The sequence below is a fragment of the Rossellomorea aquimaris genome (assembly GCF_001877785.1).
GTDB classification, from domain to species: domain Bacteria; phylum Bacillota; class Bacilli; order Bacillales; family Bacillaceae_B; genus Rossellomorea; species Rossellomorea aquimaris_A.
Window position 1 is genome coordinate 1 of the sequence record NZ_MINN01000161.1, and the last position, 113,787, is coordinate 113,787.

General features: G+C 47.6%; 120 protein-coding genes, 4 pseudogenes and 2 riboswitches (1 of these 126 only partly in view). Of the genes and pseudogenes, 78 read left to right on the plus strand and 46 right to left on the minus strand.

What is annotated here, in order from left to right:
- Window positions 1–84: 84 nt before the first annotated feature.
- The gene (locus BHE18_RS21870; protein ID WP_071620596.1) at window positions 85–393 is read right to left on the minus strand and encodes a ferritin-like domain-containing protein; all 309 of its coding nucleotides are present in this window, start codon (window positions 391–393) and stop codon (window positions 85–87) included.
- Window positions 394–756: 363 nt separating this feature from the next.
- Between BHE18_RS21870 and yiaA the strand changes: the two genes are divergently transcribed.
- Window positions 757–1,227: an inner membrane protein YiaA gene (gene yiaA, locus BHE18_RS21875; protein ID WP_032087087.1), complete on the plus strand. Its 471-nt coding sequence runs from the start codon at window positions 757–759 to the stop codon at window positions 1,225–1,227.
- Window positions 1,228–1,477: 250 nt separating this feature from the next.
- Here yiaA and BHE18_RS21880 read toward each other — a convergent pair whose 3' ends face one another.
- Window positions 1,478–1,801: a nucleotide pyrophosphohydrolase gene (locus BHE18_RS21880; RefSeq protein ID WP_071620597.1), complete on the minus strand. Its 324-nt coding sequence runs from the start codon at window positions 1,799–1,801 to the stop codon at window positions 1,478–1,480.
- 657 nt (window positions 1,802–2,458) lie between these two features.
- Here BHE18_RS21880 and BHE18_RS21885 point away from each other — a divergent pair.
- Both BHE18_RS21885 and BHE18_RS21890 read left to right on the plus strand, forming a co-directional pair.
- Window positions 2,459–2,800, plus strand: a complete 342-nt coding sequence (locus tag BHE18_RS21885) for a PadR family transcriptional regulator (RefSeq protein ID WP_071620598.1) — start codon at window positions 2,459–2,461, stop codon at window positions 2,798–2,800.
- Window positions 2,797–3,783 (plus strand): HAAS signaling domain-containing protein, encoded by a 987-nt coding sequence (locus tag BHE18_RS21890; protein ID WP_071620599.1) that lies wholly within the window; start codon window positions 2,797–2,799, stop codon window positions 3,781–3,783. Before BHE18_RS21885 ends, BHE18_RS21890 begins: the two co-directional genes overlap by 4 nt.
- 89 nt (window positions 3,784–3,872) lie before the next feature.
- Here the strand turns inward: BHE18_RS21890 and BHE18_RS21895 are convergent, their stop codons facing one another.
- From BHE18_RS21895 to BHE18_RS21905, 3 genes are all read right to left on the minus strand, one after another.
- Window positions 3,873–4,697 carry a cupin domain-containing protein gene (locus BHE18_RS21895; RefSeq protein WP_440480409.1) on the minus strand — a complete coding sequence of 275 codons (825 nt, stop codon included), beginning with the start codon at window positions 4,695–4,697 and terminating at the stop codon, window positions 3,873–3,875.
- A 71-nt stretch (window positions 4,698–4,768) separates the two neighbouring features.
- Window positions 4,769–6,193 (minus strand): PH domain-containing protein, encoded by a 1,425-nt coding sequence (locus BHE18_RS21900; protein WP_071620601.1) that lies wholly within the window; start codon window positions 6,191–6,193, stop codon window positions 4,769–4,771.
- Window positions 6,190–6,708, minus strand: a complete 519-nt coding sequence (locus BHE18_RS21905) for a PH domain-containing protein (RefSeq protein WP_071620602.1) — start codon at window positions 6,706–6,708, stop codon at window positions 6,190–6,192. The genes BHE18_RS21900 and BHE18_RS21905 overlap by 4 nt, the downstream gene beginning before the upstream one ends.
- Before the next feature lie 158 nt (window positions 6,709–6,866).
- On the opposite strand from BHE18_RS21905, the gene BHE18_RS21910 reads away from it, so the two are divergent.
- From BHE18_RS21910 to BHE18_RS21940, 7 genes are all read left to right on the plus strand, one after another.
- Window positions 6,867–7,196 carry a PadR family transcriptional regulator gene (locus tag BHE18_RS21910; protein ID WP_071620603.1) on the plus strand — a complete coding sequence of 110 codons (330 nt, stop codon included), beginning with the start codon at window positions 6,867–6,869 and terminating at the stop codon, window positions 7,194–7,196.
- Window positions 7,197–7,200: 4 nt separating this feature from the next.
- A complete protein-coding gene (locus tag BHE18_RS21915; protein WP_071620604.1) occupies window positions 7,201–7,968 on the plus strand; it encodes a DUF1129 family protein in 768 nt (255 codons plus the stop codon).
- A gap of 189 nt (window positions 7,969–8,157) precedes the next feature.
- Window positions 8,158–8,739, plus strand: a complete 582-nt coding sequence (locus tag BHE18_RS21920; RefSeq protein WP_071620605.1) for a bifunctional transcriptional activator/DNA repair enzyme AdaA — start codon at window positions 8,158–8,160, stop codon at window positions 8,737–8,739.
- On the plus strand, window positions 8,726–9,640 hold the full coding sequence (locus BHE18_RS21925) for a DNA-3-methyladenine glycosylase family protein (RefSeq protein ID WP_071620606.1): 915 nt from the start codon (window positions 8,726–8,728) through the stop codon (window positions 9,638–9,640). The genes BHE18_RS21920 and BHE18_RS21925 overlap by 14 nt, the downstream gene beginning before the upstream one ends.
- Window positions 9,624–10,106, plus strand: coding sequence for a methylated-DNA--[protein]-cysteine S-methyltransferase (locus tag BHE18_RS21930; protein WP_071620607.1), 483 nt, complete (start codon window positions 9,624–9,626; stop codon window positions 10,104–10,106). Before BHE18_RS21925 ends, BHE18_RS21930 begins: the two co-directional genes overlap by 17 nt.
- A gap of 634 nt (window positions 10,107–10,740) precedes the next feature.
- Window positions 10,741–11,718: a glycerophosphodiester phosphodiesterase family protein gene (locus tag BHE18_RS21935; RefSeq protein ID WP_071620713.1), complete on the plus strand. Its 978-nt coding sequence runs from the start codon at window positions 10,741–10,743 to the stop codon at window positions 11,716–11,718.
- Between the two features lie 210 nt (window positions 11,719–11,928).
- A complete protein-coding gene (locus tag BHE18_RS21940; RefSeq protein ID WP_083573931.1) occupies window positions 11,929–13,524 on the plus strand; it encodes a malate:quinone oxidoreductase in 1,596 nt (531 codons plus the stop codon).
- Window positions 13,525–13,576: 52 nt separating this feature from the next.
- On the opposite strand, the gene BHE18_RS21945 is transcribed toward BHE18_RS21940, so the two are convergent.
- Window positions 13,577–14,281, minus strand: coding sequence for a DUF421 domain-containing protein (locus BHE18_RS21945; RefSeq protein ID WP_071620608.1), 705 nt, complete (start codon window positions 14,279–14,281; stop codon window positions 13,577–13,579).
- Window positions 14,282–14,645: 364 nt separating this feature from the next.
- On the opposite strand from BHE18_RS21945, the gene BHE18_RS21950 reads away from it, so the two are divergent.
- Together BHE18_RS21950 and BHE18_RS21955 are read left to right on the plus strand one after the other, a co-directional pair.
- Entirely contained in the window at window positions 14,646–16,034 is a 1,389-nt protein-coding gene (locus BHE18_RS21950; protein ID WP_071620609.1) for a YjiH family protein, read from the plus strand.
- A gap of 296 nt (window positions 16,035–16,330) precedes the next feature.
- Complete coding sequence (locus BHE18_RS21955; protein WP_071620610.1) at window positions 16,331–17,536, plus strand: aminotransferase-like domain-containing protein; 1,206 nt, start codon at window positions 16,331–16,333, stop codon at window positions 17,534–17,536.
- A gap of 87 nt (window positions 17,537–17,623) precedes the next feature.
- Here BHE18_RS21955 and BHE18_RS21960 read toward each other — a convergent pair whose 3' ends face one another.
- Entirely contained in the window at window positions 17,624–18,475 is an 852-nt protein-coding gene (locus BHE18_RS21960) for a pentapeptide repeat-containing protein (RefSeq protein ID WP_071620611.1), read from the minus strand.
- A gap of 407 nt (window positions 18,476–18,882) precedes the next feature.
- Here BHE18_RS21960 and BHE18_RS21965 point away from each other — a divergent pair, with 407 nt between their 5' ends.
- On the plus strand, window positions 18,883–19,713 hold the full coding sequence (locus tag BHE18_RS21965) for a hypothetical protein (RefSeq protein ID WP_071620612.1): 831 nt from the start codon (window positions 18,883–18,885) through the stop codon (window positions 19,711–19,713).
- The gene (locus tag BHE18_RS21970) at window positions 19,701–20,501 is read left to right on the plus strand and encodes a hypothetical protein (protein ID WP_071620613.1); all 801 of its coding nucleotides are present in this window, start codon (window positions 19,701–19,703) and stop codon (window positions 20,499–20,501) included. The genes BHE18_RS21965 and BHE18_RS21970 overlap by 13 nt, the downstream gene beginning before the upstream one ends.
- 523 nt (window positions 20,502–21,024) lie before the next feature.
- Here the strand turns inward: BHE18_RS21970 and BHE18_RS21980 are convergent.
- A complete protein-coding gene (locus BHE18_RS21980) occupies window positions 21,025–21,648 on the minus strand; it encodes a sterol desaturase family protein (protein WP_071620615.1) in 624 nt (207 codons plus the stop codon).
- 200 nt (window positions 21,649–21,848) lie between these two features.
- Between BHE18_RS21980 and BHE18_RS21985 the strand changes: the two genes are divergently transcribed.
- From BHE18_RS21985 to BHE18_RS21995, 3 genes are all read left to right on the plus strand, one after another.
- Window positions 21,849–23,891, plus strand: a complete 2,043-nt coding sequence (locus BHE18_RS21985) for a bifunctional diguanylate cyclase/phosphodiesterase (protein WP_071620616.1) — start codon at window positions 21,849–21,851, stop codon at window positions 23,889–23,891.
- 132 nt (window positions 23,892–24,023) lie between these two features.
- Complete coding sequence (locus tag BHE18_RS21990) at window positions 24,024–24,806, plus strand: cupredoxin domain-containing protein (protein ID WP_071620617.1); 783 nt, start codon at window positions 24,024–24,026, stop codon at window positions 24,804–24,806.
- Window positions 24,807–24,873: 67 nt separating this feature from the next.
- The gene (locus tag BHE18_RS21995) at window positions 24,874–25,494 is read left to right on the plus strand and encodes a DUF3298 domain-containing protein (protein WP_440480410.1); all 621 of its coding nucleotides are present in this window, start codon (window positions 24,874–24,876) and stop codon (window positions 25,492–25,494) included.
- 37 nt (window positions 25,495–25,531) lie between these two features.
- Here the strand turns inward: BHE18_RS21995 and BHE18_RS22000 are convergent, their stop codons facing one another.
- Window positions 25,532–26,788, minus strand: a complete 1,257-nt coding sequence (locus BHE18_RS22000; RefSeq protein WP_071620619.1) for an Nramp family divalent metal transporter — start codon at window positions 26,786–26,788, stop codon at window positions 25,532–25,534.
- Between the two features lie 737 nt (window positions 26,789–27,525).
- Here BHE18_RS22000 and BHE18_RS22010 point away from each other — a divergent pair.
- Window positions 27,526–27,780 carry a YuzF family protein gene (locus tag BHE18_RS22010; protein WP_235860423.1) on the plus strand — a complete coding sequence of 85 codons (255 nt, stop codon included), beginning with the start codon at window positions 27,526–27,528 and terminating at the stop codon, window positions 27,778–27,780.
- 54 nt (window positions 27,781–27,834) lie between these two features.
- Here the strand turns inward: BHE18_RS22010 and BHE18_RS22015 are convergent, their stop codons facing one another.
- The gene (locus BHE18_RS22015; protein WP_071620621.1) at window positions 27,835–28,743 is read right to left on the minus strand and encodes a Gfo/Idh/MocA family protein; all 909 of its coding nucleotides are present in this window, start codon (window positions 28,741–28,743) and stop codon (window positions 27,835–27,837) included.
- Between the two features lie 100 nt (window positions 28,744–28,843).
- Between BHE18_RS22015 and BHE18_RS22020 the strand changes: the two genes are divergently transcribed.
- The 9 genes and pseudogenes from BHE18_RS22020 to BHE18_RS22055 all read left to right on the plus strand — a co-directional run bounded on the left by BHE18_RS22020 (window position 28,844) and on the right by BHE18_RS22055 (window position 37,150).
- Entirely contained in the window at window positions 28,844–29,359 is a 516-nt protein-coding gene (locus BHE18_RS22020) for a CBO0543 family protein (protein WP_071620622.1), read from the plus strand.
- Between the two features lie 352 nt (window positions 29,360–29,711).
- A pseudogene (locus BHE18_RS23825) lies at window positions 29,712–29,888 on the plus strand (NUDIX domain-containing protein); the annotation flags it as partial.
- Window positions 29,869–30,009, plus strand: a complete 141-nt coding sequence (locus BHE18_RS23400; protein WP_171910771.1) for a hypothetical protein — start codon at window positions 29,869–29,871, stop codon at window positions 30,007–30,009. The pseudogene BHE18_RS23825 and the gene BHE18_RS23400, both read left to right, overlap by 20 nt.
- A gap of 296 nt (window positions 30,010–30,305) precedes the next feature.
- Window positions 30,306–31,832, plus strand: coding sequence for a phytoene desaturase family protein (locus BHE18_RS22030; protein WP_071620623.1), 1,527 nt, complete (start codon window positions 30,306–30,308; stop codon window positions 31,830–31,832).
- Window positions 31,833–33,302 (plus strand): phytoene desaturase family protein, encoded by a 1,470-nt coding sequence (locus BHE18_RS22035; RefSeq protein WP_071620624.1) that lies wholly within the window; start codon window positions 31,833–31,835, stop codon window positions 33,300–33,302.
- A complete protein-coding gene (locus BHE18_RS22040; protein ID WP_083573933.1) occupies window positions 33,295–34,137 on the plus strand; it encodes a phytoene/squalene synthase family protein in 843 nt (280 codons plus the stop codon). The genes BHE18_RS22035 and BHE18_RS22040 overlap by 8 nt, the downstream gene beginning before the upstream one ends.
- 559 nt (window positions 34,138–34,696) lie before the next feature.
- The gene (gene zupT, locus BHE18_RS22045; protein WP_064568012.1) at window positions 34,697–35,494 is read left to right on the plus strand and encodes a zinc transporter ZupT; all 798 of its coding nucleotides are present in this window, start codon (window positions 34,697–34,699) and stop codon (window positions 35,492–35,494) included.
- Between the two features lie 80 nt (window positions 35,495–35,574).
- A pseudogene (locus BHE18_RS23045) lies at window positions 35,575–35,676 on the plus strand (hypothetical protein); the annotation flags it as partial.
- A gap of 163 nt (window positions 35,677–35,839) precedes the next feature.
- Window positions 35,840–37,150 carry a uracil/xanthine transporter gene (locus BHE18_RS22055; protein WP_071620626.1) on the plus strand — a complete coding sequence of 437 codons (1,311 nt, stop codon included), beginning with the start codon at window positions 35,840–35,842 and terminating at the stop codon, window positions 37,148–37,150.
- A gap of 102 nt (window positions 37,151–37,252) precedes the next feature.
- Here BHE18_RS22055 and BHE18_RS22060 read toward each other — a convergent pair whose 3' ends face one another.
- Complete coding sequence (locus BHE18_RS22060; protein ID WP_071620627.1) at window positions 37,253–38,383, minus strand: M14 family metallopeptidase; 1,131 nt, start codon at window positions 38,381–38,383, stop codon at window positions 37,253–37,255.
- Window positions 38,384–38,847: 464 nt separating this feature from the next.
- Here BHE18_RS22060 and BHE18_RS22065 point away from each other — a divergent pair, with 464 nt between their 5' ends.
- A complete protein-coding gene (locus BHE18_RS22065) occupies window positions 38,848–40,029 on the plus strand; it encodes a ParM/StbA family protein (protein WP_071620628.1) in 1,182 nt (393 codons plus the stop codon).
- A 9-nt stretch (window positions 40,030–40,038) separates the two neighbouring features.
- Window positions 40,039–40,638, plus strand: coding sequence for a hypothetical protein (locus tag BHE18_RS22070; protein WP_071620629.1), 600 nt, complete (start codon window positions 40,039–40,041; stop codon window positions 40,636–40,638).
- Between the two features lie 84 nt (window positions 40,639–40,722).
- On the opposite strand, the gene BHE18_RS22075 is transcribed toward BHE18_RS22070, so the two are convergent.
- On the minus strand, window positions 40,723–42,054 hold the full coding sequence (locus BHE18_RS22075; RefSeq protein ID WP_071620630.1) for an APC family permease: 1,332 nt from the start codon (window positions 42,052–42,054) through the stop codon (window positions 40,723–40,725).
- A 131-nt stretch (window positions 42,055–42,185) separates the two neighbouring features.
- On the opposite strand from BHE18_RS22075, the gene BHE18_RS22080 reads away from it, so the two are divergent.
- The 15 genes from BHE18_RS22080 (at window position 42,186) to gvpU (ending at window position 50,445) form a co-directional block, all read left to right on the plus strand.
- Window positions 42,186–42,554 (plus strand): DUF488 domain-containing protein, encoded by a 369-nt coding sequence (locus BHE18_RS22080; RefSeq protein ID WP_071620631.1) that lies wholly within the window; start codon window positions 42,186–42,188, stop codon window positions 42,552–42,554.
- A 786-nt stretch (window positions 42,555–43,340) separates the two neighbouring features.
- Window positions 43,341–43,607, plus strand: a complete 267-nt coding sequence (gene gvpA / locus BHE18_RS22085) for a gas vesicle structural protein GvpA (protein WP_032087041.1) — start codon at window positions 43,341–43,343, stop codon at window positions 43,605–43,607.
- Window positions 43,608–43,661: 54 nt separating this feature from the next.
- Entirely contained in the window at window positions 43,662–44,162 is a 501-nt protein-coding gene (gene gvpT, locus BHE18_RS22090; RefSeq protein WP_071620632.1) for a GvpT/GvpP family gas vesicle accessory protein, read from the plus strand.
- A gap of 30 nt (window positions 44,163–44,192) precedes the next feature.
- Entirely contained in the window at window positions 44,193–44,684 is a 492-nt protein-coding gene (gene gvpQ / locus BHE18_RS22095; RefSeq protein WP_071620633.1) for a gas vesicle protein GvpQ, read from the plus strand.
- 26 nt (window positions 44,685–44,710) lie between these two features.
- Window positions 44,711–44,971, plus strand: a complete 261-nt coding sequence (gvpJ, locus tag BHE18_RS22100) for a gas vesicle protein GvpJ (RefSeq protein WP_064567987.1) — start codon at window positions 44,711–44,713, stop codon at window positions 44,969–44,971.
- A 107-nt stretch (window positions 44,972–45,078) separates the two neighbouring features.
- A complete protein-coding gene (gene gvpO / locus BHE18_RS22105) occupies window positions 45,079–45,345 on the plus strand; it encodes a gas vesicle protein GvpO (protein ID WP_071620634.1) in 267 nt (88 codons plus the stop codon).
- 26 nt (window positions 45,346–45,371) lie between these two features.
- Entirely contained in the window at window positions 45,372–46,289 is a 918-nt protein-coding gene (gene gvpN, locus BHE18_RS22110) for a gas vesicle protein GvpN (protein ID WP_071620635.1), read from the plus strand.
- A gap of 16 nt (window positions 46,290–46,305) precedes the next feature.
- Complete coding sequence (locus BHE18_RS22115) at window positions 46,306–47,070, plus strand: GvpL/GvpF family gas vesicle protein (protein WP_071620636.1); 765 nt, start codon at window positions 46,306–46,308, stop codon at window positions 47,068–47,070.
- Entirely contained in the window at window positions 47,067–47,324 is a 258-nt protein-coding gene (locus BHE18_RS22120; protein WP_071620637.1) for a gas vesicle protein GvpG, read from the plus strand. Before BHE18_RS22115 ends, BHE18_RS22120 begins: the two co-directional genes overlap by 4 nt.
- Window positions 47,325–47,334: 10 nt before the next feature.
- Window positions 47,335–48,141 (plus strand): GvpL/GvpF family gas vesicle protein, encoded by an 807-nt coding sequence (locus BHE18_RS22125; RefSeq protein WP_071620638.1) that lies wholly within the window; start codon window positions 47,335–47,337, stop codon window positions 48,139–48,141.
- A gap of 74 nt (window positions 48,142–48,215) precedes the next feature.
- Window positions 48,216–48,488: a gas vesicle protein gene (locus tag BHE18_RS22130; RefSeq protein WP_032087032.1), complete on the plus strand. Its 273-nt coding sequence runs from the start codon at window positions 48,216–48,218 to the stop codon at window positions 48,486–48,488.
- A complete protein-coding gene (locus BHE18_RS22135) occupies window positions 48,457–48,747 on the plus strand; it encodes a gas vesicle protein K (RefSeq protein WP_064567977.1) in 291 nt (96 codons plus the stop codon). Before BHE18_RS22130 ends, BHE18_RS22135 begins: the two co-directional genes overlap by 32 nt.
- A 33-nt stretch (window positions 48,748–48,780) precedes the next feature.
- A complete protein-coding gene (gene gvpJ / locus BHE18_RS22140) occupies window positions 48,781–49,113 on the plus strand; it encodes a gas vesicle protein (protein WP_071620639.1) in 333 nt (110 codons plus the stop codon).
- Between the two features lie 22 nt (window positions 49,114–49,135).
- Window positions 49,136–50,002 carry a GvpT/GvpP family gas vesicle accessory protein gene (gene gvpT, locus BHE18_RS23405; protein ID WP_071620640.1) on the plus strand — a complete coding sequence of 289 codons (867 nt, stop codon included), beginning with the start codon at window positions 49,136–49,138 and terminating at the stop codon, window positions 50,000–50,002.
- 41 nt (window positions 50,003–50,043) lie between these two features.
- Window positions 50,044–50,445: a gas vesicle accessory protein GvpU gene (gvpU, locus tag BHE18_RS22150; protein WP_071620641.1), complete on the plus strand. Its 402-nt coding sequence runs from the start codon at window positions 50,044–50,046 to the stop codon at window positions 50,443–50,445.
- 86 nt (window positions 50,446–50,531) lie between these two features.
- Here gvpU and BHE18_RS22155 read toward each other — a convergent pair whose 3' ends face one another.
- From BHE18_RS22155 to BHE18_RS22165, 3 genes are all read right to left on the minus strand, one after another.
- Entirely contained in the window at window positions 50,532–50,873 is a 342-nt protein-coding gene (locus tag BHE18_RS22155) for a hypothetical protein (protein ID WP_071620642.1), read from the minus strand.
- Window positions 50,874–51,560: 687 nt separating this feature from the next.
- Window positions 51,561–51,818, minus strand: a complete 258-nt coding sequence (locus BHE18_RS22160; protein WP_071620643.1) for a GlsB/YeaQ/YmgE family stress response membrane protein — start codon at window positions 51,816–51,818, stop codon at window positions 51,561–51,563.
- A gap of 75 nt (window positions 51,819–51,893) precedes the next feature.
- Entirely contained in the window at window positions 51,894–53,366 is a 1,473-nt protein-coding gene (locus tag BHE18_RS22165) for a phospholipase D family protein (RefSeq protein WP_071620644.1), read from the minus strand.
- 166 nt (window positions 53,367–53,532) lie between these two features.
- Between BHE18_RS22165 and BHE18_RS22170 the strand changes: the two genes are divergently transcribed.
- From BHE18_RS22170 to msrA, 3 genes are all read left to right on the plus strand, one after another.
- Window positions 53,533–54,201 (plus strand): haloacid dehalogenase type II, encoded by a 669-nt coding sequence (locus BHE18_RS22170; protein ID WP_235860424.1) that lies wholly within the window; start codon window positions 53,533–53,535, stop codon window positions 54,199–54,201.
- A gap of 114 nt (window positions 54,202–54,315) precedes the next feature.
- Entirely contained in the window at window positions 54,316–54,645 is a 330-nt protein-coding gene (locus tag BHE18_RS22175; RefSeq protein WP_071620646.1) for a CHY zinc finger protein, read from the plus strand.
- Between the two features lie 42 nt (window positions 54,646–54,687).
- Window positions 54,688–55,632, plus strand: coding sequence for a peptide-methionine (S)-S-oxide reductase MsrA (gene msrA / locus BHE18_RS22180; protein WP_171910772.1), 945 nt, complete (start codon window positions 54,688–54,690; stop codon window positions 55,630–55,632).
- A 217-nt stretch (window positions 55,633–55,849) separates the two neighbouring features.
- On the opposite strand, the gene BHE18_RS22185 is transcribed toward msrA, so the two are convergent.
- From BHE18_RS22185 to BHE18_RS22220, 8 genes and pseudogenes are all read right to left on the minus strand, one after another.
- Window positions 55,850–56,371, minus strand: a complete 522-nt coding sequence (locus tag BHE18_RS22185; RefSeq protein ID WP_071620648.1) for a DinB family protein — start codon at window positions 56,369–56,371, stop codon at window positions 55,850–55,852.
- 118 nt (window positions 56,372–56,489) lie between these two features.
- On the minus strand, window positions 56,490–56,624 hold the full coding sequence (locus BHE18_RS23830) for a hypothetical protein (RefSeq protein ID WP_268876512.1): 135 nt from the start codon (window positions 56,622–56,624) through the stop codon (window positions 56,490–56,492).
- 143 nt (window positions 56,625–56,767) lie between these two features.
- Complete coding sequence (locus BHE18_RS22190; protein WP_071620649.1) at window positions 56,768–58,312, minus strand: FAD-dependent oxidoreductase; 1,545 nt, start codon at window positions 58,310–58,312, stop codon at window positions 56,768–56,770.
- Between the two features lie 143 nt (window positions 58,313–58,455).
- Window positions 58,456–58,722 (minus strand): annotated as a pseudogene (locus BHE18_RS22790) (bifunctional 5,10-methylene-tetrahydrofolate dehydrogenase/5,10-methylene-tetrahydrofolate cyclohydrolase); the annotation flags it as partial.
- Window positions 58,723–58,899: 177 nt separating this feature from the next.
- Complete coding sequence (locus tag BHE18_RS22200) at window positions 58,900–60,249, minus strand: FAD-dependent oxidoreductase (RefSeq protein ID WP_071620651.1); 1,350 nt, start codon at window positions 60,247–60,249, stop codon at window positions 58,900–58,902.
- Between the two features lie 585 nt (window positions 60,250–60,834).
- Window positions 60,835–61,152, minus strand: coding sequence for a DMT family transporter (locus BHE18_RS22210; RefSeq protein WP_071620653.1), 318 nt, complete (start codon window positions 61,150–61,152; stop codon window positions 60,835–60,837).
- The gene (locus BHE18_RS22215; protein ID WP_071620654.1) at window positions 61,149–61,481 is read right to left on the minus strand and encodes a DMT family transporter; all 333 of its coding nucleotides are present in this window, start codon (window positions 61,479–61,481) and stop codon (window positions 61,149–61,151) included. Before BHE18_RS22215 ends, BHE18_RS22210 begins: the two co-directional genes overlap by 4 nt.
- Window positions 61,482–61,542: 61 nt before the next feature.
- Window positions 61,543–61,637, minus strand: a riboswitch (guanidine-I (ykkC/yxkD leader).
- Window positions 61,638–61,942: 305 nt separating this feature from the next.
- Window positions 61,943–62,806: a bifunctional 5,10-methylenetetrahydrofolate dehydrogenase/5,10-methenyltetrahydrofolate cyclohydrolase gene (locus tag BHE18_RS22220; RefSeq protein ID WP_216095316.1), complete on the minus strand. Its 864-nt coding sequence runs from the start codon at window positions 62,804–62,806 to the stop codon at window positions 61,943–61,945.
- A 128-nt stretch (window positions 62,807–62,934) separates the two neighbouring features.
- Window positions 62,935–63,031, minus strand: a riboswitch (ZMP/ZTP riboswitch).
- 196 nt (window positions 63,032–63,227) lie between these two features.
- Here BHE18_RS22220 and BHE18_RS22225 point away from each other — a divergent pair.
- From BHE18_RS22225 to BHE18_RS22280, 13 genes and pseudogenes are all read left to right on the plus strand, one after another.
- Window positions 63,228–63,962: an SDR family NAD(P)-dependent oxidoreductase gene (locus BHE18_RS22225; RefSeq protein WP_071620656.1), complete on the plus strand. Its 735-nt coding sequence runs from the start codon at window positions 63,228–63,230 to the stop codon at window positions 63,960–63,962.
- Window positions 63,898–64,971 carry an S-adenosylmethionine:tRNA ribosyltransferase-isomerase gene (locus BHE18_RS22230; protein WP_235860426.1) on the plus strand — a complete coding sequence of 358 codons (1,074 nt, stop codon included), beginning with the start codon at window positions 63,898–63,900 and terminating at the stop codon, window positions 64,969–64,971. The genes BHE18_RS22225 and BHE18_RS22230 overlap by 65 nt, the downstream gene beginning before the upstream one ends.
- Window positions 64,972–65,195: 224 nt before the next feature.
- On the plus strand, window positions 65,196–65,555 hold the full coding sequence (locus tag BHE18_RS22235; RefSeq protein ID WP_071620658.1) for a VOC family protein: 360 nt from the start codon (window positions 65,196–65,198) through the stop codon (window positions 65,553–65,555).
- A 116-nt stretch (window positions 65,556–65,671) separates the two neighbouring features.
- Window positions 65,672–66,316, plus strand: a complete 645-nt coding sequence (locus BHE18_RS22240; protein WP_071620659.1) for a YczE/YyaS/YitT family protein — start codon at window positions 65,672–65,674, stop codon at window positions 66,314–66,316.
- A 426-nt stretch (window positions 66,317–66,742) separates the two neighbouring features.
- A complete protein-coding gene (locus BHE18_RS22245) occupies window positions 66,743–67,216 on the plus strand; it encodes a DinB family protein (protein ID WP_071620660.1) in 474 nt (157 codons plus the stop codon).
- A complete protein-coding gene (locus BHE18_RS23410) occupies window positions 67,213–67,356 on the plus strand; it encodes a hypothetical protein (protein WP_171910773.1) in 144 nt (47 codons plus the stop codon). Before BHE18_RS22245 ends, BHE18_RS23410 begins: the two co-directional genes overlap by 4 nt.
- Window positions 67,346–68,029: a DNA alkylation repair protein gene (locus tag BHE18_RS22250; RefSeq protein WP_071620661.1), complete on the plus strand. Its 684-nt coding sequence runs from the start codon at window positions 67,346–67,348 to the stop codon at window positions 68,027–68,029. Before BHE18_RS23410 ends, BHE18_RS22250 begins: the two co-directional genes overlap by 11 nt.
- Window positions 68,030–68,244: 215 nt before the next feature.
- Window positions 68,245–68,664 carry a peroxiredoxin-like family protein gene (locus BHE18_RS22255; RefSeq protein WP_071620662.1) on the plus strand — a complete coding sequence of 140 codons (420 nt, stop codon included), beginning with the start codon at window positions 68,245–68,247 and terminating at the stop codon, window positions 68,662–68,664.
- A gap of 268 nt (window positions 68,665–68,932) precedes the next feature.
- On the plus strand, window positions 68,933–71,056 hold the full coding sequence (locus BHE18_RS22260) for an immune inhibitor A domain-containing protein (protein ID WP_071620663.1): 2,124 nt from the start codon (window positions 68,933–68,935) through the stop codon (window positions 71,054–71,056).
- A gap of 733 nt (window positions 71,057–71,789) precedes the next feature.
- Window positions 71,790–72,980 (plus strand): glycine C-acetyltransferase, encoded by a 1,191-nt coding sequence (locus BHE18_RS22265; RefSeq protein WP_071620664.1) that lies wholly within the window; start codon window positions 71,790–71,792, stop codon window positions 72,978–72,980.
- Between the two features lie 87 nt (window positions 72,981–73,067).
- Window positions 73,068–74,009: an L-threonine 3-dehydrogenase gene (locus BHE18_RS22270; RefSeq protein WP_071620665.1), complete on the plus strand. Its 942-nt coding sequence runs from the start codon at window positions 73,068–73,070 to the stop codon at window positions 74,007–74,009.
- Window positions 74,010–74,137: 128 nt separating this feature from the next.
- A complete protein-coding gene (locus BHE18_RS22275) occupies window positions 74,138–75,409 on the plus strand; it encodes an ATP-binding protein (protein WP_235860427.1) in 1,272 nt (423 codons plus the stop codon).
- A 157-nt stretch (window positions 75,410–75,566) separates the two neighbouring features.
- Window positions 75,567–77,184 (plus strand): annotated as a pseudogene (locus BHE18_RS22280) (putative polysaccharide biosynthesis protein).
- 368 nt (window positions 77,185–77,552) lie between these two features.
- Here BHE18_RS22280 and BHE18_RS22285 read toward each other — a convergent pair.
- From BHE18_RS22285 to BHE18_RS22295, 3 genes are all read right to left on the minus strand, one after another.
- Window positions 77,553–78,911 (minus strand): YjiH family protein, encoded by a 1,359-nt coding sequence (locus BHE18_RS22285; RefSeq protein ID WP_071620717.1) that lies wholly within the window; start codon window positions 78,909–78,911, stop codon window positions 77,553–77,555.
- Between the two features lie 255 nt (window positions 78,912–79,166).
- A complete protein-coding gene (locus tag BHE18_RS22290) occupies window positions 79,167–80,480 on the minus strand; it encodes a short-chain fatty acid transporter (protein ID WP_071620666.1) in 1,314 nt (437 codons plus the stop codon).
- A 662-nt stretch (window positions 80,481–81,142) separates the two neighbouring features.
- A complete protein-coding gene (locus tag BHE18_RS22295) occupies window positions 81,143–82,672 on the minus strand; it encodes a BCCT family transporter (protein WP_235860428.1) in 1,530 nt (509 codons plus the stop codon).
- 230 nt (window positions 82,673–82,902) lie between these two features.
- Between BHE18_RS22295 and BHE18_RS22300 the strand changes: the two genes are divergently transcribed.
- The gene (locus BHE18_RS22300) at window positions 82,903–83,772 is read left to right on the plus strand and encodes a Cof-type HAD-IIB family hydrolase (protein ID WP_071620668.1); all 870 of its coding nucleotides are present in this window, start codon (window positions 82,903–82,905) and stop codon (window positions 83,770–83,772) included.
- Between the two features lie 59 nt (window positions 83,773–83,831).
- Complete coding sequence (locus BHE18_RS22305; RefSeq protein WP_071620669.1) at window positions 83,832–84,923, plus strand: PQQ-dependent sugar dehydrogenase; 1,092 nt, start codon at window positions 83,832–83,834, stop codon at window positions 84,921–84,923.
- A gap of 112 nt (window positions 84,924–85,035) precedes the next feature.
- Here the strand turns inward: BHE18_RS22305 and BHE18_RS22310 are convergent, their stop codons facing one another.
- The 14 genes from BHE18_RS22310 to BHE18_RS22375 form a co-directional block, all read right to left on the minus strand.
- Entirely contained in the window at window positions 85,036–85,986 is a 951-nt protein-coding gene (locus BHE18_RS22310; protein WP_071620670.1) for a nucleoside hydrolase, read from the minus strand.
- Window positions 85,987–86,631: 645 nt separating this feature from the next.
- On the minus strand, window positions 86,632–86,796 hold the full coding sequence (locus tag BHE18_RS22315; protein ID WP_141771974.1) for a YvrJ family protein: 165 nt from the start codon (window positions 86,794–86,796) through the stop codon (window positions 86,632–86,634).
- A gap of 62 nt (window positions 86,797–86,858) precedes the next feature.
- Window positions 86,859–87,407, minus strand: a complete 549-nt coding sequence (locus BHE18_RS22320) for an N-acetylmuramoyl-L-alanine amidase family protein (protein ID WP_071620671.1) — start codon at window positions 87,405–87,407, stop codon at window positions 86,859–86,861.
- 18 nt (window positions 87,408–87,425) lie between these two features.
- Complete coding sequence (locus BHE18_RS22325) at window positions 87,426–88,058, minus strand: D-Ala-D-Ala carboxypeptidase family metallohydrolase (protein ID WP_071620672.1); 633 nt, start codon at window positions 88,056–88,058, stop codon at window positions 87,426–87,428.
- 224 nt (window positions 88,059–88,282) lie between these two features.
- Window positions 88,283–88,501, minus strand: coding sequence for a hypothetical protein (locus BHE18_RS22330; protein ID WP_071620673.1), 219 nt, complete (start codon window positions 88,499–88,501; stop codon window positions 88,283–88,285).
- A 1-nt stretch (window position 88,502) separates the two neighbouring features.
- A complete protein-coding gene (locus BHE18_RS22335) occupies window positions 88,503–89,072 on the minus strand; it encodes a sigma-70 family RNA polymerase sigma factor (protein WP_071620674.1) in 570 nt (189 codons plus the stop codon).
- A 495-nt stretch (window positions 89,073–89,567) separates the two neighbouring features.
- Entirely contained in the window at window positions 89,568–90,359 is a 792-nt protein-coding gene (locus tag BHE18_RS22340) for an SDR family NAD(P)-dependent oxidoreductase (protein WP_071620675.1), read from the minus strand.
- A 100-nt stretch (window positions 90,360–90,459) separates the two neighbouring features.
- The gene (locus BHE18_RS22345; protein WP_071620676.1) at window positions 90,460–91,107 is read right to left on the minus strand and encodes a TetR/AcrR family transcriptional regulator; all 648 of its coding nucleotides are present in this window, start codon (window positions 91,105–91,107) and stop codon (window positions 90,460–90,462) included.
- A gap of 29 nt (window positions 91,108–91,136) precedes the next feature.
- Complete coding sequence (locus tag BHE18_RS22350) at window positions 91,137–92,153, minus strand: ABC transporter permease (RefSeq protein WP_071620677.1); 1,017 nt, start codon at window positions 92,151–92,153, stop codon at window positions 91,137–91,139.
- The gene (locus BHE18_RS22355) at window positions 92,143–92,871 is read right to left on the minus strand and encodes an ABC transporter ATP-binding protein (RefSeq protein WP_071620678.1); all 729 of its coding nucleotides are present in this window, start codon (window positions 92,869–92,871) and stop codon (window positions 92,143–92,145) included. The genes BHE18_RS22350 and BHE18_RS22355 overlap by 11 nt, the downstream gene beginning before the upstream one ends.
- Before the next feature lie 217 nt (window positions 92,872–93,088).
- Window positions 93,089–93,772: a bacillithiol biosynthesis deacetylase BshB2 gene (bshB2, locus tag BHE18_RS22360; protein ID WP_071620679.1), complete on the minus strand. Its 684-nt coding sequence runs from the start codon at window positions 93,770–93,772 to the stop codon at window positions 93,089–93,091.
- Between the two features lie 16 nt (window positions 93,773–93,788).
- Entirely contained in the window at window positions 93,789–94,136 is a 348-nt protein-coding gene (locus tag BHE18_RS22365) for a YojF family protein (RefSeq protein ID WP_032086991.1), read from the minus strand.
- Between the two features lie 486 nt (window positions 94,137–94,622).
- Window positions 94,623–95,432, minus strand: a complete 810-nt coding sequence (gene pdxK / locus BHE18_RS22370) for a pyridoxine/pyridoxal/pyridoxamine kinase (protein ID WP_071620680.1) — start codon at window positions 95,430–95,432, stop codon at window positions 94,623–94,625.
- 137 nt (window positions 95,433–95,569) lie between these two features.
- Complete coding sequence (locus BHE18_RS22375; RefSeq protein WP_071620681.1) at window positions 95,570–95,920, minus strand: general stress protein; 351 nt, start codon at window positions 95,918–95,920, stop codon at window positions 95,570–95,572.
- Window positions 95,921–96,066: 146 nt separating this feature from the next.
- Between BHE18_RS22375 and BHE18_RS22380 the strand changes: the two genes are divergently transcribed.
- The 5 genes from BHE18_RS22380 (at window position 96,067) to BHE18_RS22400 (ending at window position 98,754) form a co-directional block, all read left to right on the plus strand.
- Window positions 96,067–96,834 carry a DUF4230 domain-containing protein gene (locus BHE18_RS22380; protein WP_440480411.1) on the plus strand — a complete coding sequence of 256 codons (768 nt, stop codon included), beginning with the start codon at window positions 96,067–96,069 and terminating at the stop codon, window positions 96,832–96,834.
- A gap of 15 nt (window positions 96,835–96,849) precedes the next feature.
- Window positions 96,850–97,524 (plus strand): uracil-DNA glycosylase, encoded by a 675-nt coding sequence (locus BHE18_RS22385; protein ID WP_071620683.1) that lies wholly within the window; start codon window positions 96,850–96,852, stop codon window positions 97,522–97,524.
- 240 nt (window positions 97,525–97,764) lie between these two features.
- Window positions 97,765–97,941, plus strand: a complete 177-nt coding sequence (locus BHE18_RS22390) for a uracil-DNA glycosylase (RefSeq protein ID WP_083573936.1) — start codon at window positions 97,765–97,767, stop codon at window positions 97,939–97,941.
- A gap of 86 nt (window positions 97,942–98,027) precedes the next feature.
- The gene (locus BHE18_RS22395; protein ID WP_071620684.1) at window positions 98,028–98,327 is read left to right on the plus strand and encodes a YwdI family protein; all 300 of its coding nucleotides are present in this window, start codon (window positions 98,028–98,030) and stop codon (window positions 98,325–98,327) included.
- A gap of 55 nt (window positions 98,328–98,382) precedes the next feature.
- Entirely contained in the window at window positions 98,383–98,754 is a 372-nt protein-coding gene (locus BHE18_RS22400) for a DUF423 domain-containing protein (RefSeq protein WP_071620685.1), read from the plus strand.
- A gap of 139 nt (window positions 98,755–98,893) precedes the next feature.
- Here BHE18_RS22400 and gerQ read toward each other — a convergent pair whose 3' ends face one another.
- On the minus strand, window positions 98,894–99,361 hold the full coding sequence (gene gerQ, locus BHE18_RS22405; RefSeq protein WP_235860429.1) for a spore coat protein GerQ: 468 nt from the start codon (window positions 99,359–99,361) through the stop codon (window positions 98,894–98,896).
- Window positions 99,362–99,414: 53 nt separating this feature from the next.
- Complete coding sequence (locus BHE18_RS22410) at window positions 99,415–99,837, minus strand: cell wall hydrolase (protein WP_071620687.1); 423 nt, start codon at window positions 99,835–99,837, stop codon at window positions 99,415–99,417.
- Window positions 99,838–100,061: 224 nt separating this feature from the next.
- Between BHE18_RS22410 and BHE18_RS22415 the strand changes: the two genes are divergently transcribed.
- Complete coding sequence (locus BHE18_RS22415; RefSeq protein ID WP_071620688.1) at window positions 100,062–100,979, plus strand: LysM peptidoglycan-binding domain-containing protein; 918 nt, start codon at window positions 100,062–100,064, stop codon at window positions 100,977–100,979.
- A 51-nt stretch (window positions 100,980–101,030) separates the two neighbouring features.
- On the opposite strand, the gene hemQ is transcribed toward BHE18_RS22415, so the two are convergent.
- Window positions 101,031–101,774, minus strand: coding sequence for a hydrogen peroxide-dependent heme synthase (hemQ, locus tag BHE18_RS22420; RefSeq protein ID WP_071620689.1), 744 nt, complete (start codon window positions 101,772–101,774; stop codon window positions 101,031–101,033).
- 482 nt (window positions 101,775–102,256) lie between these two features.
- On the opposite strand from hemQ, the gene pta reads away from it, so the two are divergent.
- From pta to BHE18_RS22445, 5 genes are all read left to right on the plus strand, one after another.
- The gene (gene pta / locus BHE18_RS22425) at window positions 102,257–103,228 is read left to right on the plus strand and encodes a phosphate acetyltransferase (RefSeq protein ID WP_071620690.1); all 972 of its coding nucleotides are present in this window, start codon (window positions 102,257–102,259) and stop codon (window positions 103,226–103,228) included.
- 148 nt (window positions 103,229–103,376) lie between these two features.
- A complete protein-coding gene (locus BHE18_RS23415; RefSeq protein WP_171910774.1) occupies window positions 103,377–103,514 on the plus strand; it encodes a hypothetical protein in 138 nt (45 codons plus the stop codon).
- A 265-nt stretch (window positions 103,515–103,779) separates the two neighbouring features.
- Window positions 103,780–104,622: a lipoate--protein ligase family protein gene (locus BHE18_RS22435; RefSeq protein WP_071620692.1), complete on the plus strand. Its 843-nt coding sequence runs from the start codon at window positions 103,780–103,782 to the stop codon at window positions 104,620–104,622.
- A 127-nt stretch (window positions 104,623–104,749) separates the two neighbouring features.
- Complete coding sequence (locus BHE18_RS22440; RefSeq protein ID WP_071620693.1) at window positions 104,750–105,454, plus strand: ABC transporter ATP-binding protein; 705 nt, start codon at window positions 104,750–104,752, stop codon at window positions 105,452–105,454.
- Complete coding sequence (locus BHE18_RS22445; RefSeq protein ID WP_071620694.1) at window positions 105,444–106,583, plus strand: ABC transporter permease; 1,140 nt, start codon at window positions 105,444–105,446, stop codon at window positions 106,581–106,583. The genes BHE18_RS22440 and BHE18_RS22445 overlap by 11 nt, the downstream gene beginning before the upstream one ends.
- Before the next feature lie 297 nt (window positions 106,584–106,880).
- On the opposite strand, the gene BHE18_RS22450 is transcribed toward BHE18_RS22445, so the two are convergent.
- Window positions 106,881–107,690 carry an RsfA family transcriptional regulator gene (locus BHE18_RS22450; protein WP_071620719.1) on the minus strand — a complete coding sequence of 270 codons (810 nt, stop codon included), beginning with the start codon at window positions 107,688–107,690 and terminating at the stop codon, window positions 106,881–106,883.
- Between the two features lie 658 nt (window positions 107,691–108,348).
- Here BHE18_RS22450 and BHE18_RS22460 point away from each other — a divergent pair.
- The 3 genes from BHE18_RS22460 to BHE18_RS22470 all read left to right on the plus strand — a co-directional run bounded on the left by BHE18_RS22460 (window position 108,349) and on the right by BHE18_RS22470 (window position 110,864).
- Window positions 108,349–108,573 carry a DUF1450 domain-containing protein gene (locus tag BHE18_RS22460; protein ID WP_071620720.1) on the plus strand — a complete coding sequence of 75 codons (225 nt, stop codon included), beginning with the start codon at window positions 108,349–108,351 and terminating at the stop codon, window positions 108,571–108,573.
- Window positions 108,574–108,929: 356 nt separating this feature from the next.
- Window positions 108,930–110,231, plus strand: coding sequence for an HD domain-containing protein (locus BHE18_RS22465; RefSeq protein ID WP_071620696.1), 1,302 nt, complete (start codon window positions 108,930–108,932; stop codon window positions 110,229–110,231).
- A 123-nt stretch (window positions 110,232–110,354) separates the two neighbouring features.
- Window positions 110,355–110,864 carry a YwgA family protein gene (locus BHE18_RS22470; RefSeq protein ID WP_071620697.1) on the plus strand — a complete coding sequence of 170 codons (510 nt, stop codon included), beginning with the start codon at window positions 110,355–110,357 and terminating at the stop codon, window positions 110,862–110,864.
- Between the two features lie 285 nt (window positions 110,865–111,149).
- On the opposite strand, the gene BHE18_RS22475 is transcribed toward BHE18_RS22470, so the two are convergent.
- Window positions 111,150–111,335 (minus strand): 2-hydroxymuconate tautomerase, encoded by a 186-nt coding sequence (locus BHE18_RS22475; protein WP_071620698.1) that lies wholly within the window; start codon window positions 111,333–111,335, stop codon window positions 111,150–111,152.
- Between the two features lie 167 nt (window positions 111,336–111,502).
- On the opposite strand from BHE18_RS22475, the gene BHE18_RS22480 reads away from it, so the two are divergent.
- Window positions 111,503–112,186: a site-2 protease family protein gene (locus tag BHE18_RS22480; RefSeq protein WP_235860430.1), complete on the plus strand. Its 684-nt coding sequence runs from the start codon at window positions 111,503–111,505 to the stop codon at window positions 112,184–112,186.
- 15 nt (window positions 112,187–112,201) lie between these two features.
- Window positions 112,202–112,708: a YwhD family protein gene (locus BHE18_RS22485; protein WP_071620699.1), complete on the plus strand. Its 507-nt coding sequence runs from the start codon at window positions 112,202–112,204 to the stop codon at window positions 112,706–112,708.
- 397 nt (window positions 112,709–113,105) lie between these two features.
- Here BHE18_RS22485 and BHE18_RS22490 read toward each other — a convergent pair whose 3' ends face one another.
- Window positions 113,106–113,787, minus strand: the 3' portion of a protein-coding gene (locus tag BHE18_RS22490; protein WP_071620700.1) for a cytochrome c oxidase assembly protein. It continues 119 nt past the right edge of the window; only the last 682 of its 801 coding nucleotides appear in the window; its start codon lies off the right edge, out of view; the stop codon is at window positions 113,106–113,108.

Consider the following 113,787-nt stretch of genomic DNA (forward strand, 5'->3'; position numbering starts at 1 on the left):
ACGGTTTAACTGACGGGATCTAAGTCCCATGGGCAGGGACGTTCTACCCTGGCTACTGTTATAATAAGACCATATAAAAAAAGGTCAACCAGAAATATCTAGAATTCTGGTCAACCTTATAATACGATCAGGGCAGGTTTCAGTGATTTTGTATGAAGGCTTGCTTCCGGTCAAGGCCTCGTAAATGCTGCTGAATTCTTTCAAATGCCTCTTTTCATCCTTCTGGATCTCAAGGATCCGGTCCTTCTCCTGCTGTGTCGGTGCGTTCCCGGCTAACTTATCGTAGCATGCGATTGTGCTGTACTCGGCGTTGATTGCTTTCTTGATATCTTTGATCAACCGGGTATCCGCGGCGGGCCGATGTTCAGCTGCCCATTGTTGATTGAAATACATGGGTATCCTCCTTCTCGATAACATATCCATTTATCTTATGCATGGGGTATGGGCGGATGTGCTGGGAGGTTAGAAGGGGCAGTATAGGAAGCGGTCAATCTTAACCGGTCAGACATCCATTTTCTTCTTGAGTTTTTTCAGGATGTGACGGGATTGCAATGACAATAGTCAGAGCTGTCGCGACTGAGCCTATCTCCTGCCAATGGCCTTTCATAAGTCATTCTGCCAACCAATATCTTTATATAAGGCATAACGAAAGAAATTTTTTCATAATCAAACAATATATGTAAAAAATTGCTATAATGAGTTTTATAAAAGCAGTATTTGCACTTATATTACAATGACAGTAAAGGGGAGCGGCGAATGTCTGATTTCAATGAAAATCCATTGGTGAAGAACGATGACAAGAAACCTAAAATCAAAGTGGAAAGAAAAGAAGGGGAACCGACTTCCGCATTTAAAGGGGCAAGCTGGGCAGCATTGGTGATCGGGGTGGCCGCTTATCTAATCGGCCTGTTCAATGCGGGAATGGAGCTGAATGAGAAAGGCTATTATTTCGCTGTCCTCGTATTCGGCCTGTATGCAGCGGTTTCCCTGCAAAAAGCGGTCAGGGACAAGGAAGAGGATATCCCGGTCTCGGGCATCTACTACGGCCTCAGCTGGTTTGCCGTCATTGTCGCCATTGCCTTGATGGCAATCGGTCTTTATAATGCCGGCAGCATCATTTTAAGTGAAAAAGGATTTTATGGTATGTCATTTGTCCTCAGCCTGTTTGCGGCGATTACGATTCAGAAAAATATCCGGGATACGCAGGTGGCTAGGGACAGGGATTGATTGGAAGGGGCGGTACTGTGTGCAGTACTGCCCTTTGCCGTTCTACTCCACTTTATCCGGTTCCCGGAAAGAATCGTAGAATAAACAGAGTGTGCATATAGTCAGGATGATGGCATTGATATTTACCTCAGAATACCGAAACAGACTGTCTGAAAAAGCAGCGGCCCCGTATAGGGCAGAACAGCCTGAGATGAGTCGTACCGTCCGTTTTTGCCTTCGTGAAAGGAACAAACTATTCAGCTTCATTTCTCTAATCGGCCATCACTTTTTTACCTGGTACCGGATACTTGCGCGCATTCTTCACCATTTTCTCTTCGATGATCTCTTTCACATCCAAATCAAGTTTAGAACAAAGCATTAAAGAGTAGATCAGGACATCCGCGATTTCTTCCCGGATGTTTTCTTCGTTCTTTTCCAGGGCTTCTTCGCTGCTGATCCATTGGAAGTCTTCGAGCAGCTCGGCGGCTTCGATGGAAATGGAGATGGCGAGGTCTTTAGGGGTTTGGGAAGGTCCCCAGTTACGTTCATTTATGAATTGGTTGAGTTTATTTGTCAGGTGTTGGATTTCGTTCATTTTGTTTCTCCCTTCAATTTAGTAGATTGGTATAGGTATATTTTAACATTGTTTAATCGGGGTTGAGGCAATCAGCTGAATTATTGTTGCTCTACACATCTTTCTGCCTTGAGTAACTCCCTGCCACCGATCCTAGCCCTCATACCAGTGTTTTATGAAAATCATTAATGAAGATCAGAGGTCATTCACCTCTGATCCGCTGATCAGGCAGGATTTTAAAAAATTACTTATTTTCCCAAGTGACGGAATTATCCCAGAAATTAAAAGATTAATTGTCAAATTTAAAAGATTTTTGATTCGAATTCAAAGATTAACGGCCCGAATTCGAAGATTATCATTCAATTTTAAAAGATTAGTAAAATTATGGAACCCCACTTGGATGAAATGACACTCACAAATTCAGCTAAATCCATAAATTCGGCCACTAGAATTACATTTACACCATTTAGTCCCGTGGGCAGGTGGTTTCCGGTTGTTTTCATGGATTTCAGTATAAAGCGTTGAGACTCCAGCTCTTACCCCGGGCTCGAACGCAATTTTTTTACAAAAAATGTTTCTATTCTGCACGGACATAGTGTATGATACATAGTATAAAGCATATAGTGTACGACACACAGTAAATGCCACACAGTATAATTCAAGCAAAGAGGTGAAGGTATGGATAAGTCAATGCTGACATCCTTGACGACGGAGCTCCGGAGGGGGACGCTGACCCTGGCGGTATTGAGTCAATTGCGGACGCCGCAGTACGGATATTCACTTGTCCAATTGCTGGAGAAGAGCGGGATTTCAATGGAGCAGAGTACACTTTATCCGCTGCTGCGAAGGTTGGAGAAACAGGAGCTGGTCACTAGCAGTTGGGACCGGTCGGAGAGCAGGCCGAGGAGGTATTATGTGCTGAGTGAATACGGAGATGAGATTCTGAAGCAGTTAAAGGCGGAATGGGAGAACATGTCCGGGGAATTGGCGATTTTATTAAAGGAGGAAGAGGGAAAATGAAGCTTGTTGAACTTTATATTCAAGAAGTGATGAGAAGGCTGCCTGAGAAGAACCGTGACGACATCGCACTTGAGTTGAGATCCACAATTGAAGATATGCTGCCGGATGATTATAAAGAGGATGATGTGAGAGAGGTTCTGACTGCAATGGGTGACCCCGCTGTGCTGGCCTCCAATTACCGGGAAAGGCCGATGCACCTGATCGGACCGCGTTATTACGATTTGTATATCACACTGTTGAAGTTGATCGTGCCGATTGCCGCTGCCATCACGTTCCTCGTATTGGCTGTAACGTCAGTATTGAACTATTCAGGTGATTCCAATCCCGTCGAAATGTTCCTGTCCATTGCAGGAAATGGGGTTGTCGAGGCTTTAAGCGCGGGGATGCAGGTGTTCTTCTGGCTGACCGTGACCTTTGCCGTCATCGAACGGACCGTATCCCCGGAAAGGCAGCAGCCGCTCACGATGAAAGGAAAAGAGTGGACACCCGATGATTTGAAGGATATCCCGTATATCCCGAAGGAAAAGCGGATCAGCAAGGTTGAGATATTCGGCGGTCTCGTCTGGACAGTTATTTGGTCCATCTGTTATTTCAAAGCTTCTGACATTGTTGGATTGTACGAAAAAAGTGACGGCGGCAGGGTGTTCACGCCTCTTTTCGAACAGGATATTCTCCTCGGTTACTGGCCATTGATTGTGATTCTGATTGGTATGGAGCTGTTCCTTCTTCTCCGGAAATGGCGAGCTGGTGTCTGGACAAAAAGGCTGGCAATCGAGAATGCCGTATATCAATTTGTTCCTGTAGTTGTCTTCCTGTTTATCTTCCGGAACATGGAAGTGATGGAAGGGGCATTCATCGACAGGATCCAGGTGCTCTTCAACAACTCCTTCAACTTTCAGTGGTTTTACCTGACAGTGGCTGTTGGGCTGCTGGTCGCTGCGGTGATTAACAGCTATGAAGGTTTGAAGATAGCATATAAATAACAAAAAAGGGTCAGGCTCTCCGTAAGAAACTTTAATAGTTTCCCCGGGTGTCTGACCCTTTTTGAGGCAAAAGTGCAGCCGCTGGATTCTTATCGCCCCATGTTTTTACTTTGCTGAAGAAGTTTCGATTCCCCCGTACGCTCCCATTCTTCAACCGTTTTGTACGCATCTTCAGGAGTGTAGCCTTTCCCTACAAGGACACCCATGAGAATGAATTCCTGAAGGATATGCGTGGCATTGATGCCTCGTTTCACGTCCTCCAAGCCTTCATTTACAAGAAATTCGGTATGCATTACCCATTCATCCGGGGTCTTGCCAAATACTTTCTTATTGCCGTTTCCGCTTTCCATAGCCTCTGCATCCGCTTTGGTCGGATGAACCGTCCCGAATGGATGGTTCGGCGGGGCGTAAATGGAGTAAAGTTTCAGCGGGGTGCTGCCCGTGTTGGTGACATCATGCCACGTCCCGGCAGGTATAAAGATGGCTGAATCATCGGCAACATTTTGTTTGAAGGTTAAATTATTTTTGTCTTTCCCCATCTGGACGACTCCCTGCCCTTGTTCAATACGAAGGAACTGATCAACATCAGGGTGGACCTCCAGTCCGATGTCATCGCCGACGTCGATGCTCATCAGCGTGACCTGCAAGTGTTTCCCCGTCCACAGGGCCGTGCGGTAAGTATTGTTCTGCTTGGCTGCTTCGTTGATATTCAGCGCAAGTGGATTTGGACCGTAGTCTTTTAATGGAATAGCACGATTTTCATACAAAAACCTTGGATCATAATAGTGGTTTACATACGCTCCGCCATTGGGGTAAGCAGGTTGAACAGGCTGTCTTACATACTGTCCATTCGCATAGTAAGGATAGTGCTGCTGCCATGAATACATATTCGGGTCATTGTACATGTTCCTCATTCCCTCCACAGGTTTTTTCATTTTATCCTATGCAGGGGTTTGGGTTATGTACCTATAAAAAAACCGCCTCATCACGAGACGGTTTTGCGGTGATACCACTCATAAAACATCCCAGCTTCCTCCTTCGGCACCCCGTACAGCAGGCTTTCATGCGCGGGGTCCGCCCGGTTGGAGAACATGATGGTGGCGACCCCGAATTTCCGCTGCAGCCAGTTGTGTTTGACGGTCACCTGCTGGATGCGGTGGAGGTGGGTGACGAACGTTTCGTTCATCCATCCTCCCTTCCGGATCTGGACGGTGTGTCCGTGACGGATGTAGCTTGTGAAATAGTAGTCAAGGATCCTCAGGAAGACGGAGAATCCGAAGATGATCGCCGCAGCCCACAGCCTTTCTTTATTGAAAAACCATAATCCGATCAGGGATGCGATCGTCAGGTAATAGGGCTGAATCAGTTTCAGCCACAGCACCTTGACCGGGAAGCGCTCCATCTCTTCCCGGATGTGATACTGGGGCAGGATGGAGTGCAGCATGCTGTATGCATCGTGCTTTGGCATGAACGGATAGAGGGAACTGATATCCTCTTCCCCGTCTGACGTGCCGGCACTGATCAATTTGATCGAAACGAGTCCGAACAACCGCTTCACCAGGGTCTGTTCGACTTTTACGGCCTGCACTTTATCCTTTGCAATCGAGAAACTGATTTCATTGCCGACCCCCTTCTCGATATAAATCCGATCTTTATCGTCGCTGATGACGTAATTCCCATATTTAATCGTGGTCTTCACAAAACCAATCACAATCGAGATAATCATGGCCGCAATAAAGAGAATGACGAGAACCCACACATGATTCAACAAATAGGACCAGGCGTTTTCCGCTGATTTCTCAATGGAAAAGAAATCGGCCAGGTTGAAATAAATGGCACTCAGGAGCGGGAAGATGGCAAGGAAACTGAGTGATGTGAAGGATGCCTTCATCAGGTCCTTTTTGGTTGCCCGGAAGCGGACGATCCGGTCAGATCTCGTTTGTTCACTGTATTCTCCAGCCTCCTTTTTCACTTCAATATAGGAGAGGATCCGCTCTTTCTCCTTCTGGGTGATGACCGGAAATTCAAACTCGGCATTTTCCCCGCTCGTGCCGGTCTCCAGGGTAAGGGATGTCAGCCCGAACCAGCGGTGGATGAAGGTCGTACTGGACCGATGGCTGTGGATCCGGTCCCAGGCAACGGTTTTTTGCTTTTTGACAAACATGCCTTCCTTGAAGACGATGGATGTCACGCCGAGTTCATAGCGGTTGAACATCCACCTTGAAAGGATGAACAGGATGGACGCGGCGGTGGCAGCAAGCAGGGCGTAGCGCCCCCATATGACCCATGCCGCTGTGGAGTTCGCCTTCAAAAGGAACAGAAGCAGATAAAATCCGGCCAGGCCCTTTAATGATGAGAACACCTCAACGGCGATATACGCCGGATGATAGCGCTTGGGTGGATGATTCATGCCCCGACCTCTCCTTTTTCTGCCTCATTGTCCCTGATTTTCGCGTAGGTGGCGATCTCGGCCTTCAATGTTTTCGCCGTATCAGCCGGAATGGCAGGAATCTTATGATTCGAGGCCGTCGTGCCGATTTCAATTTCGTAAAGACCATAGCGCCTCATGAGCGGCCCCTGTTCGGTGCGGACGTATTCGACTTTTTCCATTGGGATGAGGATATGCTGCTGCTCCCATCTCCCGAACTTCAGCTGCACGAAATCCTTATCCACCTGATAGCGCCATGTCTTCTGTAAATAAACAGGTTCAATGATGATCGAAAACACGGCAGAAATAATGAACAGGCCTCCGAGTACGTAAAGAGTGATGCCGACCCAGTTATACCAGTCGAATTTCTCCGTGCAAAGCAGCAGGATCGCGATGATGATCAGGACGATCGTGTGTCCGATTGTGTTGGAGATCCTCCATACTTTGGCGGCGTTTTTTGATATGGTTTCCGTTGGTTCATCTATATGTATGTACATGCTTTTTCACCTCTGACTTACATACGCTTGAAACGAAAGAAAAGTTTCAGTTCTATGCTTTTTTGTAAAAATTTATCAAATATATCTTGCAATACAAGGTAGTGGTGAATATACTATTAATATATCTTGCATTACAAGGTACTGAAAGGAGAACGTCCATGGCGGATACAACCCAGATGTTAAAAGGAATATTGGACGGCTGCCTGTTGTCCATCATCAAAGACGGGGAAATTTATGGCTACGAACTGGCGGCAAGACTCGAGTCTTATGGGTTCACTTCTTTCAGCGAAGGAACGATTTATCCTTTGCTGCTCCGTATGCAGAAGGAAGGCCTGGTCACTGCCACGCTGAGGAAGTCGACGGCCGGTCCGAAAAGGAAATATTATTCCCTGACCGAAAAAGGGGAAGAAGAGCTGGAGTCATTTATCAAGCGCTGGGAACAGCTGAGTTCCTCGGTGAACAATGTGTTGAATAAAAGGGGGATATAAAAAGATGCTTTCTAAAAAATCGGAACAGTTTCTGATCGAACTTCGGATGCACTTGATGTCAAAGGGGAAAAACGACAGCGAAATCAATGAAATCACGGAGGAATTGGAAGATCACCTGCTTCAAGCAGAGGCAGAGGGAAAAGATGTCACGCATATCGTAGGGGAAAGCCCGAAGCAGTATATGAAAAGCATTGGGGAATCGATGAAGACGGATTACCGTCAGATATTTGGACTGGTACCGCTGTTTCTCTTGCTGCTGGCTGCTTATTTCAGTCTCGGGCCAGCCATTGAAGGGAAGTTCTCGCTGACGGGAGGCATGATCTTGATCGTGGCGATTGCAGGAATCGCCGGTTTGCTTGTCTATGGTGCGTTATTATTCAAGGTGCTGCCGAAGTTCCATTCAAAGTGGAGCTATGTTCTGTTGATTGGTACCATGTTTATTTTCACCGGGATAGGTGTATCCGTCCTGCTATGGTACAACGCCCAGGATTTCCAGCCGGTTTTTACAGCGACACCTCTGCAAAATAATCTGATCCTCGCTGCGTGTATCGTCATCTTCATTGCGGCAGCCGTCTACACAAAAACATGGTTCACGATCATCATCCCGCTGTTTCTTTCACTCGGACCGATTGCGACCCGCTTCATTCCGGAGGATGTCAACGAAGATACAACCCTGATTGTATATACGATCATCCTGCTGGCGGTGATTTCCTTCATTGCAATTTTTGTTTTGATTAGGAGGAGGAAGAAGCAGAAGCAGCCTACACTATAATGTATTGAGCCCAGGTGTTGAGCCTGAGCTTTTTTTGTGTGCTTGAAGTACCTCTTAGACCATAAGAGCAAGAATCAGGAGGTATCCCGTGCTTCAGTCTTGATACAATAGAAAGCAAAGAGTGATTTCTTTCGGAGAGCTGATGATGGTCGGCTGTTTCATCAAATACTGCTGAAAGGAGGTGTGCCCATGTCAGCCATCAACCTGACATTCGAAGAGATGTGGGAGAAGATCATGGCGTGTGACCGGAAGTATGACGGGCTGTTCTTTACGGCCGTGAAGACAACAAAGATTTATTGCCGTCCTTCCTGCAGGTCGCGGAAACCGAAAAAGGTGAATGTGGAATTTTATGTTGAGCGGCATGAAGCGGAGGAGGCCGGTTATCGTGCCTGTAAAAGATGTCAGCCGGAACTCGAGCATTCCCCGAATATCGAGGTGGTCAGGAGGGTGACCGCCTATCTCGTCAATCATGCCAATAAGCCGCTTGAGCTAAAAGATATTGCGTATCATGCGGGACTCAGCCCTTATTATCTTGAGCGCGTTTTTAAGCAGGAAACCGAGGAGACGCCTCGCACCTATCTGGAAAAAATCCGCGTCGATAAAGCGGCTCATCTGCTGGTGACGACAGGTCTCACGAACCTAGAAATCGGTTATGAGGCCGGGTTCCAGAGTTCCTCCAATTTCTATAAAGTGTTTAAACAGCTGAAAGGATGTTCACCGAGCGAATACCGGAGGCGGATGACAGGGGGTGCAGAGAATGAATTGGACTGACGGGCATTCCACCATTACGATCCATCCGCCAAACCCGTTCAGCTTTGATGAGTGCCTGATATTCCTCGGAAGGAACGACCGGGAAATCCTTCATACCATAAAAGAAGGCTGTTTAATGAAACTGGTCAGGCTGAATGGGGAGTTGATCTTGTTTAAGGTGCAGTCTGTCAACAAATCCCTGAAGGTTGAATTTCTGAATGGCATTCCCTCTGAAGCGGCACGGGAAAAGGCGGCGCAATACATCTGGGAGTGGTTTGATTTGGACGCGGACCTCAATCAGTTTTATAAATGGGGAAGTGACGATCCCGTTCTGTCGAAACTCATAAGGAATTATACCGGTTTGCGGAGGATTGCCATCCATGATCTGTTCGAAGCCCTCGTCTGGGCGGTCCTCGGCCAGCAGATCAACCTGACCTTTGCCTATACATTGAAAAAGCGGCTGGTCGAGGAGTATGGTGAAAAGTTGACGTTTCATGGTGAGACCTATTGGTTATTTCCATCGTTTGAGGAGATTGCTCTGCTGGAGGAGGCAGATCTCAGAAAGCTGCAGATCACCGGCAGAAAGGCAACATACATCATTGGAATTGCGGCTGCCATGAAGGACGGCAGATTATCAAAAGAATCATTGAGGAAACTGGACGAGCAGCAAGCAAGGAAAGCGCTCCTGCAGTATAAAGGCATTGGGGCCTGGACAGCCGACTATGTCATGATGAAATGTCTCCATGTCAAAACGTCATTTCCCGCCGCGGATGTCGGTCTTCAAAATGCGTTGAAGGCATCATTGGGGTACGAGCGTAAACCGGCGCTTAAGGAAATGGAGGCATTTTCGCATAAATGGGAAGGCTGGCAGGCATATGCCGCATTCTATCTATGGAGGTCTTTGTATGATGAAGCTATATAACAAGCTGTATCGGTCGCCGATTGGGATGATAGAAATACAAGGAACGGATGAACAGATTACGTCCATCCTGTTCATTGAAGAATCTGAGGCAGACGGCTGCGGGGGTGAATGCCCCGGCGTGCTGAACGAATGTGCCATGCAGCTCGACGAATATTTCAGAGGCAAACGACGTACGTTCACGTTTCCGTATCAGCTTGATGGCACCATTTTTCAAAAGAAGGTATGGGAAGCACTGACGGGAATTTCATATGGGGACACGTCTACCTATAAAGAGATCGCCGTCACGATTGGGAATGAGAAGGCAGTCAGGGGAGTGGGCAGCTCCAATGGCCGGAACCGTATGAGCATCGTCGTCCCCTGCCACCGGATCATCGGGTCGAATGGGAAGCTGACAGGTTATGCAGGCGGTTTATGGAGGAAGGAATGGCTTTTGAGGCATGAGCGGAGTTTTAAGGACAGGAAATAAATGCTCCTTCCGAACTAATGAAAGCGCGGGATGGATCCTGGGCTTCTTTTTGTTCAATTAGGATTATACCCATACGTGTATATTGGGTGAATGATATTAGAGAATCTGTCGAAAAATCGGTAGTTCGCTCTTATATCCAGGATTTCGCCCTTATATTGAAAATTTCGCCCTTAAATCCAGGGATTTCGCTCTTAAATTAAAAATTCCGCCCCTAAATCCAGCCAGATACCCCCGCCCCGCCGAAACCTCATAGGGATTTTCGAGCTGGAGAGTCAAAACGCAGCGGAAATCAAGCTTTCTTTTCTCATACACACACATAAAAGCAGCAATACATGGTGATTTCCCTTGGGATAGAAAAAAATGGGATAAAAACCGGAATTGCTGTCGACTCTATATGGCGCTATTGGTTTCCGTGCAAAACTTCACTTTCCGCGGGTGACCCGTGTTTCTCCCGCAGGAGTCTACTTCTTACACTCTAATCAACCGCTGGAACAACCCTAAATACCCTGTGGCAGATAATAAGGCGCAGGGGCTGGCCGGAGCTGCCGGTAATAAGCCGAAAACCATAGCGGCATTCCAGGAAAAGGGATACAATTTACTAGAATTCAATTTTTGTGAGTACCGGGGAGGAACGATGAAAAAGTTTCAGAGAATCATGAAAAGGACTCTGCTGGGTATCGTTATTCTGGCAGCGTTCATGTACATAAACAACACATCCCTATTTACGAAAACCGAAGATGAAAAGCCTTTACTGCTTGCCCACAGGGGGATGGCCCAGACATTCCCGATGGAAGGGATCAAGAGTGATACCTGCACGGCTGAGAGAATCCATGAGCCCGATCATCCTTACCTTGAAAACACGATTCCATCGATGGAAGCCGCCTTTGAAAGAGGAGCGGATGTCGTAGAGTTTGATGTTCAGCAGACGAAGGACGGGAAGTTTGCGATTTTCCATGACTGGACCTTGGAATGCCGGACGGACGGTGAAGGGGTGACGAGGGAGCACACGATGGAGGAGCTGAAGCAGCTCGATGTCGGATATGGATATACGGCTGATGGCGGGAAGACCTATCCTTTCCGAGGGAAGGGAGTCGGGATGATGCCGTCACTTGATGAGGTGCTGGAGCGTTTTCCAGAGGGTTCATTTTTGATCCATATCAAGAGTGATGACCCGGAGGAAGGAAAACAGCTTGCCCGCCGTCTTGCAGGACTGTCAGAGGATCGTCTTAGTGAACTCACGGTATACGGCGGCGACCAGCCGATTGCAGCGTTGAAAGAAAAACTTCCGGACATTCGCGTCATGTCGATTGCGACGTTGAAAAGCTGTATGCTGCCTTATATCGCTGCCGGTTGGACAGGGTATGTCCCTTCTGCCTGTGAGGACACACAGATCCATCTGCCCGAGAAGTATGCCAAATGGATGTGGGGATGGCCGGATAAGTTCATCAAACGCATGGAAGACGCGGGAACGCGCGTTATCCTTGTTGCCGGCGAAGGAGGATGGTCGGAAGGATTTGATACACCTCAGGATCTGGAGCGGCTGCCGGATGAGTATACCGGCGGGGTATGGACGAACCGGATTGATTTAGCGGCGCCTGTTTTACAAGAATAGTAATTACTTACAGTGGGATTTGACGTAAATGACAGAATTTTTAGAACTTTAACCAAGTGCGAAGCCTGTGAGCCTTTTTTGTCTTCTTGGTTATTGTGGAAACAGGTTGCACTTTTTTATTATCTTTAAATAGTTTATAATATTTAGATAACAGAAGTTTATATTTATCTGCCAATCAGGATGACAGACTATGATATATTTAGTAATGAGATGTGTTCCTGGAGTGACGCCTTGCTTTTTGTGAAATTGAAGCAGGAGCGCCTGCTCTTTTTTGTGAAAATATTAAAGGTAAGGAAGGGTATCATGAGCAGCATACAGAAGAAAACAGATGTTATCTTAATCGGTGCCGGAGTCATGAGCGCGACTTTGGGATCATTACTGAAAGAGTTAGCACCACAATGGGAAATCACAGTATTTGAGAAGTTGTCGGAACCGGGGGAAGAAAGCTCGAATGAGTGGAATAATGCGGGTACGGGACATGCTGCGTTATGCGAGCTTAACTATACATCCGAAAAGCCTGATGGCTCTATCGATATTACAAAAGCAATTAAGGTAAATGAGCAGTTCCAGGTTTCAAGACAGTTCTGGGCTCATCTGGTCAACAGCAACCTGATCCGTAATCCACAGGACTTCATCATGCCGCTTCCTCATATGAGCATGGTTCAAGGCGCTAAAAATGTGGAATTTTTGAAAAGACGATTGGAAGCGCTGTCAGACAGTCCGCTGTTTGAAGGCATGGAATTCTCGGACAATCCTGAAAAACTGAAAGAGTGGATTCCGCTGATCATGAATGGACGTACATCGAACGAACCGATCGCGGCAACCAAGATCGATTCTGGTACGGACGTTAACTTCGGGGCGTTGACACGCCTATTATTCGACCATTTGAAGACTCAGAACGTCGAAGTCAACTACGGGCACAGTGTCCAGGACCTTAAACGTACGAGCGACGGTTCATGGGAAGTGAAGGTGCAGGACCTTGCCAACGGACGGATTGAAACCCATACGGCGAAGTTCGTCTTTATCGGCGGAGGCGGCGGAAGCCTTCACCTGCTTCAAAAGACAGGTATTCCTGAGTCCAAGCGCATCGGCGGATTCCCGGTGAGCGGTCTTTTCATGGTGTGCAACAATCCGGAGGTCGTGGCCCAGCATCATGCCAAAGTATACGGCAAGGCGAAAGTCGGTGCTCCGCCAATGTCGGTGCCGCATCTTGACACACGCTTCATCGACAATAAGAAATCACTGTTATTCGGACCGTTTGCAGGCTTCTCGCCTAAGTTCCTGAAGACCGGTTCAAACCTGGATTTGATCACTTCGGTCAAACCGAACAACGTCCTGACAATGCTTGCGGCAGGCGCGAAGAACATGGGATTGACGAAGTATCTGATCCAGCAGGTCCTCCTTTCAAAAGAAAAGAGGATGGAAGAGCTGCGTGAGTTCATCCCGAATGCAAAAAGCGAAGACTGGGACATCGTCGTGGCCGGCCAGCGCGTCCAGGTCATCAAAGACACGGAAGCAGGCGGAAAAGGCACCCTTCAATTCGGAACGGAAGTCGTCAGTTCCTCCGACGGTTCGGTCGCTGCCCTGCTCGGAGCATCACCTGGTGCGTCGACAGCGGTCCACGTCATGCTGGAAGTACTCGATAAATGTTTCCCTCAGCACATGAATGAGTGGGAACCGAAAATCAAGGAAATGATTCCTTCATATGGTATATCATTATCAGAAAATCCGGAGCTGTTCAAGGAAATCCATGCTTCGACGGCAGAGGCTCTTGGTCTTAATGGAAAAGAGCTTGCCCACAGCTAAATATTTTTGGTCCAAGAACCTTTGATCTGATTTAGGATCGAAGGTTCTTTTTTTATTGATATAAAAACACCTTGAGGTTATCCTTCCGGTCGATGGTGGCCAGAAGAACATTTTTTACCTCTGTTCCATACTGTTTCTCCAGATTAGACCGAACCCATCGTTCATCCTTCTGAATGTGAGAGAGAACAGTCATATCCATTTTCCCTTCTTTGATGATCGTCCTCGGAAAATCGAAAGGCTCTGTTTCAATCTGGAGAGCAGAAGGGGTCAGCGGCTCATATTTAGGATCGAGAAACACCGAAATTTTCCCGTCTGCCTCCCAAATGGCCATGGCCACTTTTTTAACATCGTCTATTTTATCCTCGCGCAATTCCTCCAGTAACACGTCTAGAGAAATTCTTGCTTTCATCAGTCCCTTATTGAGGACCTTGCCATTTTGAACAAGAGTGATCGGCGGCTGGGAAAGAAGCTTCCTGAACCACGGCCACTTGAGAATAAGATACACACCTCCGACATAGAGGACGACCAGCACAATGGTGGTGATAATCGACCCTTTCAATGCGAGGTGTTCATCTGAAAGAGGGTGGGCAATGATGTTGCCGATTACGAGAGCGATGGCGAAATCAAGCGGCCTGAGCTGGGAGATGGCCCGCTGACCGAGGACCTTGGTGACAATCAGTAAAAAGAAGAACCCGACGACTGCCCTGAGAATCCATTCAACCGCCGTCAGTGATTCCTGACTTTGAAAAAAGTCCATGGGACGACACTTCCTTATGTATGCTTGTACGTATTATTCCACTGTTCACCTAATTTATTTTTATAAAGCTCTTTTCGCATATTTTGTTGCTTTACACACAAGAAAATACCGGAACTTGGGTATTTTCTGATGTACTTCTACCTGTGGTTTAAACTTGAATTCGAAAAGAGCACGTCCACTAGAAGCATTCAGGCTACTAGACAATTTACGAAAAGCAACAATCTTTTAGAAAACAGCCTTTTATAAAAAAAGCTCCTAATCTACCATTTTTCACATATAGGGTTGTATATTTATTCACTTGAATGTTATCTTATTTATACTCAGAAAATTATAAAAACGTGGTATATGAATGGAGGGGTTACATATGCAGACACAAAAATTGCAGCATGCAGAGGAAATCACGGTAAAAAAAGAGTTTACGGCGAAGCAGTATATGAAGTTCTGGCTGCCATCCCTGATTGGGGTCCTGCTGTTTTTGATCCCGATATCGGTAGATGGAAAGGTAACGATCGGGCTTGGAGTCCTGGCGGAAGGACTGCAGGCCATGATTGCCGATTACATCCCGGCGATCATGACCGGGATCATCTGTCTTTCGGCACTTGCGAGTTTAGCGGTAAAATTCACGGATATTCAATTTGTTAAAAAGAGTCCATTCCTTACGGCGCTCTACGATGTCACGCCGTTTTGGCTGACACTGCGCTGGATCGGGGCGGCATTCGCTATCATTACATTTTTCAAAGTTGGTCCTGAATACATATCGTCTGAATTTACAGGCGGGGTCGTGCTGTATGATCTGATCCCCGTGCTGATGGTATGGTTCTTGTTCGCATGCTTATTCATGCCGCTGCTCCTTGAGTTCGGCCTGATGGATTTCTTCGGCACCCTGGTCCGGAATGTGATGGTGCCGCTGTTTAAATTGCCGGGCAGATCCTCAATTGATGCCCTGGCATCATGGATGGGAAGCGGGACGGTCGGAGTCCTGCTGACGACGCAGCAGTATGAAGGCGGGTATTATACGAAACGGGAAGCGGCAGTCGTCGCCACCAACTTCTCGATTGCGTCGATCGCCTTCAGCCTTGTGATCGCCAAGTTTTTGGCGATTGACCACCTGTTTGTCCAATTTTATCTGACGGTGGTGGTGACGGGTGTGATCGCTGCCATCATCTGTCCGAGGATCCCTCCTCTTTCTCTTAAAAAAGAAACCTATTACGAGCCGGTCGGAAAGCAGATCGAAGAGGACGTGCCTGCAGGGGTCTCCAATTTCCGCTGGGGCCTTGAGACGGCCGTTGAAAAGGCAGCCCAGGTTAAAAGTCTCCGCGGTGTAGCAGGCAGCGGGATCAAGAATGTAGTGGACATTTGGTTCGCACTGATCCCACTGGTCATGGCCATCGGGACGGTGGCACTCGTGATTGCCGAGTTCACGCCGATCTTTGATTACCTGTCCTATCCGTTCGTTCCGTTACTCGAACTGCTGCAGATTCCGGAAGCGAAAGCGGCGGCACCAGCGATGATCGTCGGGTTCGCCGACATGTTCCTGCCTGCCGTTGTAGGAAGCGGGATCAAGTCGGAGCTGACCCGCTTTGTGATCGGGGTCATGTCCTTATCTCAGCTGATCTATATGTCTGAAATCGGTATCCTATTGCTTAAGTCAAAGATTCCAATTTCGTTCGTGCAGCTATTCATCATCTTTTTACAGCGTACAATCATCACCCTGCCGGTCGCAGCATTGATGGCCCATTTGTTTTTCTTTTAGGCTTTCGCGTGCTGTCGGCTTATCGGTCCGTCTGTTGTTTGAACTTGAGTGGGTAAAGAGCATGTCCACAAGCTATATTCAGGTTGCATGCCAATTTGCGAAAAGCAGCCACCTTTTAGAAAACAGCCTTCTTTTAAATGGAATGTTTCACGTGGAACATTTGAATAAAGGTGCAGATAAACGAAAGCATTGGCAGCTGTCAATGCTTTCTGTTTTTTATTGGGGATTCGGGTAGAAGCCCGGGGGTTCTTCCTATAAAATGAAACTAAACAATGAATGGAAAGGTGTTTGATCGCGTGAATCCGGAATCTTTTTTTTCAAAAGACATTAAACCCGCATTGCAAAATGATCCCCCGGGGGGATGGATGCCCGTCATTCCCGAAGGATGCATCAGACTGAGTTCCGGCTACCCCGATCCCGGGCTTGTCCCGGTTGAGGAATTGAAGAACTCTGTTGTGAAGCTTTTGGAAGAGGAGAAGGATCTGCCGCTGCACTATATTGGAAGCAAAAAAGCGGACGGCCTGAAGGGGATTCTTCAAAACTTGATGAAGGAACGCCATATGAACATCAAAAGTGACGAACTATTGATTACATCCGGCGCGTGCCAGGCGATCGACTTGATCGCCCGTGTCCTCATTGACGACGAGACGGTCGTGGCAGTGGAATCACCGACGTATATGGAGGCTCTCGAAATCTTTCAGAACTATACGAGCCGATTCATGACGATTGAAATAGATGAAAACGGACTCAGGACCGATCGCTTGGAAAAGGAGCTGAAGGAACGCCGGGAGAAAGGTGAAAAGCTTCCGAAAGTGCTGTATACGATCCCGACATTCCAAAATCCAACAGGCACTACGATGAGGGAGGAGCGCCGTGAGCATGTCATGAAGCTGGCAAGGGATTACGATTTCCTTGTGATCGAGGATGATGCTTACGGGGAAGTATACTTTAATCAAGATACGAGACCATTGAAGTCTCTGAAGAGAGGAAATGATCCGCGTGTCCTGTATATCGGATCTCTCTCTAAGGTCGTGGCACCCGGGCTGCGCATCGGTTGGGTGGCTGCTGATAAGGAGTTCATAGAGGCGTTGTCATGGTTCAAAAAAGATCTTGATCACCCTTTTTCACAAGCAAGCGTAAGCCAGTTTCTGTACGAGGTGGACTGGGAAGAACACTACACCACTTTGAGAAAAGTATACCGTGAAAAATGTTCACTCCTTCTGTCCGAGCTTGAAAACCAAATGCCGGAATCAGTTTCTTGGTACGTCCCTCAGGGCGGTTACTTCGTCTGGCTCAAGGTTCCGGGTGTCGATACATCGAAGCTGCTGGAAAAGGCCGTTGAAGAAGGCGTGTCGTACGTCCCGGGTAAGTATTTCTTTTTGGATCAGGAAGAGGGTCTTGCGTATTTGAGGCTTTCGTTTAGTTATGAGAATGGGCGTGAAATATCGGAAGGTGTGAAGAGGCTTGGCCGGTTGATAATGGCTCAAGTTGCTGGAAGATAACAAAAAAGAGTATGGAATCTTACATGATTTCATACTCTTTTTTGTCTTATAAAGCAGCGTGGTCACAGGGGAATATGTAAGATTATTTCAGTTTATCCAATGACGGGGACGCTGGATATAATAAGGCATTTTTGTAGTACTGTCACCCTTAGCCGAATTCATTTGCATTTGGGTCAAAAACATACTGGTAGATAGATCGGCCCCGCTAAAATCTGCATCCCGTAAATCTGCACCGATAAAGTTGACCGCTCTTAAATCGGTGTTCCGTAAATCGGCAGCAATTAACAGGGCTCCTCTGAAATCAACGGCCCTCAAATCTTTGCCAGTTGCTTTTCTTCCCATCCAATCTGCTCTTGCGTAATCATACTCTGTGATATTTTTAGAACGGGGCAGCCCTCCCATCACTTTTTTTCTTATGCAATCACTTGCAGCGGTCAGCAATTCATTCAGTGTAAATCGGTACACCACCAAATCAAGCGATAATAGGTCCTCCGCGTCTAATTCAGTCAGGTTTTGAAGTTCCTCTAATTTCTCTTGCAGCTCAGCGGATAAGTCGGCTGGGATATCGTACGACAAGGCTTCAGCAGTATAAGCAATCATTTCATGGATTTGTTCCATTATCGGAAATAATTGGAACATTTTCTCTCTGATTTCTGGATGCTCTCTCCAGCTTTGACCTTTGAAAGTAACCTGGGAAACCATTTGTCCAGCCCCTAAACAATCAAAGACCGTACACCCTTTGAACCCTTCTTCTCTTAACTTGCTGTGAATTTGGCAGCTGTAATTAGATTGCAGATTCATGCACGGAGTCCCTGCAGGTTTGTTTATTGGAAAATCATTCGAAGCAAGAATATTAAGTGCTGTGCAGCAGAGGCCAAAGCACTTGGAACAATCAGCAGTTAACCCTTTCCTAATGTCTTTTGCAGTGCCACTATACATGTTTACACCTCTTACTATTATTTTTTGAAAATTTATGTAAAAATATCTTAACATAAGTTCCCTGTTGGGTTTGTCTATTGTTTAACTAACTACCTTCGAATAATAAAATCTTCGGCTCTTAGCGTAGACGGCCTCATGCGAAAGGGGTTCAAAATTAAAGGGTGCGTTTGTCTGAAAGCGATGATGTTACAATCATGTAAACTTAATAGAGTCGAATCCAAAGAACATGGATTCGAAATTTTCACTTTTTATCCCAGAAAAGGACTGGAACTTAAATAATCTGGGTATAGAGTCATGCAGAGAGTATTTCCTTTTATAGGAAAATAACCCTATCTTCACAGGTTTGTGAAACATATAAGCCGGCTTAACCGTGAATAGAAACCATGAAAATTTCAGAGGTGACCATTTTGACAATAGTAGACATTCTCAAGGATAGACTTTCAACAACCGAGCCTTCACAGGATCCGGCGGAAAGAATCATCCATCATTTAGACAACCGGGTCATTGAACGGGTCACGTACAGAAGTGAGGGACAGCCATTTCATAAAATCATCGTGCACTCATCGGACAGTATGACGGTGACAACCCAAAAGGGAGAATTAGAAGCTTTCGAAGCAAGGGAAGATCAGTATAGGATACTAGATACCATCTGCTCCGTCTTTTTCAATGAAAAGACCAAGGATAAAGACCGGCAGGCTTTCCTTGAGTTTCTGAACCTGTTTGCGGTCACCAGTCAGTCGCAGCATGAAAAGCTGGCGTGCTACAGCGTCTTCAATTCGTTGAAAGCATACGAGGAAGGATCTGCCCGTTCTGAAGGGGTAGTGTATCGAAATTACCAAAACACTGAAGTACAAAAAAGAACCATCCTCCATGTGATGGGTGAGCTGCATGAGTGTTTTACTGTCTTCCGGGAATTGACCAAGCTCCCGTCAGCTCAAATCAAAAAACTCATTTCACCTGCCAAGGTCATTTATTTCGCCGTCCTGTCATGGAAGATGATGAAATGGAAGGTTTACAACTTCTGGCATGACCACTATTTCTATTTGTTCAGTAAATGGGAGTCCAACCCTGACAGATTTGAAGATATGTATCTGACATTATATCAGCCGGCAGCTGACATGAACCTGCCCGTACAGGAACAGGATCCATCTTTGAGCGAAACGATTTCCATCAAGGACAGAAATCTCATCATCGATTTCAAAGAAGAAGAAAGGAACGAAGCATCATGGCATTCTTAATCATACCGATCGCGACCATTCCGTTTCTCATTTATGTGTTTGCCTTGATGGACCAACACAGGCACTATCGGGTCCTGCTGAGGTATGCCCTGCTCAGTGCAGGCACCTGGGCGGCCATCTTTGCAGTCACCCTGATCGTGAACCTTCATTACTTGGAAAAATACAGTTTTCCTCTCTTTCCAACGGGATCGGAAATCAAGATCATGCTGTTGGTGTGCGGCCTGCTGTTTGGCATCGTCTTTTTGGTCGTCGTGTTGATGGGTCTGTTTTCGAAGAAATTTATTAAGACCATCGTGCAAAGCTCACCCCTTTTCATTGTGATGAGCCTGTTATGCCTTTCGATCCTGATGATTTTCGTTTTTGTGCTGCCTGTATCGGAAAAGGCGACCTATGCTTCCGCCATGAAGCGTGCGGACCGGTCCTTCGATGAGATGGAGGGAAAAATCGATCAGCCGATCGGGATGACCCTGGTGTTTTCAGACCAGATTTGTTACGGCAGATCCTCCAGCTGCCGGAGTACGGATTATTCCAATCTCGTCTTTATGAAAAACTTTGAGGACCGCGATTTGCTTGTCCAGGTCCAGATGGCCTTTTATGATTCTTCAGGAAACGTCATGGAAACGATCGAAACCGGCACCATCAGAATCGGGGCGAATGAAGCCATTCCTTTCCTTCCTGAATCAGAAATCAAGAGCGGGAAGAGTCCGTGGAATCGATTTACGCTCGATACAGACAGCAGAACGGCAGATATTCAATATCGATACCGGTATAAAGGGGCAGATGAATAAAGGAGCCGGATTGAGTAGTGGAGTTGATCCGCTGCGCGGGTTCGCGGACCAAGGGATTTTTGGATTTGATAATAAAAAGGCCGTTTTTGATAATATATTTCTGTTTTTGATAATATAATTGGATTTTTGATAATAAATTGCCCGTTTTTGATAATAAAATCATCGCAGGGCCCCGGGGAGGCCGGTTTTAGCCTGCGTCAAGGCAGGTAGCGGAGGATTTTGACTCGAAACTTGCTGCTGAACTGAAAAAAAGCCGTTTTTCAATGAAAAAAGGTTGATTTTTTGGTAAAAAAGACCGGGATAAGAAAAAATGGTGACGTGGATCGGAGGTCTCGGCCACTTCAAGGCCATCCATGGTTCCGGCCCGTCACCCGGTTCCAGGCTAACCAAAATTCACGCCGCCTCCCGGTTCCCAAACTAACCCAAATCCGGGCCCCCCAGTGGGACTCCGCATCCTTCCTCCACGCACCACCTCCAGGTACCATGCCAAACCCCGGAAACTGCCCTCGATAAGTTCCGCCAGTCATGCCCGCTTCTCCAAATCCTTCACCGTCTCACTCGAATCCACATCCTTCTCATCTTTCAAAGTCCCAAAAAGGGCATCGACAAACGGAGTCGACACGCCGTACCAGTAGTTTTCATTTTTATAGTGATGGAGGACGTGTGTCTTTTTGAGCCACTTGCCGAATTTCGTTTTTGGCTTGAGCGGCCGGTGGGCTACGTAATGCTTCCATTCGTAGACGAAGAACATGGTGAGGACCCCTGCGCTGAAGGACAGGGTGGCCGGCATAGAGCCTGAGATGAAGTAGAAGATGAGGCTCAGGGCGAACAGGCTCGGTGCGCTGTACCAGATGGGCAGGAATAACAGCTTCAGGTCATTGGGTTTCTTGTGGTGGTCATAGTGGAGCCGTTTGATCAATTTTAGTAAAATGCTATTCTTCGGAGCTTTGATGTGAAAGACAAACCGGTGGGTGAGGTATTCGCTGAACATGTAGGTGACGATTCCGATCGCAAGGAACAGCGGAGTGAAAGCTGTCGGCCCGATGGTGAATAGAAAGGCCAGGACACTCAGAAAAATACCGGCCATAATCAAAATGTCGAGGTGCAGGAAAAAATCACGGTAAATCCCTTTATTCTTCAAGATCATCTTCTCCCGTCTTTTTTAGTAGTGGAGTCATTCTATTATACGCTGAAACGGGACAAAACACCTATTTAATTTCAGAAAATTCAAACTTAATCTGTTTGCCGGTTTACTAGTCCAACCCTATCTTTTTTCATCAACTTTTGTATAATTTAACATGTATCCCAAAATATTAATTCCAACATTACGTTAAATGAGGTTATTATATGTTTTCATTACCTGAATCACCGGACATCACCATCCTTCAGGGGAATTATTCCCTCCCGCTTGTGGTGTTGTCTGTGGTGATTGCCTGCTGTGCTTCTTACACGTCTTTGTCGTTGAATCAGAGGATGCAGCAGAACAGTTTCTTTCATAAATCGTTTTGGCTGGTGCTGGCCTCGGTGGCGATGGGGCTCGGGATCTGGTCGATGCATTTTATCGGGATGAGCGCGTTCATGCTGCCCGTCTCGATGACGTATGATACGTATTTGACGGCTGCTTCCGTCTTTCCTGCTGTGTTTGCTTCTTATTTGGCGTTTTCGTTTTCCAGCCGGAAAACGAAAGGTCATGTACCGGCGATCATCGCCGGTCTCATCATGGGTATCGGAATATCCGCGATGCATTATATCGGGATGGCTGCGATGGAGATGGAGGTGGAATATGTCTACAAGCCGTTGATTCTTACGGCTTCTGTGATGATAGCGGTTGTCGTCTCCTATGTGGCTTTATTCATTTTTTCAAGTTTGCAGAGGTTTATGGGGACGCAGTGGATCAAGATCCTCACATCTGTCCTGATGGGACTAGCGATTACGAGTATGCATTATACAGGGATGGCGGCCGTTGTCTTTTATACGGATACTCCCGTGAACGGTATGCACGGGATGCATAAAATGGACATGTCTCTGCTGGTAATGGGTGTGACGGCAGGGATTTTCATCCTGCTGGCGGTGTCCGGTCTTGCTGGTCTTCTTGACCGCTATGTGGACCACCGCCTTCATCATTACGATGCTCTCACCCTTCTTCCAAATCAGCGGCAGTTCGAACAGGATTTGAAGAACTCAAAGACGGCCGGGAGCCTTGCCATCATCCACATCCATGATCTTGAGAAATGGGTCAGCGGCTATGGCTATACCTTCGGAGACCGCGTGATAAAAGCGGTTGGGGATATCATTGAAGAACGAAAGCTGCGGACTTCAAAAGTCTACCGGATCGAAGGGAACCGTTTTGCCGTCTACCATAGTGAAAAGCATGAATTTGAAAAATTAAAGGCCTGTATGGAGACCGTGCTTTCTGAGCTGAAGAAGCCGCTGATGATCGATGATTACCGCGTCGTGATCGAAATGGCGTGTGCCGTTTCCCATTGTGATAAAGAGGACTGCGATCAGCTGCTGGCCAATACGATGGCTGTCCTCCAGCACTCCTCGATTCAGTATCGGCACGGAGTGATTGAATATGATGCCGCCGTTCATACATACAGTTTTGAAAGGCAGATCGTCCAGGACATCAACCGGGCGATCGAAACCAATGAGCTGTTCATGGTCTATCAGCCGAAAGTACAGACCGGCACCGGGGAAGTGACGGGTGTGGAGGCATTGCTGCGCTGGCAGCACATTGTATACGGGTTTATCTCACCGGGGGTTTTCATCCCTGTCCTAGAGGAGAACGGGAAAATCTTCGAGGTGACGGACTGGGTCATCGAAACGGTTTTCCGGCAGGTCTCACGCTGGCTCGATGAAGATGTCGAATTCAAGCGTGTGTCCATCAACATCCCGGGGCCGTATGTGACGTCATCGAGACTGCTGTCTGTCCTGAATGAGGGATTAAGGAAGTATGGCATCGACAGCTCCTTCATCGAGCTTGAGATCACGGAAACGAGTGTCATTCACGACATCGATAATGCCATCACGGCCGTCGGGCGCTTCAGGGAAATGGGTCTCTCCGTTGCCCTCGATGATTTCGGAACCGGATTATCTTCTCTTTCTTATTTAAGAAAAATCCCGATATCCACGATTAAAATCGATAAATCATTCGTGGACGGTGTCCCGCTTTCCGAAAAGGATTCCGCGCTGCTTAGGGCGATTACTACCTTATGCTCCTCCCTGAATCTGCGGGTTGTCATCGAGGGAGTGGAAACCCAGGAACAGATCGATTTCATCACGGGTATGATCGAGCGCCCCCACATCCAGGGCTATTATTTCTCGCCTCCGCTCGGTGAGGGTGAGTTCTGTGATTGGGTCAGAGAAAGGGAATTGGTAATGAAAGCATAAGGGATGTCTTGATGGACATCCCTTTTCAGATTCTATTAACCTCGCAAGATTGTATTCTTTGTTAAAAAACCATCACTCCCGACATAGACTGAAATAGGTACTAAGTATGATGGGTGTCAAGGGGGAAAATAGATGAGGAACTCGTATACTAAATTGGCGGCGACCCTGTTGTTTATGCAAGTGGTGACCATTCTTTGCTCCGGCTTTTTCATTTTAAGGCATTTTCCAGTGATACATGCGGCGAACGGGGCAATTGCCCTTCTCGCTGCCGTCATTCTTCTTGTGGTTAAGAAAAGGTGGACGCCCGTCATAGGAGTGATTTATGGGCTGATTTTCACGATCTTGACGGTTCCATCCCTTTTCATCTCGATGTTCAGGCATATCGATCCCGAATATAATGCGATGATCGAGGCAAGCAATCCGTTCATCGGCATCAGCTTTCTCAGTGCCTTGATTGTGTTTTTCGTCTTTCTTTCGTCTCTTGCAGGGCTTCTTCTCAACCTGGAGAAAATACCGGCTCCCGCTGCCTGGTTCCCTGTACTGAAAGGGGCTATGGTCGGCGCTGTCCTGATGGGGCTGGTCATCAGCCTGTATCTGCAGCTCCACTGGGTGTCGGGCATCAACGCCGAAACGGTCGGCAAACTGCCAACCATCGTCATGAAGCCTGATTCAGTCGAGCCCTCCGAAATGGAATTGAGAGCAGGGGAAACGGTGGTCCTCCACATCATCAACGAATCAGAAAATAACTGTCATATCCTGGACTTCCCTGAGCTTGATGCCAGTGTTCACACAGAGCGCGGCCGCTCAGGGCTCATTGCGATCACGCCGGAACCCGGCACCTATGAGTATGCCTGCAAACCTCATCACGGCTATGTGAATGAAAACATCAAGGGCGTGCTGACCGTCCTTCCTTAACTGGAGGGTGTTCACGCTGGGCATCCCCTTGAATACAATGGGGTAAAAAGAGCAGAGGATGATGAAGGTGCCAGTAACTTTACCGGTAAGCATCGAGCCGAGGATGATTTCGAACGGTCCGAAACAAGTCGTCTATTACCCGAAAGCTGTACGAATGAGGAGCCGCGATTTTCAGCGCACCATCAACCGGACCATTGTCGCTGAGACCCAGAAGCTGATTCATGAGCAGGTCGGGAATATGCCGTCGACCGTCGAGGAAATGCAGGGATCCTTTGAAATCAAGAACAATCAGCGCGAGGTTCTGAGTCTATCACTCTCCAACTATACGTACCACTATCACGCCGCCCATGGGATGACGTTCATCCGTTCGCTGACGTTCGATCTGGAAAAAGAGAGGATTTGCAGTTTGAAAGATTTATTCAAGCCGGGCAGTGATTATGTGAAGAGGCTGTCAGACCTGGTGGCCGCGCAGATCAATGAGCGGGACATTCCGCTGCTCGGCGAATTCACCGGCATCCGCCCCGATCAGGACTACTACATCGCGGACAAGGCGCTGGTGATCTATTTCCAGCTCTATGAAATCACGCCGTATGTGGCCGGTTTCCCGATGTTCCCGGTCTCTGTCTTTGATCTGCAGGATATCATCGAGGAGAGCGGGCCGCTCGGAAGGATGGCCGTCAATAATTAAGCCTGGGACCACTTGGATCCCAGGCTTTTCTGCATTTTTAAAAAATGGAGATCAATTTCGTCACGGCCAGGATGGCGAACAGCAGGATGCAGGCTGCAAAGACGAAGTTGGCAAGAAGGCTGTTCCGGTAGTCCTTGTCGACCTTTTTCGAATTCAGCAGCCACATCAGGCTGAATGACAGGAACGGCATGAAAAGTGCTCCGAGTGCCCCGTATAAAATGATGAGCTGCACCGGTTTCCCGAAGAACAACAGGAGCATCGGCGGGAACGTGAGCCATGCCAGGAACAGGCGGTATGCCGGATCCTTTTCCGTGACAGGGCGGTCCGTCCTTTTTTTTACAACCCGCACAAAATCCGCGAACAGATAAGGGACCCCGTTCCAAACACCGAGCAGGGATGAGAACGCAGCCGACCAGAATCCGATCAGGAACATCCATGAGATAAACGCCCCGTATTTCTCGCCGAGAAGCCCCGTCAATTTGATCAAGCCCTGTTCTCCTTCGATCTCAATGCCCGTCCCGTATAAAAATTGACTTCCGACAATCAAGAGGGCGAGCGTGAAGATAGCCGTCATCGTGTAAGCAGCCTTGGAATCAAGACGCATCGTCGGGATCCATTCCTTTCCGCTCCAGCCTTTCTCCTTCAGCCAGTAGCCATACGATGTCATCGTGATCGTACCGCCGACACCCCCTACGAGTCCGAGGGCAAGCAGGAATGAACCGTCCGGGATCCTCGGCACGAAGCCTGTCAGGAAATCACCCAGATTTGGCAGGAACAAGAGTGCAGATCCGACGACGGTGACAAACATGATGCCGATCAGGACCATCATGACTTTTTCAAACAGCAGATAGCGGCCCGTCCATACAAGCAGGAAGCCGGCAATCGCATGAATGACGGCCCACGCCCAGAACGGCATGATGGGAAACATCGACGTCATGGCCATCGCACAGGCAGAAGCTGCCGCCGCCCCGTAGACGAATCCCCAGATGACGGCATACACGCCGAAGTAGCCGGTCGCCCATTTCCCCATCTCCTGCCAGCCTTCTAGGATCGTTTTTCCGGTGGCGAGATGCCAGCGCCCGACCCCTTCGTTAAGAAAATGCTTGAGGATGGACCCGACGACGATCGCCCAGACAAATACGAGACCGAAACTGGCCCCCGCGACCAGGGCGGCGACCAGATCCCCCGTCCCGACCCCTGTGGCAGCGGCCACAAATCCAGGACCGATCAGGGCGGCCCGCTTTTTAAAGGATGCCGGTGCTTTTGGAGTGGTTGTGTTCACTTCTAATGACATAGTGTGATGCTCCTTTCTTGATGTGAGTGTAAGCGTCTGCATTTTTATGTACGCTCTTTTGGATGTGCTGCTCTCATTGGAATCCATGATTGGAAAAGAGATTTTTTATGGTATGGATTGGACTCCAACAGCAGATATGTGTGTAAAATTTAGAATATTAGCACTTTACCATGGTAAACGTTTTCGCAGGATGGGCGCAACCCTGTTTTGGCCGCCGGGGATGATGTTGTGGAGCTGCGGGTCTGCCGGATTGTCATTTTTCTTGGATTTTCGGTTGTTTTCAGGTTGAAATTGGGCTTGTTTGGTGACTTTTTGACTATTTTAAGGATGATCCCCCGTCTAAAGCATCGTTTTTGGAAGCGGAGTGGGTCTTAAAGGGAGTTCGGGACAGGATATTATCAAAAATGGAAGTTTTATTATCAATAATCCAAGATTTATTATCGAAAACGAAGGTTTTATTATCAAAAACAGACAATTTATTATCAATTCCGTTGAGGCTGTTTTTCATAAACGGTGCTATATCATCAATTCCAGCCATTTATTATCTAACACAGCGGGATATCATCAAATTTAAAAAGTCGGCTGCCACAATGGATTATGTTCTCGCACCCCCCTGCACCCCTGCCCGGTCGGACTGAAATCCAATACAAAGAGCAAAGCAAAAACATGCTGGAATGGGCCATGCACGCGGGTACATACATATAAGATGTGAAAATATTCAACTTGGAGGTTAGCGAATGTACAGTTTGTATCCATATCGAAATAACCCGCAGGCAGCTTCGAATGGACCGATGCAGGTGGTCGTTGTGGAGCCTTATGTTTACGCTGCGTTAAAGAGCCTGATCGGGAAGAGGGTGGTCATTGACACGTCACGGGGATCTGTAAGCGGCACGCTGGTTGATGCAAAGCCTGATCATGCTGTGGTCCGGGAGCATGATTCATCCTTTTTTGTACGAATTTGTGAGATTGTCTGGATCATGCCGGAAAATTGAAAATCAATTATCAAAAAAAGTGTCTGCGCAAGCTCGCAGACACTTTTCATGGTTTTAGGCTTGTTCGTCAATGTCCTTCACAATCCGCTCACAGATCTCATGCGTGACTAGTGAGTCGTCGATCGACGGGTCGGGTGCTTCTCCGCTTGCCACACAGTCCAGGAAGTGGTCGCACAGCTGGTAGAATCCGCGCTTATAGAGGGTCGGTTCCCAGTCGCCGAACTTCGTGATGCTGGTGTCTTTATTATGGTAATGGGTCGTTTCGACAAGGCTCTCTATGACATATTTATGGTGGCCGGCGTGGTATTCGATCGTTTCTTCGGTCACGCCGCCGTTCCGGTTCATGATGCCGATGGCTGTGCAGCCGTCACCGAGCAGCTGGACGACGAGGTGATGGAGCTGCCCGCCGTCTTTCAGGTATTCGACTTTGACATCGCGCACGTCCGTATCCATCAGGAAGCGGAGCGTGTCGATGACGTGGATGAAGTCCTCCACCACGAATCTTCTCACTTGTTCAGGGAAGGCGAACCGGTTCTTCTGCATCAGGATCAGACTTGGTTTACCGTGGTCCTTCAGTTCGTTCACACGCGGGATGAAGCGGCGGTTGAAGCCGACCATGGCGATTTTGTTCTGTTCCTTCGCTAGCCCCACGATCCTTTCGGTTTCCTCTAACGTCATGGAAATCGGTTTGTCTATATACACGTGGATCCCGTTTTGGAGCAGCTTCTCCGAAATTTCAAAATGGGCCTCCGTTGCCGTGCTGATAAAAGCGGCGTCGATGTCCCTGTCGAACAGGTCCTCCGCCGACTGGACTTTTTCCTCGATCCGGTACTTGCCTGCAAGCTTGTCCAGCGTGTCCGCGTTCCGTGTGCAAAGGACAAGCTCGATTCCTTCTTTTTCCGACAGGACAGGCAGGTATGCTTTTTTGGCGATATCCCCCAGGCCGATGATGGCGATTTTCATAGATAATCCTCCTCTTAAGTGTTTCATTTTAATAGTAAAAGTATAAAAGTTAAAAAACCAGTCAATCATGTTGTTAGTAATGATAAGTAGGTGTGTGCCGATGTATTTGCTGCTCGTAATCGTGGTGTGGACCCTGTTTGCGTATAAGTTCGTCGACTGGTCACAGTGGCGGAAACAGTATCCAACGGTGTTGTTTTTCATGCTGATCAACTTTCTATATAACTACTTTTATTTTAATCATACCCTCTGGGCTTTCAGGGGCGTGACGGCCGAATGGCTGAATCACACGATCATCAACTTTGCGTTCACCTTTTTTATCTGTCCGGTTGGACTGATCATTTATCTTCAGAGATTTCCTGTGAGAAGAAGCGGGCAGATCATCTATATCCTGATATGGACGGCTTTCTATGCAGCCCTGGAGTTCCTTTTCGCTCATAAAGGTATGTTTGTATACGACCACGGCTGGAACGGCTGGTGGAACATCCCGCTGAACCTTGTATTGTTCAGTGTACTGTATTTGCATTACCGGAATCCACTGCGGGCCATTGGCGTGTCGATCCTTCTTGCGATTGTATTTTATCTGATGTTCCCGTTCCCTATGGAAAGTTTAAAATAAACAGGGGTGTGCTGATATGCTGATACAAGACATTTTTTCCGTGCCGGTCTTTTTACTTTTGCTGTTTGCCGCATATATTGTGATGTGGCTGTATATCAGAAAAAAGTCGATCAATAAGAATAAACAAAAAGAATAGAAATGATATGGATGAGACATTTGATTGTTCATCCTTTTTGTTTTACCAAAAAATTCTAACAATTGTGGTAAGATAATAGAAAAGGTGACTGGGTGTCCAATGCAAAAAACGTCAATAGTCCGAAACCGACCGAGAGCCTGCGCGGCCATCATTAAAGACGGTCATACCCTCATGGTGAAAATGCAGCGGGATGAAAAGGTTTGATGGTCGCTTCCCGGCGGCGGTCTGGAAGAAGGAGAAAGCTTTGAAGAGGCCGTTGTGAGGGAAGTGAAGGAAGAGAAAAACCTTACCGTGAAGGCAGGAAGACACTTATTCAGCTACGATTACAGCATGGGAAAAAGCCGCGTTTTTTCTGCTGACATCATGGGTTCCGATGCTGCAGCTCGGGATTGAACCCGAATGTGCAATGGATGAACAAATGCGGCAAGAGGTGAAGTGGCGGCCGATCGAAGTGATGAAAGATGACTTTGAGGTTTCGAGGGTCATCCGCGAAATGAACCTTTTGAAAATATAATTTGTTAAAATAACCTGGCCGGTCAATTATGATACAGTCAGGTTTCTTTTCTAGATAATAGCTTTAATGTGTTAACGGAATACAGAACCGGTCATTTGACTGGGGGACAGGATGACTTCGGTCAGGAAAGCATGCAGAAAGTCTGTACAATAAAATCTCTTTTTTTAACCGGTGGACGCCCTGGTTACAAGGTTTTGACTTTCTTTTTACAATTTCCATGAGGTTATGAGTGGCAATTAAATTTTAAGGAATGTATAATGATTGTATAACTTTTGTACGACTTGGAGGTCTTGCGAATGAAAAAGCGGATCATCGTTGTTGGAGCCGGCCCTGGCGGCTTGGCGGCTTCTATGCTTTTGGCAGCCAGGGGATATGATGTGAGCGTGTTTGAAAAACAGGAATATGTCGGCGGCCGCAATGCGGAGATCCGGCTCGGGGATTACAGGTTCGATATGGGACCGACTTTCCTTTCGATGTTTCATATTGTCGAAGAGTTATTCTCCGCTGCGGACCGGAAAGCGGAGGATTACATGGAGGCGGTCGAACTCAAATCCATGTATGAGCTGATCTTCGAGAACCGCAGAGTCGTCATGTCACGGGACCAAGAGCGCATGAAACAGGAAATCGAAACCCATTATCCGGGCAACGGCGAAGGGTACGAACGCTTCATGAAGGAAACGGCGAAGAAGATGGAGGCGCTCTCCCCGGTCCTGCAGTCGAAGATGGATCGCTTTATGCATTATTTTCAGCCCAACGTGCTCCAGGCACTTCCGGAACTTGAACTCGGACGCTCCCTCTATGATGTTCTTTCTCGTTATTTTACCGAAGAGGAGCTGAAGCTTGCCTTCACATTCCAGTCAAAATATCTCGGCATGTCGCCGTGGGAATGCCCCGGCGCCTTCTCGATCCTCTCCTACATGGAACATGCCTATGGTGTCTTCCATCCGATCGGGGGCGTGAATCAGCTTTCGAAGGCGATGGCACGGGTGACAGAGGAGCATGGCGGCACCATCCAAACCGGCTGCGGGGTGAAGAGCCTGTGGATCGAAGGGAAAAAGGTGAAGGGCGTCCATCTTGAAGACGGCCGGAGCTTGGAGGCGGATGAGGTCGTCATCAACAGCGATTTCGCCCATGCGATGACGAAACTCGTCGAAGGGAATCAGCTTAAGAAGTACTCGCATAAAAAGCTCGCGAAGAAGAAATATTCATGCTCGACCTTCATGCTGTATCTCGGTCTCGACACAATTTATGAGGGTATGCCCCATCATACGATCGCTTTTTCAAAAGACTACAAAAGGAACGTCGAGGAAATCACGAAAGAGAAGATCCTCTCTGAAGACTCCTCCCTTTACATTCAAAATGCAAGCGTGACCGACCCGACGCTTGCTCCGGAAGGGAAGTCCACCCTTTATATCCTGGCGCCGGTGCCGAATAACTTCAGCGGCATCGACTGGGAGCGGGAAAAAGATACGTTCCGTGAACTCATCCTTAAAACGGTCGAAGAAAAGACAGGATTCAAAAATCTTGAAGCTCACATAGAGGTGGAAAAAATGATCACGCCAAAGAACTGGGAACAAGATGTATACGTCTATCAGGGAGCCACATTCAATCTCGGGCATCAGCTGTCGCAGATGATGGTGTTCAGGCCGCATAACCGCTTTGAAGAACTGGAATCCTGCTGGCTCGTCGGCGGCGGGACCCATCCGGGCAGCGGACTGCCGACCATCCTTGAATCGGCCCGGATCACAGCCAATGGCATCCTGGAACAGGATCTGCAGGAATCGATCCCAGTATCCCCGCTTCCCGTTGTGGAGGGATTATAAATGAGTACAGCCATCATTGGAGGCGGCGTCGGCGGACTGATGAGCGCCCTGCTCCTGTCAAAACAGGGCCTGGACGTCACCATTTATGAAAAAGAATCCTATCTAGGGGGCAGATTGACGTTCGTGGAAAGAGACGGATTCCGGATCGATCAGGGACCGACGATCGTCCTCCTTCCCGACATGTTCCAGGCCCTTCTGGAGGAAGCGGGTATTTCCCGGGACCGATATGAACTGATCCCTTGCGATCCGTTCTATTCTCTCGAATTTCCGGACGGCCTCTCGTTCTCAAAATACCCTGATCATAAGCGGCACCTGGAAGAAGTGGAGAGGGTTTTTCCTGGGGAAATCGACGGTTATCTGCGATTCTTAAAGGAAGGAAATGAACGGTTCGAAATCGGAAAGGAAGCCTTCCTCGAGGAGTCATTCGTCAATCCGCTCGATTTCTGGAAACCGGCGAACCTCAAGAAGCTGTTGAAACTGAAACCCTATCAATCCATCCATTCCCTTATGTCCCGCTATTTCAGGGACGAACGGCTGCAGGCGGTCTACGCCCTCCAGTCCCTTTACATCGGCGGGAACCCGTTCAAGTCGCCTGCGATGTATTCATTGGTATCCTTTGCTGAACACCAATTCGGCATCCACTACCTGAAAGGCGGATATGCAAGCCTCGTCCCGCTTCTTGAAGAAGAGCTGCACAGCCGGAATGTGACCATCCATCTGAACAGTGAAATCAAAGAGATTGTTAAAGAGGGGAACCGGGTGACCGGCATCCGGACCGACGGCGGGACTGCATCCTATGATTCTGTCGTTTTCAACGGGGACTTCCCGGCTGCCGGCCCGCTGGTGAAGCGGAAGCAGACGAGGAAGTACGACCCTTCATCGGGCTGCGTCCTCCTCTATTTTGGACTGAATAAAGTATATGAAGAAGCGAACGTCCACCACTATGTCATGGGGGAGGATTTTTCCCGTCACATGAAGGATGTGTTCGATGACAAAAAAATCCCGGAAGATCCGGCCATCTACACCTTCCACCCGTCGAAGATCGATGACAGCCTGGCACCCGAGGGGAAGGGCGTCCTCTACGCACTCGTCCCTGTTCCATCGGGTACGGGTATCGACTGGGAAAATCAGCAGGAATGGATCGACGGGCTCATCGACCGCCTGGAAGAAAGGGCCTTCCCGGGCCTCCGCGATGCGGTCGAATGGATGGAAATCCGGACGCCGCTTGATGCAGAGAGATTCGGTCTCCATAAAGGCGGAAGCTTCGGAGTCGCACCGACTCTCTTCCAGTCCGGCGTCTTCAGGCCCCAGGTCAAGCCATATCACATCGACAATCTGTATGCAGTCGGCGCATCGATCCACCCGGGCGGCGGCATCCCGCTCGTCATGCAGGGGGCTAAACTGATGACCGAACAGCTTTTAAGCGATCAAAAAGATCCCGCTATAAAAGGAGTGAATGTGCATGTATAGTGTGAATGAAGCGTATAAACAATGTGAAAACGTCATAAAGCATCACAGCAAAACCTTTTACAAAGCCTTTTCCCTGCTTCCGAAAGATGAGCGCAACGCCGTGTGGGCCGTCTATTCCTTCTGCCGCAGAGTCGATGACATCGTGGACGAAGGCAGGAATCCGGAAGCGGAACTTGTTCTGTTCAAAGCGGAGTTCGATCAGTTTTTAAAAGGGAAGTATGATGCGGCGAATCCGTCATGGATTGCCCTCGATGATGTATTCGGGCGCTACGAGATGGACGCCAAGGCTTTCCACGACCTCATCAAGGGGCAGGAAATGGATCTGACGATCAATCGCTACGAGTCGCTTGATGAGCTTCTGGACTACTCCTATCATGTCGCGAGCACGGTCGGACTGCTGCTGCTGCCGATCCTTGCACCCGGTAAGACCGAGGTGTTGAGGGATGGCGGCGTATCGCTCGGGCTTGCCATGCAGCTGACGAATATCCTTCGTGATATCAGCGAGGATCTGGACCGCGACCGGATTTATCTTCCGCAGGAGCTGATGAGGAAGCACGGCGTAACGGAATGTATGCTGAGGGCAGGAGTCGTCGAGGACTCCTTCATCAATCTCTGGGAGGAGCTTGCTGCACACGCCGAGTCCCTGTACGGGGAAGCGTTCAAAACGATGCAGGAATATCCGCTTTCTTCCCGTATTCCGGTGAAGGGTGCGGCCTATCTGTACCGGGAGATCCTGCCGACAATCCGCTCGAAGAAGTATAAGGTTTTCGGACAAAAGCTCTATGTGGATGATGAGACGAAGAAAGAGATCGTTGTGGGATTGAGCTCCCATTGATGGAGGAGCGGTTGATGGAGTTGGATATTTTGTTGTATTGAAGCTCACTTTGGATGATGAAGTGGGCTTTTTTGTGGTTTGTGGGAAGAAAGCTCTCCCGCCATGGCTTGCGTCTGCTGGCGGGTGTTTTTTATGGTGGTTTGGGGTTGGGCCAGGGGTATCCGGCCGGATTTATGGGCGGGATTTTTTGATTTAAGAGCGAAATTTCTTAGTTTAAGGGCGAAATTTTCAATATAAGGGCGAAATCACAGATATAAGAGCGAACTGGTGATTTTTCGACACCAACCGACAGTTGCAGCACTCGATATACATAACGGGGTATACGAAAGCCGGATTTAATGCCTGCCCAATGAAAACAGGTCAAATCCAAGAAGAATAACGCCGCACCGGTACCATATAATATAAAAACGAAACAGGGTGTCAGCTGGCTGCAATGTGTGCTCCTCCATGAAGGTAACCTATAAACAGCCGGAAGTTTCAGATGCTGATCTAATCTTTAAAAAAGACAGGCGGGGAAGTACAATAGGTCTTATATGACATGCCTATAAGGAGAGAATACATGACTGAAAATTTATTGCTCGCATTCGGTTTGACGCTGATGGCAGGGCTCGCCACGGGCATTGGGAGCTGTATCGCTTTTTTTGCTTCAACGACAAATACCAAGTTCCTTTCGGTCTCACTCGGTTTTTCTGCAGGGGTGATGATCTATGTCTCGATGGTCGAAATCTTTGTGAAAGCGAAGGATGCACTCGTATCAGCGATGGGGGTCACGCAGGGGAACTGGATGACGGTCGGCGGCTTTTTCGGGGGGATCCTCTTGATTGCGCTGATCGACAAATTCATCCCAAAGCAGGGGAATCCGCATGAACTGAAAAAAGTTGAGGACATGAACCAGCCCGGCAATGAAAAACTTCTGAAGATGGGGACCTTTACGGCACTGGCCATTGCGATCCATAACTTTCCTGAAGGAATCGCGACATTTACGTCTGCCATTGAGGATCCATCCCTGGGTATTGCAATTGCAGTGGCGATCGCCATTCACAATATCCCGGAAGGAATCGCCGTGTCGGTTCCAGTTTATTTTGCGACGGGAAGTAAGAAAAAGGCGTTCAAACTCTCGTTTCTTTCAGGGTTATCCGAGCCGGTCGGGGCGGTTGTCGCCTACCTGATCCTCCTGCCTTACTTGAACGATATTATGTTCGGCGTCATCTTTGCCGCCGTCGCCGGAATCATGGTTTTCATCTCGCTTGATGAACTGCTTCCGGCTGCGAAACAGTATGATGAAGCCCACCTATCCATTTACGGTACGATTGCCGGAATGGGAGTCATGGCGGTAAGTTTGCTGTTATTTATTTAAAAGAAGACGCAGGGTGCCCCTGCGTTTTTTTAACCCGATTAATGAAGAAATAAAACACAAAACCAGGGAATGACCTTCCTGCAAAAATGGTCCTCATCCTGCAGGAAATCTTCGCATACGCCCATGACGGCGCGAAAATCATGATCAAGCACGGATGGTTGGAAGAGCCGCCTCAAACTTAATAGGGAGACACCCGGGATGATTTCGGGTGTCTTTTTTTTGTTGCGGGCCCGTTTTTTCAGGACGGTTGTGAAAAGTTAGTGAGTCTAAATAGGATTCCGGAGGGTTTCGTAGAATACTTATTATAACAAGTTTTATTAGAGCAAGGGTTCAAGGAGGGATATTATGAGGTCATTATCAACTGCCGAAACGGCTTTTTCAGCCGTGCAATGGCTGTTTTTTATTTTTGCCAATACAGTGGTCGTGCCGATTTCAGTCGGGATGGCGTTTGAACTGCCTTCTCATGAAATCGCCGTCATCCTCCGGAGTTCGCTTATTTTCACCGGGATTGCCTGTATGCTGCAAGGGCTGATCGGACATAAATATCCGCTGATGGAAGGACATTCAGGGGTCATGTGGGGGGGCGTGCTCAATCTTTGTGCAGCCGCACCGGCCCTCGGGATGAGCCTGCCTTCTGTCGGGGGCGGGATCGCCACCGGTATGCTCCTGGCCGGGGCAGCGGTCATTGTGCTGTGGGCACTGGGGCTGCTGACTCTGATACCGAAGATTTTTACGCCGATGGTCATGAGCGTCTATTTATTCCTATTGACATTTCAGCTGATTCTAATCTTTTTTAGAGGGATGCTGAGCATTTCCGAGGAGGGTGAATTAATCCTGCCGGCAAGTCTATTTTCCATATCGGTTGCTGTGCTGGTCAGTCTGTTGAAAATGAAAGGGACGCCCCTCCTAAGCAATTTTTCAATCCTGATCGGGATGGTAGCGGGCTGGATTGGCTATCTTCTTTTGTTTCCTTCAGATACGCCGGCGAGTGCAGCAGCGGGGAGTTCTTTTTTTATTTTGTTCCCTTTTGGTGCGCCCAACCTGAATACGGGCATCATTTTCATCACGTTCCTGGCAAGCCTGATTAACCTCAGCAATACGCTGGCATCGGTTGAGGCAGCAGCGCAGCTTTACGATGAAAAGCCCGGCGGTAAGAGGTATACGAGATCATATTTATTGTCCGGCATCTATTCGATCGTCGGGGCGCTGTCCGGGCTGGTTTCCTATGCTCCCTTCGCGTCGTCGATCGGCTTCCTGGAAAGCACGAGGATCCTCCAAATACGGCCGTTCCTCATCGGGGGTGCCCTTATGTCCCTTCTGGGGATCGTACCGTTCCTGGGAGGCGTCCTGGCCACTCTGCCCGTCACAGTAGGAAACGCTGTCCTGTTCACCGCCTATCTTCAGCTGTTCGGCACGTCACTCAAGAGCCTGCGGGGAACCGTGTTCGATTCTGTGACGATCTATCGGATCGCGGCCCCTGTGCTCATCGGGGTATCCATCATGAACATGGACCCGGCTTTATTCACAAGCCTGCCTATTTTCGTCCAGCCGATCGTCTCTAATGGATTCATCGTCGGTGTTCTTGTTTCGATCTTGCTCGAAAAATTGGTGAATTGGGAGGTGGAAGAGGGGAGGAAGCAAAGGAAGTCAGCGTAAGAGGGATAAAGAGGGAAGTGGTCAGGTCCCTGAAAAAAGCTCCCGCCGGCGTATGCTGCCGAGGGGAGCTTTTGCAGATTGCTATCAGGATAAGTCATGTATTCAGATTGAGGTTAAAATTCCTTCTTCGCCCAGTACAGCTTCCATGCCGAGTCTTCCTTCAGCAAGTACGGACTTCTTCCAGTCATCGCTCAGGGGATAGAACATTTCCCTGAACTCAGAGAGGATCCATTCCCGGTCTTCCTGCTTTTCAGCTCCTTCCCAGAAGAGTCGGTTCTCTAGGACGATGGTCATGAATTCCCGGAGTTCCGCTTTCTTCCCTGTACCGAATGTACCGAATTCGAACAGGGCGGAAAATAAATAGGTGGAAGGATATTGCTCGTTCTTCAATTTGTGAAAGTGGTTGGTGGAATCGCCTTTCACTTTTTTAGGTGTAAATTTTTGGATGTTGTGCAAGTCGAATTTTGCTTTTAGCTCCTCTTCTTCCCGTTTATCTTCAGAAGAAACGACCATTGTGATCTCGTTGGACGGCCCAAGTGCGGTATGCCAGTCCATATGGATGACACGGGGATAGTCGGATAATAGATTATTTTGTATTTTTTTAAGGAATACTGCCGTTTCTTCCTCTTTTTCTCCTCCATAATAGACACCGCGCTCGAACTGGAACTGCCCCATTCCTTTCGCTTCCTTGATGGCGCTGTAGCCTTCTTCCGCAAGGGCCTTGACCAGCTGCGCCTGCAGTTTCATCTTTTCTTTTGTTAAGTCCTTGATCTTGCCGTCAGGCAGGAATAACTCACTTTCTTTTTCGTAATACTCATTCACATCTTCAGGCACTGAAGAGCGGTTATACAAGTAATTTCGATTCAAATCGACATTATTTTCGGTCACCCGCCTGAAGTTCCTCATCCCCCAAGGGTTAAGGGCATGTATGAAACAGATGCCCGTCGTATTCGGGTCCACGCGGTCCAAGTATTCCTCTACAAAGAGATGGATCATGGCAGTACCTGCATAGCCTTCTATTCCATGTTCGCCTGAAGTGAAGAATAATACTTGATTATTTGTTTCTTTCGCATCGGATGCAATCATGTCAATCGTATTGTCATCTTCTTTCCCTATTGAAGTCGTCGTCAGCTCCGCATCCGGCCACTTTTCCTTGATTTTATGAAGGTGTCTGCGGAATGTGTTCCTCGATTGTTCATAATCGGCTGGAAAATAATTTTTTCGTTCATTCATTGCTCCTCATCCTCATCTATTTATTTTATTCCCTTGTTTTTCTTTATTTTTCACTCATTTGTTTTCTTTCAGACCTATTTCCCCGTTTGCTTCTTCATAAACAGCCGATTTCTACACAGATTCCAAATTTTACAACCTGAATGATGGTAGTCTAATAGAATCATAATGTCCTATATTCCATCCAAATAATGGTTGTTTACAAAAATGTACACTTGTACACATTTACGTACACAATTGTAGACAAAAATGTATACAAGTATACAAATGAGTACACATTCTGTTATATAGGTATGTGTACAGTTTTGTGTACAAAGATACATAATTGTATACAAATAGTCCGAACATTACAGTTGTGTGATAGAGTTGAAAGTAGGATTGACCGGAGGCCGGAAGTGTTTTAATCTTTGATTAAGAGTTTAAATTTTTCATAAATTTTAACTTCTATAATGAAAGGATGAATTTTTTTGACGAACTCTCGAATTGCTGCAATTGATGTAGGTAATGATTCCCTTAAAGGTATTTTTGGAAAATTAGACAGTGAACTGAATATCCCTAATGTGATTGCAAGGGATATTGAAGATCGTCCGATTATCGGGATTGAGGAACTGGACAAGCAAGACCCTCTAGATGGCATACATATCCGCGTCCACTCCCCTGCCCTTCAGGACAACAACGCCATTTACCGTGTCGGTAACCTGGCGACGAAGAGCAACAACTCAACTGAATTGGATCCGGGGAGCAGTAAATCAGAAGAAGATCAAACACTAGTCATGCTGTTTGCTTCTTTAGCATTGGATGCTGCTGAGCAGGATTCACTATTTAAAAAGAATAATAATGTCATAGAAGCGAACTATACGCTCGGTACAGGTCTTCCCCTTCGTGAAGTAAAAGAAGGAAAAGACGTCGGCTACCGTTCGAAACTTCTTGGATCTGTCCACCAGGTTGAATTCCTTGTGACACCGCGCCACCAAGGCATCAAGGTGAATATCAAGTTCGAGGAAGTGAAGGTGTATCCTGAAGGATTCGCGGCTTTCATCAATCTTGTGATGGACAATAACGGCAATATCATCAATAAGGACCTTATCGATAAGCGCATCCTTATCCAGGATATCGGCGGCCTTTCAACTGATATCGCCGTGATCAAAAATCGTAAGGTGGATGATGACAAAGCACAGGGCTTCAACCTCGGTGTGTCTGAATCACTTGAATTGATCCGTGAAGAAATCCGTTCGAAATACGGCATCGAGCTCGACAGCCGCCGTGATGTTGTGGAAATCATCACGAAGAAAAATGACCGCAACCACATCATGGTCAAGGGAAGCCGTACAAGCGTTCATGAGATCGTCGACCGCATCCTTGTCGAGCTTGCGAAGAAACAGTACCGCCATCTCCGCAATATGTGGCAGAAGAACTCCCAGACGGAAATCTGCTACTTCATCGGCGGGGGATCCAGCGTTCTTAAGGAATATATCAAGACGCTTAATAACAACCTGGACGGCTACAACATCGACTTCTTCGAAGACGAAAATGAAAGCATCTGGATGATGGCAAATGCGTACTACAAACTAATCGCTGATTTCTCAAGAAAGAACCAACAGCAGTATCAAAAGAAAGAAGACGAGAAAAAATTAGCGAAAACCAAATAGGGTGATTGTATGAAAGAAAAGGGGATGTCAAGGGGGCAGCCGATCACGTTCCGCCTCCCCTCCGATACGCCTGATCATATTTTGAAGCATTTACAGAAGCTGAAGGAAACAGAGAAGCGGAATTTCTCGAGTAAGATTGCAGAACTTGTCGTAAACGGGGTCAATGAGTCTGTCTCGAAGCAGCGGGAAGCGATTACCATCCCGCTGCCGAGGGCACTCGACAAATCCCAGCGAGACTGGCTGAAGCATGAACACTCAGAAGCTCTCCTCGGAAGCATCGTCTATCAGTTATTGACGAACCCTGTCAGGACCGCTTCCCTGCTGACTCCTCTCAACAACAATGCAATGGATGTGGACGACGTGCTGTTCCGTCAGGAGGAGACGGCTGCAAGCCGGGATTCTTCCCGTGAATGGTCGCTTGATTCGGTCATCGGGGATGACGTACAGGAACCGGAAGTGGAAGAACGATCTCATTCCACTGATGAAGACCTCGACGGCTTTGATTGGGAAAGTGCCATGAAATCACGTCAGCCGGAAGAGGATGACGAGCCGAAGGAAGAAAGCATGGAAGACCTGCTCGGCGACTTCCTCTCGCAGATGAATAAATAGAAGAGATACAGTCCTTGAAGCCGGAAAAAGGCAAACGGAAGGCCCGTCCCTCACTGCTATATAGTGGTGAAGGACGGGCCTTTTTTAATGGTCGTGTTCCGTGTCGGAATCTTCCTCTGGGCCATGATTTTTAAGGAAGAAATGTTCTCCTGCAAAAATCAGGATCATGAAGACGATGGAGACACCGACAACGAGCAAATCGGATTGTGCTTTTACCCAGATGAATGCTGCGAGGACGACGGCATCGAGCACGAGAGCGGTCAGGACAATGGCCGGATTGGCCTTTACTTTGTTTCTAAGATGTTTGAGTACGCCCCAGTGGACCATCATATCCATCACAAGGTAAAGGATCGCCCCCATGGATGCAATCCTGCTTAAATCAAAGAAAATCGTCAAGATCATCGCAGCGGCGATTGTGTAGACCAGCGTATTCTTTTGGATCGATCCAGGCATGCCGAAATGTTTATGGGGGATCAATTTCATATCCGTCAGCATGGCAAGCATGCGTGAAACGGCGAACACACTCGCTATGATACCGGTGATCGTCGCGATGATGGCGATGATGACGGTGAACCAGAGCCCCATATCGCCGAATGCCGGTCTTGCTGCTTCAGCAAGTGAATAATCCTTCGCTTTGATGATTTCAGTAAGGGACAGATTACTTGAAACAGCCCATGCGAGCAGCAGGTAAACAACAAGGCTGATCAAAATTGAAATTGTAATCGCCCTTCCGACATTTTTCTTAGGTTTCTTGATTTCCGAACCGCTGTTGGTGATTGTCGTGAATCCTTTAAAAGACAGGATCGTCAGTGCCACTGCCGCGACATAGCTGGCCATTGAGGGGTCTGGCGGATTCGCTCCCCCTTCTGCAGGCTCAAAGGCAAAACCGGCCACCCATAAACCGGCGATCGCGAAAACGGCCAGTCCTGCGATTTTTATGAGTGAAGCGATGCCGGTGAAGGTCTGGATGAAGCTGTTTCCTGATATATTCACCAGGAATGCAAATGTCAATAAGCCGACCCCCAATAAGGGAATGAGGTAATCAGACTGCTTTCCATCCACAAGCTGAAGGGTGTAGGTGCCGAATGTCCTTGCCACGAGACTTTGGTTGATGACCATCGAAAAAGCCATCAATAGTGCGGCAGATGCAGTCAGGATCCCCTTCCCGTAAGCTTTCACCAAATACATCCCGATACCGCCGGCTGAGGGGTATTGGTTGCTCATTTTCACATAGGAATAAGCACTGAAGCCGGTCACAATTCCCCCGGCAATAAATATAAGCGGGAACCAGGCACCGGAAAGCTCTGCCACCTGTCCGAGCAGGGCGAAGATCCCTGCACTGATCATCACCCCGGTGCCGAGACCGACTGCCCCGGTCAGGGTGATGCTGTCTTTTTTATAATTCGAATCAGACATATTTACACCTCGCTATATCTAAGTTTTCTCGTCTATGCCTCTTGTATACCCGGGGAGTATGCAGATTAAATGCAGAAATCGTTATGGAAAAGGGGACAGTGGGTATAAATACTGTAAAGGAGTGATCAATGATGCCAGTCAAAATAAAACGTGCATACGAAGAAAAATCAGAGCAGGACGGGGTGCGTGTTCTGGTTGACAGGCTGTGGCCGCGGGGGAAATCAAAAGAAGAGCTCGCGGTCGACCACTGGATGAAACAGGCGGCCCCATCTCCGGACCTCCGCAAATGGTTTGACCACGACCCCGATAAGTTTGATGAATTTAAAGAGAAATACAAGGACGAACTTCATAACGACGAAGACAAACAAGAAGCCTTGGAAGAGCTGAAGAAGATTGTGAAGGAAGAAAATAAGGGAGTCAGCCTGATTTACGGGGCAAAGGATGAAAAGCATAATCATGCGGTTGTTTTAAAGGAAATCCTTGATCGGCAGCAGGTATAAGAAAAGGGTAATTCGCGGTTCCGGCGGTAGTGCGTCGGCTTTTTGTAAGAAAGGGTTGAGCAGCATTGCTTATCGGAGGAACTGTGATGGGAATGAGGTGTGGCGATAATAATAAAGATTTATTGATGATAATAATGCTTTATCGATAATAAGAAGGTCGTTTCGATAAAATAAAATGGCTTTTATTAATGCAAAGGTGAACTTCTTAATTTAATTTTTTCCTCTAATAATGAATAGCTTTTCAGCAGTTGTTCTACTACATCCTCATATGAGAAGGTGTAAAATCCAGAAAATCTTCAATTTTTATGGAGATTATATAAAATAATGCATGTTTATAAATGTAACTCGTTTGATTCAGCAGTTGATTGAAGCGCAGGACTATGAGGTTAAGCGCTCTCCCGCGGAAAGCTTAGTCCTGCACGGAAATCAACAACATTGAAGAAGCCGCTCACCCGATTAGCATAACCTCCGATCGTTAATCCGCCATGAAACAAAAAACATCCAACTGTAATCGATTTGTCTTAATTGACTCCTCAACTCACCCAAAAATCCAAAAATCCTTGAAAGTCCTGACATCCATATATTACAAACCCGCCGTTCTCCACCGAAACAAATATAAAAAATACCAGTTAAATTCAAATATTATCCATGGTAGGTTTCGAGGTCCGTGAATCGAGGTAAACATCGACTAAACCGAATAACAAACCGTTGTGAATTTGACCTATGAAACCGTCTGGATGTGAATCAGAAGAACCAGACAACTTCCATTAAGAGAGGAGTGAAAGGATGAGTATTCAAAAGACTACGGACAGTTCCAGCCTAGCAGAAGTAATCGACAGGATCCTGGACAAAGGGATCGTAATCGATGCATTTGCCCGGGTGTCACTTGTTGGTATTGAAATTCTTACAGTCGAAGCGAGAGTCGTTATAGCATCAGTCGATACTTGGCTGCGCTATGCGGAAGCAGTCGGCCTCCTCCGCGATGAGGTCGAAGAAGAAGGACTTCCGCAACAGGATAATGAACGAAACAAACAATCAGCATTTAACGTGTAACTGAATGAGCTGACAATTTTCATATAAAAAATGCTTTAGAAAAGAGGATGAACAATGGCAGAAAAGGAAAAACAGGAAAAAAACAATACAAATCAAGAAGAAAATAATAACGGACAAGAAGAAAAGAAAAGCCAGAATGAAGGCGGCCGCGGCGTGAACGTAAACTACGCCATCATCGGCGGGGTTGTCGGCGCAGGTGTCGGATTGCTCAGCCATCCGGGAACAGGGAAAAAGCTTGCGGGCAGCCTCGGGAAATCCGAAGTGGTGCGTATGGCAGGAAATGAACTCCGCAGGAGCGCGCAGGAATTTATCACTGAACAGGCACTCATCACCTTGAGACAGACTGCGGCAGGCTATATGGGCAAATACGAGAACGGCATGCTGCCTTTCACTAAGAAAAAAGAAGAAGCGTCAGCTCAAGAGGAGCAGGAAGATACTTCTTCTTCTGTGCAAAGTGATGAAATTGAAGAGATCAAAGAAGAAAACAAGAACCTGAATGAACGATTGGAACGCATCGAAGAAATGCTCAGCAGCCTTGTGGAATCAAAAAAGTAACGAAACAGGCGTTTCCAAAGGGGGAATGACATGAGTAAGTCAGCAGCAAAAAAAGCAGCCGGTAAAATGGCTGAAACAATCGTCGAACACACCCCTGAACCAGTCAAGGATAAGGTAAAAGACAAAGTAAAGGAAAAAGCCAAGGAAAAGTTTGTGGAAGGCGTCCAGGACAAAGTCCAAGGCGGCATCCAGTCCAAAGCAAAAGAAGCCTCGGAGAAACTTGAAAATGCGAAAGACAATAATGCAGATAAGGTGCATTCCAAAGCCGAGGAAGCCAAGGAGAAAGTACAGGAAGTTCTCTTGAACGTGCGGGAGAAGCTGGGAAATGCCAAGGAAGCCGGTGAAGAATTCCAGGAAAAAATATCTTCCTCGAAAAAAGACAAAAGCAGACTTAAAGGTGTCTCTGACATCAAGGGAGTCAATGATATCAAGAGCTCGATGGAAATCAAGAGTTCGACTGATATCAAAAGCTCCACCAACATTAAATCATCAACTGACATCAAAACGATCAGTTCCAGATAACAGCATTGAAAGGAGATTTTTTAATCATGGCTATACAAAAGACAACAGACAGTTCAAGTTTAGCAGAGGTCATTGACCGTATCTTGGATAAAGGGATCGTCATCGATGCCTTCGCCCGCGTATCAGTGGTCGGAATTGAGATCCTGACAATTGAAGCGAGGGTCGTCATCGCAAGTGTCGATACTTGGTTGCGTTATGCAGAAGCAGTCGGACTGCTTCGTGACGATGTGGAAGAGAACGGCCTTGCCACACAACAAAATGAGCGAAATTCACAATTCAGTATTTAATGGCTGAACATTAGGGGAAAGTAAAGAGGAGATCGATTTAGATCCCCGAGGTGATTCGTTTCGAATCACCCTCTCCCTTTTTTTATGTCCATAGTAAGGAGGCCAATATGAAGATCAAAGAAATCATGGGAAATGTGTCTGATTTCTTCAATGAAAATGTGGCGCCGGTCCATAAGATCACTTCAGTCGAGGTGAGGGAAGAAGAAGGCTGGCGGGTTATTGTGGAAGTCATTGAGGAAAAAGAATATATGAAGAAATATGCGAAGGACGAAATGCTGGGCACGTATGAAGCCCTTCTTGACAAGGATAAAGAAGTCGTGTCATTTAAGCGGCTCGATGTCCGGTACAGAAGTGCGATCGGGCAGGAAACGTAACGGCAGGCGGCTAAGGGGGAATCAACTTGACAGTCTTACGGAACACAATCAAAAAAGACAGCAGGGCCATCGTGCAGGATGATGAGACGAAGGAGTTGATGACTCGTTCGCTTCACTATCTGACAGCCGGTTACCCTGTGCATTTTACAGGCCCATCGGGAGCCGGGAAAACCTCCCTTGCACTCGCTTTAGCCAAAAAACGAAAACGTCCGGTCATGCTTATTCACGGTAATCATGAACTGAATAACCGGGATTTGATCGGTGATTTTACGGGATACACGAGTAAAAAGGTCGTCGACCAATATGTCCGCTCTGTTTACAAAAAGGATGAAAGCGTGACGGAAACCTGGAGGGACGGCCGTCTTTTAGAAGCAGCGAAGAATGGTTATACGCTTGTGTATGACGAATTTACAAGATCGCAGCCAACGACAAATAATATTTTTTTATCAATCCTGGAAGAGGGGGTCATACCTCTCTATGGAACGAAACTGACGGAGCCTTTTGTGAAGGTCCACCCCGAGTTTTCAGTGATTTTCACCAGCAATCCGGCTGAATACGCAGGTGTCTATGATACACAGGACGCCCTTCTGGACCGGATGATCACCATCCCGGTAGATTTCATGGACAGTGAGCGTGAAGCCATGATTGTATCGGAGAAAGCGGATCTGGTGATAGAGGAAGCAAGAACCATTACCTCGCTCATTTCGCATTTGCGGGAGCAATGCACGAAAGAAAACGAACACGGGCCGAGCTTGCGTGCATCACTGATCATTGCAAGGCTCGCCATTGAACTTGACATCCCCATAGACGGTAACGATGAAGAATTCAGACGTCTATGTATCGATATAGCAGGAAACAGCATGACACGCGGCATTGAAGCCGATAATCCGAGAGAAAAAGCGGAACAATTAATTATAGATGCATGCAAAAGCATGAATGGATAAAAAGGAGAGTCGACTTATGAGCCAGGAAAACGGAATTTATGTATTTTGTGCGATTCAGACAGATAAGGATGAAGCATTTGAATCAGTTGAATTAGAAGGTGAAAAGCGGGACGTTTTTACAATCAACTATAAAGATTCCGCCATGGTGGCAGCAGAGGTCCCGATGAAAATTTATCACCCGAAGAAAGACAATCTGATGATGCACCAGAAAGTCGTATCGGAAGTAATGAGCAAGAATGACACCGTCATCCCCATTTCATTCGGGAATGTCTTCCAGAGCAAAGAGGATGTGGAGGCGCTGCTTGAAAACCTTTACCCTCAGTTTGAAAAGCTCTTCCCGGCCATCAAAGGCAAGGTTGAATTGGGTCTTAAGGTGATCGGAAAGAAAGAATACCTTGAAAAAATGGTGAAAGAGAATCCTGAAATGGAGAAGATGTCTTCTTCTGTAAAAGGAAAATCAGAATCAGCCGCCTATTACGACCGCATCAAATTGGGCGGGATGGCTCAGAAACTCTTCACTTCCCTTCAGGAGGAAATGAAGAAGGAAATCTTCGAGCCCCTTGAAGAAACAGCTGAAGCAGCGAAGGTAAATGATCCTTCAAGCGAAACGATGCTTCTCAATGCCGCCTTCCTGATCGACCGTGACAAGGAAGAACTATTCGATCAAAAGGTGAATGAAGCACATGAGAAGTGGAAGGATAAGGTCGACTTTCAATACAGCGGACCATGGCCGGCGTATAACTTCGTGAATATCCGCTTGAAGGTGGAAGAAGCGGGATGATCCATAAACTGGTCAGTGCGCCGATCAATATGGTCATCAAAGTCGGGGAAAAGATCAAAGAAGAAGCCGACAAAGAGCTGTACGACCTGCCCACCATCCAGCAAAAGCTGATTCAGCTGCAAATGATGTATGAACTTGGTGAAATCCCTGAAGAAGCCTTTCAGGAAAAAGAAGACGAACTGCTGGCCCGATATGAAATCGCAAAGCAGCGCGAAATGGAACAATGGGAAGAAATGACGAAGAAGAGGGAATGAAGGTGACAGGATGAGCGATTTACTTTATCTATACGGTTTGATTCCGGCGAATGAAGCAAAAGAGGAGCCTCTTCCATCAATCAAAGGGTTTGACGGAGAAGGAGAGCTTTTCACAATTGACGTCGGGGATGTGACGGCCATCGTATGTTCGATCGATTCCGAAACCCATTCGGAAGAAGACTTAAAAGATAAGATCGAAAATGATATGGAATGGCTGCAGGCCAAGGCTTTCCATCATCATGAGACCGTCTTGATGGTGTCAAAGATGTACACAATCGTCCCGTTAAAATTCTGTACGCTTTATAAAAGCGAGGACAGCTTGAAGGATACCATCGAAGGAAACCGCAATAAGCTTTTGAGCACCTTCTCCAAATTGAAGGGTAATGAAGAATGGAATCTCAAGATTTTCTGCGATGATAAAGAACTCAGGGAAGAAGTGAGCAGCAGCAATCCTGCAATAGAAGAAAAACGAAAAGAAATCAGTGAATTGCCGAAAGGAAGGCAGTTTTTTGAAAAGAAAAAGATCGACCAGCTGATTGATCAAGAGCTTGAAAACGAGAAAAACCGGATTTGTGAAGAAGTCCATGAAAAGCTTAAGGAAAAGGCGATTGAAGGCAGCGTCAAGAAAAACTGGGGCAAGGATGTGACCGGGCGCAAGGAAAACATGGCCTGGAATAGTGTGTTCCTCATTGCTGAAGATAAAGTCGATCAGTTCACCGACGAAGTGAACCGGTACAAGGAAGAACTCGGGAAATCAGGATGGAGCTTTGAAGCTTCGGGTCCCTGGCCTCCTTACCATTTCTCAAGTTTTTCATAAAATTGCCTGTTTCAGGAACTTCCGCCGAGGGAATTAAAAGAAGTATAAGAGAGAATGGAAAGGGATGGTGAGCTGTGACTGTAAGAGAATCAATTGAGAACAAAGATATTGCACTTATAGACATTTTAGACGTGATTCTCGACAAAGGTGTAGCCATCAAAGGAGACCTTGTGATTTCGATTGCAGGTGTCGATCTCGTCTATTTGGATCTTAGAGTATTAATTTCCTCGGTGGAAACACTGGTACAGCATAAAAATGGAACACGCAAAGAAATCAACTCTGAAAAACTTGATAGAGAGAAGGAGGAATTGATTCATGCAACAGGTCAGCCAGACAAATGGGCGTAGCAGGATCAACTTCGATTCAAATAATCCCGAGGACGGTTTGGCACAGCTTGTCCTCACAGTCATTGAACTGGTAAGGCAAATCGTCGAAAGGCATGCGATGAGGCGTGTCGAAGGCGGCACGCTGACAGATCAGCAGGTCGAGGATCTCGGCGTTGCCTTGATGAATCTTGAGGAAAAGATGGAAGAGCTGAAAGAAATCTTCGGTCTTGATGCAGAAGACCTTAATATAGATCTCGGACCTCTGGGGAGCTTGATGTAAGGCATTCCCACCGGTTCAAAGGAGGACAACAACATGGCTATGGAACATTCAATGCAGTCGAATACAATTGTGGATGTTTTAGAGAAAGTCCTGGATAAAGGGGTTGTCATCGCAGGAGACATAACGGTCGGGATCGCCGATGTCGAACTGTTAACCATCAAAATCCGTTTAATCGTCGCTTCCGTGGATAAAGCAAAGGAAATCGGCATGGACTGGTGGGAAAATGATCCTTACCTCAGCTCCAAAGCAGCTGACAACAATACCAGGGCTCTCGAAGAAGAAAATAAAAAGCTTCAGGAACGTCTCGAATCACTCGAGAAAAAGATGGAAACCAATCGTTTAAATACTGCTAAACAATCAAACTAAAATAATCGGAGGTTTTTGAATCATGGCAGAAAAAAACACTAAAGTTGAAGATACAACAGTTGAAAATCAAGATAACAAATCGACAAATGAGAAAAAGAAAAGAATGAGCGGCCCGATCAAGCGTACGGTCGCGGGAAGTGTCCTTGGCGCCACAGTCGGATACCTGGCCACTCCTGAAAACGGGAAAAAGCTGCTTGGTTCAATCGACCAGGAAAAACTGAAAAGTAAATCCCTTGATTTCGGTAAAGCTGCGAAAGAAAAATCAAGAAGTGCGGTCACTTCGTTGAGATCTTCAACAGCTAGCCTGTTCAAACGTGATAAGAACTCGGATGAAAATGATGAAAAGAATGAAAAGATGGAAGACGATAATGAAACAACATTAAGCTCAGATCAATCTGATGATCAAGAGACTAACAGCGACAAAGACTATGAATCTCTTAAAGAAGAAAACGAACAGCTTAACAACCGCCTTCAAAAACTTGAGGATATGCTGACAAAACTCACTGAACAAGGTGAGGATACGGACGAAGAAGACGAAGAAGACGAAGAAGACGATGAAGAAGAAACAAAATCCAAAAAGAACACGAAAAAAGCGTCCAAGAAAAAAGTGGACGACGAAGAAGAGGATACGGACGAAGACCAAGATGATAACGATGAAGATGATGATTCGGATGAGGCAAAGAACGAAGACGACTCTGAAGATGAGAATGAAGAAGATGAAGATGAAGACAATAAGGATGATAAGAAAAAAGGCAAATCAACTTCAGCCAAAGGCAAAAAACGCTCTACACGCAAATCTTCAAAATCTAAGAAATCATCATCTAAAAAAGAAGATGACAACGAAGACGAAGAAACAACACTTTCAAGTGATGACGACACATCTTCTTAATTCTTAACAGGCAGACAGACAGACAGGAGGGAAAAGTGAACATGAGCTTAGGATCTGGTGCAAATAAAGATTCAATCCTGGAATTTTTTGTACAAGCAGCTAATAAGCATGACTTTACATTGGACATCACCCTGAATGTAAACGGGGCTGTCATCACAGGCACACTGATTTCTGCTAAAGATTACTTCGACGCGCTGAGCGAAAACTTTGAAGACGGCAGCGATGTTGCGCAGAAACTGAGTGAAGAGCTTGCCAAGGCAGGCGAGCAGGTGGAAGACGGCGCCCTGAGTGAAGCCAATTTCATTCATATGAAAAACACGAAAGTCTACTGCGGGGACAACAAGCCCACTCCTTCGAAAGGGAAAATCCTTTGGAGAGGCAAGCTCAGTGAAGTCAACGGATTCTTCCTGGGGAAGATATCCGAGTCGAAGAGCAGTAAATGATCATATAGTTGATTAAGAACGCCCGGGGGCTTGAACTTCGGGCGTTTGTTTTTTTATGTTTGGGGCGGCATGTCGCGGCCTCAGTTTCACTTTATGTTCATAGCGTTGATTGTACTGACCTTATTGTTCCGGAAGCTGATCGAGACAAATGAATTGGGAGCGGTCCCGTCCCATACATAGCTTACCTGGTGTGCCTTCGTCCCGGTTTTTCCCGACTCGCCCTGCTGTTTCCCTTCACCGCCGATGATTTTGATTACTTGTTTGAGCTCCATTCCTTTTGTGATCTTTGTTAATTCCTCCTGAGTGATTTCGGGCGTGTTTGCTTCTTCTCTTGAGTTGGAGGCGGTGCTGGTGTCCGTAACGGAGCAGGCAGTCAAGGAAAGGAACAGGACGCCGGAGAGCAGGATTCCGCTTATTTTATTTTTCATGGTCATCCCCCTTGTGGATTCTTTTATAGATGTAACTGGGGGCGGGTGGGAATTGTTTCATGACGTGATTTATTTTTTGAATACATCTGGGTAGAAGATTATTCCTTCTTGTCGTTTGTGGTTTCTGCCGGTACAGCAGCGGGTAAACAATATATAACAAAGGAGGTTGCCTTTTATGAAAGGATTAATCAGAAAATTGATCAAATGGGGACCTATCGTCTACCCGATGTATAAGAAATACCGGAATAAAAGAAAATCTCGAAAATCGATGACGTATTGATAGAAAAAGCAGCCTGCGGGCTGTTTTTTTGTGGGTTCAAGGACTGCTGGGAGTGACTTTCGATTGGAGAGCAGGGTGATTCTGCTGCCAGGGGTGGTATTTTGAAGGGCAGGAGGAGGGATATGATCCATTCTGAGGATTAATGATCCGTTTCGGAGATTTATGCTCCAAATCAGAAATATATGATCCATTCGACAAAAAATACGCTCCATTTTCCGAATATATGATCTTTTAAGAATGATTCTAATTTGCGTGCAGAGATGGGTAAACAAACAACAGCAACCAATCGCAAACCCAACCCTCCCAAACCCTCCAGCCTCCATATAGAACAGTTACTCAAGAACAAGCAAATAAACCACACAAAAAAACTCCCCGAGACGAATCTCAAGGAGTTCTTTACTAATCGATTAATGTGATGTTCTTCTCATTCCTCTTAGCAGCAGGCTTAAAAGGAATACAAATATGATGGCTCCGAGTAAGGCCGGGATAATAGCGATTCCTGCGAGCGACGGGCCGAAGCTTCCGAGTAATTCTCCGCCAATCCATGCACCGATGATACCTGCGATAATGTTTCCGATGACTCCGCCTGGTACGTTTTTACCTAAGATCAGGCCGGCTAACCAGCCGATGATTCCTCCAACGATTAAATATAAAATGAAACCCATAATGATTACCTCCAATGTTTGTTTTTGTAATGTATCGTTATTGCTTCTTTTCCCGTGTTATCAATGTTTAAAACCTTAAAATGTCGTGACCTGGAATATTTTTTGCAGGACATACATGATGTATTTAAATGCAGGGAGCTTGTCCTGATATTTCTCGTAATTCACGGTATAGGTGCCGTCTTCGTTGTTCCAGATCCGCTTGAAATAGTCGTCGACTGACTTGATCAATGCACTGTCCGTTGTTGAGACGAGCTTGATGTTTTCTTCAAGATTGTAGTCGTCCAGGTTTCTTGATGTGTAGTTGGTGGACCCGCCGATGACGATTGATCGCTTCTTCCCTTTGACGTAGATAAATTTGGAATGATATTGTTCTTTGTTTGTGTCATACCAGCGGATTTTGATGTGCTTTTCATTCAAATTATGCAGTTCTGATGCGATCGGCAGGTTGGGAAGCCCGATCTTTTCCTGGCCGAATGCATTTTGGTTCGGGTCGAGCACGATCCGGACGTCCACCTTGCGTTCTGCTGCATCTTCAATGGCATCGATGATATCCCTGTCGGCCAGATAGAACATCCCGATCCAGATCTCGTCCCCTTCCTCTGCATCATCCATCGCTTTGACGACATGGTCCTGAACCTTGCTTTCCGTGATTATTTGCGCTTTAACGGGTGGTCCTTCACCCGGATCGGAAGGGCTGATCAGCTTATCAAGCTCTTCATTGGTCGGGAACTTGCTTTCATCTCCGCCGGAATAAGCTGCAACCGCCCTTTCGGCTTTTACCATATCCTTCAGGATTTTCCCTTTTACCTTGAATGCGATATTTGAGTGGAAGCCGCTCGCGTCATGCGGGTTCGCTGAGAGAATCATACCTTCATCCTCTGATATGACCACTTTCCGGTGGTTCGCTTTTACATTCAACAGTTTTAAATAGGATCTCGCCGTCACTTTAGGGGCAGAGGGGGCCATCGGATTGGGCAGCCATCCGTCCCCTTCCTGGCCGAACCATCCGAGGGCCGCCCTCCATACCCCTGAATAAATGAGGTTCGGGTCACGGAGCTTGTTCAGGTTCGTATAGATGACTTTAGCCCCCAGTTTCTCGAGGGGGTCTATATGATTTGCTTTATGGGATCGATAGGTTGTATTGACGTGATCTGTGATGAAGACAACTTTCAAATCAGGCTTCTTTTCCATCTGTTCCTTGATTTTGTTATATAATGTTTCGCTTAATTTAGGATAAGGCCGTTTACCGTCTGTGTATCCGTTCACAAGAAAGAGGTCCAGTACAAGGAAATGATCAGCTTCTTCAATCGTCTTAAACACTTCTTTGAAAATGTTATGATCGTAGACTTCCTTGCCGTTATTGTCATATGTAAGGTCGTACAAAAATTCTACGTCCTTCTGGGGAAGCGAGTACTCACTGCCTTCAAAGGATATGCCCGGCGGAAGGGGCTTAATGCGGTTGTAGAGCATGATCCCCGCAAGGATGAGTATGACAGCACCGCCTGCCCACCATTGTTTTTTCTGATACCATTTTTGCTTCTTTTTCAATTGAATTCCCCTGTTCTTCGTTTTTTTTCTTACTATACCCGTAACGGTAGTAATAAAATCCTATTTAGTCAGGGCATCGGAAATAATTTATAAGGTTTATCAGTTTGTCTTAAGGGAACTCTGCTATATCATGGGGTTAAGAAATCAATTTCAGGAGGGGACGGCAGTGAAAAATCCAAAGTTAAAAGCATTTGTATTTGATGCGTACGGCACTCTTTTCGATGTTCACTCAGTCATTGAGAAATGCAATGAATTGTTTCCGGGCAAAGGTGAGAATATCAGCGGAATCTGGAGGCAGAAGCAGCTTGAATACAGTTTTCTGCGCCAGCTGATGGGCAGGTATTCGACGTTTCTGGAGATCACAAGGGACGCACTCCGATATGCTTGTAAAGAAGCAGGTGCAAAGTTGACGGAGGATACGGAAAATCAGTTGATTAGGGCATACTTGGAGCTTCAGCATTACGATGAAACCGAAGAGGTATTGAAAAAGCTTCAATCTTACAAAACGGCCATCTTCTCTAACGGATCATTCGATATGCTGTCACCGCTCGTTGACCAGTCCCCATTCTGCCCTCTCTTGGACGAGGTGCTTTCAGTGGATGACGTGAAACAGTTCAAGCCTACGCCGATGGCTTATCATCACGTCCTTGACAGGCTCGGTGTCAGAAGGGAAGAAGTCTTGTTCATGTCCTCGAACACATGGGATATCGCCGGGGCGGCGAGCTTCGGTTTTCATACCGCCTGGATTAACCGGCAAGGGAAAGAAATGGACGAGCTCGGCGTCAAGCCGGACTATGAATACAGTGATCTGCGCGGGCTGATGGAGCATGTCTGATAAGTGAAGGATATCGGCCGGTAGGGCTGGTATCCGCTTTTATGTGGAAGGAAAAAATGTCTTTAGCGGCGAAAGAATCGTATATGACTTTATATAAAAGGAGATGGACTGAAAATGGTGCCTGAAGATGTTGAAGTGAAAGGAGTCGACGTTGATTCGAAGACGCGGTGCCGCCATTATCATAGTGAACGGGATATCATCGCGTTAAAATTCAAATGCTGCAATACGTATTATCCCTGTCACCTCTGTCACGAGGAGGAGGCAGGTCATGAACCGGTTAGATGGACCAGGGATGAGCGGGATACCAAAGCCGTATTGTGCGGCGGGTGCGGGAATGAATTGACGATCCTGCAGTATATGAACTGCCAGTCGGTATGTCCGCATTGTCAGTCTGCTTTCAATCCGGGGTGCAGGAATCATTATCATCTTTATTTTGAAGGGTAGGGGAACCTTTTATGTTCCACGTGAAACGAAGGAGGAATAAGCATGACTGAGGAAATCGCAACCTTTGCAGGCGGCTGTTTCTGGTGCATGGTCGAGCCGTTCGATGAGCAGGAAGGCATTCTTGGCATCCGGTCCGGTTATACGGGAGGGGAGACGGAGAACCCGGCCTATAAAGAGGTGATATCGGGCGATACGGGACATAGAGAAGCGGTACAGATCACTTTCGATCCCGAACTATACCCTTATGAAAAGCTGCTGGAGCTATTCTGGCAGCAGATAGATCCGACAGATGACGGCGGCCAGTTCAAGGACCGGGGCTCGTCGTATCGGGCGGCGATATACTACCACAATGAATCACAAAAAGAGCAGGCGATACAATCGAAGACTGAGCTTTGGGAAAGCGGAAAGTTCAATTCGCCGATCGTGACGGAAATCCTTCCGGCAGGCCCATTCTATGAAGCGGAAGAGTATCACCAGGATTTTTATAAGAAAAATGCCTTCCGATATGCTTTGTACAAAAGAGGGTCCGGAAGGGAAGCGTTCAAGAAGGAATATTGGCCTGAGGACCGTTCGCATCTGCGCGTATCGCTGAACGATATGCAGTATCATGTCACACAGGAGAACGGGACAGAGCCTCCGTATGAGAATGAATACTGGGATAACAAAGAAGAGGGGTTATATGTCGATATCGTGAGCGGTGAGCCGCTTTTCACATCGAAGGCCCAATATGACAGCGGATGCGGATGGCCGAGCTTCACGAAGCCCGTGATGGACGCAAGCGTAAAGGAGCGATATGATCTTTCGCATAAATCGACGCGAGTGGAAGTGAGAAGCCGCGAAGGTGACTCCCATCTCGGCCATGTCTTCACTGACGGTCCCGGACCCAGAGGGCTGAGGTACTGCATCAATTCTGCAGCGCTCAGGTTCATCCCAAAGGACCGGCTTGAAGCGGAAGGGTATGGAGATTTTTTGATTTTATTTAAGTAGGCTGTTTTCTAATAGATTGTTGCTTTTCGTCAATTGGCTAGTAGACTGAATGCTGCTTGTGGACGTGCTCTTTTCGAATTTGAGTTTAAACCATAGGTGGACGGGCATCAGAAAATACCCAAGTTCCGGAATTTTCTTGTGTGTAAAACAACAAAGTATGCGAAAAGAGCTTTTAAGTGAAAAACGTGTACAGGGCATGAGCCCGTACACGTCCGTATCATTTCGCTTTTTCTTCTGCCTTTGCAAACAGATCCTCGACTCCCTGCACCCGTTTGAGGGTCGTGATACTCCCCTGATGGAGCCCTTCATGCCAATTAACGAATGCAAATACGTCCGCCAATGTGGTCAACGTGACTGAGCCGAGGTTGAACGGCTTTTCCGCCTCTTGATCCAGGCGGCCGCTGAACACTTCCTTCAAACGCTTCGGCTGTTCTTCAAGAAGGCCGCGGAGCTCGCACAGCGAAGGAGGAGTGAGGTTTTCTTCCTTCCACGTATCTGGGCTCGTATGAAAGCCGAATAGCTTGTCATAATGTGCCGGAATCGCTTTTTTGTCCTGGTTACCTAAAAAAGAAAAAAGTAGATTTTCATGTGACAAAAGGATATGGCCGAGGTTCCAGCGGATTGAATTCCTGAACCCTTGCGGCATCACATCTGCCTGCTCTTCTGTCGTTGCATCTAAAAATGCCAGGGTCCGAAGGCGGATAAAGTCCAATTGCTTGAACAGTACGTTTTCATTCATCTTGATTCCCTCCCGAGTGTTTCATTCATAGTCTATATTTCGGGAAAGAAGCAGAAAATCCCTTTCTTCTACATAAAAAAGCCCCCTCGAATCGGATTCAAGGGGTGCCTGGCGTTGATTAGTCTTGTGGACGGTTCTTTTCGGCTTTTGCCCGTCCTGTTGTGAACTCCACCATTTCGGAGCTCGTGCGATTTCCTCTTTTAGCATTGGTATTTGCCTGTGCATTGCGGTTTCCCTGCTTTGTGCGGCCCATACGATTCCCTCCTAAAAAGTACTCTTGCCTTATTAGTGTGGGAAATGAGGCATGGAAATATTCCTTCAACTTGCTGCTGTGCGCCGTCAAAAACTGACAACTTTCGTTTTCTTCCGTGATATTTCCCGGGCTATATTTCGACGTTATCCGAGCTGATCATCGACCCTCGTCAGCGGTTCCTTTGCCGGTCCTTCCACCACTGTGCCATCCACTGCAAACCTCGATCCGTGGCAAGGGCAGTCCCATGTATGGTCACCGTGGTTCCATGAACACTCGCATCCCATATGGGTGCAGGTTGTATCGACTACGAAGAGTTTCCCCTTTTCGTCCCTGTATCCGCCGCATCTTCTGCCATTCACCAGGACAATGGCACCTTCGCCATTTTCGATTTCGTCCGCTTTCTTTGTAGGAATATCCAATTTCCCTTTTACCAGCTGGCCGGCTACATTGGCATTTTCCTTTAAGAATCGTTTGATGCCCGGGTCGGCTTTAAATCTGGACGGCTTGAAGAGGTCGCTGTATAGATTGTGGTTTCCGAGAATGTGATCGGAAAGGATCTGTCCGGCAAGTGTGCCGAGTGTCATCCCCCATTTACGGAAACCGGTGGCGACGAGGATGGCCGGATGTTTCTTTGTCAATGGACCGATATACGGGACTTTATCAAGTGAGATGAGATCCTGTGCTGACCACTTGTATTTAACATCCTGTATTCCAAAGACTGTATTTCCGAATTCCTCAAGCGCCTCGTAGTGCTTCAGCGTATCTTGTCCCTGTCCTGTCTTGTGGTTGTCGCCGCCGATCAGGACGAGCTTCTCTCCGTTTGTGTCTTCCGTATAGCGCAGGGACCGCGTCGGGTCCTCTGCACTGAGATACATGCCGCCTGGAAAATCCTTCGTGGTCTTCGCCGCGATTGTATAGGAGCGGTCGGGCTTTAGCCGGGCAAAATAGGCGCCCATCCCATCATAGAAAGGGAAGTGGGTGGCAATGACCACATATTCACTGTCGATGTGATACCCTTCCTCCGTCACCACCTGGGTACTTTCTCCTTCATTGATGGTCTTGGCTGCGGTCTCTTCAAAAATTTGCCCGCCGTTTTCGACGATGCTGTCAACGAGGGCCTTGTGATATTTTACAGGGTGAAACTGTGCCTGTTCCTTCATGATGACAGCATTTTTAATCGGGAGATCGATTGGAAGCTTCTCCATCAGTTCGCTTTCGATGCCGAGGGTCAGGTAGGCTTCAAATTCCTTCTCCACCTTTTTCTTGTATTCATCGGTGGTGGAGTAAACGTACGCATCCTGCTTGGAATAATCGCACTCAATGCTTTCATTTTTGATTGTTTCTTCCATGAAAGAAAGAGCCTTCATATTTCCTTCGTAGTATTTCTTAGTGAATCCCTCACCGAAATGATTGATGAGTTCATCATAAATCAATCCATGCTGGGCGGTGATTTTTGCGGTTGTGTGGCCGGTGGTGCCATTGACCAGACGGCCCGCATCGATCAGAGTCACTTTTTTACCGCTTTTTGCGAGGAGATAGGCGGTGGTGATCCCCGCGATTCCTCCGCCGACTACGGCTACATCTGTTTTAATATTCTGACCGAGCTTCGGAAACACAGGAAGCTGGACGGATTCACGCCAAAATGGTTCGGGCTGCTGGTTGAATGTATGATTGTTTTGAGTGTCCATGAATTTGCTCCTTTTCGGTTATTTTCTCTACACATTTTTCCCTATTACCGGAAGAATAAGCAGGTTTTTGGAAAAGAAAACAAAAAGAGATTAACCCCTAGTAAGAGTTAATCTCAGGACATGTAGATAATTTATAAAGATTTTTATAATAGCTTTGCCGATTTTTCTGCAGAATCGACGGTTTGTTCCAGAAGCATGGAGATCGTGACAGGTCCGACTCCGCCAGGAACCGGCGTGATAACTCCTGCTTTCTTGTAACAGGAATCATAATCAACGTCTCCGATATTTCCCTCATTGTAGCCGGCATTGAGGATGACCGCGCTTTCCTTCACCCCATCACCCTTGATGAAGCTCGGTTTTCCTGCGGCCGCTACGACTATATCGGCCTGCGATACGATCTCAGCAAGGTTAGCATTTTGACGCGGGGCAGTCAGTGGTGCTCGGCTGAATCCGGCGCATTCAATTCATTATTAGCCGCATCAGTCTGCCAGACCAAATACCTCCTCTAAAAGACCGCAGACAAAAAGCGCACTGCCTAAAAGTGCGCTTTTCAGCGTATTGACTCATCAACGCTGACTCAGTTCCAATCAAACCAATGCCGGCTTGCGTGTCTCAGCTGCTGCCAGTCCTGCTTTATTCAGAAAGTTCCACGGCTGATTGAAGTGGGGCTGGAAGAAGAAGTCGACAAAGCCGAGTTCATCTATCGTCATGCCAGTCTGAATGCAGACGCTGAGTGTATTAATTGATTGGGTGACATCCGCTTTTGACAGTACCTGCGCGCCAATGATTTTACGGCTTTCAGGCAGATAGCTGACTTTTAACAGCACATTTTCCGCTGTCGGCATAAATTCAGGACGGTGCTTTTCAGAGATTGTGACGTTTTTCACATGAATGTCCATCGCTCTTGCACTCGTTTCAGTTAAGCCCGTTGATGCCATGTTCAGGTCATAAATGTGCAGACCTGATGTTCCCTGTGTACCAACGTTTTTCATGACCGGTTCAATCAGGTTGCGTGCAACGAGTGTACCCATCCTGACTGCATTTGTTGCAAGAGGGATATAGGAAGCCTGACCTGTCGGATTGTACTTCACTGCACAGCAGTCACCGGCTGCAAGGATGTCAGGGTCGCTTGTGCGCATATAATCATCAACTGTAATTGCCCCGTTTGGCAGCATGTCTACTTTTCCTTTTAAGAGCTCTGTGTTCGGGCGGAAGCCGACACACATAATCACAATGTCAGTCTCAACGCGTCCTTTATTCGTTACAACAGCTTCAACAGACGTTTCACCTTCAAAACGAGTAACAGTTTCGCCGAGTCGCAGTTCAACGCCGCGGTCAATGAATGCTTGCTCTACCTGATCGGTAAATTCCTGATCAAGATATTTATTCAGAATACGGTCCACACCGTCAATCAGCGTTACTTTTTTGCCTGCCTGCTGGAATGCTTCTACAAGCTCAACGCCAATATAACCTGCGCCGACAATCGTGACATGCTTAGCGTCGCGTGATTTTTCGATGATTGTATTTGCCTGATTGAAGTTCTTTGCTAACAGGACGTTATCCAGCTTAATACCGTCGATTGGCGGGATGGTTGGCCATGAACCGGTTGCCATGACGAGCTTATCGTAGCTGTCATTCACTTCTTCACCAGTGACCAGATTCAACGCTTTGATCTGCTTGCGCGCAGTATCAATTTCCTGGACGGCGTGCTGCATCTTCATTGTAATGCCGAGATTTCTCAGCTGCTCAGGTGAGCTGTAGAAAAGTCCCTGAGGATCTTCAACTACACCGCCGACATATAATGCTAAGCCACATGAAAGAAAGGACACATTATCATTTTTCTCATAGACTGTAATATCTGCTTCAGGATACATACTTGCCATATTTGTAACAGCTGCTGTTCCAGCGTGAGTACTTCCGATTACTGCGATTTTCATGGGGAAATTCCTCCTAAGTTTCAATTGTGAAATGTTTCACAATTACTATTTGACTTAAGTATACGACGCTTTGGAATGGAATTCAAGTATTTTGTTCAGTATTTCACAAACTACTATATTTTTATCCGGCCACCATAAATAAGGGGCCGGGATGCTTATAAATCCTTCAGCTAATTCTTCAACTGTATAAGCCATTCTGCTTCCCGGAAGGACGTTTTCTGATGAGATCACCACAAATTGTTCATTCTTTACACTTTCTAATTGAGAGAGTGCAGGGTCGCTTTCACATTGATGTGGGGGGATTTTTCTATCCCACCATAGGCATTCGGTGATGAAAATATGATTCAGCAGCTGGCTGTTAAAGCAATCGTCGGGGCAGCAAACAATCAGCTTTTAACTAAATGCACCACCTTCGCTGAATAGTATGGATATACCTGTGTCTAAAACCACGAATAACCCCCGGCTGGCCGCTCAGCCGGGGGATGAGTAATTGATGCGGTCACCCGGGACGGAGTAAGCCGGTTCACTTATAGAATCAGTACAAAAATGAATCACTGAACCTCCGTCCCCGCTGCGCCGCCTCACTTAACCCGTCACTACCCGAAGCCCGATAACCGCCACTACAATCAGCGTTAAAAAGAAAATACGCTTGCGGTCTGCGGGGTCTCCATAAAATACCATACCTACGACAACGCCGCCGATTGTACCCATACCGGTCCAGACGGCGTAGGCCACGCCAAGCGGAATGCTGGTCATGGCGAATGAGAGGAGGTTCAGACTCGCTATAAAGCCGCCGATCAGAAAGATAAATCCGCTAATTTTTTTACCTGTTGCGATCCGCTGCATGCCGTTTACTCCAAGCACCTCACAAAATCCCGCTATGATTAATGCAATCCAGCTCATTCCTGCGCCTCCTTCCCGTCAGCATCCGTGACAAATTTCAGGCCGATTACGCCTGTAAGCAGCATGACGACAAAGAACACCACACCTGCATTGATGCCAGCCTCAAAGAAGATCATATCCACGATCACAGTACCCAATGTGCCAAGCCCAACAAAGACTGCGTAGACGGTTGCTGTCGGCAGGCGTGTTGAAGCCATCAGCAGTCCTGTGAAGCTCACGAGAATCGCTGCGATTGTCAGCGTCCACGTCAATCCGTCATGCGCATATTTCAAGCCGGTCGCCCAGCCGATTTCAAACAGTGCCGCAACCGCTGTGACAAACCACCACATAAAAATCGCTCCTTTTCTATTGAAAAATAAAAAACCCGGGAGATATCACTGTTAAAGTGGTATCTCCCGGGCTTTTCTCCCTCCGTGTACAAAGATCGCTCTTTGCGCTTTCTCTCGGACCAGACCCGTTATGGCGGAACCCTAGAAAGTCTTTTGATGTCTATGGAGTTTTCGGTACCTATCTTAGTACGGGTGGAGCGGGAAGTCAAGTGAGGCGGGTTGTGAATAGTAGGGACGGAGGTTGAAATGCCATCGCCATCTCATGACACTTTCACCTCCGTCCCCACCATGCAATCCCAGCGAGTTTTGATGTGCTTTTCGTTCAAGTTATGCAGTTCCGATGGGATCATTCCTGCATCCTCTGAAGTGACCACTTTTGGTGGTTCGCTTTTACATTCAACAGTTTTAAACACAAAAAGAGATTGACCCTGAATAGGGCCAATCTCCAGGCAAGACGAAATTTATGAAGATTTTTTTAAAAGCTCAGCCGTCTTCTCTGCAGAATCGACGGTTTGTTTCAGAAGCATGGAGATCGTGACAGGTCCAACCCCGCCCGGTACCGGCGTGATGGCTCCTGCTTTCTCGTAACAGGAATCATAATCCACGTCTCCGATGTTTCCTTTATTGTAGCCGGCATCGAGGATCACCGCGCCCTCCTTCACCCATTCACCCTTGATGAAGTTCGGTTTTCCTACGGCCGCTACGACTATATCGGCCTGCGATACGATCTCCGCAAGGTTTTCTGTATAGGAATGACAGGTCGTGACGGTGGCATTGCGGTTCAACAGCATCATCGACACGGGTTTGCCGAGGATCGGACTCCTGCCGATGACCACGGCATGCTTTCCTTCAACCGATACATCGTAGTAATCGATGATATTCATGATGGCGGCCGGTGTGCACGATGGATATTCGCCGAACCCGAAGGATGTCCGGCCGAAACCGAGGCTTGTGACCCCGTCTACGTCTTTTTCGATGGAAATCGCTTCGAAAGCGGCACGTTCATCTATATGTTTAGGGACCGGATGCTGAAGAAGGATGCCGTGTACATCGTCATCACTGTTTAACTCGTTGATGACTCTCAACAGCTCACTTGTTGTCGTTTCTTTCGGCAGATGGATGCGGCGGGACTCCATGCCGATTTTTCTGCAGGCATTCCCTTTCATCTTCACGTAGGTTTCGGACGAGGAATCGTCACCGACAAGCACTGTGGCAAGACAAGGCACAATCCCTTTTTCCTTTAATGCAGACACTCTCAATCTCAGGCTTTCCTTCACTTCTGTCGCAACACGTTTACCGTCTAGAATCAATGGTTCCACTGCAATCCCTCCTGTAATTGGTTAAAGACTGTTCTCCCGAGTTCCTTGCTTCCTGAAGGCAAAGCGCCTTTTTCTACAGTGAAGCAAGTCGTTTGTGAAAAGAGCCTAACAAAAAAAGACAAGGGTGTACCCTTGCCTTTTGCCCAGGCGATCGGCATGATGGCTGATGATAAAAAAAGTCGCAGCTCCCCTGTGGTTCGTTCCACGTTTTCGCCAGTCACTGCTAATAATTAAGTTCAAACTTATTATAACACGAATATAAAATAAATATCCAGTCTTATTGTTCGTGTTTTTTGCAGGACTACACCAAAAGACTGAATGGAATACCGGTCTAATTTTCTATATCTTCTCTTCCCTTATAGCCGATTTGCCGCGGTAATCGTTTTCATAAAATGAAAGCAAGCAAAACAATTTGGGAGGAATGAAAATGTTGAAAAACAAAGTGGTCATGATTACTGGAGCGTCAAAAGGATTGGGAAGGGAATTGGCCCTTCAATTTGCAAGGGAAGGGGCGAGGCTTGCCATATGTGCGCGGAACGGGGCATCGCTTAAGGAAGTGGAGATGGAAGTGCGTGCGCAGGGAGCAGAGGTCGCAGCAGTCGTCGCGGATGTATCGGTTGCGAAGGACGTCGACCGTTTTGTTTCAGTGGCAGAGGAGGCGTTCGGAAGGATCGATGTGCTGATCAATAATGCTTCCATCTTCGGACCGGGGCCGAGGCTGTTGGCCGATTATCCTGAAGAGGACTTCATGGAGGTGCTGCGGATCAACACATTCAATCCGTTCATCGTCACCAAACGGGTACTGACGGGGATGCTGATGAGAAATGAGGGGTCCGTCATCAATCTGACATCCGAAGCTGGGAAAACCGGATTCGCTGAGTGGGGGGCATACGGAGTCTCCAAGTTTGCGGTAGAGGGTCTCACAGGGACGTGGGCAGATGAACTTCAGGAGACGGGGGTCCGCATCAATATGGTGGATCCGGGTGAAATGAACACAAGCATGCATGAAGAAGCGGTTCCGGACTGTGATTATCCGTTAGCCGAGCCTCATGAACATATGGATGTTTTCCTTTATCTTGCTTCAGATGATGCGAAGGATGTTTCAGGAAAAAGGTTTGAAGCCCAGGAGTTCACTTGGAATCGGGGTGGGGAAAATGAATGAGGCAGTCTTTGACATACCCCGTCAGCTGAATGCCTCTGCCCCGGTAGAGCTCAGCGGGAAAGGCAGGGACGAAGTGAAACTGATGGTGCTGAACAGGGAGACGGGCGGTGTTGAGCACTCCTACTTCAACCGGCTCCACACCCAATTGAAAAGAGGGGATGTCCTTGTGGTAAACAACAGCAGGACCATTCCGGCATCACTGAGGGGAACGCAGGGCAGCCGGGAAGTGGAAGTGCGGCTGTCGAGGAAGGTCAGCAGCCGTGAATGGGACGCTTTGATCCTGGGCCCGGTGAATGACGCCAGGCTGCCGATTACCTTCGCTGACGGAGTGAAAGCGTTTATGTCCGGCAATGGGAGCGAAAAGCCCCTGGTTCGTCTCACCTTTAGTGTGGAAGGAGCTGGGTTCTATGATTTTCTTTATAAAAATGGACAGCCGATCCGCTACGAATATATCGATGCACCGTGGCCGCTCGACTATTACCAGAATGTATACGGGTCCGTTCCTGGATCTGTGGAAATGGCCTCTGCAGGCAGGGCATTTTCTTGGAAATTGATCACGAAGCTGCGTGCGGAAGGGATCGAGGTCGTGTGCCTCCAGCTTCACGCCGGGCTAAGCTATTATGGAGATGACCGCTGGCCTAATCCAGTGAATCACCCCGAGGAATATCATGTTTCCCGGGAGACGGCGGACAGTATACGCCGGGCGAAGCGGGAAGGGAACCGGGTGATCGCAGTCGGGACGACGGTGGTCAGGGCCCTTGAAGCCGTGGCGGCCGGCCATGGGGGGGATGTCGCTGCTGCGAGCGGCGTGACAAATCTTTATATTACAAAAGAAAGCCCCCTCCGCGTTGTTGACGGACTGATCACCGGGCTTCACGAACCGGAGGCAAGCCACCTCGATCTTCTGCAGGCATTCGTTCCCCGAGATTATTTAATGAGCGCCTACAGGACCGCAGTTGCAAAGGGATATCTATGGCATGAGTTCGGGGATATGAATTTGATTTTGTGAATGTTGGTTGGGGAGCTTTAGTTCCTGGCGGCGTCACCTGATATATCGTGGAAAATCGACAGGTCGAGCAGAAATCCTGAGGTTTCGCGCATAGCGGGAGAAGTTTCGAGCACAAAAAAATAGTTTTCGAGCATAAATATGTTCATTTCGAGCACAACACCATTTTTCTATGCCCAATCCAGCTTCAAAGCCATCGATTACGAAAAGGAAATCAGGTGAAAATCATGAAACTTCATCATATCGGCATCAACGTCAGCAGCCTGGAACGTTCAAAACGGTTTTATCAAACTCATTTCGGTTTTAAAGAAGAGTTCACGGCTGTCATCGGGAGCGAGGAAATCGTATTTTTAAAGAGAGATGAGGAGTGGCTGGAGCTCATTCAAGACAGGGATAGCGCATCGTTACAATCCCGTGTCCACTTTGCATGGGAAACGGCTGATTTGGACGTGGAAATAATGCGCCTCGCGCGGAAGGGGCTGGAACCCGTCGAAGGGCCGGTCCAGCTGGATAACGGTTGGAGAGCAGTCTTTTATAAAGGACCGGATGGTGAATTGATCGAGTTGATCAACGCCGGTTCTCTCTAGTTGTCCGGTCCCCAATACCTCACCAACCCGATCGGTTTTATGAAATTTTTTTGTTTTCCCATCTGTGTTACAGTTATCCGGGTGTACTGAAATCAACAGATTGGGAAGGGATTTTCATGAAAAGAGAATTCGTGATTCGCTGGGCGTTTTTCTTTGTCGGCCTGCTTGTACTGGCCCTCGGGATCACGCTGACGATCAAAGGAAAAGACCTCGGAATCGGCCCTTGGGATGTGTTCCACTACGGCCTCTATAAACAGCTCGGTCTTACGATCGGGACATGGTCGATCATCGCCGGATTTGTCATCCTGTTGATCACCGGTCTTGGAACCAGGTCATTCCCGAAGATTGGTGCGTTTCTAAATATGCTTTTAATTGGTATTTTCATAGATTTATTTAATTATTTGATTCCTGACCCGGAATCACTCCTGGCACAGGCAATCGTGTTTGCAATCGGGATCATTGTACTCGGATACGGAATCGGGCTCTATGTATCAGCAGACCTAGGAGCGGGTCCGAGGGACAGCCTCATGCTGCTCGTTGTCGAGAAGACGGGCTGGAAGGTGCAGCGGGTCCGGAACGGAATGGAGATCCTCGTCTTTTTCTTCGGATGGATGCTCGGCGGACCGGTCGGCATCGGCACTGTGGTGATTGCGCTCGGACTCGGTTCGATCGTCGGAATCTCCCTGCCGCAGAGCAAGCGGCTCCTGAACTATGTATTGGCAAGACCATTTTCAAAAAGGAACAATCCCCTTGCGAGCTGAGGGGATTGTTTTTTATTTAAGGCTTGGCCGCAGCTGAAGAGCGGCCATTTTGGCGATTTGATAATATATTTGGTTTTTTGATAATAAAAGGTTCGGTTTTGATAATTAATCCTGATTTTTGATAATATAACTATCGTTTTTGATAATATATCTGGAATGGACGGGATCCATGGGCGAATATGGATGGGGAAAAGCGTTGGAGAAAGACGAATCCGCATAATAAAACCTGAAATCCACGTTTTTCATTGCTATTTTAGTTGAATTTACTACTTTTCAAAAGGGTTTTGACAAACTAAGTTTTATGTAAGCATACAGGAATCATGCTTCTGACTGGGACGAGGTACCTGTCCCCCCGACCCGCCACTATTAAGAAAAAGGATTTCTACCGCCGGGAGAGAACTACTAATGTAAAGGAGTGGATGGAAAATGGAGTTTAGCTATCATGTGTGGGCGACCCGAAAGCTGCTGGGTCATTTGAAGACACTGCCGCGGGACATTTTTCAGAAGGAGATTCAAAGCGTGTTCCCGTCTGTTGAACGGACGCTCTTTCATCTGTATGAAGTGGATGAACTATGGTTTTCAAGGTTGAAGGGTGAGCCTTCTCCGGTGGATAAGAAGATGTTTGAGACACTTGAAGAATGCGAGATGGATTTTTCGGATTTACATAGCGAGATTCTTGACTGGCTGGACGGCATGGCGGATGGTACGGTTTCCGTCCGATATCGGTCTAGTAAAGGCGAAGCATACGAAAATACAAGAGAAGAGATCCTGAAGCACCTCGTCAACCACGGTACCTATCACCGAGGGAATATATCTGCCATGCTTTGGCAGCTTGGTGAAAAAGGCGTCTCGACGGATTATATCTATTATCTCCGGGAAAAAGGGGACTTGCTTCCATGAGGGAACTGGTGGGTCACTGCGAATCGTGCGGGAAGCCGGTTTACTGCCTTGATGGTTTTTTCAACGGGGTGAAAAAAGACAGCGGGAAGGTCGTTTGTTTCGACTGTGATGAAGAGGAGGAGAAGAAGGATGGGTCGTGAGTATGCGGTTCGCTTGGTTTCATTGCTGCAGGAAAATCAAAATGAGGAAAACCGGGAAGCGATGGAAAAATATATGCGCAATCAATTTGCATTTTTCGGCATTAAGACCCCGGAGCGGAATGCGCTCATGCGGGAATTTTTAAAAGAAAACGGAAATCCTCCGGTGCAAGAGCTGCCGGAAATTGTGCGGACCCTTTGGGATCAGCCGCAGCGCGAGTGCCAGTATGTTGCGATGACGCTGCTCGATAAGCAGGCAAAGCTTCTAACGAGGGAGCACCTGCCTCTTTTGGAGGAACTGATCCTGTCTAAATCATGGTGGGATACGGTCGATCATATTGCTCCTCATCTTGCCGGCAGGATCCATGAACGTGAAAATGCTGACGAGTATCTCGAAAAGTGGATACAGGCTGATGATTTCTGGCTGAACCGGACATCGATCCTCCACCAGTTGAGGTACAAGGACAAGACGGATGAAAGCCGTCTCTTCCGTTACATCCTCATGCACAATGAATCGAAGGAGTTTTTCATCCAGAAAGCAATCGGATGGGCGCTGCGGGAATATTCAAAAACAAATCCGGAAGCAGTAAGAAAGTTCATCGAGAGGGAAAACCTTGCGCCGTTAAGCAAACGGGAAGGGCTAAAAGCTATCGAGCGGCTCGAAAAAGTGAAATAAGAGAGTTTGGGGAGCTCAATGTTTTGAATGGATACCCCCTCATTAGGTATGATAGGAACAAGAACGATGAGGAGGTCATACTTATGGACTTCATGCTCCAGAGTCCCGATTCACAGGAAGAAGTGAACATCAAAACGCTTCTTCAGGATAAGCAATCGGCAGTCATCTTTGTCCGCCACCTTGGCTGACCGATCTGCCGGAATTACCTCACGCAGTTGCGTGAGCGCGTTGAAGAATTCGATAAACGAAATATCCAGCTAGTCGTGATCGCTCCGTCAAAAGGAAGCTTTGTCTCACAATTCCTTGGTGAATTCGGTCCGTTTCCATTCACGATCTACGGCGATCCGTCCCGCGAAGGCTACAAACAGGCGGGCACCGTCACCATGCCGAAATGGAAACTGCTCGGAAAAGCCCTGTTCGGCTTCGTGACAGGAAAAGTAAAGAACTTCATGCCGGACGAACAAGGACAAAAGAAATTTGTCCAGAAATCGATGAAAACCCAGGACGTCTACATCCAGGGCGCCACCTTCCTATTTAACGAAAAAGGTAAAGCCGTCTGGAAACACATCGACCAGTCCCCCGAAGATCATGCGAGTATTGATACGCTGCTGGATAAGATTGATACGAAACTATAAAAAAGCTGTTATACGACAGCTTTTTTATTTTTTGTCTATTAAATGAGTATAAAGGACTAGAATAGTGAATTCTCAATTGAGAATGGGAGTTTTTGTTTAATATTCTTGTCGATTAACTAGTTCTTTTGTCTCTGTTAATGTCGAAAAAACCTTTAACCGAGGTTTTCTATGAAATGTACAACATATTATTATATTTATTCTGAAAATTGTTTATGTTAAGATTATTTCGTTCTTAATAAAATGTTTAATAGGAAGGGAGATTCATCTATTGAAAACAAAATTTTTATCCATTCTTTCAATTGGTGCTTTAGCTTTGAGCCTATTTGCACCCGCTTCAGCAACACCTGCCGCAAAAGCAGCAGCCTCTCCAAATTGGGATGTTGAACGTTACGGGGATCGTGTAGATATTGATGGTGTTTTGAACCGTTTATCCCAAGATGAAGATTTTCTGAAAAAAGCTGAGGCTGATTTGAAGAAGCAGGCTGAGGGAATTAATTTTGATGGTGAAGAGGGTAACGAATCAAATGAAATTGAAGATAGTGACTTTACATATGATGGAGGGACTAAGCTCTTTTTAAATAGGGAGTTAAAATTCAAGGAGTTTACACTACGTAGTGTGGGAGATAATGTTGAGATCTGGGTAGCGAATGATTTAAGTTTCCCTGATGATCGGCCCCCTCATGTTGTTACACAGGAGCAGGTGGACAAACTTAAAAATGAATTTGATCAGAAAATCTATCCAACTGCAACAGAATTCTTTGGGACACCTGATTCTTTAAATGGCTCTCACTCTCCGCTTCCTGAGATGGTTGGACTTCCTGAAGGATACTATGAAAGTGAAGACGGAAGCGACAAGGTGATCATGCTGGTAGATAACATCAAGGACGATGGCTACTATGATCCGTCTTATCCGTTTTTCGTAGCAGGTTTCTTCTGGCAGACACTTGAAAACTATATTGACCGGAATATCATTACAATTGATACGAACAGCTGGGAAACACGTTTGGAAAGTACTTTCTACGGAACGACTATCCACGAACTTCAGCATTTAATCCACGCTGACAATGATGGAGCAGAAGAAACATGGTTGAATGAAGGGATGTCTACATTCTCTGAGTATCTTGGAGGTTATGGTTTTGACTCCGGGTCAATCAACTTCTACTTGGATCATCCTGAGAACTCTATTGTAAATTGGGATGAGCATGGAACTGCAGTCACAGGGCCGGAAACGATCGCCGACTATGGACAAGTCCAATTGTTCACGTCGTATATGTATGAACAGTACGGACAGGAATTTATTCGTGATCTGGCTACGGATGGCGAATCACATGGCATAGAGAGTGTAAAACATATGCTTGATAAGTATGGTGAAAAAGAAGATTTCACTGAACTTTATCAGAACTTCATCACTGCTTTGGCGATGGATGACGGTAAAGGTGGAAAATATGACTTTGAATTGATTGATTTAAGAGAACTCCCTGTTGGAGATGGTACCCGCGGGAAGACGGTTGATTATGAAAAAGCTAAAACATATGAAAAAGAAGGTGTACCGGCTTGGGGCGGCGACTTTAAGGAATTAGATTTCCAGGATAAGATCCGTTCGATTTCATTCGATGGAGTAGATTTCCTTCCATCTTCTTGGAAATCAGTGGCTGATCCAAAGGGAAGCGATGAGCAAGTTCTGTGGGCCGGCGAAGGGGATGAATTAGATTCAGCGATTATCTTTGAAGCAGATCTTTCAAATGTTGAAAATGCTACATTAAACTTTGACAACTTCATTGATATTGAAGAAGGTTGGGATTTCGGAGTGGTTCAAGTATCTACAGATAATGGTGGAACTTGGAATTCGCTTGAAAATGAAAACACCCGCTCCGATGTAGTAGAAGAAGGATACCCTAAAATCAAGGAAAACGTACCTGGTTTCACTGGTCACTTTGAAGACTGGCAGCAAGAAACCTTTGATCTAAGCGAGTATGCAGGTCAAAAAGTGTTAGTATCTTTCCGCTATTTAACCGACTGGGGCTATAATGATACAGGCTGGTACGTTGATAACATTGAAATCCCTGAAATCGACTACACGAATGACGGGTCTTCAGTGGATGGATTTAAGTCCCTTGCAGAAGTTAAAGGGGAATATGTCAACTACACTGTAACTTTCATTAACGAAAGAGAAGTTGGCAACAAAAAAGGTAAAGAAGTGAAACATAAAGTTGTAACCGTAGATCCGTTCAATGTAACAGAGGAAGATGCATTGAATCTTCGCCAACTGTTCCAAAACGGAAAAAACTATATGATCACTTCCTATGCTGCACCAGCATCAAGCAAAGAAACCGTGGACTTTACGTATGAAGTCAATTTAAAAGAAAATAAAAAGAAGAAAAACAAACGTTAATGATTGAAAACGCCCACCTTTAATAGAACGGGTCGGATTTCGTATACTAAAAACTAAATGACAAACCAATCAGCAGTCCTATTCGTAATTGAATGAGACTGCTTTTTTTATTAATATGTAGGGTTAAATGAGCACTGGATACATAAGGGGAGATTTTTCCCTTATCCTGTAGAATCGGGCTAGGTTCGGGGCATATAAGGGAAGTTTTTTCCGTTAAGGGGAGGGATATAGTCCATCTTTATGCTTTTGGAGTAAATAGGGGAAATGTTTTCTTCTATTTACTCCATATTTCATGCAAATTCCTCAATAAGAGAAATTTCTTCCCTTATTTTGGACGTTTGTATTATCTGCAATATTATATATTTGTGAAAATCGCTTGGGGGATCGGGCTCCAGGGATATTTCGATTTTGATTCTTGCTTCTGGATTTTAGTGTGAGTTACTATACGAAAAGCACTGTTCATTTATCTACCTTTAACGGGCCGCTATTGAAAGAGTGCCCCCATATTTTATTTTATGCACTTTTTATCATATATCGGGAACACTATACAGGATGATTTCGGTTGAAAAATTTTTGTCCATCACGAAAAAACATGTTAAACTAAAAAGTAGATTAAAAACAAGATAAAATAAAGAAAAATCTGATATTTAATGTATTTATGGAGTGGACAATTGTTTATAAAGCGCTTACAAAAATTACGAAAAGAGCTTACATATCAAAGGAGGATATCCACATGACAAGCAAAACTCTCGATGCATTTTTGCAGGAAAACCTGGAAGATCTGAAAGCCCGCGGTTTATACAATGAAATCGATCCGTTAGAAGGTGCGAACGGACCTGTCATCACCATCAAAGGAAAGAAACTCGTGAACCTTTCCTCCAATAACTACCTTGGTCTTGCGACAGACGAGCGCCTGAAAAAGGTAGCGATCGAAGCGGTCAAAGAATACGGCGTCGGTGCCGGTGCTGTCCGCACGATCAACGGTACGCTTGATTTGCACGTGAAGCTTGAGGAAAAACTTGCCCAGTTCAAGGGAACTGAAGCGGCAATCGCGTATCAATCAGGCTTCAACTGTAATATGGCGGCGATTTCAGCGGTCATGGATAAAAACGATGCCATCCTTTCTGACGAGCTGAACCACGCTTCGATCATCGACGGCTGCCGTCTTTCAAAAGCGAAGATCATCCGTTTCAATCACTCTGACATGGAAGATCTCCGCGCTAAGGCGAAGGAAGCGAAGGAATCCGGCCAATACAATAAAATCATGATCATTACAGACGGTGTGTTCTCGATGGACGGAGACGTATGTAAGCTTCCTGAAATCGTCGAGATCGCGGAAGAGTTCGACATGATGACATATGTGGATGATGCCCACGGTTCAGGTGTCCTTGGAAAAGGTGCCGGAACAGTGAAGCACTTCGGTTTGCAGGATAAGGTCGACTTCCAGATGGGTACCCTTTCAAAAGCGATCGGGGTAGTCGGAGGATATGTCGCAGGAACACAGAACCTGATCGACTGGCTGAAAGTCCGCTCCCGTCCATTCCTGTTCTCGACTTCCCTGACGCCGGCTGACGTGACGGCTTGTACAGAAGCGCTCGACATTCTCATGAACAGCACGGAACTTCAGGACAAGATGTGGGAAAACAGTGCTTACTTGAAAGAAAACCTTGAGAAACTCGGTTTTGATATCGGTAAAAGTGAAACACCGATCACACCGGTCATCATCGGTGAGGAGCAGGCGACACAGGACTTCAGTAAGCGCCTGTACGAAGAAGGCGTTTATGCGAAATCAATCGTATTCCCTACTGTACCAAGAGGAACGGGACGCGTAAGAAACATGCCGTCAGCAGCTCACACGAAAGAGATGCTTGATCAGGCGATTGCGGCATATGAAAAAGTCGGCAAAGACCTTGGAATTATCTAAACCACACATTTACTATAGAGTGCCTTGGCGGATGGACGGGTTTCCCGTCCGCCGGCCATGCGCTTTTTTTGCAGGAGGACATAATAAATGAAAAAGATCTTACTAACAGGAGCATTGGGCCAAATCGGTTCTGAGCTTACGGCAAAGCTTAGAAGCGTGTATGGCTCGGATAATGTCATCGCAACTGATATCCGTGAAACCGACAGCCATGTGGTCCACAACGGTCCATTCGAAAAGCTGGACGTGACGGATGCAGAGAAGATGTTCGATATCGCCAAAAAGAATAACGTCGACACCATCATTCACCTGGCTGCGCTTTTATCGGCAACGGCTGAAAAGAAACCTCTCCTTGCGTGGAACCTGAATATGGGCGGATTGGTGAATGCACTTGAAACAGCAAGGGAATTGGACTGCCAGTTCTTTACGCCAAGCTCAATCGGTGCTTTCGGCCCGTCTACTCCGAAAAACTCGACGCCTCAGGATACGATCATGCGTCCTACGACGATGTACGGAGTGAATAAAGTATCGGGGGAACTCCTTTCCGACTACTACTTCCAGAAGTTCGGCGTCGACACAAGAGGGCTGCGCTTCCCGGGATTGATTTCATATGAAACGATGCCTGGCGGCGGGACGACTGATTACGCTGTGGAAATTTATTACGAGGCAATCAAGAACAATGCCTACACTTCCTACATAGGTGAAGGAACGCATATGGACATGATGTACATGCCGGATGCCCTTCAGGCGATCATCGACCTGATGGAAGCCGATCCATCCAAGCTTGACCACCGCAATTCCTTCAACGTATCTGCGATGAGCATCGCACCTGAAGATGCAGCGGCAGCAATCCGCGTTCACCAGCCGGACTTCAAGCTCGACTATGACGTCGATCCAGTCCGTCAAGCAATCGCCGAAAGCTGGCCGGATGCCATCGACTCAAGTGCTGCAAAAGCCGAGTGGGGCTTCAAAGCAAACTTCGACCTGGCCAAGATGACAGCAGATATGCTGGATAAACTAAAAACGAAATGATGACAAATTTGATCACCTTCAATCGAGAGGTGGTCAATTTTTTGTTTAGGTTCATTTTCCTATTTGTAAATTCGACAGAATTATAGAATAATAAAGCTATAATAAGTAAAAGATCGGCAGGTGGGGTCATGAAAGAGAAATCGGGACTAGTCAAAAATCATACATCCAATCGTCTTGCGGCCATGACGGGCCTCTTGTTCATACTCCAAGTCTTCACTGTCCTGCTTTTTGAGGGCCCGTGGGATATCGTCATCTCCCTCATCATCATGGTGGGCGGAGGATTCTTCCTACTAAACATGAAGAAGAAATCAGCGGCTCTCTTCACAGAATATCTTGAGCTGATAGAAGAAAAAAACCAATTATCCACCCTGCTCCACTCACTTCCTGATTTCGTCTGCTTCAAAGACGGAGAGGGGCGCTGGCTCAAAGTGAACCAATTCGGCCGGCAGCTCTATAATCTGGAGGATATCGATTATATCGGGAAAACAGACCGCGAACTGGGTGAGCTTGTCCCATTTTTTAGAGACGCATTCAACTATTGTGTTGATTCGGATGAAGAATCATGGCAGGCGGGTGATGTGACGAGGTGCGAAGAAGGATTTTATTTGCCGAATGGTGAATTCAAGACCTTCGATGTCATCAAAGTACCCCTTTTTTATGAGGATGGCAGCCGGAAAGGCCTGGTCATCATAGGACGGGATATTTCCCAGCAGAAAATGGCCGAGGAAATGCTTTTAAGAAAAGAAAAGCTTTCTGTGGTAGGGGAACTCGCTGCAGGCATCGCCCATGAAATCCGCAATCCTCTCACAAGCATCAAAGGCTTCATCCAGCTGCTTGAAGAAAACGAACACGTTTCCGAAAGTTATCTTTCAGTCATGTCTTCAGAGATGGACCGCATCAACCAAATCGTAGGGGAACTGCTGATCTTATCCAAACCGCAAATGAGGGAATTCACTCCATTCGATCTGCGGGAAGTCCTTGAATATATCACCAAAGTGATGGGGCATGAAGCACTTCTGAAAGGCATCACTATCCATGAAAACAGTCCGGATACACCCATGAAAGTGTACGGGGACAAAAACCAGATCATCCAGGTGCTGATCAATATCGTGAAAAATGCCATCGACTCCATGGACGAAGGCGATATTACGATGGATTGTAAAATAGAAGATAAGCATATCAAGATTTCCGTGGCCGACCAGGGTACAGGTATACCGCCTGAACGTCTGAAACGCCTCGGCGAACCGTTCTTCACCCTCAAAGAAAAAGGGATGGGGCTCGGGCTCACCGTCAGCCAGAAAATCCTCGAGGACCACAAAGGCTGCCTTCATATCGAGTCGGAACTGGGTAAGGGGACGACGGTGGATGTGCTGCTTCCTAGGTATACGGGTGAGGAATAAAAAGCAATTCGTTAAATTATATATAATACCAAAATGCACGTGAATTTTAGTTGAAATTCCGTGCTTTTTTATTAGGAGTCACCTGATTGAAATTGGATATTTATGTTAATATGTTAGAGTGAGATTTTAACTCTATCAAATTTGCCGGGGTGTTACTGTGGAAAATAAATTTATAAGGGGAACGTTCTTTTTGACCGCGTCCACCCTTATATCCAAGGTTTTGGGGTTTCTTTATATAATACCCTTCACTGCACTGGTGGGGACACAGGGATACGCCTTGTACAAGTATGCATACAGCCCGTATACCATTTTGTTAAGCATTTCGACAATAGGTCTGCCGCTTGCTGTATCAAAATTCGTTTCGAAATACAATGAACTGGGAAACTATCGGGTGGGCTTGACACTATTAAGATATGGCATGTACTTTATGATCATAAGCGGGATCGTATCTTTTGCGGTATTATATCTGTCTGCTCCATTTCTCGCAGGATTCGTCATTGATCCGAGTGATCAAACGGGTAATTCTGTGGAGGATGTCGAGTTTGTGATCCAGCTTGTCAGCTTTGCTTTATTAATCATACCCGTGATGAGTATTTTTCGTGGATATTTTCAGGGGAGTCAATCGATGGGGCCTTCAGCTGTCAGTACCGTCATTGAGCAGATAGTGCGGATTGCCTTTATCCTTGGCAGGTGCTTATATCGTCATTCACATGCTTGGTGGATCTCTTAAAAATGCAGTCGGAATCGCGACCTTTGCTGCATTTATCGGGGGGCTGGCAGGGTTCTTTGTTTTGCTTTTATACTTTTATAAACGGAGGCACTTGATAAAGAAGCAGCGGGATCAAAGCCCCAATAATATGGATCTCGAAATCGCATCTATTTTTAAGGAACTGCTTGGATATGCCTTTCCCTTTGTAGTGGCGGGCCTCGCTATACCGATCTATCAGAATATCGATACCTTCACCATAAACCCGATCTTTCAATCGATAGGGTACACATTACATGATTCAGAAACCGTTAATTCAGTCATCGGTTTAGCTCAAATACTCGTAATGGTCCCTGTGTCACTGGCGACAGCTTTTGGTATGTCGTTAATACCGGGTGTAACGTCTGCCTATACAAGCGGAAGAATGACAGAAGTGAAAAATAGAATCCATCAAAGCATCCAGCTCCTGATGTTCTTCACTTTACCGGCGGCCATGGGTCTGTGTATTCTGGGAAAATCCGTCTATCTGATTGTGTTTGGACTGCAGAACAGCCCGGATCTGGGCGGGGGGATCCTGCAGTGGTATTCTTTAGCAGCCATAGTTTTCGCACTGTTTACAGTCTCGGCTGCCGTCATGCAGGGGATAAACAAGCAGAAGACATTAATCACCGGGGTCTTATTGGGGGTCATTCTTAAAATCGTTTTGAATTATTTATTATCCCCTTACTTAGGTGAAACTGGTCCGATCCTGGCAACCTACATTGGATTCTCTGTATCCATACTCTACAATGTCTTCGTTATCAAAAAAGCGATCCGGCTCGACATCCTGCCCATGCTAAAGACACTGCGATCAGTATTCCTGCTTGTAATCGCCATGTCACTCACAGTCTGGCTGGTCAAGTACATGGCCGGCAGCCTGCTGCCCGAAACACTGAGTATCTATTACCGTGCACTGATTACTTCGATTCTGGGGATCACTACAGGGATAATTGTTTATCTTGGCATAGGTTCGAGATTATCCTTAGTAAAAGAGTATTTGAGTTCTAGGAAAGTGAAAGATGGGTCTTGATTATTGAGAATTATGTTGATGAAGGATTTGGCACGTTAAACATATAGTTTCCAGCAGTTGATTGTAGTGGAAGACGAAGACTCCTATCAGAAAAGCGGAAGGGCTTTGCTCAGAGGCGTGTGGCATAAGACGAATCGGCCACGAAGGCGTTCTTTGCCTTCTTGGTCGGTTTGGCTTATGACATGTGCCTCTAAGCCCTGCAGCTAGACAATAAAAGCCAAGGCCGAGGCTCACGGGCTACCCGCGGAAAGCGAAGTCTTCCACGGAAATCAACTGCGGTATATCAAGACATATCAAAAGGTATACGAGAAGTTAAATTAAAAAACCAGGTCCCCATAAAAAAGAACCTGGTTTTAAACTCTCTAAAATTAAAATAGAATATGTGCGATACCCACAATCACAAACAACGTCAAGAATGTACGCTGCAGGAAGATGATCACAAGGTCCTTGAAATCCACCGGAATCTTCGAACCAAGCAATAATCCCCCAACCTCAGACATGTAAATGAGCTGTGTCACTGACAGGGAAGCGATGACAAAACGTGTCAATTCACTCTCGATTCCGCCGCCAAAGATGGCAGGAAGGAACATATCGGCAAATCCGACAAGGATCGATTTGGATGCTTCCGTTGCCTCTGGAACCTGAAGAAGCTCCAACAACGGGATGAATGGCATGCCGATCCATTCGAAGAACGGGGTGTTTTCCGCAACGATCAGCGCGGTTGTACCAATCGCCATGACGATCGGAGCCACACCCATCCACATATCAAGTACATTCTTCATACCGTCGGCAAAGAATTTTGATACGCTGTTGTTGTTCTTTGCCTGCACAAGTGCAGACTCGTAACCGTAACCGAAACGCGAGTATCCTTCAGGAATGACCTCCATCGTGTCTTTTCCTTCCTGGCCGTTATAATACGTATCCGGTTTGCGGGATAAAGGCGGGATGCGCGGCAGGATGATCGCAGCAATCAAGCCGGATGCTGCCACCGTCAGGTAGAACGGGATGAAATAATCCCCAAGCCCAACCTCGGAAATGACGACTAAGCTGAACGTAATCGAAACAACGGAGAACGTCGTACCGATGATGGCCGCTTCTTTCTTCGTATAATATCCTTCTTCATACTGCTTGTTCGTCAATAGGACACCGATCGTCCCGTCACCCAGCCAAGAAGCCAGACAGTCGATTGAAGAACGCCCCGGTAATCCGAACAGCGGTCTCATGACCTTTGTGAGCAGTGCCCCGAATAATTCCAGTAGGCCGAAATTCAATAATAATGGCAGGAACAGCCCTGCAAATAAAAAGACGGAAAATAAAATCGTGAGAAGTCCTTCAGAATTCAGAAGAAGTCCTCCGGTCGCATCGGACCATACCCATTCAGGCCCGATTTTGAAAAGAGTCATGACTGCATAAACGGCACCCAATACCCTTACGACTACCCAAACGGCCGGTACGTTGAAAAGATTATAGAAAAATGGCGATTTCTTGATTGCTTCCGGCTGGGCTGCTTTCGTGATGAATGTCCCGATCACGGTCAACACAATCAGGCCGGTCATGATCGCCGGAACTAACGTACCGATACTGTCCTGAAGCCATCCTGATAAAATGGCGATTGGAATCGTGATCCCGTCCTCTTGCGGAATCGGAATGATGAATAGAAAAATTCCTATCAATGAAGGAATGATAAATCGTAAATGACTGGTTAATGTAAAACGTTTCTGGTTCATGGATTCACCTCTGATGATCATTTGCTGGAATGAAACATTATTCATTTTAGTGTATACATATAAGTTTGTCCAGATGGAAATTCATGCCTTGGTCACTGGATGCTGCATATGAGCAGGTTAATAGCTGAAGAAAACCATCTTTATTATTCGACACAATCCGATATTTACCCTATCTTTTTTCGTAATAAACCGACTGGTTACTAATACCAATCATGAAGCCGGGCCGCTCTTATTTCAAAAGCCGGCCCGATTGATTTATAAAAATAACAATCCAAGTGAAATGACGATTCCGCTTATGACAAGGATAAATACGCAGTAGCCCATGATATCCTTTGCCTTCAGTCCTGCGATGGCAAGGGCAGGGAGTGCCCAGAACGGCTGGATCAAGTTCGTCCACGCATCTCCCCATGCAACCGCCATGGCCGTTTTTGCCACGGAAGCATCGAGAGATTGGGCTGCATCGAGCATGATCGGAGCCTGAACCGCCCACTGTCCTCCGCCTGAAGGGACGAAGAAATTGACGATTCCCGCACTGATGAATGCGAAGAAGTAGAAAGTCACATCATTTGAAATGGATACGAAGGCCTCTGACATGACCACGGCCAGCCCTGAAGCCGTCATCATCCCCATGATACCTGCATAGAACGGGAACTGGATGACGATTCCGCTTGCCCCTTTGATCGCTTCCTGAACGGCAGCAAGGAACCGCTTCGGTGTCCCGTGGAAAAGGATCCCTAGGAACAGGAACAGGAAGTTGACGATATCCAGGTTGAGGGCAAATCCATTTTTCACAAAATAATACCCAAGGAAAATCACACCGAGTATTCCGATGACCATGGAGAGGGCCATGCTGTTTTCCATTTTTTCTGCAGGCGTCAGCGCTTCTGTTTCAACTGCCGCAGCGGTTTCGTTGAAGATTGAAGGGTCAACCGTCACGGTCTCATCCTTAGACGGCATCAACAGTCGTGCGGTGATCGGCAGGACGACGAACAAAACGGCAACGATAATAAGATTGAATGAAGCAAAAATCGTGTCGCCGGTCGATATGACGCCGATCAGATCCTGAAACGGATGCCCCTCGGTCGCAATCGATAATGGAATCGAGCCTGAGAATCCTGCGTGCCAGACGACGAACCCTGAATAGGCACTTGCAATCAGCAGGCGGTAATCCACGTTCTTGACCCGTTTAGCCAGTTCTTTTGCGAAAAGGGCCCCGATGACGAGACCGAATCCCCAGTTGATCCAGCTTGCGATCATGGAAACGACCGTGACGATGACGATGGCCGAACCCGGCGATTTTGCAAATGAAGCAAGGAAGCCGAGGAAGCGTTTGAAAATAGGGCTGCTCGCAAGTACATAGCCGGTTACGAGAACCAGGACCATCTGCATTGAAAATGCCAAAAGCGCCCAGAATCCTTCTCCCCAGAACTGGACCATCTGGATGCTTGTGCTGTCTGTGAAGATGAGGCCTAACCCGAAGACGACGAGGGTCAGGATGACCACAAACAGAAACGGATCGGGCAGATAGCGCTGCATGATCCTGTTAGATAGTGAAATTAACGGTTTCAATTCATTTTCTCCCCTTTGTGTTTTTCTTTTAGGCTCTTTTCGCATACTTTGTTGCTATACAGACAAGAAAATACCGGAACTTGGGTATTTTCGGGTTGTCCGTCCGTCTCTAGTTTAAACCTGAGTTCGAAAAGAGCACGTCCACAAGCTGCATATAGGTTACAAGCCTATTTACGAAAAGCAACAATATTTTAGAAAACAGCCTTCTTTATAAAACCATCCCGATTCTTATACTTCTATAATGTTGAGTGAAAACCCTTTCAATATGTCGAATTTTCTTATAATTTAGTTTGGATAAAATTCAGGACCGTTCCTTTGCGCTCCAGGCATAAGATTCCCCGGGGAGGAAGTCGAGCCTCCTCGTCGCTGCGCTCCTGCGGGAGGAAATGCACAGGCGGTTCGTTCAGCCCCGACAAGTATAAGATGAATGGTCCGGGAAGGCGCTTTTTGCCTTCTTGGGCCATTTAGCTTATGACCTCGAGGGGCTAACCGCCGGAGCTGGACAGGTCTCGACCTTTCCTCTATCTCCCGCCGGAGTCAAATGCCTTCCGCTCCAATCCACTCCGGACTTTAATATAGATAAAATTAAACAAGATATTATCCAGTAAATAACAATCGGGAAATAAAAAACGGCCCCCTTTGAAAGAGGACCGAAAAAATTATTATTGAGCTTGTTTGTTCTTTTTTGGTTTTGGTTTTGGCAGTATTTCTTTTCTTAATAGTTTGAAGAGGGTGAAGCACATGAGCAGCAGGATGACGGTGAATGGCAGGGCTGATACGAGTGATGCAGTCTGCAGGCCTTCGAGTCCGCTTGAGAGGAGAAGGACGGCTGCGATGGCGGCGATGAGGACGCCCCATACAATTTTGACGAGCATCGGCGGGTTCAGGCTGCCCTCGGTTGTCATGCTGCTCAGGATATAGGTGGCCGAGTCGGCTGATGTGATCAGGAATGTGAAGATCAAAATAATCGACATTACATTCAGGAGCATCGTGAACGGCAGCTCGGCATAGGTCGTGAACAATGCTTTGGTTACATCCTGATTGACGGCTTCAGCGATCGATGTGCCGCCGAACAGGTCGAAGTGCAGGGCCGTTCCGCCGAAGACGGCGATCCAGAGCAGGGCGATCATCGGCGGGATGACAAGCACTCCGATGATGAATTCCCTGATGGTCCGGCCCCTAGAAACACGGGCGACGAACGCACCGACGAACGGAGACCAGGCGATGGCCCATGCCCAGTAGAAAATCGTCCAGTCCTGGACCCATGATCCACCCTGATAAGGGGTGAGGCGCAGGCTGTAGCGGATGAAGTTGGTGATATAATCACCGATGCCGAGTGTGAACGTATTGAGTATAAAAACGGTCGGTCCTGCGATAAAGACAAAGAGCATGAGCAGGAGCGCCAGTGACAGATTGAGATTGCTGAGCCACTTGATCCCCTTGTCGAGCCCCGTTGTCGAGGAGGTCAGGTAAAGGATCAGCAGCACAAGTACGATCAGCAGCTGGCTGAGGGTGCTGTCATCCATCCCGAATACGGTGTTCAATCCGCCGTTGATCTGAAGGATCCCAAGCCCCAGGGACGTGGCCACCCCCATCACGGTTGCGATGACGGCAAGGATATCGATTGTGTTTTTTATGCCTTTAGCTCGTTTGCGTTTGCCGAACATCGGAGAAAGGGAAGTGGAAATCAAGCCGTTTTCCCCTTTCCTGAACTGGAAGTAGGCGATGATCAGACCGACGATGGTGAAGACGGACCATTGGCTCACTCCCCAGTGGAAAAAGGAATACGCCATCGACAGGCGCGCCGCTTCTTCAGTCAGTGCTTCCGTCGAAGGGTAAGGCGTTTTGAAAAAATGGCTCATCGGTTCGGCGATTCCCCAGAAGACAAGCCCGATCCCGAACCCGGCCGAAAACAGCATCCCGATCCAGGTGAAAAATGGATACTCAGGACGTTCGTCATCACGTCCGAGTCTGATTTTCCCGTATTTGCTTATGGCCAGTGCCACTAAAAATAAAACAAAAATAAGTACGGATAACAAATAAAACCAGCCAAATGCATATGTAGTGAAACCAAAAGCGGCATTGGCCCCTTTTGCAAACAGTTTGGGAAAGACGGCCCCGAATACAACTAAAATGGCGATCGCAACCGCCGAAATCCAAAAAACTTTATTTAAATTTTTACGATTCTCCAAATTAAGAATCCCTCCTTATGTTTTTTTCTGCACACCTGACTATTATTCTCATACCCCAACCACGCCCCTGTCATGCATGAACATTCAATATTTCTGTATAAAAGGCGCGAGAATGTCAAAAACAGGAGCGTTCTGATACAATGACTAAATAACAAATGCACAGAGAGCAAATGCTAAAGAAGAATAGAATGACAGCATGTGAAAAATACAGAAATGAAAGGTGTAGGATCATGATTACGAGCATTACAAGCGATATGGATGGAACATTATTAAACGAAAACCAGGAAATCTCGGAAGCGAATAAACAGGCGATCCTTGATGCCCAAAAGCAGGGGGTCGAAGTGATCGTGGCAACGGGCCGTTCCTATGAAGAAGCGCGGCACGTGCTGAAAGATGCCGGTATCTCCTGCGATATCATCTGCGTGAACGGAGCGGAAGTGCGGAATAAAGAAGGAGAAATCGTCCATCAAGCGGGCATAGAGTCCTCTCATGCAAAGCAAATCGCAGCAGCACTGAATGAGGCAGGCATTTACTTTGAGGTTTACACAGACAAGGGTACGTACACGGAAAACTATGATATGGGGATCGAGCTGATCGTGGATATCTTTACGACCGCGAACCCTGGTGTGACGGAGGAGCAGGTGAGGCAGTCGGCGCGTGAACGTTTTGAAAACGGCCATATCAAGCTTGTCGACGACTACGGAATGATATTCAATGATGAATCCCAGCTTGTTTATAAATTCCTCGTCTTCTCTTTTGACGATGAACAGCTGAAGGCAGCGAACGGAAAGCTTAAGAACATCGAGGGGATTGCGGTCAGCTCATCAGGAAAAGAGAACCTGGAAGTGAACAGCATCGATGCGCAGAAAGGCGTTGCCCTGGAGAGAGTATTGAAGGAAAAAGGACTTTCCCCTGAAGACGGAATGGCAATGGGGGACAACCTGAATGACCTGTCGATGATGAAAGTGGTCGGCCGTCCGGTCGCAATGGGCAATGCACTCGATCAAATCAAGGAATTCTGCACATACCAGACAGCGGCAAACCGTGACGACGGTGTGGCAAAAGCCATCAGGGAGGCTATTCAATCTCCAGTGAAATAGATTGAACTCTTCCATGATTGTCCATACTGATGGAAAAAAGAAAAAGGAGACAGCGGCCGATGAGATCTTTTTTTAGTAAGAAAAGAATGATCCCGATGATCGGACTTCTGCTCATTCTCACATCATGCGGAGGACAACAAGAAGAAGAGAGCGAGTCGGTCAGCAAGCGTGAGACCGAACATAAAGTACTTGCAGAGAATCTCTCCATCCCCTGGTCGATTGTGAAGGACGGTGACGATTTCTACCTGACAGAGCGTACCGGGGGCATCGTTGAAATCAGGGGCGGCAGGAAGGCCAAGGTGAAAGTGAACCTCTCCAAGCCGCTTGCCAGCCAGCCCGAGGCAGGTTTAATGGGACTCGTCCTGCACCCTGATTTCAAGGAAAATCAGCAGGCATTCGCCTACTATACGTACAACGCGGAGGACGGGACCCCCTATAACAGGGTTGTGGTGCTGAAAAGGTCGGGGGATGCGTGGGATGAAACCCGTGTACTCCTCGATAAGATTCCGAGCGGGGCACAGTACCATCACGGCGGCCGGCTGAAGATTGGCCCCGACGGGAAGCTGTATATCACGACGGGTGACGCCACGCAGGAAGAAAAAGCCCAGGAACTTTCCTTCCTCGGAGGCAAAATCCTGCGCATCAACCTCGACGGCAGCATTCCGGATGACAATCCGTTCGCTGATTCCCCGGTGTACACATATGGCCACCGCAATCCCCAGGGACTTGCCTGGAATGAAGCCGGGAAACTGTACGGAACGGAACACGGGCCGAACGGCTACGATGAGGTAAACCTGATCGTAGCCGGGAAGAATTACGGCTGGCCGGAGATCACGGGTGACGAAAAAGCCGAAGGCATGGTCTCGCCGCTTGTCCATTCGGGCGAACCTTCGTGGGCTCCGTCGGGTTCGGATTTCTGGAATAATAAGCTTGTGTTCGCGGCCCTAGGCGGCCAGAGCGTGAAGCTGTTTGACCCAGGGACGAAAGAGGTCAAAACTCTGATCAAAGGGTTCGGGCGTATCCGGGACGTGCTGGTGGAAGGGGACACTCTTTATTTCGTGTCGAATAACACGGACGGCAGGGGGCTCCCGAAAGAGAATGATGACAAGCTGTATCAAGTGGACATGAATGCTTTGACGCTGGAAGAATAAGATGGAAAAGCCTTTCCCTTAATGAGCGGGAGAGGCTTTTGTATTGAAAACAGCTTGTCCAGGTAACCCGGCAGAGGCACTGGACGGCCAGGTCAGAGGGGAGCTGGCGGCGTCATTCTCTTGTCAAGATGTCTAACAGATGGGCAGTGAAACGTTCGATGTCAAGTGTGGAAGCGATCCTGGCGCAGCCTGTGCCGGTGCATTCAGGTGTGCCCGGTCGGAAATCGGCCATGCTGAGTCCTTCCGCATAGCCGTCCTCATCCTCGACTTTCACTCTTTTTTTCACATACGAGAACATTCCCGGGATTTCCGCAGCCGCAACCAGTGCGGACACATCGTGCTGAGGGGTGCCGGCGATCCCCGGCTCCAGTTCCTGATAGGCATTGTAATAAAAGTCGAGTATCGGTTTGATGAGATTCTGAAGGGGAGTGTCTGCCCGGGTGTCGATGAAGTCGATCAAAGCGGGTGTCAGCAAGGCGTCGCGGGTCACATTGAGAGGAATGATCGTCAGATTCGGCGCATTCCGGCAGACAAAGTCGGCAGCCTGCGGATCGCCGTAGAAGTTCGCTTCCGCCACCTCGGTGACGTTCCCGGGTTCGAGGAAAGCGCCACCCATCAGGTACGTCTCCTTCACAAGCTTCATCACCCCGGGGCTCAAATACCACGCCATCGCAAGGGACGTGCATCTGCCAACATTCACGAGCGTGATGTCATCCGGATTCTGCTTGATCACCTGAAATAATTTCGTGAAATTCGTCCTGCGGGCGAACGGTTCAGCGGACATTGGAGGAGAAATCGGGCCGAGCCCTTCCTCCCCGTGGATTTCCGGGAAAAAGACCGGTACCTCTCCGCTCAGCGGCCGCGTGCTTCCGAGAATAACCGGGATCTCCATCCTGCCGGCGAGTTTCAGAAGATAGGCGGCATTACGGGCGCTCTTGTCCCGGTCGATGTTGCCGTAGCCTGCCACGACGGCTTTTAAATCGATATCGGGATTTTTCAATGCATAAATCAGCGCGATCGAATCATCGATGCCTGTATCGGCAAATAATATTATTTTTTTCATGTTTTCACCTCCTCTTATTTTTTATGATAGAGAAGATAGATCCGCTTGTTTGAAAGTACTGGAATCTAGTAAAACAGTGCTTTTTACCCTTCTTAATAGTCTCTTTTTTTAAAAAATGCTTCTACTATAGGAGCAATTTAAGTAGGGGCTCTCAATACCGCTTATGATTTCGGTGCAAGGCTCCGCTTTCCGCGGGTAGCCCGTGAGCCTCCTTGGCAAGCCTGCGGGGTCTCACTTGTCCAGCTGCAGTGGTCTGCTCCCGTTTGAAAATTAACCTTAGGCTTTTGAGGCAAAAAGCGCCTCTAAAGCCTAAGAACATTTTTCAAAGGGAGCAAAACGCCCACTTCCGCTTTTCAAATTGTCCAGCTGCAGGGCTTAGAGGCACATATCACCCGCTTCTGAGCGAAGCCCTTCCGCTTTTCTTATAAGCTACTCTTCCCACAGGAGTCTCCGTCTTGCACTCCAATCAACCGCTGGAAAAGGCTGAATCTAATTACCACTCCAATAACAAATAAAAAACCCAAACGAATCTAATCGGTTACCCGTCCATAATTTTTTACAGGAAATTATTAACTATTAAATTCTGTTCAATACAAAAAAAGAGAGGGAACCGAAGCGGCTCCCTCTCTTTTAAAATGGAAAATACTATTTATCGCTCTTGCCTTCCTGTTTGGAGAAGGCTTTCGACAAGGCGTGGATGGCAAGCTCGAGCTGTTCGAGTTTCTTCTCAAGCTTGACGAGCAGAAAGAGAGTGACTGCAATCGGAAAACCGAAGTTACCCAGCAATTGTATGAACACTGAATATTCCATTTGCAAGACCTCCTTAAAGATGGTGTGTGTGGTGCCTGCCCGGGGCGCGGTCATAATCTAAATCAAGGCTGCAGGTTGACGGCTTTGGCGATCCCTGAGGCAATCGCCACGGCAAGCCCCTGGATAAACGAGGCATTCTTTAATAGGGAAGCGTCGCCCTCATGGTCGATGAACAGGTTCTCAAGCAGGATCGCAGGCATCGCGGTTTCCCGGAGGACGGCGAAGTTGGCTTCCTTTTGGCCGCGGTCACGGAGTCCGTAGCCGCTGTAAAACTTCATGATTTCAGCATGGAGGACGTCCTGGCGCCTGCCTGTTTCCGTACCCGCAGTGCCGGGATAGATATAGCTTTCAAATCCGGTCCCGCCGCCTGCGTTGTGGTGGAAGGAGACGAAGTAATCAGCCCCGATCCCGTTGGCAAATTGGGCACGCTCTGATAATCCGACATAGACATCCGAGGTCCTAGTCATGATGGCGTCAACAATGTATTGATCTTCCAACAGTGTTTTTACCTTTGAAGCAATCGTGAGGGTCAGCTGTTTTTCCTGTAGTCCGTTACCGGCTGCTCCCGGATCATTCCCGCCGTGTCCAGGATCTAGTACAATCTTTGGCATACTGATCATCCTCCCTTCCTACGCCCAATACCAGAATTGGGATCCGTATGGATATTCGATGCGGCTGTCTACGTGGACGAACGTGTTATATTTGATGATGCCGCTGAATCCGCATGTCTTCGCGATTTCTGCTGTCTGGGAAGGCGTTTTTCCTGAAGGGTTTGTATCGGATGCCACGCCGTACAGGTGCATGCTGTTCGATGCCCCGCCTACATTGCTGTTGTGGCTGATGCTCCTGAACCCTGAGTTGATCGTGATTGGCACGTTGCCAAGCTTCTTGCGGAGGGCTTCAAGCTTATACATCAAGCGGCGGACATTTTCTTTTACCTGTGTGGAACCGACCTTCCCGCCGGAAAATCCGCTGCCGTCTTTTGAATGAAATTCACTGAAGTTGAAGTTGGCGGTCGATCCATCGCTGCTTTCCAGGGCGTTCAGCTTAGAGTGGGTAGCTGGACCGGCAATTCCGTCCGCTGAGAGCCCGTACGCACGCTGGAACCGCTTCACGGCGGCCTCTGTTCCGGAACCGAACGCCCCGTCTACCGCTACTCTCGTCTGTGAAGGAGAATCTGCAGCCCAGCCTGCAACACGGATCTGAAGTTCCTTTACATCACTGCCGGAATCACCATTTCTCATTGTTCTTGTCCAGTTCATCAAAACATCTCCCTTTTTTGGATTGCCCGTTATACGGTTTAAAGCGCTGCGGGCGTTGATTGAGTTGTGAGACATCCAAAAGGGATGCAGGATAAGAGCGGCCATCCCTGCCGCTACTTACGCTGTTTTGTTTGCCTTACACCTTATAAAGAAGGAGAGGGGTGTCAACACTAAACACGGGGGGAGACGTGTTTAGTGGTCCTTTCTATGCTGGGGAGTGGCGCTTATTTCCGCAAATCAAACAATCCCGGCACGTCTTCGAGTGAATAGGTGCGCACATAGCCGATCACCTTGATCCTGAGTTCCTGTTCGAGGTCTTCCCGGTTCTCCTGATGCGTCAGGCGCAGCGACTTCTTGATTTTCGGCTCGAAGCTCTGCACCACATTCACTTCGTAAAGACTGTCATCCTGCGCTTCTTTTACCATGTCATAAAGTGCGTTCATTTCAGTTCTCCTTCCGTAATTCTTCTTTTAATTTTGCCAAGGCTTTTTTATGGGATTTCGAAACAGCCTGCTGTGATACTTTCAGGATGTCAGCGATTTCGGTATCGCTCAGCTCCCTGACATAAGCCAGGTCAAGGATCTCCTTCTGCCGGTCTGTGAGTTTTCTATATGCATGGAGGAGGCTGTCATCAGTGATGGATTCTTCCAGGCTTTGTTCGGGTAAAGGGATCGGGTCACCGTGTCCCGGTATCATGTCCTTGAACGTACCGTCCTCATCTCCGCCGAGCGGCTGATCGAGTGTCAAGAGCTGCCTGCCGCGGTGAAGGCGGATTTTTTTATCAAAATTGACACTATGAAAATATAAGGATGAACTGACATAGGAAGTGAATCTGATTCCGAAATAATGGGCCTTGAATGCTTCATTCAGGCAATCCTCCGACGATGCACTCGGCGACGTCAAAAATTCTTTCAAAAGTTCCTGGTGTTCGGGCCTGGTCATAAACGATTCAACTGCTTTATTTCCCCTCAAATCCGGGTAGATACGGTAAAATCTCTCTTTCAATGAGTCCATTTTTTTCACCACCATTAGAACGTATGTTCGGTTAAAAGTTTAAAAAAAAAGCGGCAGATCCTTCTCCTGCTTTTAGTATATAAAGAAACCTTCCTCAAAAAAATGACAACCTCATTGATTAATATCGTTCCAATGTACTATTCATTAAACCATAGAATGGATATTTTTGTGAAGGGCGGAAGGGACTAATTTTTGGGCGGGGAGGATGTAGATGGGAGTTCGGACGGTTGGATGTGCGGCCGGTTCAGAGGAGGTGGATTGGGACTAGCGGGCGATTTGATAATATATTATGATTTTTGATAATAAAGTGTCCGGTTTTGATAATATAATCGGATTTTTGATAATAAAACCTTTGTTTTTGATAATAAACGTAGAACCGGCGCTGATTTGACCGCCGAAATCGCCGTAATTGCTGCCTCACCGAACATAAAAGCCCGTCATTTCATCAAAAATGTGGCCGCTGCTCTTGAAAACAACGGCCACAATTCAAAAAAATCACCTCATCACACTGCCGCCAGAGATCTTGACGGACTCCCCGACGATGTTTTCGGAAGCATCACTCAATAGATATACAATCGTGTTCGCTACTTCTTCAGGAGAAGTCAGCCTTCCGGACGGGATGCTTTCTTTTGCCAGATCGAGCTGTTCCTCGTAGCTGCGTCCGTTCCGTTCGCCTTTTGATTTGATGGCGTTCCGGCCCATTTCGGTGTCCACATATCCCGGGCATACCGCATTGACGCGTACGCCGTGTTCGATCGCTTCTAAGGCGAACGCCTGCGTGAAGCCGACAACCGCAAATTTGGATGCGCTGTACGCCGAGTTGCCGTGCGTTCCCCGGAGGCCTGAGAGGGAGGCGATGTTGACGATCGCTCCTTTTTCCTTGTCTTTCATGCCTTTATAAACGAGCTGCGTGAGTTCGACCAGTGAAAAATAATTGAGTTCCATGATGCCACGGAGATCCTCTTCGGTTAAGTTTTCGACGATGTCACCGCCGCCGATCCCTGCTGAATTGAGGAGGCCGGTGATCGGGCCGAATTCGTTCGCAGCGGACTCGACCAGCTGATCGCGTGCCTGGGGCTTGGACAGATCTGCCCTCACCGCGAATACATTGTCGTCCCCGCACTCCTGCTTCAGCTCACTCAATTTCCCTTCATTCCGTCCGGTGATCGTCACGCGGGCACCGGCAGCGACGGCTGCTTTTGCAGCGGCATAGCCAATCCCGCCGGTCGCCCCGGTGATTAAAATATGCTGTCCTTCCAGCGTTTTATCATGAAATGGAAAGTTCATCAGAATTCCTCCTTTAACTATGTAATGTATGTTACCCGTGAAACCCCGGCGTAAAACGGCATAAAAAAAGAGCCGCGGACACAGCCGGAGCTCATGCATATTATTCTTTTCCCACACCGTTCAGGATCATCTGGACCGTCATTTCGATCTCCTTCTCGTCATTCCAGTCTTCCTCAGGCAGGAACACATAGCGGACGAGCAGCAGGCCGAAGATGCTGGTCGCGGAGAAGCGCACCACAGCAGGTGACGGAAGGTCTATGATCTGGCCTTTCTCTTTGTAGTGATCGACAAGGGCGGTGAACTTTTCAAAGATCTTGCGGGCGATATGCTCCTTGAACTGTTCCTTCAGTTCTGGATGGAACGGGATCTCCTGGATCAGGATTTTAAAGACGGTCATATTATCCTTCAGAAACTCCTGACGGTTCAGGATCATCGCCTTCAGGAAATCTTCATAGCGCTCGTATTTGGCGTCCAAAACTTTGTTGATATCGCGGATCACGAACGGCGCGATCAGTTTGGCCATGGTCGGTGATACGATCGACAGAAGCAGATCCTTCTTCGTTTTATAATGACGGAAAATCGTTCCTTCGGCCACGCCTGCCTTCTTGGCGATCTGGCTCGTCGAAGTGGAGGCATAGCCTTTTTCCGCAAACATCTCGATCGCAGCTTCCACAATCTTCTGCTGCTTCTCCGTGAACGGTTCAACTTGTTCAAATAATTGCTTGAAAATATCTTTTTCCTCAGCCATGCGTAAACCCCTAACGTAGTCGTAGTACCTTATATTTTACGGTATTTTTTCAGCGCTGCAACATTGAGGATCATGAACAGCAGTGAAAACCCGGCAAGGACCGAGAGATTGAACAGCAGATCGCCGAAGCCGAACCCGCGGATCATCACATCCCGGAGCGCGCCGGCTGCATAATAAAGCGGCGTCAACGGCCCCACCCAGCTGAGCCACTCCGAAATCGTATCAAGGTTGAACAGTCCGGAAAAGAAGAGCTGCGGAACCACGACGATCGGGATGAACTGCATCATCTGGAGCTCATTTTTCGCAAACGCAGACAGCAGGATCCCAAGCGTCAATGCGGTGAACGAAAGCAGTACGATCACGATCAGTACGTTAAAAAAGCTGCCTGCCATCATCATATCGAGAACATAGATGGAAAACCAGGATATCAGTGCCGCCTGCAGCAACGTCACAATCCCGAAACCGATCACGTAGCTCAAGACCATCTCCCAAATCTTGATCGGCGAAGCCAGCAATCTCTCGAGAGTCCCTGTCGTCCTCTCTCGTAAAAATGAGACCCCGCTCACCAGAAAGACGAAGAAAAATACGAAGAATCCAAGCAGCACGGGCCCGAATGAATCAAACATCCCCATGTCTTCATTCCCATATAAAAAGGTTACCCGATCTGAGAGATTCATAGATTGGGAAGGGAAGAGGGTCTGGGCCTTCTTCAACACGGCACCGTTGACAGACGGATCGCTTCCTTCGACGGTGATCTTCGGTTCAGCAGAATCGTCAAACGTGACGTAACCGTCCAGGTCCCCGTCCTTCATCGCAGAGAGTGCCGCATCTTTATTTTCATAGCGCTTGAAATCACCGAGGTCAAGCTTTGCCTGGAGGGGCCGGGGTACATCGAACACGGCCACTTTCGGTTCATAATCCTCAGAGGAAAACACGAGCGAAAGCATCGTCAAAATTAAAAGCGGAGCGAGGAACATAAGCGCAAGCGTCCGTTTATCCCGGAAAAGCTGCCTGATGATACGAACGACAAAACCGCTAATTCTCAAGAGAAACACCTCCATTTTTCAAAAATACGTTTTCAATGGAATCCACACCGTACGATGCTTTGATGGCCTGGGGTGTGTCGCTTGAAATGATCTCCCCATGCTGCAGGAGCCCCAGCCGGTCGCAGCGCTCCGCTTCATCCATGACGTGGGTTGTGATGATGATGGTCCGGCCGTCCTTTTTGAGTTTATGAAATCCATCCCATATCTCTTTTCTGAGCACCGGGTCAATCCCGACGGTCGGTTCATCAAGGAAAAGGACGTCCGGATCATGGAGAAGGGCGATGGCCAGCGAAAGTCTTCTTTTCATGCCCCCGGAAAACTGATGCACCGGCTTATCGAGGTGGGGGAGGAGGTCTACAAGCTCCATCACTTTCTCGATCTGCTGCTTCCGCTGCGCTTTTTTCTGACCGTAAAGCGAGGCGGTGAATTCGAGGTTCTCCCTGGCGGTCAGCTCCTCATAAAGGGCATCCGACTGTGCCATATAACCGATCGAAGGATATAAGGTTCTTGCTTTCAGCTCGCTTCCCTTAAAGGTGACAGTTCCTTCTGAAGGAAGCTCAAGGCCGATCATCATTTTGATCATCGTCGTCTTTCCTGAACCGGACGGACCGAGGAGGCCGTAGATTTCGCCGGGTTCGATATCGAGGGAAACATTTTTCAATACATGCTGTGTTTTAAATGATTTTGAAACATCGTTTAATCGAATGATTGGGTTCATGATTTCACACCTTTCGTGGGTGATGACTGGGTAGTGAGTGATTACTCACTTTTTAATATAAAGGGTTTGGTTGGTTTTGTAAAGTGAGTAATCACTCATTATAGAGAACTTCTTTTTATACCTATGCTTAACTACTGGAAATCAAAATAAAAAAAGCATGAAACATTTATCGAATGTCCCATGCTTTGGTGTATGCGTTCAGTTGTTCATTCAGACTTCAATCTACTTTATCGTTATCCCACTGATAGCTCCAGAAGACTTCGGTGGTGACCCATTTCAGGGCTTCCGGGTCGTTTGTTTTCAGGCCTTTTTCGAGATCCTGCAGCATCCAGGCTGTCTGTGAGATGTGGGCTTTCAGCGTTTCGATCTTTTGGTCCCTTACCGGTTTAATGTCGTTGACGATATCCGGTTCGCCGAGTTCTTCGCGGCAGTCCTTGGAGAACGCCAGGCAGTGCAATTTCGGACGGGACTCCTTCGGAAGGCGGCGCACCGCACGTACGACCGCACGCGCTGTCGCTTCGTGATCGGGGTGGACCGAGTAGCCCGGGTAGAAGCTGATGATCAGCGACGGATTGAGTTCTTCTATGAGTTCCGTCACCATGTTGGCGAGCTTCTCATCGTTCTCGAATTCGAGCGTCTTATCGCGGTAGCCCATCATGCGAAGGTCTTTGATGCCCATCGCTTCGGCTGCTTTTTTGAGTTCTTTTTTCCGGATGAGCGGCAGTGATTCACGGGTCGCGAACGGGGGATTCCCTAAATTGCGCCCCATCTCGCCGAGTGTGAGGCATGCATACGTCACAGGCGTGCCGCTGTTTATATGGGTTGAAATCGTTCCGGATACGCCGAATGCTTCATCATCCGGGTGCGGAAAGATGACCAGGACTCTTTTCTCTTTTTCCATTTTGGACTCTCCTTTCTTAATTAAACGGAGTCGGGCTGATTTCAAGTGCAACGGCAAGTTTTCCGTCTGCACCGTGACCGGCCATGAGCAGGCGGCCGTGCTCATCCATTTCGTAGTGGGTGAGGCCTTCTGCATAAATCCAGCCGAGCTCGATCTTCAGGCCGACGCGGAAAGGTCCGTCCCCGATGATTTTCCCGTGTTCGTAATTAACTTTAGCATTGCGGATATACGCGCCCGCATTGAAAAAGCCTTCGTTGAAATGAGCGGCGTACGCCCCGTTCGTCGTTTCCAAATGTATGTAGACATCCTGACGGGCGAATTGATTGATCAATCCCTGCGCGTCATCGATCTTGATCGGTTCCATTCCATTTCCTCCTTAGGTACAGAAAAGACTATTACGTATTATGTTCCATTTTACTAAAGTTTTTCGGTGAATGCGAAAAGTCTGTTTAGGAGGCTGCCACGTTTTCAGATGGGGAGATGGGGGAAGTTCCTGAGACGGCTTGGGCGGTTGGAGAAGCTGGGATGAAAGGATGTAAAGTCATTTTTTAAAAGGGTTTTGACAAATTTTCTTTTCTTTTACCGAGCTGTACCTTTTTGCTTAAGAGAATGCCTTTTTAATACTATTCCTACACTGAGCAGGCTGTGAAAACTCCCCTCAAAGCCTGGAATATTAATATAGTAATATTAATTGCGCCACTTTCTTGATAATTGCGCCGAATTCCAATTAATTGCGCCACTTGTCGAAAAATTGCTATCCCCAACAGGTCCCAGCCCCGCACATACAAAAAAGGAGCCAGGAACAAATCATCCGATCTGTGCCTGGCACCCATACCCTCAAAGCAAACGATTATTTTTCAAAACGATTATAAGCACCGTGCATCACAGGGCCTACATATTCGTTCAATTTAAAACCGTGTTTGATTGCCGCGGTTACGAATTTCTTCGCGTTTTGGACGGCTTCCTTCACATCCTGGCCGTTTGCAAGGTTGGATGTGATTGCCGCTGCAAACGTGCAGCCGGCGCCGTGGTTATAGGATGTTTCCACTTTTTCCTCTTCCAGCAGCGTGAACTCGCTACCGTCATAGAACAGGTCGAGTGCCTTGTCGTGTTCGAGCTGCTTGCCGCCTTTGATGATGACGTTCTTCGCGCCGAGGTCATGGATTTTCTTGGCGGCTTCCTTCATGCCGTCTATCGTTTTAATCGGGCCGGTCTGTGCAAGCTGGCCTGCTTCGAACAGATTCGGCGTTACGACGGTCGCGCGCTGAAGGAGGTGCTCCCTCATGGCGTCGGTCGTTTCGGGGTTCAGTACTTCGTCTTCCCCTTTGCACACCATGACAGGGTCGATCACCACTTTATCCAAGCCGAATTGGTCGATTTTCTTTGCTGCAAGCTCGATGATTTCAACCGTTCCGAGCATGCCTGTCTTCATCGCGTCGATCCCGACGGAAAGGACTGTTTCCAACTGTGCTTCCAGGGTGTCGATCGAAAGCGGGTGGACATTATGGTGCCAGTGGTTGTTCGGGTCCATCGTGACGACCGTGGTCAGGGCGGTCATTCCGTACACGCCGTGTTCCTGGAATGTTTTCAGGTCCGCCTGGATGCCGGCGCCGCCGCTCGTATCGGATCCTGCGATTGTAAGGGTCTTTTTCAAAGTCATGGATGATTACCTCCTATTGTCGTGTCCATTTTTTGTCTGAATAAAGGATATAATACTGCCGGTGGAATTACAAATGTTCAATCTTTTGACGCATGAAAAAAGCCCGTCCGGTATCGCGGGACGGGCTTTCAGTCACATCAGAAAGGATTGGCGTTGTTCGCTCTCGCTTCTTTTGAAGCGACGATGACGAGCTTGCCTTTGTCGAGCTCTTCTTCGTAAGTGTCTGCTTCGGTCTGGTTCATGCCGACGGCTTTCATTTTCGTGCGAAGTTCATCACCGCGGCTTTTGAACAAATTCCCCATGCTTTCGATCATGCCCTGTTCTTTCACGCCGATCGATTCGGTGCCTGTGCCTTCGGTAATGTGCTCTGAACGTTTTTTGTCATGTGCGAAGACATAAATGTCATCTTTCGTGAAACCTTCCATTGCCAGTGATTCGATTTTCGTTTTTGCTCCGACTACGTTTTCAACGACTTCAACTTTATACATATTTCTCAACCTCCTGAATTTTTTTTAGCTTGGTACTGCTTTTCCCGCTGTAGTCAAATTAAAACTTCCATAATCTAGCATTAAGATTTGAAAGAATAATTGTTTCCAAGATTCGACATATTTTCATATAATAGAGATAGAGGAAGGTGAAGGGCTTGAGCACCCAATATGAAAAGATCAGGAAAATGGAAGGGATTTTGGAAGAGTTGAAGGCGAGTGAGAGGGAAACAGGCGCGACGGCGGCTGTTCAACATAGAAGCAGGAGCGAAAGGAAATCATGGAAGGTGATGACGGGGGTTCTGTCGTTTTGGAAAAACAGGATCCTGCTCGTGCTGCTGGTGATTATTTTAGCAGTGGGAGGGACCGCTGCCATTATGTATACGTGGCTGTCGGGTTCCACTTTTACAGAGGAGAAGGGCTCGTTTGTCGAGCGGATACAGGATATGAGTTCGCTGGCGACCGCTCAAGGGTTTGTGAAGGCGGTCATCGAGCAGGAGGACAATCAGATTTTTGGAAAAGAGATCAGTGCGGATCTGCCCGGGACGAAGCGGAAACTTTTGATGGTGGTTCCCGGGACGGTGCTTGCGGGTGTTGATTTACAGCAGGTTGATAAAAACGATATAGTGGTAGATGAAGAGAAGAAGGAAATCCAATTGACACTTCCGCCTGCAGCGATCCTCCAGGATCCGTCACTCGACACGGACAATATCAAGACGTTTTCCGTGGAGGGGATCTTCCGGAGCGATGTTGACTGGGATGAAGGTTTCGCCCTTGCCGAAGTGGCAAAGGATATGATCAGCCAGGAAGCGGTGGATCAGGGGCTGCTGCAGGCTGCGGAGAAAAATGCCGAAAAGTCGCTGAAAGGCTTCTTTGAACAATTAGGCTATAAAGTGACCATCACGTACGAGAACTAGAAAGGATGTTCCGCGTTGTCATCTGCTGTTTTTAAAAACGACTGGTCTGAAGTCCTCGGGGAGGAGCTTCATAAAGACTATTATTTGAATTTGAGAGAGTGGCTGAAGGGTGAATATCAAGATTCGGCCACCCATCCATCGATGTACGATATCTTCAATGCATTTCATTATACGCCGTATCAGGATGTGAAGGTCGTCCTCTTGGGGCAGGATCCTTATCACGGGCCGAATCAGGCGGAAGGGCTCAGCTTTTCCGTCAAAAAAGGCGTCAAGGTGCCTCCGTCGCTCCGCAATATGTATAAGGAGCTCCACGATGATATCGGGTGTGAGATTCCGCAGCACGGGTCCCTCGTCAAGTGGGCGGAGCAGGGCGTCCTGCTCTTGAATACCGTCCTGACGGTGGAGGAAGGGAAAGCCCATTCTCACCAGGGCAAAGGCTGGGAGACGTTCACCGACAAGGTCATCACCCTGTTAAATGAACGCGAAAAGCCGATGGTGTTCCTACTTTGGGGAAAACCGGCCCAGAAGAAACGTGCACTGATTGATGAATCCAGGCACAAAATCATCACCGCCCCGCACCCGAGCCCGCTGTCTGCCCACCGCGGTTTCTTCGGGAGCAAGCCGTATTCGAAGGCGAATCAATTTTTAAAAGAGCAAGGGATGGATGAGATCGACTGGTGCATTGAATAAGGCTCTTTTCGCATACTTTGTTGCTTTCCACCCAAGAAGTATTTTCAGCTTGTCCGTCCGTTGTTTGAACTTGAGTTCGATAAGAGCACGTCCAAAAGCTATGTTCAGGATACAAGCCAATTTACGAAAGCAACAACTTTTAAACAGCCTTGAATAATGAAGTTGTTTCACGTGAAACATTCCTGAACCCCTCGTCCGGCAAGCGTGAGAGGGGTTTTAGTCTTGCAAGGAGGCTTTGATGTGGTGGAAAATGAAAAGCGGATCAACTGCTTTAAGTGCCGTTACTTTTATACAACATGGGAACCCGCCCACCCGAGGGGATGCAGGGGATACGGCTTCAAGACGAAAGCGATGCCGTCAACGGTGGTCCTTCAGTCATCGGGACGTCCGTGTTTGAAGTTTGTCGGGAAACCTTAGTGAGGGCGCTGAACATATTTGATTATGCTTCCATTTAGAAGTAGGATATAGATAATGAACGAAAGCTCGAAAGGAGGAAGCACAGGATGAATATTCCTCATCAAAGCGTCATCAAACAAATGGAACGTGAGCTGGCAAAGGCGAAATCTGCAGAGAAATCCCAGCAGATCCGGGAGCATATCAACTCGATCAAAGTGCTGTGCGAAGTCCTGCTTGAGGAAAACAGCCAGGCAGGAAGCTTCACCGCTCCCATCCAATCACAGCAGACCGTCCCATACATCTCCGACCGGCAGCAACAGCCTGAACGGCGGCCGGTGCAGATCCAGAAGGAAGAACCGCTGGAGACGGACGATGGAGCAAACGGGGATTCATTGTTCGATTTTTAAAAAATACGGGGTTTAAGGAGTTTATTCCCCTTAATACAAGTGGAGGAGCAGAACCATGAAAACATTCATTATCATCGGAGCGCTCAGTGCGTTCTTCTCGGTCGGCCTCGGGGCGTTCGGTGCCCATGCGCTCGAAGGCAAGATTTCTCAAAAATACATAGATACTTGGAATACAGGTGTCCTTTATCAAATGTTCCACGCAATCGGCATCATCATCATCGGTGTCCTGATGGGAACCTTCTCACCGACATCCCTATTATCATGGTCGGGCTGGCTGATGGTGATCGGGACGATCCTGTTCTCGGGAAGCCTGTATGTCCTGAGCCTGTCCGGCATCAAGGTACTTGGAGCGATCACACCACTCGGGGGAGTGAGCTTCCTTGCAGGGTGGATATTGCTTGTCATTTTTGCAGCGAAGACGATGTAATAACATCGGAGGCTGACTCTTATGGAGTCGGTCTTTTTTTGTGGTCAGTTATTTCGGCGTCTGTTCTTTGTCGATCTAGAGAAGTCCCTGAAAATAAAAAAAGTGTCCAAAATGAAATTTTGAACACTTGGGAATCTGCTTATCGCGGAGAATAGTTTGTAAGTCCGCCGCCGTTGAATGGATATTCGTATTCGATTTCTTCGTCGAAGGTGATGTAGTCAAGATAGATCATCGGAATCAGGTAGCGCGTTCCCGACTGGGGATCGCTCAGGATGAGATGATCGCGCCCGGCCGCCTCGATGACGCCTTTGAATACTTTTGCATTCCACTGTGTGTTATTTTCAAATGTCGTGTACACGGTCGCCACTTTTCCTTTGTTAAGGCGGAGGATGTTCTCGATATAAGATTCTTCAACAGGAAGCATGCCGGGAATGTTCTGGGACGGTCCCGGGGCATTTTGCTGTGCAGGCGGCTGCTGCATCCCGCCGTATTGACCCTGCTGGCCCTGCATCTGCCCTTGCCCCTGCATTCCGGCAGCATAGTACTGACGATATGGATCATACGCTTGATACCCTTGGTAATAAGGGTTGTATTCTTGATTTGACAAGTGATATACCTCCTTGAAAAACATGGATTTTAAAGCGTTCGGATCCCGGCACGTTAATAGGCTCTCGGACAATCCGCCCTGGTCGGGATGAAGAAGCAGTGCGATTTGAATCGGCCCGAGTTGGTTTGGTTATACCACTGGGCCGGGCAATCTCCTTCAGGCCGGAAAAACCATAACGCATTTGAAGCGGGATGGAATCTCTCGCCTTTAATGGTCCTTCTGGCAAGATTGATGTCTTTCTCCCTTGCCCGCTGATAAAAGTAGCCTTTCTGCGTGGCTTCGAATCCGCCGGGCTTTTGGAACACCATGCGCTGGATCGTATTGATGTCCTTGAAGTCCAGACATCTTACCCTTACACGGTTGATCCCGGTGTTACCCACCATCAGCATCCCGAGCTGACCGTCACCCTCGGCTTCGGCCCTCATCAATCGGGCGAGGAGCTTCACTTCCTTCTCATTATGGGGAACAACAGCCATCTTCCCACCTCACTTTAGAAGATGCTTTCTGTCTCACTAATTCATGTCTATGTCTGTTTGGAATAAGATATTCTTATATTTAGGGAGTGAAAGATGAATCATCTGATCCGGCCATTTTTCAAAATGGGCTCATTCTTACGTAACCGGACATTTTTCTTGCCGTCTAATGAAGTATAGGAAGAAGTAACAATGAGCATCATGAGAAAACATACTGGGGGATGAAGATGAAAAAAAGCAGTCTATTCAAATCAGCCGCACTCGCCCTGATCATCACGGCGCTGAGTGCATCAAGTGCAGGAGCCTCGGGATTCCATTTAATCAAAAAAGGGGACACTCTGTGGGGCTTATCTCAGAAATACGGGTTGACGATGGACCAGTTGAAGGAAAGCAACAACCTAAACTCAAGCGTGATCCTTGCGGGCGATAAGCTCCGTTTTGAAAAAATGATCACCATCGAAAAAGGGGACACCTTATGGAGCCTCGCGAAGAAGCAACACACGACAGTCGGGCAGCTGAAACATGTGAACGGACTGAAATCCGACACCATCTATGCCGGACACAAACTGATCATCCCGGCGTTCGTGCTGGTCAGGCCGGGGGATACATTATGGGGGATCAGCCAGACGTACGGCTTGACCGTAGATGAACTGAAGAGGAATAACGGCTTGAAAAGCAGCCTCATTTTTACCGGGCAGGTCTTGAAAGTGAATAAGGTTACATCGGACAAATCGACGGGTTATGATGCCGACAAGGTCATTCCCGGTTTGACGCCGCGTCCGGGCTATTACTATACGGCGGAGGAACCGAGAAAATTCATCCTTCAATCCAACGACGATTATTATTTTACAAGAGTCGAAGTCATCCTTGCCGGTACAGATATCAGCTCCTTGAAAAAACAGGCGCAGAATGAGCTCCGCCTGCTCGGCAAGGTGACCGAACTCCCTTCTGAGAATTCACTGCCGTTTTACAAAGGGTCGGAATTCGTGATGCACGCCCATGACTCAGGCGTACAGAAGAACATTGTGGTAAAAGAAGTGGACGGCGTCCTGCTGAAGTTTACGATTCATTTCCGGAATGCGGAGGAGTCGGAAGGGATCGTTCCTGAAATGCTGAAGATGCTGAATACGATTGAAATAAAATAAAGAAAAAAGCAGTCCTCCCGGGTTTGACCCGGGAGGACTGCTTTTTCATTTTTACACGTGAAGGAACTTTTCAATCCCATCTTCTTCTAAAAGGTTGCCGACATAGAATGCACCGAATTCGCCGTAGCGTGCGCTGACTTCGTCGAAGCGCATTTCGTATACAAGCTTTTTGAATTGAAGAACGTCATCGGTGAACAGGGTCACGCCCCATTCGTAATCGTCAAAGCCGACAGAACCGGTGATGATCTGCTTGACCTTGCCGGCATACTGGCGGCCGATCATGCCGTGGCTCTTCATCAACGCGCGGCGTTCTTCCATCGGAAGCATATACCAGTTGTCATTGCCCTGGCGGCGCTTGTCCATCGGATAGAAGCAGACATGCTTCGCTTTCGGAAGGATCGGATAGATGCGCTCCTGAACATAAGGGTTTTCATAAGGATCGCCCTCGGTCGGCATGTAGTTTCCTAGCTCTACGACAGAAACGTAAGAGAATGTCGGAATCGTGAATTCAGCAATTTTCAGCTTGTTGAATTCGTTTTCGAGCTCATTCAATTCTTCCATCGTAGGACGAAGGATCATCATCATGAAGTCCGCTTTTTGCCCGACGATTGTGTATAGGGCATGGCTTCCTTCTTTTGCAGCCTGAGTCGTGTTCAACTTATCTAAGAAACGGCGGTATTCAGCGATTGCCGCTGAACGTTCCTCACTCGGAAGCATCTTCCATGAAGTCCAATCCATTGCACGGAAATCATGCAGTGAATACCAACCATCCAATGTTTGTGCTGGTTCTGCCATGTTCAATCACTCCTTGAATTCTATTTCCATTTGAGCTTTTTTCGCATTGCTGCCGCTATAAACATATTTGAATGGTAGTTCAGTTATACGTCCGCATCCTGTTCAAGGTTCTTTTCGAAAAGAGCACGTCACGAGCGCTCCAAATAAAAAAACAGAACAGGTACGTAAGCAACAACTCTAAAAAAACCCTTTCAATGTCACTATATCATAGTTTGGTCAAAGAAGAAGAACGTGAAACCCAAATGTCGTTAAAATGGCACAATTATAGGATAGGAAGCGTTTTTACGGAACACACTAAAAGGTGTTACATAAGGGATTGTCTGCATGGCGGACCGGGTATAGGAATGATGTGTGGCGAAGGGGAATTTTTTGAAAACAAAGACTTTGCAAGTGTAACCGAATACATTTTCCCTTTTCCTTGAATTCCTATATGAGTAGAGTATTCTAAGAATGGATATGTATAAATCAAGGAGGTTCCTCTATTGAGTAACTTATTTACGACACTGACAGATAAAATCAAAGGCAAAGAATTGAAAATCGTCTTCCCTGAAGGAAAAGACGAACGCATCGTACGCGCTGCATCCCGTCTGGCAAGCGACGGCATCCTGACTCCGATCATCATCGGGAACGCGCTTGAAATCCAAACGGTTGCAGATCAATCAGGCGTGAAGCTTGACGGCTGTGAACTCGTGGACCCTGCATCCTTCGACGGCATGGACGACCTTGTGAAAAGTTTCGTCGAGCGCCGTAAAGGAAAAGCGACAGAAGAAGATGCGAAGAAGATCCTTTTGGACGGCAACTACTTCGGAACGATGCTTGTATACACTGGACAGGCACAAGGCCTAGTGAGCGGCGCCGCCCACTCAACAGCTGACACGGTCCGCCCTGCGCTTCAGATCATCAAGACAAAAGAAGGCGTGCGCAAAACATCAGGCGTGTTCATCATGGTGCGCGGCGATGAGAAATACGTATTCGCCGACTGCGCGATCAACATTTCACCTGACAGCCAGGACCTTGCTGAAATCGCGGTGGAAAGCGGAAAGACTGCAAGCATGTTCGACATCGACCCGCGTGTTGCGATGCTCAGCTTCTCAACGAAAGGATCTGCAAAATCAGCAGAAACTGAAAAAGTGGTAGAAGCTGTGACGATTGCAAAAGAAAAGTCACCTGAACTGACAGTGGACGGCGAATTCCAATTCGACGCAGCCTTCGTCCCATCCGTTGCAGAGAAAAAAGCACCGGGTGCAGACATCCAGGGTAACGCCAACGTATTCGTATTCCCGAGCCTCGAAGCAGGGAACATCGGCTACAAAATCGCCCAGCGCCTAGGAAACTTCGAAGCAGTAGGCCCGATCCTCCAAGGATTGAACGCCCCTGTAAACGACCTTTCCCGCGGATGCAACGAGGAAGATGTATATAAATTGGCATTGATTACAGCTGCTCAGGCGCTGTAATTTGCTGAAGGAAGCTGGACTCCTTTTATGGGGGTCCCGCTTTTTTGTTTGTGGTGAGGTTTTTTGGGGTGTACCTGGTACAACGGGGGTGGTTTGTACCAGGTACAGGTTTGATGGATTGTACCAGGTAAGGTACAAAACGGGGGGAATGTACCAGGTACAAGCGGCTGGATTTGTACCTGGTACACCGATCACCCGGGTGCAGCGGGGTGCCTGGCTCGATTGGGTTGATTTGAGCCAGGGTCAAAATGGGGATTCTGAGCCAGGCTCGTTTTGGCCGGATTGAGCCAGGCTCAAAAAAGGGAATCTGTGCCTGGCACAAATCAGTGCCATTGTTCCTGGCACAATATCACCGTTCTGTGCCAGGAACAAATCCCGCCTGCTGTGCCTGGCACAAAACGCCCCCTCCATGCCAGGCACCGATCCCCACGCCCGCAGCCGAACCCGGATCCCAGTCTCAGTCCCACTCCCACTCCCCGCCAAGTCCCAGGCATCCCCCAACCAATTTATGATATAATAAACCCGCATGTTTTCAGTGAAGGAGAAGCGTTATGGATAAGGAAAAAGCGTATGCACTGCTCCGTCAGGAACGATGGAGGGTGATTGATCAGTCGAGTCTCGGGCCGATGTTCGGTGGGCTGCAGTCTTTTGCAATGGATGATACGTTGTGCACGGCTGTCGGGGCTGACCAGTCCGATCCGGCTGCCCGTTCGTGGGTCCATCATCAGACGGTGGTGCTTGGGATACAGGATACGAAATTGCCGTTTCTTTCTGAGGCGTTAGGCGTGTTGGAGGAAGCGGGTTATCAATATATTGTGAGGAACTCCGGGGGGCTGGCCGTGGTGCTGGATGAAGGGGTTCTGAATTTGTCGCTCGTGTTCCCGGATTCGGAGAAAGGGATCGATATCAATAGAGGATACGATGCGATGTGGCTGCTCGTTCAGGAGATGTTCAAGGATTTCGATGCGGAAATGGAAGCGAAGGAAATCACGGAATCGTACTGTCCGGGAAGCTATGACCTGAGCATCCGCGACCGGAAATTTGCAGGGATTTCGCAGCGGCGGATCCGGAACGGTGTGGCGGTTCAGATCTATCTCTGCGTGAACGGAAGCGGTTCGGAGCGTGCGGAGCTGGTCCGCCGTTTTTATGAAACGGGGCTGAAGGGAGAACAGACGAAGTTCACGTTCCCGTTGATCCGTCCTGAGGTGATGGCTTCATTATCGGAGCTCCTGGGTGTCGAGCTGACCGTGCAGGATGTGATGCTCCGCTTTCTGCAAGCACTGAAATCGTTCGGCGGGATTTATTCCAGTGCCCTTCAGGGTGAAGAATACACGATGTACGAAACGTATTACCAGAGAGTCGTGGAGCGGAACGAGAAGGTATTGGGCGAATAAGCAAAGACCAAATGGCCGTGGGGCGCATTTGGTCTTTTTTATAGGTATATGGTAAAAAATTGAAACTTTTCCTCTTCGTAGTTCGTACATGTAAAAAACATCGTACTTCATACTGGAGGAGAATGCAGTGTATTTAACAGTTGATATAAACGAAGCAGGTTATGCAGGGAATACAAATGTACTGAAGGATATCCGTTTCTCGGTCGGTCCGGGGGAGCTTGTCGGGCTAATCGGGCCGAACGGAGCGGGGAAAAGCTCGACGATCAAATCGATTATCGGGATCCTCAAACATGTGGGCGGAAAGGTGGAGGTGGGGGATTATGCGTATATCCCGGAGCGGCCGGTTTTTTACGACCGCCTGACGTTATGGGAGCATATCGATTTTCTTCTTTCCACGCTCGACGTCCAGGAAGAGGAATTCAAGCTCGAGGCGAAGAGGCTGCTGGAGTTTTTTCAGCTGTCACAGCGGATCCACAACTATCCGGAGAGTTTTTCAAAAGGGATGCAGCAGAAGGTGATGCTGATTCTTGCGTTCTTGAAAAAGCCTGATCTGTATATCATTGATGAACCGTTCATGGGGCTGGATCCGAATGCTGTGAAGAAGCTGCTGCAGCTGATCGATCATGAAAAGAAGCGCGGAGCCGGTATCCTGATGTCGACTCACGTGCTGGATACGGCCGAGAAAATTTGCGACCGGTTTGTCCTGATCTCGAACGGAAAGCTTGTGGTGCAGGGGAAATTGGAAGAGGTCCGGCGCGACAGCGGCCTGGAGGAAGGTTCATTGTTCGATTGTTTTGATCTGCTGACGGAGCGTGACAGTCATGCGGGCTAGCACGTTGTTCAGGAGGAGGCTGACTGCAGAGCGGGGCTATCAATGGGGCGTTATGAAGACGGTCCTTGACTGGACGATCGTCGTTTATCTGGTCATCCCGGTGATGATCGCGGCTCCTTTTTTGTACGCGGATATGTGGGAGCACAGCGGTCTTTATTGGAGCGGGCGGCTTCCCTTCACCGTTTTATTTGTTCTCATTCTGCTGGTGACGGCCGGCGGGAATTTCAGGACCTATTTAATGGAGGCAGACCTTTTGTACCTCCTTCAGAAAAAAGAACTTCTTGTCCCTTTTAAACGTCTCGGGTTTTTATATTCGGCGGCGGGGTCGGTGATCCGGGTTATGGCTGCAGGTGTCATTGCGCTTCCTTTGTTCGCTGGTGAGTACGGGTTGACGGCTGTGGAGGTCCTGCCTTTGTTGGCAGCGGTGCTTGCTGTGAAGCTAGTTTTGATGACGGTGAAAAAGTTCATTTCTAAGGGATCGGTTATATTTGCGGTGTTCGTTCTGCTCACGGCTGGAGCAGTCGTTATGGTGACGAACGCGGCACCGGGATTGGCCGGCGTTTTTAGTCTTTTCATTTCGGCCGCGGTCATTTTCTATCATTTGAAACAGATGCCTCGCTCTGACCGATGGTTCATGAAAGAGATCGAAATCGAGAATCGCGAAAAGGTCAGGTATATCAAGCTGATTCTGACGTATTCGATGGAAGTGGAAAAGGAACCTGTCGACCAGAGGAACAGTCCGATCATTATGTTCCGCGATTCGAAGCGGATTTTTAAAGGAGACCGCTCAAAAGAAGATGGTCTTCTGGAACTCGTGGTGAAGGGTTTTTTGCGAAGGAACTATTTGATGCTTTATATCCAGATGTTTTTCTTGACGCTGTCGGCGGTCATCGTGTTGCCGGTATGGCTGAAATGGATCGTCTTTGCAGGTTTCGTTTTTTTCATCCAATCGTGGCTGAAAAGCCTGTTCCAGAAAATGCTGGAAAGCCCGTTTTTCGCGGTAGTCCCTTATGACAAAAAGCTGGAAAATCCGGTCTGGGGGCGGTTTAGGAAACTGTTCGCCTTTCCGGTGATCGGCCTGGCGGGGGCAGCGGTGGTTTTATTCACGATCATCGGACTGATCAGCTGACGGGATTGGAGAATGGTAGAGTTTGAGGAGGCGGGGGTGAGGTGCCGGTGTATACCGAATGGTGTATCCTGACCTGCTATCACCCTTATATTAAACCAATTCGCCACATATATGGGGCCAGTCCTCACTTATGTTTAATATCTCGCACATATATTAGGTGCTCCCGCATTTAAATCCGGGTCGTGAGGGTGAAACAAAAGGGAATCCCCCCCTTCCACTATAAAAGCCAGCACACCTTTTTCAAAAAAGGCATACTGGCTTGGGAACCCTATTAAAAGGGGGGCTCACATATATAAGTTACTCTGCGACCTTCTCCAGGTTGCCGTTGCGGTCCATTTTGAAGCGCGGTGCTTTTGCTTCGCCCTCCTCATCGAACAGGACGAGCTTCCTGGCGCGGTTCATGATCTGCATGAGTGTTTCGTAATCTTCCTGCATCGTGACGGAGTTGGTTTCGAGCTCGGCGACTTTCTTTTCAAGCTCCTTGTTTTCTCTCCTAATCTCGGCGATTTCATGCTTCAATCTTTGATTCTCGATTTTTACGATATCCGAGTTCACGCTCGTCTGTGCCATGTTCTGCAGGAAAGCGATCACTTTTTCGAGTGTGACTTCCCCGCGAAGGCCTGACGGATTCACCATATGCTTACTGGCTGGTGCCTGCGGAGCGGCGGTTTGCTCTTCTGCTTCCACTGGAACTTCAGCTTCTGCCTGGGCGGCTTGCTGTGAAAGCTGCTCGGTTGCCGGTACATAATCCTCGAATTGGAACTCCATTTCTTCTTCCGCTTCTTCCATTGATAGAGACATAGCATCAAGCTCTTCCATTGAAGGTGTAGGCGGCTTGTATAATAGCTTCTTCTTTCCGCCCTGATCTTTCCCCAGCAGGCGGTGGCGCTGTTTGCGCTGTTTTTTTGCAAGCTGCAGTGCTTTTTCATACTGGTGGCGCACCACTGCATTCCAGCGGAACCCGCAGGCTGCGGATGTGCGGTTCAGTTTATCCCCGACTTCTTCGAATGCGTTCAACTGTGTGCTGCCTTCGCGTACATGGCGCAGGACCGTTTCGGCTAAAAGCAGATCGTTTTCTTCGGTCCAGGCATCCTGTCTTGTTTTCATCATTCTCATCTCAACTCCCAACTTTTACTTGAAATTTGTTCGTTGGTAAAAGGATGGGCAGTTTTATAGATTTTTATACGAATATGTTAAAAATTTTTTGAAGTTGGTAGTTTCGTTGTGCGGTTCTTTGAATGCCGCTTATTGATTTCCGTGCAGGACTACGCTTTCCGCGGGCGGCCGGTGAGCACCATTTTTTTGATTGTACCTTACATCGCCGCTATTGATTTCCGTGGAAGACTACGCTTTCCGCGGGTGACCCGTGAGCCTCCTGCCTTTTTCATCGGGGGAGGAACTGTCCAGCTGCAGGGCTTAGAGGCACATGTCATAAGTCAAACCGGCCAAGAAGGCAAAGAACGCCTTCGTGACCGATTCGCCTTATGCCACACGCCTCTGAGCAAAGCCCCTCCGCTTTTCTAATAGGAGTCTTCGTCTTCCACTCCAATCAAACGCTGGATTCGTTTGATACAATGGGTCCACCTTAAATAATAATGAAATATCTTCCTTCTCAAATGCATCTATAAAACCCTGCTGGAGGGAAGAATAGTCTCCACAACCTGGAAACGTCGCTCTCTTGCAAATCGCTTCAGAAAACTGTATTCTAGAAATCGATGTTTGTATGAAAATAATTGATTCGATAGATAGAAAGGGTTGTTGGCAGGTGGCAAACGAATTCAGGGTTTGCGATGATTGTCAGGCCGTGAACTTAAAGACTTTGATTCCGAAATTAAAAGAGATGGACCCGGACGCACCAATCGATATTGCGTGTCAGTCCTATTGTGGTCCAGGACGCAAAAAGACATTCGCCTTTGTCAATAATCGTCCGGTAGCGGCATTGACGGAAGAAGAATTAATGGAAAAGATCGAAAAGAAATTGAAGAAATAAATGCGTGGTACAGCAAACTTCCTTTGAGGGAGTTTTTTCTTTTCCCTTTTAAACCGGTGAAAGCCCTCCATTACATGCGCGAAACGGCCGATGATTCAGGTCCATGCCGGAGATTGGTTTAAAAAGGTTTACGCGTCCCCCTGGAAGGAAATATTTAAGGGATGGAGAAGTATTGGAGAGAGCATGAAAATGTTTGTCAAGATGGTTAGAAAGCTGAAATTTTTTTGAGGGTGACGGAGTGCCCGGTGTGCGTTGTTCAGGGGACATTTTTATATTTTTTTCGACAAAATTCGAGATGAATGCCGGGTACAAAGTCGCTATAATAGAAATATGCTAGTTTAGGAAGAGGGTAGAAGATGGAGTATTCCAAGCAGAAATTACATGAAGAAAAAGTATTCAAAGACCCTGTTCATCGGTATGTTCATGTAAAGGACCGCGTGATTTGGGATCTCATCGGGACGAAGGAGTTCCAGCGCCTCAGACGGGTCAGGCAGCTCGGTACGACGTATTTGACCTTCCACGGGGCGGAGCACAGCCGCTTCAACCACTCCCTCGGTGTTTACGAAATCATCCGCCGCATCGTGGATGATGTCTTTGATGGACGTCCGGAATGGGATCAGGAGGAACGTCTTCTTTCCCTGTGTGCAGCCCTGCTCCATGACCTCGGCCACGGGCCTTTTTCACATTCGTTTGAAAAGGTGTTCCACCTCGATCATGAGCATTTCACGCAGGCGATCATTTTGGGCGACACCGAAGTGAATGGGGTCCTTACGAAAGTCGGGAAGGATTTTCCGAAGCATGTAGCGGAGGTCATCGCAAAGACCTATGAGAACAAGCTTGTCGTCAGCCTGATTTCGAGCCAGATCGATGCCGACCGCATGGATTACTTGCAGCGCGATGCCTATTTTACGGGAGTGAGCTACGGACATTTCGACATGGAACGCATCATGCGCGTGATGAGGCCGCGTGAAGATCAGGTCGTGATCAAGCAGAGCGGGATGCATGCCGTCGAGGATTACATCATGAGCCGCTATCAGATGTACTGGCAGGTCTACTTCCATCCAGTGACACGCAGTGCGGAAGTGATCCTGACGAAGATTTTACATAGAGCGAAGGAGCTTCATGAAACGGGATACTCTTTCAAGCAGAAGCCCCTTCATTTTTACTCGCTTTTTACAGGAAGCGTCGCACTTCAGGATTATTTGAAGCTCGATGAATCGGTGATCATGTATTATTTTCAAATCTGGCAGGAAGAAGAGGACGGAATCCTGCGCGATTTATGCGAGAGATTCATGAACCGCAACCTCTTCAAATACGTGGAATTTGATCCGGCGAAGGAATACAAGAAGCACAGTGAGCTAGAGACCCTGTTTAAAAAAGCAGGCATCGACCCCGAGTATTATCTGGTGGTGGACTCATCTTCTGATCTTCCGTACGATTTCTACCGGCCTGGTGAGGAAGAGGAACGACTTCCAATTCATCTTTTAATGAGAAACAACGAGCTTCGGGAGCTCTCGAGGGAATCGGATATCGTCGATTCCATCTCGGGCAAGCGCAGAACCGACCATAAATTATACTATCCAGTGGATTTACTATACGACGAATCAACGAAGAAGAATATAAAGAGACAGATACGGACGATTCTGGAACTTTCTTAGAAAAAGGCTGTATGGGTGAATGGCTCGCGCGATCGGTGCGCGGGCATCATCTGCAGGACAGCCCCGACACCTATGCCAACGGAGAATCGCTTATGCAATACTAGGAGTAGGAGATGACGTACATTGTTGAAAGAACATGCAAAACTGATGAGTGCCTTTTTAGCGTCCGGCGAAGTGGTGGGGAGGAAGAAGCTGCAGAAGATGATCTTCATCGCCAAGAAGCTCGCTTTCCCGTTTCAGGAAAAATTCCAATTTCATTTTTACGGCCCTTATTCGGAGGAGCTGACCCTGCGCGTCGAGGAACTTTGCAATATGGGGTTCATCTCGGAGGTGCGCGAGAAAAAGGGCGGCTATTACCAGTACCGCTACACCGTCACGAAGGAAGGGGAAGAATTCCTTTCACTCTATGAAAAGGACATTCCGTCCCTGAAGGATTGCCTTACGGACATGAACACGCAGTCTGCACGCTTTTTGGAGCTTGTTTCAACGGTTTTATATTTTGATAATCTTACTAAAGAAGAAGTCTGCGAGAAGGTCTTCACGCTAAAGAGCAAGCAGAAGTATACGGAAGAAGAAATCGATGAGGCGTTTGCCTATATCGACGGGTTGAAGAAGCTGAAGGTTGTTCAATAATTGGATGAAGGGCTGCTCTTAGAGGAAGGGCGGTCTTTTTATTTGGTTTGGGGAGTGAAGCTCAGGCGGATGCCGTTTATGGATGGCGGTTTTGTGGCAGGGGCTGGGAACTTATTTATGCTGACAAATCGGGAAGATATGCTGAACAATTTTCGTTTATGCTGAATTTTTTCTTTTTATGCTGAAAAAATAAGATATATGCTTAATTTACCTTTAATTGGAAATTTCGCAGCCCATCCCCTGTCCAAAATAAAAACACCCTCCAATCAAGGGTGTCTCACAAACCTACTGATCACTCAATCTCTTCCCGCCGACGGCGTAGTGGCCTTTTGTCATTTCTTCGATGAAGACGACGATTTTGTCTTCGGCGGCGCCGGTTGTTTCGCTGACGGACCGGGTGACTTTTTCGACGAGTGCTTTCTTTTGGTCTTCTGAACGTCCTTCAAGCATTTTTACGGTTACGTAAGGCATTATGATTCGCTCCTTATCCTTGATTTTGATACAATCGTGGGTAGAACCCCATCTTTACTGTAATCCTGCGGGGGCGGGGAAGCAAGCGTAAGTTGAAAGTCATGAGCAGGACTTTTTCTGTATACTATTGAATAAGAAAGTAAACCATTTTTAAAGGAGTACATAGTTTGGATACTTTTCGCAGTTTTTTTGAATCTATTTCGGTCTTTTCGCTTGAAGAGCTTCCGTTTGTGGTCATTGCATTGGTGCTCGCCTTCACGGTCCATGAGTTTGCCCATGCGTATGTGGCCTATAAATTCGGGGACACGACAGCGAAGGATCAGGGAAGGCTGACGCTGAATCCTGTTCAGCATCTTGATCCTTTCGGGACAATCCTGATCCTGATTGCAGGTTTCGGTTGGGCGCGGCCGGTTCCCGTGATGCGTTCGCGCTTCAAGAACCCGCGGCTTGCGGGCATTCTCGTCTCGGCTGCAGGACCGCTGAGCAACTTCCTGATTGCCTTCATCGCGTTCGGCCTGTTTTATTTCTTTGTCGGTGTGACGGGAGGCGGGATTCCTCCGTTCGTGATCGACCTTCTTCAGATGATCGTCGAACTGAATATCCTTCTGTTTGTGTTTAACCTGCTGCCATTTCCTCCACTTGACGGCTACCGGATCATCGAGGATCTGTCGCCGCCGAATGTGAGGGTGAAAATGAGCAAGTTTGAACAATACGGCATCCTGCTGTTTCTGATCCTGGTAATCACACCGCTTGACCAATACACGATCTGGCCGTTTCTGAATACAGGCATGAGTGCGACCGGTCAGGCATTCAGCACGATTTACGGAACAATCTTTTCAATTTTTAGCTAAAAGGAGTGAGTTTCGATGGAAAAGAAAAAGAACATCGGATTCAATATCATAAAAAGTGACCCGACGGACGGCCACGGGGGCTTCGGTGTCGGATCGCTGAGCCTTGATAATGTTTCTCCTGTCATGATCGATGTCGAAGAAGGGGAAGCGACGATCGAGATCGGGGCGATGCATGCGCGGAGCCCGATGGAACGAGGGATCAAATTCACGAACAACCGCGAGGATTCGGCCGGCGGCAAGCCGTACTGGCTGATCTGGGTTACGATCGACCGCACCGATGAAGGCCCTTATTATGCAGGGGTGACAGCCTGTGAAATGGTCATGAACCGTGAAAAGCGCAGAGGCTACAAGTCGATGCCTGAGCACGTGAATCATATGGATAAATCCATCAAGCGTCACATCATCGTCGATCATATGGACGATAAGTCAAAGGGAATCCTTACAGACTTCCTGAAAAATCACGACCAGGGCATGTGGGACCGTTCCAAGCCTGAACTGAAGGAAGCACTGAAAGCTGAATAAATGGAAGAGTCTGTCCTTCACTGCGGGAACGCAGCGGGGGACGGACTTTTTATTTTCGACAAAATTCTTAATTTGTGAACAAATTGTGACATTTATTTGAAAGTGACTTTCACATCTTGTACTCCTGTTGGAAAAAAAGTACACTTAAAGCACAGTTTGCACATAAACTAGGACATGAAAGACCCCGGGTTCGCACAAGCCCGGGGTTTTTCGTTTTAATAGATGGCTGTTTTCTAAAAGATTGTTGCTCTTCGTAAATAGGCTTGTAACCTGAATGCAGCTTGTGGACGTGCTCTTTTCGGACTCAAGTTTAAACCAGAGAAGGACGGACAACCCGAAAATACCCAAGTTCCGGTATTTTCTTGTCTGTTTAGCAACAAAGTTTACGAAAAGAGCTTTATAGATTGGTAACAGCCGGTTTTGGCCTTGAGGCCTTGTACCATTGCAGGCAAAGGATGAAAATAAGGATGATATCGATGGCATCCCCTCCATAATACATAAGTATGCTCCCGGATTCTGCTTGATCTGCCGGGACTCCCTCAGGCGGCCGGGCATAAATGATCTTTGAAAGGATGCCGTGGGCAGCAAGGGCAGAGAGCAATGCCGCAGCCCGGTATGCATAGCTTTTACGGTGCGGGATTGGATCGATATAGATCAAACTGACCGTGAAAAGGAAGCCGGCGAGGAATACGTGCAGATGAATGAAAATATGCAGCGGGATATTCTCGTGCATGGCGCTGTACAGGCTCGTGGTGTATAGAAGCCACAAGGCCCCTATATTCAGGAACGAAGCAAAAAAAGGGTCGCTTAAAACATTTAGCGGCCTGCTTTTTAACAACTGCGAGAGCTTTCTTGCTTTATCCCTTGGAAGGGTGCGCAATGTGAGCATCATCGGTGCAGCCAGTACCATTAAGAGCGGAGCAAGCATGCCGAGGAACAGATGGCCGAGCATATGTGCCTGAAAATCATGATGTGCCTTCTCTGCAAGGGGACCGGCAACGGCAGCAATGGCCAGAAAAACTCCTGCGGACCAGGAAACCGTTCGGTATAATGGCCATTTTTTAAAGCGGCGGTTTGAA

Excerpts from the sequence above, each read along its gene's own strand:
- BHE18_RS23400 (WP_171910771.1), top strand. The coding sequence starts at position 29,869 with ATGCTGCAGCTCGGGATTGAACCCGAATGTGCAATGGATGAACAAATG.
- BHE18_RS21900 (WP_071620601.1), bottom strand. The coding sequence starts at position 6,193 with ATGAATCATCCACCCAAGCGCTATCATCCGGCGTATATCGCCGTTGAG.
- gvpA (WP_032087041.1), top strand. The coding sequence starts at position 43,341 with ATGAGTATTCAAAAGACTACGGACAGTTCCAGCCTAGCAGAAGTAATC.
- BHE18_RS21985 (WP_071620616.1), top strand. The coding sequence starts at position 21,849 with ATGTTTTCATTACCTGAATCACCGGACATCACCATCCTTCAGGGGAAT.
- BHE18_RS22245 (WP_071620660.1), top strand. The coding sequence starts at position 66,743 with ATGGAGTTTAGCTATCATGTGTGGGCGACCCGAAAGCTGCTGGGTCAT.
- BHE18_RS22240 (WP_071620659.1), top strand. The coding sequence starts at position 65,672 with ATGAAAAGAGAATTCGTGATTCGCTGGGCGTTTTTCTTTGTCGGCCTG.
- BHE18_RS22040 (WP_083573933.1), top strand. The coding sequence starts at position 33,295 with ATGTATAGTGTGAATGAAGCGTATAAACAATGTGAAAACGTCATAAAG.
- BHE18_RS22445 (WP_071620694.1), top strand. The coding sequence starts at position 105,444 with ATGCGGGCTAGCACGTTGTTCAGGAGGAGGCTGACTGCAGAGCGGGGC.
- BHE18_RS22010 (WP_235860423.1), top strand. The coding sequence starts at position 27,526 with ATGTACAGTTTGTATCCATATCGAAATAACCCGCAGGCAGCTTCGAAT.
- BHE18_RS21970 (WP_071620613.1), top strand. The coding sequence starts at position 19,701 with ATGGCATTCTTAATCATACCGATCGCGACCATTCCGTTTCTCATTTAT.
- BHE18_RS21905 (WP_071620602.1), bottom strand. The coding sequence starts at position 6,708 with ATGTACATACATATAGATGAACCAACGGAAACCATATCAAAAAACGCC.
- BHE18_RS22250 (WP_071620661.1), top strand. The coding sequence starts at position 67,346 with ATGGGTCGTGAGTATGCGGTTCGCTTGGTTTCATTGCTGCAGGAAAAT.
- BHE18_RS21940 (WP_083573931.1), top strand. The coding sequence starts at position 11,929 with ATGTGTTCCTGGAGTGACGCCTTGCTTTTTGTGAAATTGAAGCAGGAG.
- BHE18_RS22300 (WP_071620668.1), top strand. The coding sequence starts at position 82,903 with ATGATTACGAGCATTACAAGCGATATGGATGGAACATTATTAAACGAA.
- BHE18_RS22285 (WP_071620717.1), bottom strand. The coding sequence starts at position 78,911 with ATGAACCAGAAACGTTTTACATTAACCAGTCATTTACGATTTATCATT.
- gvpJ (WP_071620639.1), top strand. The coding sequence starts at position 48,781 with ATGGCTATGGAACATTCAATGCAGTCGAATACAATTGTGGATGTTTTA.
- BHE18_RS22035 (WP_071620624.1), top strand. The coding sequence starts at position 31,833 with ATGAGTACAGCCATCATTGGAGGCGGCGTCGGCGGACTGATGAGCGCC.
- BHE18_RS22330 (WP_071620673.1), bottom strand. The coding sequence starts at position 88,501 with ATGAACGCACTTTATGACATGGTAAAAGAAGCGCAGGATGACAGTCTT.
- BHE18_RS21920 (WP_071620605.1), top strand. The coding sequence starts at position 8,158 with ATGTCAGCCATCAACCTGACATTCGAAGAGATGTGGGAGAAGATCATG.
- BHE18_RS22175 (WP_071620646.1), top strand. The coding sequence starts at position 54,316 with ATGGTGCCTGAAGATGTTGAAGTGAAAGGAGTCGACGTTGATTCGAAG.
- BHE18_RS22435 (WP_071620692.1), top strand. The coding sequence starts at position 103,780 with ATGGATAAGGAAAAAGCGTATGCACTGCTCCGTCAGGAACGATGGAGG.
- BHE18_RS21980 (WP_071620615.1), bottom strand. The coding sequence starts at position 21,648 with ATGATCTTGAAGAATAAAGGGATTTACCGTGATTTTTTCCTGCACCTC.
- BHE18_RS22325 (WP_071620672.1), bottom strand. The coding sequence starts at position 88,058 with ATGAACTGGACAAGAACAATGAGAAATGGTGATTCCGGCAGTGATGTA.
- BHE18_RS22310 (WP_071620670.1), bottom strand. The coding sequence starts at position 85,986 with ATGAAAAAAATAATATTATTTGCCGATACAGGCATCGATGATTCGATC.
- BHE18_RS22275 (WP_235860427.1), top strand. The coding sequence starts at position 74,138 with ATGAAAGAGAAATCGGGACTAGTCAAAAATCATACATCCAATCGTCTT.
- BHE18_RS22075 (WP_071620630.1), bottom strand. The coding sequence starts at position 42,054 with ATGTCTGATTCGAATTATAAAAAAGACAGCATCACCCTGACCGGGGCA.
- BHE18_RS22210 (WP_071620653.1), bottom strand. The coding sequence starts at position 61,152 with ATGAGCTGGATTGCATTAATCATAGCGGGATTTTGTGAGGTGCTTGGA.
- BHE18_RS22015 (WP_071620621.1), bottom strand. The coding sequence starts at position 28,743 with ATGAAAATCGCCATCATCGGCCTGGGGGATATCGCCAAAAAAGCATAC.
- BHE18_RS22230 (WP_235860426.1), top strand. The coding sequence starts at position 63,898 with ATGTTTCAGGAAAAAGGTTTGAAGCCCAGGAGTTCACTTGGAATCGGG.
- BHE18_RS22060 (WP_071620627.1), bottom strand. The coding sequence starts at position 38,383 with ATGAATGAACGAAAAAATTATTTTCCAGCCGATTATGAACAATCGAGG.
- gvpT (WP_071620640.1), top strand. The coding sequence starts at position 49,136 with ATGGCAGAAAAAAACACTAAAGTTGAAGATACAACAGTTGAAAATCAA.
- BHE18_RS22395 (WP_071620684.1), top strand. The coding sequence starts at position 98,028 with ATGAATATTCCTCATCAAAGCGTCATCAAACAAATGGAACGTGAGCTG.
- BHE18_RS21925 (WP_071620606.1), top strand. The coding sequence starts at position 8,726 with ATGAATTGGACTGACGGGCATTCCACCATTACGATCCATCCGCCAAAC.
- BHE18_RS21890 (WP_071620599.1), top strand. The coding sequence starts at position 2,797 with ATGAAGCTTGTTGAACTTTATATTCAAGAAGTGATGAGAAGGCTGCCT.
- BHE18_RS21950 (WP_071620609.1), top strand. The coding sequence starts at position 14,646 with ATGCAGACACAAAAATTGCAGCATGCAGAGGAAATCACGGTAAAAAAA.
- BHE18_RS22340 (WP_071620675.1), bottom strand. The coding sequence starts at position 90,359 with ATGAACTTTCCATTTCATGATAAAACGCTGGAAGGACAGCATATTTTA.
- BHE18_RS22125 (WP_071620638.1), top strand. The coding sequence starts at position 47,335 with ATGAGCGATTTACTTTATCTATACGGTTTGATTCCGGCGAATGAAGCA.
- BHE18_RS22335 (WP_071620674.1), bottom strand. The coding sequence starts at position 89,072 with ATGGACTCATTGAAAGAGAGATTTTACCGTATCTACCCGGATTTGAGG.
- BHE18_RS21885 (WP_071620598.1), top strand. The coding sequence starts at position 2,459 with ATGGATAAGTCAATGCTGACATCCTTGACGACGGAGCTCCGGAGGGGG.
- BHE18_RS21945 (WP_071620608.1), bottom strand. The coding sequence starts at position 14,281 with ATGGACTTTTTTCAAAGTCAGGAATCACTGACGGCGGTTGAATGGATT.
- BHE18_RS22375 (WP_071620681.1), bottom strand. The coding sequence starts at position 95,920 with ATGTATAAAGTTGAAGTCGTTGAAAACGTAGTCGGAGCAAAAACGAAA.
- BHE18_RS22355 (WP_071620678.1), bottom strand. The coding sequence starts at position 92,871 with ATGAACCCAATCATTCGATTAAACGATGTTTCAAAATCATTTAAAACA.
- BHE18_RS22160 (WP_071620643.1), bottom strand. The coding sequence starts at position 51,818 with ATGGGTTTCATTTTATATTTAATCGTTGGAGGAATCATCGGCTGGTTA.
- BHE18_RS22115 (WP_071620636.1), top strand. The coding sequence starts at position 46,306 with ATGAGCCAGGAAAACGGAATTTATGTATTTTGTGCGATTCAGACAGAT.
- BHE18_RS21915 (WP_071620604.1), top strand. The coding sequence starts at position 7,201 with ATGCTTTCTAAAAAATCGGAACAGTTTCTGATCGAACTTCGGATGCAC.
- BHE18_RS22200 (WP_071620651.1), bottom strand. The coding sequence starts at position 60,249 with ATGAAAATCGCAGTAATCGGAAGTACTCACGCTGGAACAGCAGCTGTT.
- BHE18_RS22120 (WP_071620637.1), top strand. The coding sequence starts at position 47,067 with ATGATCCATAAACTGGTCAGTGCGCCGATCAATATGGTCATCAAAGTC.
- BHE18_RS23830 (WP_268876512.1), bottom strand. The coding sequence starts at position 56,624 with ATGGGCCGCACAAAGCAGGGAAACCGCAATGCACAGGCAAATACCAAT.
- BHE18_RS21960 (WP_071620611.1), bottom strand. The coding sequence starts at position 18,475 with ATGTATAGTGGCACTGCAAAAGACATTAGGAAAGGGTTAACTGCTGAT.
- BHE18_RS21880 (WP_071620597.1), bottom strand. The coding sequence starts at position 1,801 with ATGAACGAAATCCAACACCTGACAAATAAACTCAACCAATTCATAAAT.
- BHE18_RS21930 (WP_071620607.1), top strand. The coding sequence starts at position 9,624 with ATGATGAAGCTATATAACAAGCTGTATCGGTCGCCGATTGGGATGATA.
- BHE18_RS21910 (WP_071620603.1), top strand. The coding sequence starts at position 6,867 with ATGGCGGATACAACCCAGATGTTAAAAGGAATATTGGACGGCTGCCTG.
- BHE18_RS22415 (WP_071620688.1), top strand. The coding sequence starts at position 100,062 with ATGAAAAAAAGCAGTCTATTCAAATCAGCCGCACTCGCCCTGATCATC.
- BHE18_RS22265 (WP_071620664.1), top strand. The coding sequence starts at position 71,790 with ATGACAAGCAAAACTCTCGATGCATTTTTGCAGGAAAACCTGGAAGAT.
- gvpU (WP_071620641.1), top strand. The coding sequence starts at position 50,044 with ATGAGCTTAGGATCTGGTGCAAATAAAGATTCAATCCTGGAATTTTTT.
- BHE18_RS21870 (WP_071620596.1), bottom strand. The coding sequence starts at position 393 with ATGTATTTCAATCAACAATGGGCAGCTGAACATCGGCCCGCCGCGGAT.
- BHE18_RS22485 (WP_071620699.1), top strand. The coding sequence starts at position 112,202 with ATGGAAAAGAAAAAGAACATCGGATTCAATATCATAAAAAGTGACCCG.
- BHE18_RS22070 (WP_071620629.1), top strand. The coding sequence starts at position 40,039 with ATGAAAGAAAAGGGGATGTCAAGGGGGCAGCCGATCACGTTCCGCCTC.
- BHE18_RS22000 (WP_071620619.1), bottom strand. The coding sequence starts at position 26,788 with ATGTCATTAGAAGTGAACACAACCACTCCAAAAGCACCGGCATCCTTT.
- BHE18_RS21935 (WP_071620713.1), top strand. The coding sequence starts at position 10,741 with ATGAAAAAGTTTCAGAGAATCATGAAAAGGACTCTGCTGGGTATCGTT.
- BHE18_RS22190 (WP_071620649.1), bottom strand. The coding sequence starts at position 58,312 with ATGGACACTCAAAACAATCATACATTCAACCAGCAGCCCGAACCATTT.
- BHE18_RS22315 (WP_141771974.1), bottom strand. The coding sequence starts at position 86,796 with ATGGAATATTCAGTGTTCATACAATTGCTGGGTAACTTCGGTTTTCCG.
- BHE18_RS22020 (WP_071620622.1), top strand. The coding sequence starts at position 28,844 with ATGTATTTGCTGCTCGTAATCGTGGTGTGGACCCTGTTTGCGTATAAG.
- bshB2 (WP_071620679.1), bottom strand. The coding sequence starts at position 93,772 with ATGGAAAAAGAGAAAAGAGTCCTGGTCATCTTTCCGCACCCGGATGAT.
- BHE18_RS22305 (WP_071620669.1), top strand. The coding sequence starts at position 83,832 with ATGAGATCTTTTTTTAGTAAGAAAAGAATGATCCCGATGATCGGACTT.
- BHE18_RS22450 (WP_071620719.1), bottom strand. The coding sequence starts at position 107,690 with ATGAAAACAAGACAGGATGCCTGGACCGAAGAAAACGATCTGCTTTTA.
- BHE18_RS22270 (WP_071620665.1), top strand. The coding sequence starts at position 73,068 with ATGAAAAAGATCTTACTAACAGGAGCATTGGGCCAAATCGGTTCTGAG.
- msrA (WP_171910772.1), top strand. The coding sequence starts at position 54,688 with ATGACTGAGGAAATCGCAACCTTTGCAGGCGGCTGTTTCTGGTGCATG.
- BHE18_RS22080 (WP_071620631.1), top strand. The coding sequence starts at position 42,186 with ATGCCAGTCAAAATAAAACGTGCATACGAAGAAAAATCAGAGCAGGAC.
- yiaA (WP_032087087.1), top strand. The coding sequence starts at position 757 with ATGTCTGATTTCAATGAAAATCCATTGGTGAAGAACGATGACAAGAAA.
- BHE18_RS23415 (WP_171910774.1), top strand. The coding sequence starts at position 103,377 with ATGTACCAGGTACAAGCGGCTGGATTTGTACCTGGTACACCGATCACC.
- BHE18_RS22135 (WP_064567977.1), top strand. The coding sequence starts at position 48,457 with ATGCAACAGGTCAGCCAGACAAATGGGCGTAGCAGGATCAACTTCGAT.
- BHE18_RS22235 (WP_071620658.1), top strand. The coding sequence starts at position 65,196 with ATGAAACTTCATCATATCGGCATCAACGTCAGCAGCCTGGAACGTTCA.
- gvpT (WP_071620632.1), top strand. The coding sequence starts at position 43,662 with ATGGCAGAAAAGGAAAAACAGGAAAAAAACAATACAAATCAAGAAGAA.
- pdxK (WP_071620680.1), bottom strand. The coding sequence starts at position 95,432 with ATGACTTTGAAAAAGACCCTTACAATCGCAGGATCCGATACGAGCGGC.
- gvpQ (WP_071620633.1), top strand. The coding sequence starts at position 44,193 with ATGAGTAAGTCAGCAGCAAAAAAAGCAGCCGGTAAAATGGCTGAAACA.
- BHE18_RS21990 (WP_071620617.1), top strand. The coding sequence starts at position 24,024 with ATGAGGAACTCGTATACTAAATTGGCGGCGACCCTGTTGTTTATGCAA.
- BHE18_RS22055 (WP_071620626.1), top strand. The coding sequence starts at position 35,840 with ATGAGGTCATTATCAACTGCCGAAACGGCTTTTTCAGCCGTGCAATGG.
- BHE18_RS22475 (WP_071620698.1), bottom strand. The coding sequence starts at position 111,335 with ATGCCTTACGTAACCGTAAAAATGCTTGAAGGACGTTCAGAAGACCAA.
- hemQ (WP_071620689.1), bottom strand. The coding sequence starts at position 101,774 with ATGGCAGAACCAGCACAAACATTGGATGGTTGGTATTCACTGCATGAT.
- BHE18_RS23410 (WP_171910773.1), top strand. The coding sequence starts at position 67,213 with ATGAGGGAACTGGTGGGTCACTGCGAATCGTGCGGGAAGCCGGTTTAC.
- BHE18_RS22345 (WP_071620676.1), bottom strand. The coding sequence starts at position 91,107 with ATGGCTGAGGAAAAAGATATTTTCAAGCAATTATTTGAACAAGTTGAA.
- gvpO (WP_071620634.1), top strand. The coding sequence starts at position 45,079 with ATGAAGATCAAAGAAATCATGGGAAATGTGTCTGATTTCTTCAATGAA.
- BHE18_RS22185 (WP_071620648.1), bottom strand. The coding sequence starts at position 56,371 with ATGAATGAAAACGTACTGTTCAAGCAATTGGACTTTATCCGCCTTCGG.
- BHE18_RS22465 (WP_071620696.1), top strand. The coding sequence starts at position 108,930 with ATGGAGTATTCCAAGCAGAAATTACATGAAGAAAAAGTATTCAAAGAC.
- BHE18_RS22320 (WP_071620671.1), bottom strand. The coding sequence starts at position 87,407 with ATGCCAAAGATTGTACTAGATCCTGGACACGGCGGGAATGATCCGGGA.
- BHE18_RS22225 (WP_071620656.1), top strand. The coding sequence starts at position 63,228 with ATGTTGAAAAACAAAGTGGTCATGATTACTGGAGCGTCAAAAGGATTG.
- BHE18_RS21895 (WP_440480409.1), bottom strand. The coding sequence starts at position 4,697 with ATGAGGAACATGTACAATGACCCGAATATGTATTCATGGCAGCAGCAC.
- BHE18_RS22400 (WP_071620685.1), top strand. The coding sequence starts at position 98,383 with ATGAAAACATTCATTATCATCGGAGCGCTCAGTGCGTTCTTCTCGGTC.
- zupT (WP_064568012.1), top strand. The coding sequence starts at position 34,697 with ATGACTGAAAATTTATTGCTCGCATTCGGTTTGACGCTGATGGCAGGG.
- BHE18_RS22410 (WP_071620687.1), bottom strand. The coding sequence starts at position 99,837 with ATGGCTGTTGTTCCCCATAATGAGAAGGAAGTGAAGCTCCTCGCCCGA.
- BHE18_RS22215 (WP_071620654.1), bottom strand. The coding sequence starts at position 61,481 with ATGTGGTGGTTTGTCACAGCGGTTGCGGCACTGTTTGAAATCGGCTGG.
- BHE18_RS22155 (WP_071620642.1), bottom strand. The coding sequence starts at position 50,873 with ATGAAAAATAAAATAAGCGGAATCCTGCTCTCCGGCGTCCTGTTCCTT.
- gvpJ (WP_064567987.1), top strand. The coding sequence starts at position 44,711 with ATGGCTATACAAAAGACAACAGACAGTTCAAGTTTAGCAGAGGTCATT.
- BHE18_RS22365 (WP_032086991.1), bottom strand. The coding sequence starts at position 94,136 with ATGGAACCGATCAAGATCGATGACGCGCAGGGATTGATCAATCAATTC.
- BHE18_RS22030 (WP_071620623.1), top strand. The coding sequence starts at position 30,306 with ATGAAAAAGCGGATCATCGTTGTTGGAGCCGGCCCTGGCGGCTTGGCG.